Genomic DNA, 83,626 nt, shown 5'->3' on the forward strand with positions numbered 1-83,626 from the left:
GGTTCCCTTCCAGGAGGCAGAGGCCACGTCAGCCCCTGTCACCTCCTAGGTCGAACGGGTCAGCCACCAATCGACACCCCAACAACACCCGTCGAAAATCAGGGCCCGATGTGGCAGACAGCTGGTTCCCCGGTTCCGAATCCGGGTGGCGCGCTCGTCAAGGAGCTTGCGCTGGACGACGGAGCAGCATCCCTGAAGGCCGGCCGCTGAGTTGCGAGGGCGCTCCTGCCGCGGTCGAGAAACGTCAGCTCGGAGTAGCGTCCCTAGCTGGCCGCGGGCGAGTCCTGGTCGCGCCTGGACAGCGTCCTGGTGGAGGAGATCGACTAAGCGCTGACCTCCAACCAGTACGGCCAGATGGTCAAGACCACGCCGAGGGCCCGCCGGGTGCACCAGCGCTGTGGCCAGCGCTGTGGTCACCCCCGTGACTGCCCGAACCTCGCCTACCGACCATCGTGGGGTCTCGGGCAGGTGATTTGTATCGCGTCAATCCGCGGCTACCTCGCCAACGAGGGATCGCCCTTGGATGTCCACGAGGGTCCACCTCGCGTCGCCTGTCTGGAACCCGACCCCGGTGCAACGGCTCGTCCCTGCTACCCACCAACCACACGACTGACGTTCTGCCCGTAGCACCCGCGATGTTGGGGTGCCGTCGCGAACCATGGAGTGGCGCGGGCGGGAAGACCATTGCGGCAGCGAGATGGTCTTGCCGCGGCTGCCAGGCATCTCATGGCAGCACCTGTACGCCACGCTCGGGTGGAACTGCGTTCGATGAAGTTGAGCATGTTCGGACGCCGGCACCCTGAGCATCCGCACGCCCCGGGCTCCGGGGTGGATCAGATGCTGCCCTTGCGTTCTATGACCAGGATGCGTGCCTCCGGCGCGGGATGGGCGACATGTTCGTCACCGGTTTCGGCATAGCAGACACGCCCAGGGACGAGCCGTTCCACGTACTCGGCTCCGCCGCTGCGGTAGTGCATGTCGACGGCACCGTCGAGCACGACGAAGACTTCGGACCCGTCGTTGACGTGCCAGACGTACGGCTGGTCCGTCCAGTGCAGCCTTACGGTCGCACCGTCGATTTCGGTGATGTCGAGCGCTCCCCAAGGCCGCTCGGCCGTGTAGGAGCGGGCGTCGATGAAGCGCATGAGGATTTCCTTCCCGTGGTTCATGGACTGGGACCTCGTCGTCCGAGTCCCCCGCTGCCAGAACCCCAGTCTGCTCCCGATGTGGCACCGGAACGAGTAGCAGGAATGCCTCTATGCGTAAGAATACTGCCATGCATCGTGTCGTTGCCCTTGCGCTGCCTGGCGTGGTCGCGTTCGACCTGGCGATTCCGACAGAAGCCTTCAGTGATCGGGGCCACTACTCCTTTGCCGTCTGCGCCGAGTCTCCAGGATGGGTGCCCTCGGCCGCCGGGTGGGACATTCATGTCCCCCTGGGGCTGGCCGCCCTGGCCACCGCCGACACCGTCGTCGTACCTGGATACGTGCCGCTGGACGAACCCGCGGCGCCGGTGCTCGAGGCGCTGCGCGTCGTCGCCGCGCGAGGCGCACGGGTCGTCTCGGTGTGCACCGGCGCTTTCGCGCTGGCGGCCGCAGGCCTGCTAAACGGCCGCCGAGCGACCACCCACTGGATGGACGCGGCCGAACTGGCTGCCCGATATCCAGGCGTCGACGTCGATCCCGACCTGCTGTATATCGATGACGGGGACGTTCTGACCAGCGCAGGTTTCGCCGCAGGCATCGACCTGTGCCTGCACCTGATACGGACCGACTATGGCCCGCAGGCTGCGGTCAGGGTTGCGCGGCGCCTGGTCGTGGCTCCCCACCGCGACGGCGGTCAAGCACAGTTTTTGGAACGCCCGATGCCAGTCGCTGGCGCCGGGATGGCCGCGGTCTGCGCATGGGCGCTGGAGCGCCTGTCCGAACCGTTGACTGTCGCCAGCCTCGCCCGCCAGGCAGGGTTTGCGCCACGCACCTTCGCCCGGCGCTTCGTGGCCGAGACGGGCACCACCCCTCTGCGCTGGCTGGCCGCACAACGCCTTCTTGAGGCGCGGCGGCTCCTGGAGAACAGCGATCTTACGGTGGGGGAAGTAGCTCAGCGCTGCGGCCTCGGCACGGCCGCGAACCTGCGGCTGCACCTGTCCCGGGACATGGCCACCACGCCGACGGCCTATCGTCGCGCTTACCGCGGAAGACCGGAGACGCGATCGCATTTGAGCCGTCGGGCCTGATGCCGGAAGGAGTGTCAATAGTCCTGAATTCTGGCACTTCTGCATCGTGATCACCTGTGCAGACGGCGGTTGGGGAGGCGGCGACCCATTTCGTGATCACAATCGCGCTACGGCCGCGATGACCATCTGATCAGACAACGAAGCACCAGTAGGCGGGCCTCAGGATTTCTGCGGGGTGAAACGCCAGGCAGGTCAATCGTGATCATCAATTCTGCCGATCTATGAAGCGCACAGGTAGTGGTTGTGTGGCGCAGTCGCGGTCAGCCTCATCGGCGACTCCGTCTGCTTTCGCCTGCGCCCTTGTTGTCCCTAGCAGCACCGATGGGTTATGCTGACGGTTAAACGACCATTTTACCGTCAGCAGGGATGGTGCCGAGATGCGGGAGATGCATGGGGAAGCTACCCCGCCCCGGACCGTCGATGACCTGCCTGTGCTCGAAGACCTTCGCGGTCGAGTCGGCGATACGTGCCACCGAAGCCTCAATGATGATCAGAAATACCTCGCCGCCCCATCGGCTCTGACCGTGTGGTGCAGTCAGGCGTCTACTGCTCATGGCCTCACCGTGGCAGCACACAACGCGCACGATTTCCTGACGGCGACTCGCCGAGGACGGGCCACCCGGCTGATCCTGGCCGGATTGGCGACCCGTGCGGGCAGTGCCTGCTCTCGCCAGCATCCAGGCAACCACGGTCCTGCACCAAGTGAGTCGCCGAGATCTCTGAGTCGCACGTCGGCTGTCAGCAACGACGGACCGCCGACCTGCTCCCTTCGCCGTGAGGGTGGTGATGGGGGATGTGTTTGTCGTCGCACCAGCCAGCCGCTGCATACTGCTCCTCGACGGGGCGCACACCAGCCGGGCCCTTCGGTGTACGCGCCTGCCGTGCCCGACGCCCTTCCTTCAGCGAAACGCTCTCGCCGCTGCTGCCACGAATCATGTGCACCCAGCGTCCGCCAAGCGCAGTACTACCTATCCACCGTGCGTCAGCGCCGAGCCACGAAAGGTTCAGGGCTTCGACCTAACCACCCTCGGCGTGATGCACGAAACATCTAGTTATCTCTGGAGGAGCGCATGTCCGTCCAGGCTGCCCTCACCACTTTCGTCACCCGGTCCGATCTCGCCGCCGACATGCGTGAGCTGGGCCTGCGGCCGGGGGATGCCGTGCTCGCTCACGGCGCGCTCAGCCGGGTAGGCCGACTACTCAACGGTCCTGACGCCGTCGTCGGGGCTCTGCTCGACGCCGTGTCGCCGGGCGGTACCGTCCTTGCCTACACCGATTGGGACGCGCGCTACGACGTACTACTCGACGCCGATGGGCGCATCCCGCCGCCGTGGCGTCCGCACGTGCCTGCCTTCGATCCGGCCACCTCTCGAGCATCACGCGATAACGGCGCCTTGCCCGAATTCCTGCGCACCTGGCCCCAGGCCCGCCGTAGCGGCTCACCAGGTGCCTCGGTCGCGGCGCTAGGCGCGCAGGCCGCCTGGTTCACCAACAACCACCCGATCGACTACGGCTATGGCCCCGGCTCACCGCTGGCCAAGCTGGTGGAGGTGAAGGGCAAAGTCATCATGATCGGCGCTCCGTGGGACACGATGACCCTTCTGCACCATGCCGAGCACCTCGCCGATGTACCCGGAAAGAGGGTTATCCGCTACGAGGTGCCGTTCGCGACCCTCCACGGTACTCAGTGGCGCATGGTCGAGGAGTTCGACACCAGCATGCCTGTGCTCGACGGGCTGCCGGAGGACTACTTCGCTGAGATCGTCGCCTCCTTCCTCGAAGCTCACGACGGTAGCAGGGGCACGGTCGGAGCCGCGAGTAGCCTTTTGGTAGATGCCTCCGCCATGTGCGCCTTCGCAGTGCGCTGGCTGGAGCGTCGCTTCAGCCAGAGTCCCACCCATCACCCTCACTAGTCCGCTTGGCCGTCGGCGCAACTGCGTCCACGGTTCTAGGCGCGCATCTCGCTGCCCGCAGCCGAAGCTGCGCTGGAGCGCCGTCTCCCAGACAGACTCAGATCTCGTTGACTCAGCCGGGTTCCCCCGGTGAGGGAGGGTCCCATGACCTTGTCCGGCCGCCTGCCGCCCGATCCGCACACGAACCGGCCGGGACGTGCCAGCAGCCATTGGCTCGTATTAGCTGTTCTTGCGCTGGCTCAAGTCATGGTGGTGCTCGACGCCACTGTAGTGAACATCGCGCTCCCGTCAGCGCAAGCTGACCTTGACTTCGACGACTCACAGCGGCAGTGGCTGATCACCGGTTACGCGCTCAGCTTCGGCAGTCTGCTATTGATCGGTGGCCGGCTGGCCGACTTGTTCGGCCGGAAGCAGGCGTTCGTGGCCGGCGTCATCGGCTTCGCCATCGCCAGCGTGGCCGGAGGAGCGGCGGGCAGCTTCGAGGTGTTGGTCGCTGCACGAGTAGGGCAGGGAGTGTTCGCTGCACTCCTGGCTCCGGCCTCGCTGGCGCTTTTGACAACAACGTTCACCGAAGCCGACGAGCGAGCCAGGGCATTCGGCGTCTTCGGCGCCATTTCCGGAGCCGGCGGCGCGATCGGGCTGCTCCTCGGTGGTGCGCTGACCCAGTACCTGGACTGGCGCTGGTGCATGTACATCAACGTCGTCATTGCGGCCTTCGCCCTGATCGGCGGACTCGCTCTGCTGAAGTCAAGCACGCCGACAGAGCGACCCAGGCTCGACCTGGTGGGTGTCTCCACGGCCACCGCCGGAATGTTCGCGCTGGTCTTCGGCTTGGCCAACGCGCATACGGACGCATGGAGCGCACCCAGCACCTGGGGGCCGGTCGCAGGGGGTGCTGCGCTGCTGACCAGCTTCGTCGTCTGGCAGTCCAAGGTCGCCCGCCCGCTCCTGCCGCTGCGTATCCTTCTCCATCGCAACCGTGGCGGCTCGTTCCTAGCGGTCTTCGTGCTGTGCGCGGGGATGTTCGCCATCTTCTTGTTCATGACGTTCTACCTGCAGCAGAACCTCGGCTTCGGCCCCGTGCGGACCGGCCTGGCGTTCTTGCCCATGATCCTCGCACTAATGATCTCTGCCACGTTGGGAACAACGCTCCTGCTGCCGAAGGTCGGTCCACGACTCCTGGTGATGGCGGGCATGCTCGTCGCTGCAGCAGGGACCGCCTTCATGTCCTTGGTGAACGAGACCAGCAGCTACGCTGCGGACGTGTTGCCTGGCCTGATCGTCGCGGGTCTAGGTCTGGGCCTGGCGCTGTCCGCTGGCATGAACGTCGGTACCGCGGGCGTCGAGGAGGAGGACTCTGGCGCGGCGTCGGCGGCCATCCAAGCCGTCCAGCAACTTGGCGGCTCCATCGGCACTGCCTTGTTCAGCACGATCGCGGCCAGCGCCTTCTCCGACGCGCTGGGCCAAGGCGCCATTCCCAGCACGGCTGCAATATCCGGATATGCGATCGCGTTCGCGTGGGCAGCCGGTCTGTTCGCGATCGGTGGCACGATCGCGGGCTTAGTCCTGCGCTCTGGGATACCCGATGAGCTCACGTCCGCACATCCTTCTGTGCCTGCGTAGCCATCAGCACGCCCCACTCCCGAAATGCGCGGCTCTGGCCCCTTCCAACCGTCAACGACGGTTGTCCTGCGTCGCGCATGGGAGGTTGGCGGCAACGACACACCAGCCTGGCGTTTGCTGAGATGGCAGTGGAATCGCACGGACGTCTCGGCTGCGCCGCAGGCGCGCCGACGACGCTCCTCGTGGTGCCCTCGCTCGAGCACGAGGTTGCAGCCCTAATCGGTGATGAGCGAGCGCCAGCCATGCTGACGCTTAAATCGTATGATACCGTCAGGACATGGCTGACGATATTGACCTTCCGATCCTGGGCACGGAGCCTGTCTCGGTGGAGTTCGCCAACACCCTTTACGGCACCGGCGAGGATCGGGTCGACTTCCTTGACACTCCCCATGGGATAGAGCAGTGGCTCGCCCAGGTTTCCGTGCAGCACGGGGTCCCCGCCGAGGCGAAATCGTGTGACACTCTGCGAATCCGTGAGCTGCGTGACGCTGTCCGCGCCGTGCTGCTCGCTACCATCGACGGGCAGGCGCCTGGCCAGGCGGCTCTCGACACGGTCAACGACGCCGCCGCGGCGGCGCCCACCCACCTGCGGCTGAGCTGGGCCTCCAAAGCTGCGGTCGCCACTCGGCTGGACACCTCCGCAGGTCAGGCCGCACTCCTTGGCCGCCTGGCCACGAGTTGCATCGAGCTGGCATCCGGCCCCGACGCCGCGGGGCTGCGCCGCTGTGACACTCCCGATTGCTCACTGCTATTCGTCCGCACCCATCAGCGCCGCCGCTACTGCCACCCCTCGTGCTCGCACCGGGACCGCCAAGCCCGCTACTACCACCGCCGTACGGCAGGAGCCAGCGCATGACGATCGCCTTTCGCTGCCTCACCGAGTCGGGCTCCCTCTCGTGCGCCTGCAGCAACACAACCCCACCCGGGTGAGGGGAAATCGCGAGACCCTCTGCCGAGGCCAAGAGCGCGATTTCGACCCTCCGCTCGAGGGGGCCATCTCGTCACGCTCGACGACTGGCCAGTTGGACTCATGCAGCGCTGTCGGCGGCTGACTACGTCGATGATTTCGCCCCTTAAGCACCCTGACCGAGGTTCTCGCCCGCACGTGACGGTCGACTAAACCTCGTCGATCCGAAGCGACCCGGCAGGGCCTCAGTTCCCCGCATGACTGCTTCGTGATCACGCAAAATCTGGCCCGAGTTCGCCGAGGCCCCCTGCGTGCTCGTACCGGTGGTAGCAACGAACATGAAGTCGTGGCGAGCGCGGGAGTAACGGTCCACGGGTCGGCGAAGGTCCGCCCACCGACTCGATGCCTGCGCCCTTGGCGGACTGGCGTGAAACTGCTGGACGAACTCGGCGCGCGCAGAGCTGGACTGGTCACGATGCACGATCGACTCGCTCAGCGTGCGGGCGGTCAAAGAGGAACTGACAGGCCCGAACCCTGTCGACCGCCGCAAAGACGTTCAATGATTCACCTGATCACCGATCGGGCCGGGCTGCCGATCTCTGTCGCGCTCAGCGCCGCTAACACCCACGACACCCGGGCGCTGGAGCCGCTGGTGCGCATCATCCCACCCACCCGGCCCCCGTCGAGGCCCACACCCGCCGCAGACCCGCCAACTGCGCGACGACAAGGGCTACGACTACGATCTACAGCTGCGTGCTTTCCTGCGCGGGCGCGGCATCACCCGCGCTTCGCCCGCCGCGGGATCGAGTCCAGCCAACGCCCGGGCAGCCGTCGATGGTTCGTCGAGCGCACGGTCTCCTGGCTGGCCGGCTGCCGCCGCCTGCACCGCCGCCACGAACGCCGGGCCGACCAACTTCGCCTCCTTCGTCGCCATCGCCGCAGCCCTCATCTGCCACCGCCGAATAGCCATGAGACGTCGTCTTAGATCTCCGCACCACACCCCGGCTACCGCTTTGGGATGCCAACCCACCCCTCCCCCTCTTTGGGACATCGACTCGTCGCACCCGCGGAGCCAACGAGTCAACTGCCACATCCACCAGGACCGCGAGGGCCAGGATCTCCACAGCAGCTCCACCCTGCGCTAGGCCCCTGACTCCCCGCTTAACTACCCATCGTCAGTCAGCATCGCAGCCACCTCCGCCATCAAGGCATCCTGCCTCAGCCTGGCGGGCAAGGGCGATCCCGCAACGGCGCGGTTCCCGGTCGGTCTGATCTCCGGGTCGAGGCGCTGGGCTGGTCAGTTGGCGCCGCTTCGGATGGAGTGGGCCTGTGGCTGAGGATGGGGTGCGGGATCGGGGCGTGAGCCGTAACTCAAGTGATCAACCACAGTGGCTATCTCGTGAAAGGACTGGACGAAGACATCCACTGGGTAAGCGGAGAAGTCGTCCCGATGGCGGACCCCGCTCTCGAGGCAGGCGATGAAGCGTAGGCCCGCGCCGGTTGCTGCTGCGGCATCCGCTGGGGAGTCGCCGATGTAAACGCATTCGTCTGGTCTGTAGCCCGAGGCTGCCAGAAACTCATCGAAGGCTCGGGGGTCGGGCTTTTGGAAGCGGGTGTTGTCCGCGTGGTAGGTAGCAGTCAGGCGGGTGGTTAGAGGGTGGTCTGGGGCGAGTAAGTGGCGGACCTCGGGTTCGGTACGGGAGGTCAGGAGCATCAGCTGGCGACCAGAGAGGATGAGGTCGTCGAGGGTGCGGAGGGTTTCCGGGGAGATGATGTCGAGCTGACCAGAAGTGACGTAGGTGTTGAGCACTTCGGGATAGACGGCGGAGAAGTGATCCAAGTCTATGCCGGGTGAACGTAGGGGCATGGCTTCCAGGAGCGTCATGCCCCAGGTCGATAGATGGATGGCTCGGGGCATGGGGGCGCGACCGATGCGGGTGAGGACCTCGTTTTCGAGGGCATAGCAGGCCGCTTCGGTTTGACAGAGGGTGTCGTCGACGTCGACGACCGCTGCCCGAATCACAGGGGGACGATAGCGCGGGATGGGCGGGGTGTGCATACCGTGGCGGTTGGTGTCATCGGACTGGGATGTAGGCGGGCAGGTTCGGGCGAGCACGCACCCTTCTGATGAAGCGGGCGTCATTAACAACAAGGTTCGCGGTCGGGGTGAGTCGGTCTACGACGAAGGCTCGAACGTCATAGTGGACCGTATCGACGTCTCAATGGGCGGGTGCGAAATGCCATGCGAACGAGGGCCGGGTACCGTGCTCGCATATCCCCGAAGTTCGTGTCCTACAAGGAGCGCCAGCGGCCGGTCCCCTCGTTCGATCCCTGCAGCTCATGTGGAGGCACCCTGATCCTGATCCAGCCGTGCCCGCGCGGATGCCGCCGCGACGACCTCTTCGACGTCCGCACCGTCGGCCATTGCTCGGCGTGTATCCCGCGTCAAGACGCCGAGGACCGCTTTCCCGCGGCAAGCGTCATGCCGATCGACGCAACCAGCCCACACCCGCCGAGGTCGAACAACACCTGGGCGGGTTCGTGTGTCATCTGCAAGCGAGAAGGAATGCCCTCGCCGATGGCGCCTACCGCATCATCTCCCCATACGACCACGCCCATCAGCGTGCAACCTGGGTCGGGATGGTCTGCACCGTCCTGCAGGCCAACGACAGGGCCATCGGAGGCTGCTCAGGCGTACTCGGCCGGGTCGCTCGCGGAACCACCTACGGATCCGCGAGCAACCTGCGCACACTCGTCGAATACCGTGATAGTCCGCTGGAACTGACGCCGTTCCTGAGCGGAAGGGTGAGTGACAGGGACCTGAGCTTGTCGTTTAACCGCGGATCTTCGCATCAGGGACACCCGTGACGAAGCCGAGTTGGCACCCCTCGAATGTCCGCGATGCGCTGCGACCGTCCAAGATGGGATCATGAAAGCCCTGTCTGTGGTCACTGTAAGTGCGGTAGCTCGCAAAAATGGCAAGGTCCTCCTGGTTCAGCAGCGGAACATGAGGGATCCATACTCGGGGTGGTACTTGCCCGGCGGGATGGTGGAAGACGGGGAACTTGCGGATGAAGCGGTGTGCCGTGAGATCAGGGAAGAGACAGGACTTGAGGCGGACCCGCCTTCACGACTGCTGAGTGTCGTCCAGTTCCGCAACCCTGACGCGCCTCCTCCTGGCATGTTGACCGGGCTGTACTTCGAGGTCGAAGGTCTGCATGGAGAGATCCATTGCCAAGACCCCGATGGGGATGTGGTGCGGGCGGAGTGGGTTTCCATCGCTGAAGCGATCGCGAGGCTTTCCGCAGGCAAGGCGTCCCACATGAGGGATCCCGCCGTCGACTGTCTGGCCCGCGCGAACTCCGAGGTGACCTTCTGGACCTGGCCCGATGGTCTGGATGGACAGCCGCGCGTCTGCCCGCCTACGGACTGACGGTCGGTTCCCCGCGGCGATGCTCACGTTCCATCACATAGCGGACTGTGGCTGTCAGGGTACGGCGTGTCGCCGTGACCTGGGACGGTCACCGTCTCATCTTCGGGCTCGTGCAAAGCTCTCCGAGGCGAGGCGGTGACCGCGATGCCCACTCTGGCACGCGTGACGGCAAGACGAACGGATAACCCTGATACCGGCTCCGACCAGGGCGGCCTGGCCACGCTGTCGGACTTCCGCCAGGAGCTCTACCAGTGCCTGACCGCGCGCCCCGATGAGCTGTTCGAGCTGACCGAGGCGGTGCTGTGCACCGACGGGCCCGTCAAAACGCTGGTGGACCTGGCGTTGGCGCCCGAGCACCGGCGCGGTCACGGCGCCCTGTATGACGGGCTCAACCACGGCCGCATCGAGATCGGCCGCTTACGCCGATCACTGGCCGCGCTACCGTTGCCGCGCGCTGCCGGCGGGCGGATCGTGCTGGCCGCCGACGTCAGCCCCTGGCTGCGGCCGGACGCCGCGACCAGCCCAGATCGCTCCTTCTGCCACACCTACGGCCGCAGCGAGAAGGCCAAGCACCAGATGATCCCCGGCTGGCCGTATTCCATCGTCGCCGCCCTGGAGACCGGCCGCACCTCCTGGACCGCGCTGCTGGACGCCATCCGCCTGGAGCCGGGAGCCGACCTGGCACAAGTCAGCGCCACCCAACTGCGCCAGGTCGTCGAGCGCCTGATCGAAGCGGGCCAGTACACCGACGGCGACCCCGCCATCCTCATCGTGTTGGACGCCGGCTACGACGTGCCCCGCCTGGCGTTCCTGCTGGCCGACCTACCGGTGGAGGTCCTGGGCCGGATGCGCTCCGATCGGGTGATGCGCCGTCCCGCTCCCTCACGTGAAGAGTTCGACCGAGCCCACCCCCACGGGGGCCGCTACCCCAAGCACGGCGCCGAGTTCGTCTTCGGTGACCCAGCCACCTGGGGCGATCCTCACGCAGCAACGGTCACCGACACCACCCGCTACGGCAGCGCGAGCGCCAAGGCGTGGGATCGGCTGCACCCCATCCTGACCCACCGGGCCGCCTGGCAGGACTACCCCGGCGACCTGCCCCTCATCGAGGGCACGGTCATCCGCCTGCAGGTCGACCACCTGCCCTCCGGCGGCGACCCGAAGCCCCTATGGCTGTGGTGGTCAGGCACAGCCGCCACCGAAGCCGACGTCGACCGACTCTGGCAGGCGTTCCTGCGCCGCTTCGACCTGGAACACACCTTCCGGCTGCTCAAGCAGACCCTCGGCTGGACCACACCGAAGCTGCGTGACCCGCACGCCGCCGACACCTGGACCTGGCTCATCCTGGCCGCCCACACCCAGCTCCGCCTGGCCCGCAACCTGGTCCACGATCTACGCCGCCCTTGGGAGAAACCGCTGGAGGCGACCAAACTCACCCCAGCACGCGTTCGCCGGGGGTTCCGGAACCTGCGCACGAAGACCCCACCGATCGCCCGTGCGCCCAAACCCTCCAGACCCGGTCCCGGGCGACCACCCGGCTCCAAGAACCGGCCCACGCCCCGCCACGAGGTCGGACTGCTCCTGGTCACTGGGGCGCTCTACAAACGCCCAGCTCACCACCGCAAAGGCACCAAACCCCGCCGCACCACCTGACCGGCTACACCCAGCAACGGCCCGACATGTCCACGACGTCCCGAACACGAAGATCAGGGGTTAAACGACAAGCTGAGTGCCTGTTCCTAAGCCGTTGATCTTCGGTGGCCCGGCCGTCTGGCGATGTTGGCGCGGCGGCGGGATCCCTGCGAAGTGGCCAGAGGTTGCAGCGGGGATGCCTGAGTTGCGGCGCTCGGAATGACACGCCAGATAGATCCACCTTGCCGGGTGCCCGGACCTCCGCTCAGGAGATCCGGTAGAGGTCGTCGACCTGCCTGCGGATCTCGGCGCTGGGCTCGACGACGGTGCAGCGCCCGCCAAGCTCCACCTCGATGTCGTTGACGGGGTGGGTCAGGATGATCGAACCGTGCTGTCCGTGCACGACCTCCAACGGACGGCCGAGCCTTAGCGTCAGCAACATCGAGGCACTCCCGCACGCCTCGTCCTCACCCTTGCCAATACGCGGCGCCCACAACCGCGCTCGCACCAGCCCAGCCCGCTGGTCCATCCACGCCCAAACCTGGGTGAAGTCCTCCCCAGCAGGAAGCCCGGTCAGCGCGTCGATGGCGGCCGGGCTATCCATCTCGTAGAAGCGCCAGGGCTTCGACCAGGCCGCTGGAGCCTTGAGCCACACCGTGCCGTTCGCCTCGCGGCGGCAGGCGACTGGCCCTGCCGCAGGCGTGAGCTCCCGGACCTCGGCGCCTAGCTGATGCAGGACCTCCACCGTGGCCAGCAGCGGGTGCCCGCCGAACCGAATCTCCTGGTCGTAGGAGCCGTAGATGCCGACGATCCCGCGCTCGGCGTCACGTACGAAGACCGTTGCCGGAACGCCCAGGCGTACCGCGAGTTCGCGCCGCTGCTCCGCCGTCACCGATGTGCCCCGCGGTTCGACGATCACCAACGCCGGGTTCCCGAAGGCGCCGTCCCTGTTCACGAATGCATGAGCAAGCTGACATACAACCACAAGATCCCCCAAGGGCATCGCAGCGGCGCACATCGTAGCAGGGCGCACCTGAAGGCCAGAGAGCCGCCGCAGGTTGTCCACCTCGCGGATGAACCGGGCCGATCGCGTCGTCCACTTGGGGCAGTGTCGGTGGCCTGGTTCTGGCGGCCAAGAGTGCCACGGAGGCGTAGCCCAGGCAGGTGGGCCAGACGAATCTGCTTGATCAGGTCGATGAGCCGAAGTGCTTCGCAACGGGGGTCGGCCTCAAGATCGGCTACGCGTTCGTTGCCTTGGTAGCTTCAGGCATCGAGCCTGACGACGACCGGTTCGAGCCCGAGTTATCCCCTACGCCTACGACGATCAGGCGTTCTTCGCCTACCTTGACGATCTCGGTCCGGCTATGACCCGGACGAGGAGCGAGCTGAGTAACCCCTTCACGTGATCATCGCCGATGGGGAATTAACTAGTCCGGAGCGGTCGATGATGCGGGTCGGCTCGTCCCGGCAGCGTGCAGCTGAGCGATAGCTCGCTTGCTCGTTGATCAGCGTTTCAACTTGTTTGCGTGCCGCTGTGAGGTTGCGTACAGCGCTATCCACCTCGATCTATGCAGGCGAGCTGGACGGCAGCCGCGCGGTGCCATCCGCGGCGGCCTGCGGCTGTTGTTCCAGCTGTTCGCGCAGATGCTGGACGTCGCCCTCGTGGCGGAGTCGATCAGAGTGGTTCCGCTGGCGTGTGGCGCGAGCTTGGGTGAACGCGGTCTTGAGCTCGGCTATCTCGCTAAGAGCTGTGGGTGCGCTCACGGGCGCCGGCCACCCGTTCGGTCGGATGGCTTGGAACTGCTCGACATGCTCGCGCGCGCCGTGGCGCCCAGGTCCTCACCGGAGGCCATCGGAAGGCAGCAGACACGGGCCGCCGTACGTGCCGACTCAGCCGCGGCGGTGAGCGAATTTATCCACAGCAACGGCCCGCAGGTCCGCCCGTTCCCACGCGCGAGTAGCTTGACACCGCCGCTGCTGAATTGAAGGCGGCCGACGCAAGACGCTCGGCGGGGAATCCCCCATCCGAGCGTCAGGCTATGCTTCTCGCCGCCGGCCCCCCTGGAGTGCGCCGGGGGCCGGACGGGGATGGTGTGTCAGTTCGACCGCAGCTCAACTCGTCCGTGCTGGCGGTGTTGTGTCCCACGCGATCTGACGGTGGGACACAGCACTCCCATGGATTGCGGCTCTGAACGAAGGCTCTTCTGTGGCGGTTGAGTACGCACAGGTTACGCGCAGAACAGCGGCGGGATCTCCCGCGTTACCACCCTGCCGGCGGCGTCACAACCCCGCAGGCTGAGGCCGCTCCCGGCAAACCGGCAACAAGGGTGAACGCGCCCCAAGCGATCGCTGCACCGCCAGTGGTGAGTGTCACAGCGGCTGCGCCCCCAATGGTTGTGCCTACTGTGCTCAAGCAACCGAAGACCCTGGGCCAATGCACGATCGTCTTCACGCCGTCCCTTTGGTAGACCCTGTTACCTTCGTATTGGCGGTCGAGGCGCCAATGTCCCACGCCCATTGCTTTCTGCCTTGAGTACCAGCTTTCCCGGATTACCTTCCCATCCTCGATCACCAGTGTTCTTTTCACGTCCCCGTCATCGAAGTATTTGCTGTGCACGCAGTCCCAGCACGGCAACGGCGGCCGCGGTTTCACTACTCGCCGGACGGTGTACCCCGCTCGGTAGGCGACGCGCCGCGGAGCCCCCCACTTCCCCGCTTGGCCGGTGAACCTGGCGCGCGACACCATTCGCTTGATGAGTGCTGCGATGCTGTAGATCCAGCTAGCAAACTGGCCGTCCGGGTCGGACATGCTGACGGGGCTGTTGTTGGCATACGCATAGCCGTTGATCTGCTGCGGATCCATCGGGTCGATGATCGGATCGGCCGAGATGAACCTGCCTAGTTCCGGGTCGTACTCCCGGGCACCAAGTCGTGTCAGGCCCGTGGCGGCGTTGGCTGTGCCGCCGACGAAGGCCCGATCGCCGGCTGGCCATGCTGGAGATGTCCCGCGTGGATTGCCGAACAGGTCGAACCGGCGGGTTGTCACCGCCAGGGTGGTGGCGTCGATGGCGACCTCGGACGTGCCCACCTGGTCGCCGACGGTCCAGAAGAATCCGGCACTGGTCCGTGTGCCGATTCCGCTGTAGTACCTGGTTGCCGTCTTGGCCCCGGTGGCGGTGTCGAGGTGGATCTCGTCGTCGCCGATGAACAGCGTCACCGCGCCCGGATCGCGCCTGATGAGCTGCTTGCCCTCCGCGTCGTGCACGTAGGACGTCGACTGGTCCCCGGACGTGATCGACGCGAGCTGGCCCTCGTCGTCCCATGTCAGCGTCTGTGTGCCAGCCGGGCCGGGCTGGCTGGTCGTTTGGCCGGAGGCGCTGTATGCGTAGGTCGCGGTTGTCCCTCCAGTGGTCACTGACGTCACCGCGTGCGGCCGCGTGCTTTCGTAGGTGTAGGCGCTGGTGATGTCGGCGGCTCCGGCCAGCCCCTTCACGATCATGCTGCGCCGGTTGCCGATGACGTCGTAGGCGTACTGGTGCCAGTAGGGCGCCGATCCGCCGACGACCGACGCGGTCGGGGTCGCGGCACAGCTGTCTCCGTTCTGGGTCCACGCTGCGGTGACTCGGCGCAGGTAGTCATAGGTGAAGCATTGGCTGGCCAGCGCCGTTCCGTCGGTGCGGCCGGTCGTTTCGATGATGTTGCCGGCGGGATCGTAGGTGTAGATGACGTTGTGCGCCAGGGTGAGCGTTGCGTGGTCGCGCTCGGTGAGAACCTGGTTGATGCGGCGGGTTCCTTCATCGTAGTAAGGGGTTTGCGTCACCTGCTTGCCCGTCGGCCCGAACTCGCGCTGGCTGGTCTCGCCCAGGGCGTTGTATTCGGTGGCGGCGATGTACTTCATCGCGCCGCTCACGGTGGTGGGCAGTCCGAAATCGTTGTAGCCGTACGTCAAGGTCTCTCGGGCCACGCCGGGGGCCAGCTCGGGCAACGTCCTGGAGGCCAGGCTTCCGTCGTCTTTATAGGCCATGGTGGTGGTGTAGGTCGTGGCGAGCGGATTTTCGGGCGCGCCGTCGACCGTGGGGATGGTCACTGACTCGCCGGTCGGCCGACCGGCCTCGTCATATCCGACGATGGCCTTGGTGTAGTCGCGTCCGGCGATGCGCCGAGTCCACGAGGTCGGCGAGCCGATGGCCAGAGTGTCGTAGAGAGTCTTGCTCAGCAGCTCGCCCGTCTCCGAGCCGAGCCGGGTCTCCGTCTTCCTACCGATCACGTCGTACACCGACGTGACGGTCTTGCCTCGGGCATCCGTCGTGGTGAGGAGCCGACCGCCGGCGTCGTAGGTCATCGTGGTCATGCCGACGTCCGGGTCTTCGGACTTCACCTTGTGGCCGAGAACATTGTAGGTGTGGCGCCAGATGTTACCCACTGCGTCGGTGATGGTTGCGAGGTCGCCGCGCGGAGTATGGGTGTACTTCGTCTTGTCATGGGTGGCGGGGTCGTCGGAGCCGCCTGCTGCGCGTGTGCGATATTGCCGCAGCTCGATCTTGCGGTCTCGGGCGTCGGTGATGGTGGTGGTGGAGGTGCCGCCCAGGGGCGGGTACACGGTGACCCGGTCTCCGCCGTACTTGGTCGAGGTGCGCCACTGTTCCTTGTTCTTGAACAGGTAGATCGCCTCGGTCTGCCGCTCGGCGCCGTCGTAGACGTTGATGGTCGCGTTGCGGATGGTGTTGGCGTCTGTGATCTGGAACAGGCTGGTACCGGGGCTCGCGGTGTCGTTGTATTGCGGCTCCATCGCCACGCTGTTCAGCCCGCGAGAGTCGTATTTCTTGTCCGTCAGGATCCGTCCGCCGGCTGTGAAGGGGGAGGGCGCCTGGGTCTGCCGCGATCGTAGGAAGCCGTCGTACAGCTCGTAGGTGGCGACGTGGTTGCCGTTGGCTTTGAGGGTCTCGGTCCGCACCCAGTTGGGGCCGCCCGAGCGTCGCAAGCCGTAGACGAATCGCAGGTGGGGGGAGTCGCCGCTGGCTGCGCTGCGGCCTGGCTTGTATACCCTCACGACGCGGCCGAGAGCGTCGTAGACCTGTGCCGTCTCTCGCCCGTTGGCGTCTGTCTCGGTCAGCGGGTGGCCCCATGCTGGATCGAAGGTGGTGGTCTTGACGTGGCCGAGCGGATTGGTCTCTTTGACGGCGGTCGTTAGGCCGTTGGTGTCGGTGAAGGCCTTGGTGGTCTTCTTGTCCAGATGCGGGGCCTCGCTCGTGTCCAGGACTCGCCCGAAGTCGTCGTAGGACGATGACTTCGTTGTGATGTAGTGCGGTGTGCCGCCGTTGTAGGCGTCGGCGACTTCGGTCTGCGTCACGTCGCCGTGGTCCGGCGGCTCGCCAAAGGCGCGCCCGTCGTAGGAATAGCGAGTGTCGGTGATCGCGTCGTTCGGGTAGGTGGGCGTCGTCCCGCACGCCACACCCGTCGTTTGGGTGCGGCTGGGCAGCGTCAGCAGCATCGCGGTGGTGTTGGGCACGTACGTCGAGGTTGTGCACCGCTCGTCACCGGTTGTGCCTGTGTCGCCGTGGTCGTTGATCTTGGTGGCGTTGCCGTAGTGGTCGTATTCGGTGTCGACGCGGGTGGTGCGATGGCCTCCCGCGGCCAGCTTGGTGCGGGTCACTGTCCGCACGGTCTCCACCTGGTTCGCGGTGCGGCTTCCTTGGGTGGCAGTGACCCTCACCCATGGGTCGTTGATCTTGCCGGTGACCTCCTCGGCAGTGTCGCCGTTGTAGGTGATCTCCTCCCGGAGGAAGCCGGATAGCGCATGCCAGTCGGTGATCGCGACATTGTCCGAGCTGGTCACGTTTACCGTCTTGGTGCCCCCCGAGGCGTTACGGTCGCCGTGCATGCCGCGGAAGAATAGGTAGTCGGTCCTGGACAGAGGCTTGCCGGGATCGTTGACCGTATCGCCCTTGAGGACGGCAACCTTTTCGTAGCCGCGCCACTCCGACCAAGAGCGCTTGTCAACGGGCACCATGGGGTGGTCGTCGAAGGCCCAGGCCGCGCCGCCGGTGTACCGGTAGGTGGTGACCATGTCCTTGGCGTCGGTGACCAGGTCGTCCTCGATCACGGTTGCCACCACGTATTTGTGGAACCAGTCATTGCGCAGTGTGGTCGCTGGCGGCATCAGCCAGCGGACCGGGAAGCATCGTTTGGTGTTGGTGGCCGGGGTCGGCGCAGCGGCGCCGTCCGCGCAGTCCGGAGCCAGATAGTTGACGTTGATCGCCCCGCCGGTCTCCGTGGTGATCGTCTTGATCCGCGGCTTCCACAGCTTAGGCAGACCGTCGGTGAGGGAATTGACCCGGTTGGGCAGCATTTCTGCGTCGAAGGTCACCTGTGGCTTCGGGATCGCGGTGCCGAGGGCCTGGCCGGTGTGCGTGATCGCGTTCAGCCACAGTCCTGGGTCGGTGCCGTCGCCGGGGTTGGGATATGTGTGGGCGAAGTCCCACACGTCGACGTTGCGATAGGCGCCGTTGCCGTTCGAGACCTGGGTGGTCACCCGGCTCAGCCGCTTGGTGGTCCAGAATGTGGGCGAGATCTTGTTGGGACAGGTGGCCGTGGTGCAGTCCAGGCTCCAGGGGACGTCTGGCCAGGCTGTCTTAGTGTGCTGGGTACAGTCCTGCCCGGCGACGCATCGGTGGGCCTCCTGGAAGACGACCCGCGCGGGCGCCCACCCGTTGTATTCGTGGCCAGTGCGGGTGCCGTACTCGATCCGAGCCAGTGTGCCGCCCCGGATGTACGATGCGGTAGCTGTCGCCATGTTTCGGCCGTACTTGCCGACCTCCGGGTTGTAGAAGTAGCTCATCGAGTTGCCGTGCGCGTCCACGACGTAGTCCAGGTTCCACCGGTAGGCCTGGGCGCACACCGAAGCGGCGAAGGTGGGCTTATAGCAGGGCTCATCGGGCGCAGTGCCGTTGTCGTCGTTGCCGAACACCGGCACGGTCCAGGCCGACTGCGTGACTGGCTTGTTCGTGGTCCAGTTCGGCAGCCGGTTGAGGCCGAAGTGATACTTCGTGCCGTCCGTTGTGGTGATCCGCCAGTGCTCCCCGACGCCGTCCACTGCGTCGCCCTCGTCGCCGTTGACGGCGCCGGTCAGTCGTTCCACCGTGGTGCCGTCGTCTCTTTCCGGCCGCCAGACGCCGTCCTTGAAGAGCAGCCTCCCCGAGTAGGCACCGAAGGCCACGGTGACGATGTTGTCTTCCCAGCACAGGTCGCCGGTCTTGGTCTGGCCGTTGTTGCCGCCGAGGTCGTCCAGGCACGCCTTGTAGGAGCGCTCGATGAATCCGGGCCACAGGTTCCACCCCTCCCCCACCCAGGACGGCTGGCTGTTGGCCGCCACCACCCGGCCGTCGACCGAGCCCGAGGAGTACGCCACCGACAGCTCCGGCTGGAGTTCCCCGGGCACGGGCGGAGTGCGCATGGGGTAAGTCCACGCGAACTCGCCGCCTTGGGCGGATACTTGCCAGGTTCCGGACGGCGACAGCGAGGTGGCCTTGTAGTCGCCGGTTGAGCCTGCCGGCGGCGCGGCCAAGGCGATCATGCCACCCTTGTCGTCCACCGACACCTCGGCCGTGATCGTGGCCGCCTTAAGGTCGTTGCGTACGGCGGTGACCGGCGTCTGGCCGGGGAGCACTGGGGTGAGCTGCAGGCGAGCCGCCCAGTCACCGCCGTACGCGTCTTTGAAGGCCGAGTAGTCGACCGTGATCGTCACGGGACCGCTTTCGGCCTTGCTGTCGGCCCGCCGTACCGACAGCAGCAGGCCGTCGACGCCGGCGCTCTGTGCTGCGGCGCGGTCGTGAACCTCGATGGCGACCCGGCCAGGCGCTGCGGCTCGGTCCTTGCCTGCCGCCACGCGAATCGGCAGTTGCCCTGCGCTGGCTGTGGCCGCGTCAGCGAGCGCGACCTCGGCTGCGCCGGCCTCCGGCCAGGTCACCTTCGGCTCTCCGGGATCTTTCGCAGCCTCCGGGTCGGGCTTTGCTGGGGGTGCTACGAAGGCCTTACCCTTGACCGGCTCAACCTTTTGTGGCTCGGCGGGGCCCTTGGGCTCGGGCGTGGATCTGGTCGCTTGGACCGGTTCCACGAGCGTGATCACGAGCACTGTGCTGAGCAACGCGACCACCAGTTGGCGCCACGCGGGCATTGTGGTGGTGCTCATGAGGCACCCCTTCCGGACTCGGGCGCGGTGAGGTCTGGGTCTAGAGCGGCAGCCAGGAAGCCGAGTGACCGGTCGACCGCTTGCCCCTCGCAGCCCGGATCGAGGGAGTCGAACCGCTCGCCGGAGGCCGTCCGGCAGCGGAACAGCTCGACGCCGCGCGGCCCGTCCTGTGGCGCCGCAGACCAGATGTAGCCGAGCCGCCGCACCATGGTCTTGCCCTCACAGGCCGCATCGACCGAGGTGAACATGTCATTGCCGTCTTGGCAGTTCATCAACGCTGTGGTGCCGGCGATCGGGCGCATCGACAGCAGCCCGAGATTGCCCTCGGCCCGGTAGTGCCCCGGCATCCGGTAACTGCTGCTGCTGTGGTCGGAGGCGTAGGTGCTCACGTACCGGATGAGACTCTGGTAGGCGCGGGTATAGCCGAGCCGGCCCTCGGCGGTCTGGTTCTCGCAGAGGGGGTCGGTTGAGGCGAAGTGGGACTTGTTCCCGATCTTGCATCGGTAGACCGCGAGAGACTCGATGCCTTCGGGCGGGCTTGTGTAGTACGAGCCGATGCTGCCGAGGTTGACATAGGTCCCACAGCTGTGGGCGAGGAAGTAGTCGTTGCTGTTGCCGATGCGGCACGAGTACCAAGTCGCGGTATTCTCGGCGCCTGCAGGCGCGGGCACCCCTAGCGAGCCTTCGAAGTGTGAGCCCGCCGGCACCGGTCCCGTGGTCACGATGTGATAGTCGCCGACGTTGACGAACCTGCCGAGCTGGTCAGCGTGGACGGTGGTACGTGCGGTGAGTTCGTTGGGGTAGTCCACGTCCCGGATCTGCTCCCGTGTGCGGATGCCCGACCACACGTGCACGTCGTCGATTGCGCCCGCGAACGGGTGGTTGTGCGTGCCGCGTTGCTTGCCTCGCCCGATCTGGAGCGCGCCGGGGGCGTTCCAGGTTGCCTGGACGTTCGCCTTCTCGGCCACCCTTGCGCCATTGATGTAGAGGCTGATTGTTTTCGCCGCCTGGTCGTACACGCCTGCCAGGTGGGTCCACTCGCCTTCGTTCGCGAGGGTGTTCTCATCCGGTTCGACGCTGATCGTGTCGTAGTCCGGCGTGTCGGACTGCGGCAGGGCGAACGACCATTGCTTCCTGTCGCCCCGGTAGCGGAGCTGGAAGCCGCTCGCTTGAGTGCCGTCTTGGCTGAGGACCGTCTGCCAGGCCGTGCTGGCGGCATCCAGCTTCGCCCAGGCCGACACGGTGAAGCTGGCATCGGTGCGCGTCGCGGGCCCGGTCGTGCTGAGCGTCGCGGTGGTGCCGCTCAGCCGCACTGCCCCGGTGCCGACTCTGCCCTCCGTCCACGAGGCACCGCTTTGCAGGGTGCCGATTCGGTAGTTGCCGGAGACCTCTGACGCGGTCGAGCCGCTTCCCTCATCCAGCGGCAGGAACAGTTCCTCTGTGGCGGGCAGGCTGGCCAGGTCGTGGATTTCCTCAACGGACAGGGTGCGGTCGTAGAGGCGTATTTCGTCCAGGGCGCCCGGCCAGTATTCCTTTGGCGTCCCGATAAGGGCGCGGCCGAGCTGCACCGAACCGGTCGCGTCCCAGGGCGTCGTGTGGCTCGCGACAGTGCCCGGGATGCCATCGACGTAGATCTTGACCTGCTTGGTGGCGGCATCGTGCATGCCCACCACGTGCGTCCACCGCCCGGCCACGGCCAACTGAGCCGACTCGGCCACCCGTCCGGTGCCGTTGACCGAATCGGTCGCGGTCGTGAGGAAGTTCCACTTCTTGGTGTTCGGGTTGTACCGCAGGAAGAACGCGGAGATTTGTCTGCCATCCTGGCTCACCGCGGTGCGATATTGGCTGTCGAGCCGATCGATATTCACCCAGGCGGACACCGCGAACGACCGGCTCGTCTGCACGGTGGGCCCGCCCTCGGTGTGGACATGTCCGGAGGTACCGTTGAACCACAGCGCATCACCATGGCGGCCTTGTCTCCAATCCGTCGCGGCCGCTGGGATGGATCCGTTGTGGTTGTTGCGCGAGTCGTCGACGGCCTGAACCTCGGAGATCCCGTTCAGCCGCCACTGGCCCTTCGGCGGGCTCCCGGGACCGACTCGGAAGTGATACGTGTACAGCGGACCTTCGTTGCCCGCCTTGTCGACACTGCGAACGTAGAGGTCCATGAATCCGTCATCAGGGAGCGTGACCAGCCCGGTGGCTGTGCCCCCGCTGGCGGTGACGTACCGTTGCGGCTGGTTGTTCATCAGGTCGAAGCGGAATCCCGCCACGTCGCTCACGCCGTTGGCGTCAAACGTGAAGGAGGCGGTACGGCCAACCCCGCCACTGACCGGGCAGCTGTCGTAGTCGTCCACCGGGCACTCAGGGTGGGCGGTCGAGGTGACGGTCGGCTTCTTATCGGGCCCCTCCCGGTCGATGACGACGTCACACATCGCCCCCCAGTCCCCCCACGTCCTGTCGAAGCCCGGATTGTTGTTGAATCCGCGACCCCTGAAACTGATCTTGGCGCCGTGGGGTGCCTGTGCGGCCGGCGTCTCCATGGAGAATCGTGCGCCGGATCCCTTCGTCCCGACCTCCGCCCGCCCAAGCAGCGTCGTAGTCCCGGTGCGATACCACTCAAATTGGGCGGCCGTTGAACCCTCCGCGTCTGTGATCACAGTCGAGAAGCCGGGACCGCGTGGACCCTTGTTGGGGTCGTTGTCGATGAAGGGGTTGAGGTGGACGGCGTTAGCGCCCACCCCGCAGGCCTTGAAATCCACTTGCTGGGCCGTGGGGGTGCCCGGCCGGGTGTTGTAAGTGACCGACAGAGTCGGGCTTGTCCCGAACTTCTTCCACCCCCACGGGTCCGCCTCGCTCGGTGGGCTGTTGCCGGACCTCAGCATGATCGTGGCCCGGCCGCCGTTGGACCGCGCGTCCGTCACGGCACGCATGGCGTTGAACCCCAACCAGGCGCCGGGACAGTTGCTGTCGTAGCCGCGTGCGACGTTATGCTCGCCAATCAGCCCATGGACTTCGGGCATGTTGTTCCATGTGGTGCCCGTACCAGCTGGTCTTGTGCTGTACGCCTGCACCAATCTCGCGTGCTGACATGAGGGGGCGTAGTTCTCGAAGGCGTTGAACTCGGCCTCCAGGATGTGCCGGTCGTTCAAGAACTCCGTGTTGAAGACGAAGTAGGAGCGGGCCGTCCCGATCCCGTTGCAGCCGGGCCAGTCGCAGTGGCCGACCTTCCCGACTCGATCGCCGTCTCCGCCCCAGTAGGCCTGGTTGGGATGTCCGGAGAGCACGATGGCCCAGCCGATTCGGCCTGCGGCGAAGCCTGGATCGATGTGCAACGGGTAGATCGCCTGCGGATCTCTCAGTAGCTCGGGGTCTGGGCGTAGGAGCAACCGATCCCCGTCCAGGCGCAGCGAGCCGACGGCTTGGCGGGGAGTCTCCGGAGTGGAGTCCCACATCATCGGAGCGCCAGCTCTGAACACCGATTTACCTGCGGCGTCGACGGCGTCCACGTTGCCGTGCTTGTCGGCGCTCAGGGAGATTCCCGCAGTCGACACGGGGAACGACAGCTCCTGCAGTGCCGGGTGGGCTGCGGCGGCTCGGTCCTTCACCACAAAGACCTTGGAGAATCCCTGCGCTTCGGCGCTCAGTCGGAGATCGACGCCGGGAAAGACGTTTGGGTAAGTGGCGGTGTTCTTGTCGAGCCGCGGTGCGGGCAAAGGTGCCGGCCAGCCAAGGGTCAGTCGATTCTTGCCGTCGCTGAGCCGGACGAGCGGCTCCTTCCCGCCACCCGAGAACGCGATCGATACCGTCGTGGCGACCGGTCCCACCGTGCCGTCCGCCTGCTGTCGCAGCGTGGTATCGACAGGTATCCAAGCCGCGCCGCTGCGCACGCGAACCGGTGTGGTGTGCAGCTCCGCCTTGAACGTCCCGTCCGGATGCGCGAACACGTCACGACTCTCGGTCTGCTCAGCCTTCACTGCTACCCGCTGTCCGGTTGCCCGCGCCTCTGCAAGCGCTCGGGAAGCGGGATCGCGCGGATCTAGGACAACAGTGTTGGCGGTACTCGCCATGCCCGTCTCCGTGTTAGCCAGGGAGCGTTCGGCCGGCGTCGAGATCCCGACAGAGAAGATGACCAACCCTGTGCTCAAGGCAGCGTAAGATTGCCAGCGCACGTTGCTACCTCCGAAGAATCCACATCCGCGACGGCCATGGCCGTCAGCCGATCCCACGGAGGTTCGGCTCGATTTGCTTTAGCAAATGTGAGGCAGGAGCGGCGGTATCACCAGGTAATTGGCTGGACATTCATTAGACATCCGTCGGGCATAGCGGCCGACCAGACGAAGAGCCCGCGACAGAAACCGGTGCTCGAGTCCCCAGACCTCTTCACACAGGCGAAGCCATGATGGCTCGAATGACCGCCCCGTGCAGGCAGCCCCGCCGAGAAGCGACGTCGAGGTGGAAGCCGCGGTCGAGGAACCAGCGCACGACTTCAATCCGTCCCCGCTGGCCGACGTGGGGACGAATGCCTATCCCCCGATCTCTTCCGGATCATCGGTTGCAGCGGGCGGGCGGAAGCTACCGCCGCGTCCGCGAGGTTGGGGGCGCGCCAAACCGGCGTACCCGGGAAGCAGTGCCATGCGGAGAACCACCGGCGTCGTTGCCTCTCAATGCCGATCGGACCGATGCATCGTGACTGTAAGCGCCATATCAGCTGCGAGAGGCGATGGCGGTGCCGGGCGAACATCCACCTGGCCAAGGCACAATCGAGGTCTCAACGTCTCTGGTCGCGTCCCAGCGTGAGTCAATTCGTCCGTCCTCGGCCACTCGTCTGCATGCTTGCTGATGTCCTCAGGGAAACGCGGCACTCATTCCGTATCGATCGATCGATCGAACGCCCCCTCTGCCTCTGCAGAACCCTAGGTCCTCGCGTGGCCCCACAGAAGTTTTAGAAGGTCGGACAGCTTCCTGACGCCATCCGCGTCGCCGTGAGCAGGCTCAATTCGTGGTCATTCCAGGTGTCATGCGCTCGCGTATTGGCCGCCGATAAGATCAGGTGCAGGTGAAGTGGGCCGAGCCCGTACGTCGCTCACTGCCCGTAGCGCCGGTACCGATGTTCCGCCACGAGAATTCGGCCGAGAACCTGACGGTAATGATGTCGCCCTGCCTGCAACTCTCGAAAGGAGATTCCAACGTGTCCTTCACCGGCTCGCCAGGTGGGTCACCTACGTTACAATCGCCAGTCCCGCCGACCGGCCCTGCGCAAGCGAGGTCAACTTCGACTGCCGCATCGGACCCGCCGGCCACGTCCGTTATCTCTGCCCGTGCTCGATAGCGCTCGTTGGCATCGTCATAGCGCAATTCCAAGCAACGCAGGACTTCGGTGCCGACACAGGTACCTCCGGTGGCGGGGAAGATGCGAATCGCAGCGTGGGCATTCTGGATACCGACTGCGATGAATGATGCCGCCAGTGCGCTCACAGCGAATAGCCGGACCATTCTGCTTCGGATGATCTTCATCTGCCCTCCCGGCTCTGGCCCAACACCCGACTGTCCGCTCAAAGACTTTTCGCTTGCGCGGCGCCATTCGCGGTGCAGACCATCGGCGCGTTCGTACATCTTCGATCAAGCAAAGAGAGCGGACCAGGACAGCGACACGACATCAACTGGACATTGGCCCGATCTTCTCGATCGTGAGCTGATCGGCGAAGGGGTTCTACTGCAGGCCAGATCTCGTGATGACCGAGTCCGGATTCATGATCTGCACATCTGGAGTGGATCCCGAGCGCAGCAGCCGTTGGCCGATGGCCGAACCCAGACGCCGCCACCGATCACGACCAATCCGCCATCGGCCGGCCATCTCCATCTTGGGTAGCGCGTGCGGCAAAGACGCCGGCGGCGCCCTGAACTGCGATTGGACCGCTGGCGGCTATGGCCTGATGCTCGGCCGGCAGCTCAGCGGCCAGCAAAGACGTCCGCCGGTGCTCGCATTGCGGGACGTCGCGCAGCGCCTCCATCTGCAGGCGGACAAGACGCTCGAATACGGAGCTCGAATATGAAGCACCCGGTCTCCGATTTCATGCGCCAGGCACTTGCGGCCGAGGGCACGTCGAAAGAGATCTCAAGCAAGCAGTGACCACGGTTGGAGACACGCGAACTTCTTAGGCCTCTAGGATGTTCTCGCAATCTGATTCAGATTCCGCTACCTTCCTGACCACTAGCGGCAGGAGGGGTACGGGATGCCACAGACTCACGAAGGCGAGCGGTCGATTTCGACGTTCTGCCCGGACCCGGAACTGCAGCAGCTTCTGAGCACCGCCGCCGGCGCGCACAATCTGGTAACGCCACTGGTCGAGCTTCTCCCAGCCCGCAGGTAGGGGCCGAGAGAGGTCGAGCCCGCAGCGCACCTGTTGGCTGCCCATCTGGGTGAGAAGCCAGCAGCCAAACGGCTTGAAAGTTCGAAGAGCGCCTAGCGACGTAGACCTGGGCACACCGGGAGGAGACGCACGACCGTCGAGGACGTCGGATAACTCCATAGACCACGAAGGCCCCCGCGCCATCCACCGCCAAGCAGGTGCGCAAGGACCTTCGAAACAACCACCACCGCCTCCTGGCGGGCTTTCGCATGCCTGGAGCCGGTTCACCAGAAGCTGAGGCCTACGATAGACGATGTCGCCCCGGCTCTGCCAGTCATGCCCGTTTCCGGCGAGGCCCGTACGGGCTATTCCGGCATCGCCGCACCTTTGCACAACCTCATAGCCGCCCAGCGAGACAAACACGCCGGCCCCGGGCACAGCCCTTTGGATGCCGCCCGCACGTGGAAGCTGTGCGCGCCCCGGCTTGGCGCCCGCCGCACCGTCAAGGTCGCCCAAGGCGGCAAGTCGAAGGGGTTTGGCGGCTGGCTGGAACTGCCGCTGACCGAGCACCTGCCGCCCTACACCGCGGCGCTGTACATCTACGAACACGACATGACCCGACTGCTCGCGCTCGACTTCGATCCCCATTGCGCCGAGGCTCGGGGCGCGGCTGACGGCGTCGCGGCAGCTCGGGCCGAAACAGCGGACGCGGCTGCGCTCATCGCGGCCTGTGGCGGCCAATGCTTCACCGATGTGAATCCGGTCACCGGCGGTCGCCACCTCTACCTTCTATGGACAAGGGCGTTCTATTTCCCTGAGATCAGGCCCATCGTGGAGGCGCTCAAACTGCGCTATCTGTCCTTCGACCCGAACCCGATGTTGTCGCGCAGGGGCGGCATGATCGTGCCACCCGGGGCCTGGGTGGCCACGAACACATTCCGTCGGCTGACCGACGACCCGATGCATGTGGACTGGGTACTCGATCACCCGAACGGGCCGGAGGTCTGGGACGCGCTAATGGACGCGCTCACACCGGAACTTGAAGAACTGGAAGCAAACACCCCGCCCTCGACGAGACCGCCCGAGGTTGAAGCCCGGCCTGCCACCTGGGCTGCGTCCCACGGCACGGACGGCACTCACTGGATTGCTCGCCCCGGCGGCCGATTGCCTGCTCTGTCCCCGGCGATGGAGCGCATCGCCCGTACCGGCCAGTACCCGCGCGGTATCGGGCCTGGCCGGTACGTGTCCGACAGCGACGCCCGCCAGGCCGTCCTGGCCGGCGCGGTCTCCTGCGGTTGGCAACTCGCCGACGTTAGCCGTCATCTGGCTGCTGGCCAATGGCCAGGGCTCCTGAGCTTCTACGCCCGATATAGGGGCGACAAGACCCGCAACGAACGGCTACTTGCCGATTGGCGCAAAGCCGTGCACTACCTCGCCGAGCGCGAGTCTAGGCGTGACATCCACACAAGGGGGAGAACACACACGGGGGGCGCGACCCTGGTTGAGGGTCTACAGCTGACGATCAACAACTTGGGCTCCTCTTCAGATCCTCACACTGCCCTACGGGAAACCAGGCGTTGGAACTCTGCCTTTCAGGTCGGGTGCCGTATCCGATGGGCTGGGCCGCGAGCACAAACATTCCGCAGAGTTCTGGCCGGGATGCTGAAGGCTGCCCAGCTCGCTCAATCGATGGTGATCGGGTTCGGGGTACGAGAGCTGGCGCTGTTGTGCGGGCTGGACTACTCAACCGTTGCTAAGGCACTGAAAGACCTGCGCAACGAGCGGGACCCGTTCATCGTCCTGGTCCGAGAGCATCGCCACGAGCACGCTGACGTCTACCAATTAGTCGTTCCTGCCGCCTACGCCGAGGCGGCAGCCTGGCGACGCTGGGTACCCGGTCGCCTCGGCGGCATCCATCCCGTGTTTCGTGAGCTCGGTGGCCCGGCCGCATTCGTGTACGAGGTACTCACCGCTGCAGCTGTCCGATCGACGGACGTACACCTGCTCGCCAGGATCAGCGAGACAGCCGCCAAGAATGCTCTGCGCAGACTGGCAGAGGAAGGCCTCGCGGAACGGACCCCGGACGGATGGGTCCGGGGCCCCGCCGACGCAGTGCAGGTCGCCGAGAGGCTCGGCGTCTACGAACAGATCGACCGGATCAGGAAGCGGTACAAGCAGGACCGTGAAGCGTGGCGACGCTGGCTCGACATCGTCGAAGCGCTCCGGCCCGAACGGCACGACGCCGACGACCGCTCTTTTCCGGAGGAGGTGATCGCGACGTTGGGCCCGCCGGCGTGGCTGGAGGAGCAGCCGAATGGCCCGCCCCGATCCGCAGGAAGCCGTGCGGCGCACGCGATGAGACACGGATGAGATCGGATGGGTGTTTCGATTGCACCCTGTCGGAGCCCTCCAGCTCGCCCATTCTTGCGACCCTCTCAACGAGCTGACCATGGGCTTGAACGTCGGCAGGATACGGCGCTCCAAGTTCCGGAGCTTGGAGCGGCGGGCCCGAGGGGTTGGCGCGATGTGGCGTTCGTCGTCGAGGCGCGCTCGCTTGGCGTGAGTCATTGGTCTGGCGCCCTGACGTAAGCGTGGGTGGCGGGCTCGAGCGGCGAACGCCAGCTCGGAATGCGGCCAGCTGGTGGTCGACGCGCTCACGGATTGGCCGTCGAGCACGTTGATCGTGTATCGGGCTAACGGCCCGGAACAAAACCAGGCTGGCCGCGGGATGGAGTATGCAGAGGGTTGCCATCCTCTGCATACTCTTCGGGCAAAACCTCAGGACAGCGTGTTGACAATCGATTGCCATCTTGCATAGCGTCAGCTTCTGAGCACAAGTCTGAGGAGAGAAGCCATGAGCGACATTCCTGAGATCGCCACCGTTGGGCAGTCGGACATCATTCATCACGAGGGATACGACCCCAACATCGTGAGCCCGTACGTCCCGGCCATTCGCGTCGCCTCTGCGGCCCGTCTCGTCTTCATCTCGGGAGTAACGGGAGCTCCGGTCTATCACGATCACCCGCACGTTGCTGAGGTGTTCGACGCCATTCCTGCGGACGTGGCATCACAGACCCGCATCGCCTTTGAGCATCTGGACCGGGCACTGCGCGCCGCCGGCGCCGAACGCCACGATGTGGTGAACCTGATCAGGTTCTTCACCAACGTGGCCGAGGACCAGGACACCGTGAACCGGATACAGGCGGAGTGGTTCGGCGGGCACATCCCCACGAGCACCTCCGTGGAGGTCACCCGGTTGGCGACGGACTCCCGGCTGCGCCTGGAGATCCACGTTGTCGCCGCGGCACCGCCTGTCTGACTGGCAGCCCACCTGCCAAGACCCATTCCGCAATGACGACCACAACACGCGGAACGCGCACTGAGAGGTCGACATGAACGCATCCCGGATCTTCCTGGCTATGGCCGCGCCGCCCGCTGGCGGAATGGCCGCCGGGGCTCGCACGCCCGCCAGGTGGGGATGGCCAGGGATTCCGCCGGCCGTGGTGATGACGGCGTTGCTCTTCGCTGGCAGCGCGGTGTTTGTGCCAGGCGTGCTAGCGACCGACTCCCTCCTGTCGATGGCACCCTTCGCCGCGCTGCTGGCCATCACAGCCATCGGGCAGATGCTGGTGGTCCAGCAGGGCGGGCTCGATCTGTCAGTGCCGGGTGTCATCTCGATGTCGGCGGTGATCGTTACCAAGTTCCCGGCTGGCGATAACTCGCGTCTGACCGCCGCGATAGCGCTCGTCGCGCTACTCGCGGTAGCGGTTGGGGTCGCACACGGTCTGCTGATCACTGCAGTCGGGGTGACGCCCTTGGTGGCAACGCTGGGCGTCAACGCGCTGCTGCTGGGCGGCGTCCAGTACGTCACGAACGGCTCGCCTGGCGCTGTGACCGTTGGCCTGCAGCAATTCGCTCTGGCCAAGACCCTAGGAGTGCCCAACATCGTGCTCATCGCCGTGGCAGTGGCGGTGGTCGTGGCGCTCCTCGCCCATCGCACGGTGCTGGGCAGGCGGTTTCAGGCGGTTGGCTCCAACCCGGTCGCTGCGCACGCGGCGGCCATCCCCCTGCTGCGTTTCGGCATCGGCACATACGTTTGCGCCGCCGCGTGCCACGCAACGGCCGGGGTCCTGCTGTCCGGCTTCATTCGGACACCCCCTCTGAACATTGGTGACAGCTACCTGCTAGCCGGCATTGCTGCCGTGGTGGTAGGCGGAACCGCGCTGGCGGGGGGCCGCGGCACGGTCCTCGGCACCCTGCTCGGCGCCCTCTTCCTCACCCAGCTCAACCAGATCGTTCTGTCCCTGGGAGCCGGGACGGCGGTGCAGTACCTGATCCAGGGTCTGATCATCGCACTCGGCGTGATCGTCTACCAGCTCCGTCTACACCTAGGCCGACTCAGGACAGCCGGACCAGGCAAGACGGACGGGCCGTCCGGGGATGCCAAGAATCACAGGAGGGCAGTCAAATGAACCGATCACCTGCGCAACGCTCGCGGGGATCCGCGATGATCGCGGCGGCGCTTGCGCTGAGCGCCTGTAGTAACAGCGCAGGCGAGGCCCCGGTCGGCGTCGGCAAGGTCCGGGCAGGCGAACGCGGCACCATAGCTGAGCTGAAGACCATGGGAGAAGTCTGCGGCGACAAGCCCATCACCGTGGCACACATCGATGGAGCGCAGAACTCTTGGCGCCGCGTCGCCCACGCCGAGCTGCTGCATGAGGCCGCCATGTGTCCCGCCATCACCAAGGTGACCTACCACAACGCCCAGGGCGACCCCGCCAAGATGATCTCCGAGATCAACGCGGCTGTGGCCAAGGGTGTCGATGTGATCGTCACCCTGCCGGACGCGGGTGACGCGCTGCTGCCCACCTTGCGACGGGCCATGCAGCGCGGCGTCGCCGTCGTGCCATGGGCTGCCGGCCAGTTGGGCGGCACGCCCGGCGTGGACTACGTGGATGCGCCCACCTTCGATGGGATCGCGATGGGCCGGGCCTGGGCCGAGTGGATGGTTAAGCGGCTCGACGGCAAGGGCAACATCGTCTTCCTTGGCGGTACGCCCGGCAACCCGGCCAGCCTCACCGAAGCCGAGGGCATCAAGCAGGTGCTGGCCGACCACCCAGGAATGACCCTGCTCGGCGGAGGCCCCATCGACACCAACTGGGACCAGGCCCAGGCGCAGAGAGTGATGTCGGGCCTGCTGACCAAGCACCCGAAGATCGACGGGGTCATCGCTGACTCCGGCCTCGTGTCCGCTGGTGCCATCCGCGCGTTCGTGAACGCTGGTCGTCCGCTCGTACCCTGGGCCGCTGGTGACATCAACGAGCTCGCCTGCCTGTACAAGGAGCACAAGCCGAAGAACCAGAACTTCGAGCTCGGCACGATCTCGTCGTATACGTGGATCATCCGGCTGGCGCTGCGCAAGGGCGTAGCCGCGGCCCACAGCAAGCCCAACAACGAGCCTTCGGTCATCGAGGTTCCCTTCACCGAAGACTCCACAGCTGGCGACGACATGATGCCCAAGTGCGACCCGGGCCTGCCGCCGGACGCCACGCTGTCTGCGCAGCTCCCCTCGGACAAGCTAGCCCAGCTGTTCACTGGAGGAGGATGACATGGCACGCGGAAGCCCTGTCCTGCGCCTGGCCGGAGTAACCAAGCAGTATTCCGGTGTGGTGGCGCTTCGCTCCGCCGACCTAGACGTACTCCGCGGCGAAGTGCACGCGATCGTCGGTGAAAACGGCGCGGGCAAGTCGACTCTGATGGCCATCGCCGCTGGATCACTGTTGGCCGACGCTGGCACCGTGGAGATCTGCAATGAGGTCATGCGGCACCCGTCCCCGGCGGCCGCCCAAGCGCTCGGCCTAGCCGTCGTCTATCAGCAGCCTGCGCTGCTGCCAGACCTGACAGTCACGGAGAACCTGGTTTTCGCGATGCCGCCCGCCTGGCGGCCGCCGATGAGCAGAGCCACCACCTGGGCACGAGAACGACTGGACCTGGTCGGCGCTGACCTGGACCCGCACCAGCGCATCGGTGAATTGCCGGTGGCCGATCGCCAACTCGTGGAGATTGCCAAGGCGCTGGCCATGGAGCCGCGCGTGCTCATCCTCGATGAGCCGACCGAAGCGCTGGTGGCTGAGGACGTCGATCAGCTTTTCACACAGGTGCGCCGATTCGCCGAGGCAGGCACGGCCATCGTCTACATCTCCCACCGTCTTCCCGAGGTACGCCGTATTGCCGATCGGATCACCGTGCTGCGCGATGGGGAGACCCGAGGCACCCTGAACGCGGCGGACGTGACCGAGGGGGACATCCTGCGGCTCATCGTGGGCCGTCCGGTCGATTCAACCTTTCCCAATAAGGCGACAGCCGAACGCGGCGCGGACCCCAAGGAACCGCCCGTACTGGACCTGCACGCCGCGTCGGGCGCCGGATTCGCCGATGTTGACCTACGCATCCGGCCGGGTGAGATCGTGGGCCTGACCGGCATGCCGGGCAACGGGCACCACGATCTTGCCCGCGCGCTCGCCGGGCTGCAGCAGCTCGACGGGGAGGTCAGGATCGATGGGACATCCGTCCGGCTCTCGACGCCGCAGCGTGCCATGGACGCCGGAATCGTCCACATCCCGGGGGACCGGCGGCGTGAAGGGCTGTTCGAGTCCCTGTCCGTACGCGAGAACGCGGCGGTGCTGACACTCCGCGACCGGGCCAAGGCAGGCTTCGTGCGGCGGAACCGGGAGCGGGCCATTGTGGGAGCTGAGGTCGGCGCGCTGGCAGTGAAAACGCCGTCACTCGAAACGCCCGCAGGCACGCTTTCAGGCGGCAACCAGCAGAAGGTGGTACTGGCCCGCGCGCTGCTCGCCCGGCCGCGCCTCCTCATCGCCGAAGAGCCCACTCAGGGCGTCGACGTCGGCACGCGCCTGGAGATCTACCGCATCCTGCGCAGGCTGGCGGAGGATGGCAACGCCGTTCTCGTCGTCTCCTCGGACACCCACGAGCTGCAGGGCCTCTGCGACCGGGTGATGATCTTCTCACGAGGCCGAGTCTGCGCTGACCTGGAAGGGCCTGAGGTATCGGAGAAGGCCATCACCGGGGCCATCCTCACTGGTTCGCCCTCCCAGTCCGGGACGGTGTCCGGCGCGGCGCCGCTTGGCCCGCCGCGGCGGGAACCACCGAAACTCCGAGCGTGGGGGCTGCTGCGCGGCGACCACGCCCCGGGCATGGTGCTCGCGCTCGCGGCGCTGCTCCTCATGATGTACGCCGCCACGCAATCCGGCCAGCTCCTGACCTCGCAGAACTTGGAGGGCCTGCTGTACACGATGAGCGCGCTCATCTTCGTCTCGCTGGGACAGATGATCGTGGTCGTCCTCGGCGGCATCGACCTCTCCGTCGGGCCGTTGACCGGCTTCCTCGTCGTCGTCGCGTCCTTCCTCGCCACCTCCGGCGGGCTGGGCGGAACCATGACCGCGATCGCCGCCATGCTCGCTCTCGCCGCCGCAATCGGGTTGCTCAACGGATCAATGGTCCGGCTGGCGCGAATGTCCCCGGTCGTCGCCACGCTGGTCACCTTCATCGTCCTGCAGGGCGGGTCGCTGCTTCTGCGTCCCCTGCCGGGCGGGTTTATCCACGAGGATGTCATCGCCGGGCTGCACGCCACGGTGGGTTTCGTGCCGTGGGTCTTCATCGGCGCGGTCGCCGTGGCGGTGGCTGCCGAATGGGCCCTGCGACGTACCCGCTGGGGCTTGCAACTGCGGGCGGTCGGCTCCGACTCGTCGGCGGCCCACCGGCTGGCCGCGAAGGTCACGCTGACACACATCTTGGGCTACGGCACTTGCTCGATACTTGCGGCCTTGGGCGCGATCGTGCTCATGGGCCAGAACGGGATCGGCGACGCGACCGCCGGGCTGACGTACACCTTCAGCAGCATCACCGCAGTCATCCTGGCCGGAGCCACCATTTACGGCGGTCGGGGCTCCTTTCTCAGCGCAGCCGTGGCGGCGATGCTGGTCGAGGTGACCATCAACGTCAGCGCGTTCCTCGAGCTGAACGAGGCCTGGCGGCACTGGCTTCTCGGCATTCTGACGCTGGCCGCCGCCGCACTGTTCTGCGGCATCCGCCGAGGTCAGGTGCCAGGGATGGCCGCACGCGCCTGAAAACGACAAGCCGGCAGCACGACGACCGAACACAACGGGGAGCGTGAACGCAATGGACCTCACTTCAATGGAGACCTCGCCCGCGGGGCGGCGGCATGCGGCCGACGTGGCGGCGGGTCGCTCCCCCGCAGAGGTCGTCATCACTGGCGGTCGTATCGTTGACGTGCTGACGGGGCGCATCTTTCGAGGTGACGTGGCGATCGCGGGTGCCCGGATCGCGGCGGTCGGCGAGGTGGCGCACTGTGTCGGCGAGAATACAGCGCACATTGACGCCTCCGGCCTCTTCGTCCTGCCAGGGTTCATCGATCCACACTTCCACGTGGGCTACTCGCAGGTGACCATCGAGCGGTTGGCCGAGCTGCTGGTACCTATGGGAACCGTCGCGCTCAGCAGTTGCTTCTCCGAAGCCGCCTACATCGCGGGGCGCCGCGCCGTCGAGACGCAACTCGACCGGGCGGCGGGCACGGGACTGGACACCCTACTGTCCCCCTTCCACGCCGCCGTTCTGGGACTCGGCGAGTTCGGCTGCCTAGGCCAGTTCTCCATGGAGGACCTGCGCGCTCTAGTCGAGCACGAGCAGTGCATCGAACTGCGAGAGTGGAACGACGATGTGAGCCGACTACCCATCCCCGGTCTCACTGAGGTTTGGACCGAGGCGGTCATGCGCGGCCGGGTCATCGGCGGACACCTGGAGGGCCTGTCCGGCCCAGCGCTACAGGCCGCAGCGGCGCAAGGCGTGGCCTCCGATCACGAGGTCACCACGGTGGAGGAAGCGCTGGAGCGCGTCCGTCTCGGCGTCACGGTGCAGTTGCGTGAGGGTTCCTCCACCCAGGACCTGCTGAACGTATTGCCCGCCATCACTGAGTTCGGTGCCGACGCGTCGATGTTCAGCGCGTGCAGCGACGAGCAGGAACTGCACAGCCTCGCCGAGCTCGGGCACCAGGATCACAAGCTGCGCCTGCTCGTCCGCAACGGCGTCGCCCCAGTGGATGCCGTCCGCATGGTCACGCTCAACGCAGCCCGTTCGCTTGGCGTGGAACGGGACTACGGAGCGGTGTTGCCCGGACGGCTGGCCTCGCTCGCGCTAGTCGAGGACCTGGCAGGGTTTCGGGTGGTACGCACTCTCAGCCGTGGCCGCCTGTGTGCTGAAAACGGCGCGTACCTGCTGCCCGACAGCTCGCAGGAGTATCCGGAGGAGTGGAACCACATGGTGCGCGTCGGCCGCACCTTCACCGGAGCCGACTTCCGGCTCCCCGTGGCCGACGGGAAGCGCACCCTCAGATCGATCGGTGTCACCCCTGGCTACCTGCGTACCGAGGAAATCCTGCTCGAGCTGTCGGTTCGCGACGGCGGCCCGATGGATGACGGCGAGACGGATCTCGCAAAGATCGCCGTCGCGGACCGGCACCAGGCGACCGGCCGGCTCGCGACGGCACTGATCAGCGGTCTGAGCGTGCGACGTGGTGCGATCGCGGCGACCGTCAACCCCGGGGCCATGAACCTCATGGTCGTGGGAGTGGACGACACCGACATGGCACTGGCCGCCAACCGTTGTGCCGAACTGGAGGGCGGCATCGTAGTGGTGCGCGACGGCGTGATCCGCGCCGAGCTGGCCCTGCCGACGTTCGGCATCGCCTCGCACGCGCCACTCGCTGAGACCGTCGCCGAGTCGCAGCGTGTCGCCCAGGCAATCCGAGACGAACTTGGCTCCCCGCTGCGCGGCCTGGTGCCCAGCGCCGGGTTCGCCTGCCTAGCCGTGAGCATCCCCGGCCTCAAGATGACCGAATTCGGACTGGTGCGTGTAGTGCGCGGCGGCCCCCGCGAGGCTGTCTCGCTCACCCTAGACGAGCCTCCCACGACCTGACCCTAGGCATGCGCTGGCATGCCTACGCACACAACAGAAGGCAAACGATTGCAATGGGAGAAGCGATGAAAAAGAACGACTCCGCGCCACTCAAGGTCGGCTGGATCGGCACCGGACGCATGGGCGCTGCTATGGCCGAGCGCCTAGCAAAGGCTGGGGTGGACCTGGCCGTATGGAACCGGACCATCGCCAAGGCCGCTCCGCTCAAGGAGTACGGCGCCCAGGTGAGCGAATCCATCGTCGGCCTCCGCGATCGCGACGTGGTGTTCACCATGGTCGCCACGTCCGACGACCTGGAGCGGGTGCTCCTGGGTGAAGGCGGCCTGATCGCCGCCGACGAACCCCGGCCCGCCATCGTCGTCGACTGCTCGACGATCTCGACCGACGCCTCCGAGACTTTGCGGCGTGAGTGCGCTGGCTACGGCGTCGCCTTCCTGGCCGCGCCCGTCAGCGGCAACGGCAAGGTGGTGCGGGCCGGTGCGCTCAGCATCGTGGCGTCCGGACCAGCGGAGACCTACGCCACGGTAGCCCCCCTCCTCGGCCACATCAGCCCCTCCGTCACCTATGTCGGAGAGGGCGACACGGCACGGCTGGTAAAGATCGCGCACAACCTCCTGCTAGGAATAGTGACCCAGTCGCTGGCCGAGATCACTGTGTTGGCCGAGAAAGGTGGCGTCTCCCGCAGCGCCTTCCTGACTTTCCTGAACAACAGTGTGATGGGCTCGGTCTTCACGCGTTATAAGGCCCCCTCGTTCATCAACCTCGACTACACGCCCACCTTCACCCCGATTCTGCTCCGCAAGGATTTCGACCTCGGACTCGCCGCTGCCCGACGCCTGGGCGTGCCCATGCCGGTCACCGCCATCACCGCGCAGCTCGTCCAGGCCAGCGTTGGCAGCGGCCGGGTGGACGAGGACTTCGCGATTCTGCTCGACCTTCAGGCAGCCGCCTCCGGCGTCACCCTGAAGCCGGAGAACGTCTTCGTGGACGACGGACTGGGAGCCGCCGACGAAGGATCCCGGCCGTGAGTACGGCACCGCTGCCCGCACCGGGCCACATGGGAGTCGATTTCGAGCAACGCGTTGACTTCGACCGACTGCGTCAATACCGGTTGGAGCGCGCGCTCGCCTCCCTGGAGGCGAGCGAGTGCGGGGCCTTCCTGCTCTTTGACTTCTACAACATCCGCTACACCACCCAGACGTGGATCGGCGGGGCGCTCGGCGACAAGATGACCAGGTACGCCCTGCTCACCCGGGACGGCAGCCCGATGCTGTGGGACTTTGGGTCTGCTGCTCGCCATCATCGGCTGTTCAGCCCGTGGCTCGATCCCGCCAACTGCCACGCCGGAATGCTCGGCCTGCGAGGCGCCATCGCTCCAACGGCCGGTCTCATGCGGGACGCGGTGCTTCAGATCAAGGGCCTGCTGGAGGATGCGGGAGTGGCAGACGCCCCAGTGGGCGTGGACATCGTCGAGCCGCCGTTCCTGTTCGAGATGCAACGACAAGGCCTCACCGTGGTGGACGCGCAACAGGCCATGCTCGACGCCCGGCAGATCAAGTCGGCCGACGAGATAGTACTGCTCACACAGGCCGCGGCCATGGTCGACGGCGTTTACCAGGGCATCGTCGAGGCGCTCAAGCCAGGCATCAAAGAGAACGAGATCGTCGCGCTCGCCGCCAAGCGCCTGTACGAGATGGGCTCCGACCAAGTCGAGGCGATCAACGCGGTCAGCGGTGAGCGGTGCAATCCGCACCCGCACAACTTCACCGACCGGTTGATTCGGCCTGGCGACCAAGCATTCTTCGACATCATCCACTCCTACAACGGCTACCGGACCTGCTACTACCGCACGTTCGGCGTGGGCAGCGCGACGCAGGCCCAGCACCAGGCTTACGTCCGTGCGCGGGAATGGATGGACGCGGCGATCGACGCCGTGAAGCCGGGGGCGAGCACCGCCGACGTCGCGGCCGTATGGCCGACGGCTACCGAGTTCGGATTCGAGAACGAGATGGCCGCGTTCGGCCTCCAGTTCGGCCACGGCTTGGGCCTGGGACTACACGAACGACCGATCATCTCCCGGCTCAGCAGCATGCGTGAGCCGGTCGAGCTGCAGGTCGGGATGGTGTTCGCTCTAGAGACCTACTGCCCCGCAGCCGACGGTTTCTCTGCCGCCCGGATCGAGGAGGAGATCGTCGTCACCAAGGACGGGCCTCGCCTGCTCACCCTCTTTCCCGCCCAAGAACTTTTCATCGCCAATCCCTACTAGGGAGCCAGGCCAATAACCGAAAGGTGGACACCATGACAGCCAACGAACGGACAACCGGACACCTGCTCACCGAACTCTACGTCGGTGGCCAGGCGGTAGCGGCCGGCGACGGGGAGCGCTTTCCCGTGCTGAACCCCGCCACTGGCGACATGATCGCCACTGTGGCGGACGGGACGGTCGGCGACGCCATCGCAGCCGTCGATGCGGCGGAACGCGCGGCGGAGTCCTGGGCGTGCACGTCACCACGGCGGAGGGCCGAGATCCTCCAAGCGGCGTTCGGGCTCATGACGGACCGCGCCGCCGACCTGGCCTGGCTGATCTCGCTAGAGAACGGCAAGGCCCCGCGCGACGCGCTGGCCGAGGTCGCCTACGCTGCGGAGTTCTTCCGCTGGTATTCCGAAGAGGCCGTTCGAGGCGCCGGCACGGTGACTATCGCTCCCGGAGGAACGAACCGCATCCTGGTTCAGCGCAGGCCTGTCGGCATCTGCGTGCTGGTCACACCGTGGAATTTCCCTGCCGCAATGGCCACCCGCAAGATCGCCCCAGCGCTGGCGGCAGGCTGCACCATGATCCTCAAGCCTGCCAGCGACACGCCGCTCACCGCACTGGCGATGGCACAGATCCTGGAGGCCGCAGGCGTGCCGGATGGAGTGGTCAACGTTCTCCCCAGCCGCCGTTCCGGCGAGGTGGTGTCGGCAATGCTGCACGACCCGCGGGTCCGTAAGCTGTCGTTTACCGGCTCCACGGAGGTCGGTCGCGTGCTCCTGCGCGAGGCAGCCGACCAGGTGATCAACACGTCCATGGAACTCGGCGGCAACGCGCCATTCATCGTGTTCGCTGATGCCGACCTGGACGCGGCCGTGGACGGTGCCATGGTCGCGAAAATGCGCAACGCGGGTGAGGCATGCACCGCTGCCAACCGGTTCTACGTCGAGTCGCCGGTTGCCGAAGAGTTCAGCCGATTGCTGGCCAAGCGAATGGCGGCGCTAGTGGTCGGCCCACCCTCAGACGCGGGCACCGAGGTCGGCCCCCTGGTCAATCAGGACACAGTGGACAAGGTGGACAACCTGGTGAACGGTGCCGTGGCCGAAGGAGCCACGGTCCTGACTGGGGGCAGCCGGCCAGAGGGGCCGGGCTTCTTCTACGATCCGACCGTACTGGTGGATGTCCATCCGCAGGCGGCCATCCTCGCAGAGGAAATCTTCGGCCCGGTGGCCCCCATCGTCGCCTTCAACAGCGAAAAGGAGGCCATCCGGCTGGCCAACGCCACCGAATACGGGCTGGTCGCCTATGTCTACACAGGTGACCTGGCCAGGGGGTTGCGTGTGAGCGAACGGATCGAGTCGGGGATGGTGGGACTCAACCGCGGAGTGGTCAGCGATCCTGCGGCGCCGTTCGGAGGCGTAAAGCAGAGCGGCCTGGGCCGCGAGGGCGGACATGCGGGCATGCTGGACTACATGGAAGAGCAGTACGTCGCCGTCACATGGTGAGCCTAGCCGCCGCTCAGGCTGAGTGCCGTCACTGTCGCGAGCGATGCGGTGCCCCGCTGGGCGAACGCGAATGAAGATGAACTGCAAGCTCATAGCCCTCTTGAAGCTTTCGCGCCAGGTGAGCGTGACCGCGGCGTCCCGGCCGGCGGCTCGGACATGTCCAGCCAAGCTGACAGGGTGTCCGGATAGCGCAGGCTGGTCCGGTTGGAGAGCGGCCTCGGCCGGACCAGACCCGCGGCACGTCCTGGGCAATGTGCGAGAGCGTCGCCCTTGACCTGCACGATGGAGCCGATCCCTCGTTCGCCTAGGGCGCCGCGGAGTTCAGTCCCCAGTAGAAGCGGGAGTGGGAGCGGCAGTAGCCGTAGCCGGCCCATCCTGCCAGCTGAGAGCGCAGGACGGTGGAACGGGATCGGGCGCACTCGACAGGTGTGGAGTCGATGATCCAGACCGGGTCGAGCCACAGGTCGGTGTCGGCGGCCAGGGAGCGGGTGATCTGTTTGACCAGGGGGAGGCAGGCGCGTAGGCGCTTGTTGTAGGCCGGGCGTTGGGGCAGGTAGGGGAACAGGCTGAGGAGATGGGCGTGGGCGAAGCGGAGCCAGCGGGCCTCGCCGTGGAAGCCCAGGAGGGCTTGGGCCACGGCGAGGGTGAGAAGTTCGGCATCGCTCATGCCTGCGCTGGGTCTTCAGCCGATCATCGATGTGGACGTACGGTGCGGTTAAGAGGGTGTCTAGTTCGGTCGTCACAACCCGATGCTGGACACCCTCCTGGCGTCTGCAACCCCTGACTTGGAACTACTCGTTAGCCGTCCACTGGGGGCCAGGCGGCCTCGTGGCACCCGATCACCGCCGGCTCGGCCGGAGGACAGCGCCGTTGCGTGCATGATCGAAGACCTCAGGGTGGCGTGCTAGCTCCACGCGAGTGCGCCGGATATGCCCGCCAAGGCACCTCTCGGCATCGACGGTGTCGCCTCTTTCGATCGCGTCCAGGAGCAGACGGTGCTCGGCGTTGACCACCCACCGCCGCCGGGACCCGCTCAGCCGCATGAACTCCCTGCGGTAGTACTGGGTGGTGTTCCACAACCGCACCACCATGCTGGAAAGCTGCTCGATGCGGCACCCGGTGTAGGTCAGCAGATGAAACTCGCGGTCGAGGACCAGGAACTCGTTGATGTCGGTGATTGCCTCGATGTGTGTCTGGATCAGGTTGAGCCGGCGCAGGTTGTCGCCGGTGAGCCGTGGGATGCTCTGAGCCAATGCGAGCGGCTCCAGGCGTTCGCGCATCTCGTAGATCACCTGCACCTCGTGCGCATCAAGCAGGGGCACCCGGGCGCCTCTGTGTGCCTGATGCTCGATGAGGCCTTCTGCTTCCAGGACGCGCAAAGCCTCTCGTACGGGCAGTCTGCTGGCGCCCAGTCGTTTGGCGACGGACTCCTGTCGGATGCGTTCACCTGGAGCAATCTCGCCGGCGAGGATCGCCGCGCGAAGATGGCTGGCGACGCGCTGGCTCACCGCGTCGCCAGGCCCGCCTTCAGGCATGGTCGTCATCCGGCCTCCAACCGCGGTCGAATGCCTTGCCTCGTGGATAGGACACCAATTCGAACTGCATGCCCCATGGAGCAAGGAAGTAGACCCACCGCTGACCCTCACTCGGCCCCTTACTGGTTGTCGGGGCGCCCAGGACCGTGACGCCCCGGTGCCGGAGATAGGTGATCGCGGTGTCCAGATCATCCACGTAGAGAGCGATGTGGTGACCGCCGATGTCGCTATTCCTCGGCACGGAGTCGGCTTGGTCGGGGGCGGTGTACCGGAAGACCTCGAAGATCGCTTGATCGCCGCAGCGGAAGAAGTGCAGCCGCTCCATGACCGCGCGAGGGTGGACGTTCAGATGCTCGGACATCCAGTCACCCTCATCGTGGCCGAACGGGCCCAAGCTGTACATGTATTCGCAGCCGAGCACGTCGACGAGGAAGTGTCGGGCTTGTTCGAGGTCGGGAACTGTGAACCCGATGTGGTCAACGCGTGTGAGCCCGGGTAGCCCTGCGCTCATGCGCCCTCCTCTCATCTGGATCCAAAAATAGCAGCTAACGTGCTCATTCGGATGAAATGTTCCATTTCAACTTCAGATTGGATCCATCCTATGCGAGACTAGGGTTCCGACAAACGATTGCACGGAGAAGGACATGACCCAGGAAAACCGGCTTACGCCTGCGGCTCCGTGGATAGAGACCGTCGCCACCGACATCGACTGGGACGCGGCCGACCGAGCACTGCTCACGAACATGCTGAGCCACCTCGTCATCATCCGGTCCTTCGAGGAGTACCTCCTCGAACTCGCGCGCAGTGGACTGATCCACGGCCCGGCACATTCCAGCATCGGGCAGGAGGGCGGCGCAGTCGGCTCAGTGCTCGCCCTGACCGCGGCAGACACAGTCAACGGGTCCCACCGGGGACATCACCAGTTCCTCTCGAAGGTGCTCGCCTATGTCGCACCTGACGGCATCGACCCCACACGCGACTTCTCCAGCGACGTCCAGGCCGTCCTACGGCGTGCTCTCGCTGAGATTTGCGGACTGGACCGCGGATTCAGCCACGGCCGCGGCGGCTCCATGCACCTGCAGTGGAATGATGCTGGAGCCATCGGTACGAACGCCATCGTCGGCGGTGGCGTCCCACTCGCCGCCGGATCTGCGTGGGCGCACCGACAGGCAGGCACGGACGCGGTCGCAGTGACCTACTTCGGCGACGGCGCCATCAACATCGGTTCCACGCTCGAAACCTTCAACCTAGCGGCCGCGTGGCGCTTGCCCCTGTGCTTCTTCGTGGAGAACAACCTGTATGCGGTCTCGACGCATGTCGCCGAGGCGACAGGCGAGCCGCGGCTGTCCGCGCGAGGGCCGGGTTTTGGCATCTCCAGCTGGAAGGTCGACGGCATGGACCCACTCGCCGTGCACCTGACCATGCAGCAGGCTCTCGCCCACATGCGAGCAGGCCGTGGGCCAGCCCTGATCGAGGCTGACGTCTATCGCTACTACCACCAGAACGGCCCGTTTCCCGGCAGTTCCTTTGGCTACCGCACCAAGGAGGAGGAGAAGGCCTGGCGCGACCGAGATCCGATTGCGCGACTGTGTGGCCACCTCGTGCGGCGTGCCATCCTCAGCGAAGACCAGGTCGAGTCCGTGTTCGCCCGGGCCGCCGCATTGATGGCCAGCCTAGGCGACGAACTGCTCGAACCCCTTCCCGGCGGCAGGCCAGGGCAGCGCAGGATCAAGCCGGAGGAGTGGCCTGACACATCCTTCGTGGACGTCGGTGTACGCGGCGACCTCAGCGAGTTCGCCGACGCTCGGATGGCCGACCGCGACAGCTTCTCGGGCGAGCTGGCCGAGCAGAAGTTCATCGATGTGGTGGCCGGCGTGATGGCCAGGCGGATGGAGACCGACGACACCATCATCGTGATGGGCGAGGACGTGCACCACCTCAACGGCGGCACCAACGGCGCCACCAGGGGACTCAAGGAGCGCTATCCCGACCGCGTCCTGGGCACGCCGATCAGCGAGAACGCCTTTACCGGGCTAGGCGGCGGCATCGCGTTGGACGGGCGATACCGGCCTGTTGTCGAGTTCATGTACGCCGACTTCATGTGGGTCGCCGCAGATCAGCTCTTCAACCAAATCGGTAAGGCCCGTCACATGTTCGGCGGCAGCGGCGACGTGCCGTTCGTGCTGCGCAGCAAGGTCGCGATGGGTACGGGCTATGGCTCGCAGCACTCCATGGATCCTGCGGGCATCTTCGCGACTGCCCCAGGCTGGCGGATCGTCGCACCCTCGACCCCGTTTGACTACGTAGGTCTGATGAACAGCGCGCTGCGCTGTAAGGACCCCGTGTTGGTGCTCGAACACGTCGACCTCTACACCTCGGTCGGAGAGGGGCCGGTCAACGATTTCGACTACTGTATCCCGGTCGGCAAAGCCGCCATCCGGCGCAGCGGGTCGCGTGTCACCGTGATCTCCTACCTGGCGATGACCCACTATGTGCTGCAGGCGCTCGACTCCCTGGACAACGTCGACGCCGAGGTCATCGATCTGCGCTGGCTGGACCGGGCGAGCATCGACTGGGGCACCATCGGCGACAGCGTCAAGAAGACCAACATGGTGCTCATCGCCGAACAGGGCCCCTTGGGTACCTCATACGGCGGCTGGCTCGCCGACGAAATCAACCGCCGCTTCTTCGACTGGCTCGACCATCCGGTAGAGCGGGTCACCGGCGGTGAGGCCTCACCGAGCATCTCCAAGGTGCTGGAGCGTGCAGCCATCGCGAGGAGCGAGGAAGTGGCCAGCAAACTCACCGAGATCGCGGGGAAATGACATGGCCAGGCTGCTGCATATGCCGGAAGTGGCCGCCAGTGCGGCCGAGGCAATCCTGCAAAGTTGGGGCGTCGCGGAAAACACCGCGTACGCCGCCCACGACGTGATTGCCACCATCGAGACCGAGAAAGCCGTGGTGGAGGTAGAGGCCGACAGCGACGGCGTCATCCTCAAGACACTGGTGCTCGAAGGTGCCCACGTCGAGGTGGGCGCACCGATAGCGCTCATCGGCGAGCGCGGGGAGCACGTAGCAGATCTCGACGCCACGCTGGCTCAGCTCGGCGTAGTCTCTCCAGTCAACCAGGCAGCCTCAGCGCCTCCGATCAGCGCCGTCGCACAAGAACCGCCGGGTGAGCGGATCTTTACCAGCCCGCTCGCACGCAGGCTGGCGGCAGAGGCCGGCATCCCCATCGAGGAGATCACCGGTACGGGCCCGCACGGGCGGATCCTCCGCAAGGATGTGGAGGCGGCCGTCGCCGCCCGCGCGCCCGATTCCCGCCCACCCGCGGCGCCTCGTCACCGCAAGGCCGCTCAAGAGCCGGGGGCCTTCGTCGAGATCCCGCACACGCGCACGCGCCGCGCCATCGCGGCACTCACGACGGAGAGCAAACAATCCATACCGCACTTCTACCTGCGAGGCACTGCCAGGGTCGACGATCTGTTCGAACTCCGCCGTCGGCTCAATGACGACGGTTCAGTGCGCATTTCGGTCAACGACTTGGTGATCAAGGCCGTGGCCTGCGCACACGCTCTGGTCCCCACCATGAACGTGATCTGGACAGACGATGCGGTTCGTTCCTACTCCTCGGTAGACGTCGCGGTCGCAGTCTCCACTGAGCGAGGACTAGCGATGCCCGTGCTCAGGTCTGTCGAACGGATGAGCGTGTCGTCAGTTGCCACGACGGTCCAAGATTTCGTCGCTCGGGCTAGGAGCGGCAAGCTCCGGCCGACCGAGCTGGAGGGAGGCACCATAGGGGTGTCCAACCTCGGCATGTACGGAACCGAGGAGTTTGCGGCGATCATCAGCCCGCCACAGGTGGCCATCTTGGCGGTCGGCGCCGCCCGTCAAGAACCGGTGGTGAAGAAGGACTCGCTAGAGGTAGGAAGGGTGATGCGGGTGACCTTGTCGGTCGACCACCGAGGCGTCGACGGGGCGCTGGCGGCGGAATGGATGAAGACGTTCCTCGCCCTAATAGAGAACCCACTACGGATCCTCACCTGACCTGCCGCCGGCCACGTCAGAGCCCGAACAGGCCAGCGCCCGGTGCTGGAGGTGGACCCGTGGATCCGCGGATCATCAGGGTGACGGGCAGCGTCACCGTTTCCACATCGCGGCCTCGATAGATCATGTCGAGGAGTAGCTGAGCCCCTCGGGCCCCCAGCTCGTATTTCGGTACGCGGACGGTGGTAAGCGACGGCGACATCCGTGCGGCAAAGTCGATGTCGTTGAATCCGACCACGGAGACCCGCTCCGGACAGGGAACGTAGTTCTCTTTGAGAACATCGAGCACACCTAGCGCCAGCAAGTCGTTACCCGCAACCAGGGCCGTGAACGGCCTACCTCGCTTGAACAACTCCCGCGCACACCAGGTACCAGCCTCGATGCTGTAGCTGGGGGCCTGCACGATCAGTTCCGGGCGGCGCTGGAGACCATAGCGGTCCAGCGCCGCCTCGAACGCCTCCAGGCGCGCCTGGCCGGTGCTAGTGTCGGCGGGGCCAGCCACGTGCGCAATGTGCTGATGCCCCAAGGTCACCAGATGCGCCATCACATCGGCGATCCCCTGCTGATCGTCCACGACCACCGATGACGTCTGGGCGTTAAGACTCGTCCGGTTGAGTGCCACCAACGGAACGCTCGCCTCTATGATCTCCCGCAGCGCCGGGTCATCCAACCTGGCGCTGGCAATGAGAAACCCATCGACCTGCCGGTTGCGCAACACTGCGATTGCCTTGCGCTCGCGGAGGGCGTCGTTGTCCGTGCTCGTGATGAGCGCGGTGTATTCGGCCTTCGCCAGACTGTCCTCGATGCCCCGGACAATGCGCGGAAACAGCGGGTTGGTGAGATCGGGAATGAGCGCTCCCACGGTATGGGAGCGGTGGGTGCGGAGCGCGCGGCCCACCACGTTCGTCTCGTAGCCGAGACGCTGTGCGACTTCGATGATGCGGGCAGCCGTCACGGTGTTAACGCGGGACCGAGTTGCAGGGTTGAGTGCCCGAGATACCGTCCCCACATGGACGCCAGCCTCTCGCGCGACGTCCACAAGCCGAGCCCCACCCATATGCAAACGATAGCATCTCGCGGCTGATCTTCCCCATCCCGATGCAAAGCAGTCGCCCGAAGGGTGCCGGGCAACTGCGGCGGATCGAGGGCTGTCCTGGCGTGCAGGACGTTGTAACGATTGTCGTGCCTCTTGGAGCTCCATCGGTGATCGCGGTACTGGAGAGCCCAAGCCAGACTGGAGCCCTTTCGGTCTATTTGACCGCCGAAATTGCCGCCAGGACGGGGACCGCACAGCGCGTTGGTCAAACGCGTCTACGACGGCTTCCTTAACGCCAGAAGTCTGCGCGCCAGCCTGAAGGACGACCGTTTCGACCGGCCCTACCAGCTCATCATCGTGGACAACGACATCCACGAGGATGTGGCAAAGCGCGTCTTGGTGCACCGTTTCTCGCGGGGTGAGGGGTTCATCCGGGGCTTGCGGGAACCGCACGGCCCTCACGAGCAGGGCGAGATGGACCTCGGCAGCTAAGACACCACACCCGCACGACCCGAGACGGTCGCCGCGGCGACGCGGATACTAATTCTTTCTTGGGCGTTGGTTCGCAACAAGAGTTAGCAGGGCGGCGTGCGTTTGCTCGTCGGCTGCCACGACGAGACCGCTAGCACCGGTGTGAAGCGACTGGCCGTCGATCCCGGTCACCACACAGCCAGCCGCCTGACAGAGGGCGATGCCCGCCGCGAAGTGGACACTGTCATACAGGTGTCCATCGGTTACGTAGGCGGCGCGCCGACCGGCAGCGACCCAGGCCACCGCCAACGTGGTGGAAACGACCCGTGGGCGGAACTGCTCGACGAACCCTTTGTCGGCAAGTAACCGAGCGGCCCGGAACACCCGCTCGTTGGGGAACGGTGGATCGAGATTGACGTCTACCAACCTCGAATCGGCAGACGGGACGAGTGGCACGTCCACGCCGCCGCGGCGCACGTTCGAGCCGGCGCCGTCGGTCCAGAACACCTCGTTGGTGAACGGGTCCGCCGCGGCCGCCACGACGACCTGCGTTCCGGTTCGCAAGGCTACGTTGACTGAGACCAGCATGTTGCGTACGGCATAGTTCAGCGTCCCGCATAACGGGTCGACCAGCCACATGCGTCCGTTCCCGCCGGTTCCCGTGCGCCCGGTTTCCTCTCCCATCACGACGTCGTCCGGCCGGGCAGCGTACAAGACGGCGAGGATGGCTTGCTCCGCTTCGACGTCGGCCGTCGTGGCGAAGTCCCCTCCCACCTTTTCGAAGCGGGTCAGCGATGCTCCGTAGTGGGAGCGCACGACCGTAGCCCCGGCTTCCGCCGCTGCGATGACCAGATCCCGGTCGTTGATCGACATGGAACACACAATAATGCCGGGCGAGTTCCGAGCTTGCAGCTGCCGTCCGGTCCACACCGCGCGAGTTTGGAAATGCCCCCGAGTCTGTTCCGAGCGGCGCCTGGCCAACGCAATGAACCCTGCAGAGTTCGTTGCCTTCGTCCGGCCCCTGGGCGGGGTCTCTGTCGTACTAGTCTGCGGATCATGGCCTTGCGACCGGATGAGTTTTATGACCATGCAGTCGCCGCTGCGGATAGCGCGCGGCGGCTCCCGCTGGCACGTATGACGGGGTGGGAGGTCGCTCCGTTCGAGCCGGACGAACTGCGCGTCTCGCCGCTGCGTCCGCCGGTTCTGTCCGAGCCGGCGCGGCACGGCGAAGACCCATCGGACTGCGACGACTGTCGCAACCGAGATGAAGGAATCTGGTTCGACGACCACTGGCGGCTAACTCAGATCACGGGAGTTGGCGTGCCGCTGGTGCTCATGCTGTTTCCGCGCGATCACTATGACATGGCGGATCTGCCCGACGAACTGGCCGCCGAACTGGGCCTGCTGAACACACGCATCGTCCGCCACATACAGGCGCTGCCGCATGTCTGGCGAGCCCACGTCTACCGGTTTGGAGACCATGCAGCACACCTGCACATTTGGTTCTTCGCCCGGCCCGAAGGGCAGGCCCAGCTGATCGGGTCGTGGCTGACCGTCTGGGACGACCTCTTGCCGCAGTACCCCGCGGACGTGGCGCAGCAAGACGCTGCGATCGTGGCGGACGCGTTGGTCGCTTCCTACGGAGGCCGCCGGTCGGCCACCACCGAACCACCAGCCGGTCACGGGTGACCGGATCGAACGGCGATGACCCACGATCCGAAGTGACTGATACCCGACAACGTTGGGGGAGCGTCAACTAACGGCCGATCTTGGTTGTTGAAGTATTCAGAGGTTGGCCGGGGTGAGCGGCCTAGATGACGCCCACCTGGGCGGAAGCGCAGGAGGGCATCCATTCGTCGGGGTCCGAGCCGTACCGCCTCCGCGACGCCCCGTGCAGGTCACCTGGCGAGAGCGCACCGCGGTGGTGGCCGACGTGCTCGAGTACTGGGTGCAGGCCCGGGTCTGGTGGCTGGACCCAGAGCCGGAGGTCAAGCGCGACTACTGGTGGTGGCGCGTGCGCCTGGTGGCCGAGTCCGGATCTCTGATCGTCGATCTCCGCGAGGACGAGGGCACCTGGACCGTGGAACACCTGCTGGACTGACCCAGCCCTGGACGGCGTGATCGTCCAGGCCTCACATCCATCGAGCACGAGGGCCCGCATTACACAGCCCGGTCTGATAATCACCGGCGGCGCTTGCCGCCGCGGTTGCGCCGCTTCGGCGAGGCCGGTCGGCGGTTGATCAGGGCTGTAGCCAGGTTGAGCCCAGCCGCCAGCAGGGGGACGAGATCGAGGAGCAGGTCCATGACGGGCCCTTCGGGTAGATCAGCCATTCACAGGCTGGTGGACCTTCAGGGCATCGCGGGCGGTGGGGGTTCGGCATCAGATGCGTACCAACCCGAACACTCGCCGTGCTGGGTCGGGCCGCTGGAGTCAGGCTGGAAGTGCGATGCGGCGCTCCAGCCACGGCACTGAATTGATACCGGGGTTCGGCTGGTTCGCCGACGCCGTCGAACGGCCTCAGCGGAGGCGAGTTGGAGGTGCGAGCGGGTGGACAGCTCCCGGCCTGACCCGGACCAGGTGCACACCTTGGCCGAGTGGTTGACGGCGCTGGCCGCCCTACGCGGCAAGCGCTCCTATCCTGGCCTCGACAAGGCCGTGAATCCCGCGCACCCAGGACAGCCTGTGCTGTCGAAGTCGACCCTGTCGAATCTGCTCAACAAGGGTCGCCCCAGCATCGAGACGCTGGAGCTGTTCCTGCGCGCTTGTGGCGTGCCCCGCGAGGAATGGAACCGGTGGCAGGACGCCCGTGAGCGAGTACTGAGCGCTGACCTACCGGTTCCGCCAGGCCTGGTCCGGGTGTACCAGGCCAAGCCGCACCGTCTGGGCGTGCACGACGCGATCGACGTACCCGGCGCCACAGGCGAACAGCCCGCCTACGTCCAGCGCGACACCGACACCGACCCGCGCGGCGTCCGCGGACTGATCCAGCGAGCCTCCAAAGGAGGCGGTCTAGTGCTGCTGGTCGGCCGCTCATCAGTGGGCAAGACCCGATGCGCCTTCGAAGCGATCAGAGACCTGCTGCCCAACTGGTGGCTGCTTCACCCCGACGATGCCGACCACGTGCGGACCATCGCAGCCGACCCGCCCGACCACGTGGTGGTGTGGCTCGATGAACTGCAGCACTACCTTGACGGCGCCGACGGGCTGCGCGCGGGCACGGTGCGGGCTCTACTGGAGCGTGGCGCGGTCCTGGTGGGCACGATGTGGTCCGATCGCCGCGCCGCCTACAGTGCCGTGCCATCGGCGGGCTCCCCTGACCCGCACGCTCATGCCCGCCAGCTTCTTGGTCTGGCGGATGTCGTTCACATCGCCGAGCACTTCAGCCAGCCCGAGCGCCATCGAGCCGAGCAACTGGCCACCGGCGGGGACGCCCGGCTCGCCGTCGCCATACGCTCCGAGGACTACGGGCTGACGCAGACCATCGCCGCCGCACCCGAACTGGTACGCCGCTGCCGTGACGCCGGCGTCTACGCTGGGGCGGTGCTGAAGGCCGCGGTCGACGTCACTCGCCTGGGCGTGGCCTCCCCGCTGACGGCCGCCATGCTGCGTCAGGCTGCGCCCGGCTACTGCGAGGACCGCGAGCGGGCCAAGGCACCCCCCAACTGGTTCGAGACCGCGATGGCCTACCTGACCGAAGAACTGCATGGCGCGGCCAGCGTGCTGGAACTGATCGCGGCCCCAGGCGTAGCCATGGGCGAGGTGGCCGGCTACCTGGTGGCCGACTACGTGCAACAGCAGGTCCAGGCCGAGCGCCGCCGCGAAAAGATCCCGGCCAGCTGCTGGCAAGCCCTGGTCGACCACCTCGTCGACCCCGTCGAGCAGACCCGAGTGGGTGTAGAGGCTGATAAGCGGCTGCTGTATCGCTACGCCAGCCTCCTCTACAGACACGCAGTCGGAGCCGGAGACGGGTCCGCCAGCAGGCGGTTGGCCGAGCTGTTGGTCGAGCAGGGGCAGGTGGACGAGGCCATCGAGGTCTTGCGGGTGCGCGCCGATACCGGAGACGTGTTCGCCGCCGGGCGGTTGGTCGAGCTGTTGGTCGAGCAGGGGCAGGTGGAGGAGTTGCGGGTGCGGGCCGAGGCCGGACACAAGTACGCCGCCCTCCGGTTGGTCGAGCTGTTGGTCGAGCAGGGGCAGGTGGAGGAGTTGCGGGTGCGGGCCGAGGCCGGACACGTGTACGCCGCCGAGCGGTTGGCCGACCTGTTGGTCGAGCGGGGTCAGGTGGAGGAGTTGCGGGTGCGGGCCGAGGCCGGAGACGGGCCCGCCGCCGAGCGGTTGGCCGACCTGCTGGTCGAGCAGGGGCAGGTGGACGAGGCCATCGAGGTCTTGCAGGCGCCTGTTGAGGCCGGAGACGCGCTCGCCGCCCTCCGGTTGGTCGAGCTGTTGGTCGAGCGGGGTCAGGTGGAGGAGTTGCGGGTGCGGGCCGAGGCCGGACACGTGTTCGCCGCCAGGCGGTTTGCCGACCTGCTGATCGAGCGGAAGCAGGTCGAGGAGTTGCGGGTGCGGGCCGAGGCCGGAGACGGGCCCGCCGCCGAGCGGTTGGCCGACCTGCTGGTCGAGCAGGGGCAGGTGGACGAGGCGGAGCGGATTCGGCGGGATGGGCTTGAGGCGGACTGAGATCATCCCGAGCGTGTTCATTTAACGACCGTTTTATGAACGTGCCTGGCTCGGGCCGCTGAACTTCGCCCCGAATGTGCGGTGTCCGATTCGATCGTTCGTTTTCCCGTTCATCAAGGGGTCGAGCCTGCTACCGTTCAGATAACTCCCGCGAGGGGGATTTATGAACGGGGAGGCGTTTCGCAGTGGCGCTCATTGGCCTAGTCCGGGTCAGCACCGACAAGCAGAAGACTCAAAGACAGCATGACGTCCTCGATCCGATCTGTCTCAGGGTCATCGAGGAGAAGGCCAGCGGCAAGCTCCGCACCGCCGACCGGCCTGACCTCCTCACCGCCCTGTCCTATATCCGCGAGGGCGACCTGCTGACCGTCCAGGAAGTCGACCGGCTCGGCCGCAACCTCCTGGAAGGACTCATCGTCCTCAACGACCTGTTCCAGCAAGGCGTCGGCGTCAAGGTCATGGAAGGCATCGCTGCCGGGGAACACACCGAGCGCTCCTTCATCCTCGACCTGGCCCTCGCCCTGGCCGAAGACCGCCGCCGCGACATCATCCGCAAGACCAAGAACGGCCTGGAGGCCGCCCGCAAGCAGGGCAGGATCGGGGGCCGCCCCCCAGTCGTCGACGACGACAAGCGCGCCGCGATCCTCGACCGCCGCCGGCGCGGGGAGTCCATCCGCACCATCGCCACCGGCGTGAAGGTCTCCGTCGGTGTCGTGCACAAGACCCTCCAGTCAGCCGAGGGCACCGCCACCCGCCAGCCCACCCAAGAAGCTCAGGAGCCAACATGAGCCGAGAGCACGACCTCACCCAGCACGCCGCTGAGGAGAGCGGCAAGCGCGTGCACGGCATCTGGGGCGATCACATTGTGGGGACGATCGTGGCCGGGGACATCGGCACCGGCCGATGGATCGTCAGGAGCGACGACGGCACCGAACGAGAGATCGCCGGCTGCCACCTCCAGGAGATCCCCCCGGAGAGTCCTGCTGCCCGGACAACGCCTTCACCCGCAACGGCATCAGCGCCGGTGAGTTCGCCGAGGCGCTCGTGGACGCGATGACCGCGGGAGGCGCCAGCGAGGGGGAGATCAGGGAGGCCGTGGTGGGCGTCCATGTTGACGCCGCCATGCCAGACGATGGCCCCGCGCAGCTCTACCGCCTGCAGGGACCGAACGCTGGCTGACCCGTACGGCTCTCCGCCCAGCTGGGCGGGGAGCCGCGAACCAGGGCGCTTGCGCCGCGCCGCTCAGGCGGCGAGCTGCTGAACCCGACTTGGTCGAGCGTGTGGAGAAGGCGGCTGAGGCCGCCGTGACAACCTGTGATGAGCCCCGATATGGGCCTTCGAGTTCGCTGATGACGTCGAGCGCGAGCACGCGAAGAGTTTGGCCGTCGCACGCCAGGCCATCGCCGCCCGTAGTGGAGCTGTGCCGACCTTCGCCAAGTTGACGGATGAGGAGCAGCAGCACGAGATCGTGGGGGCCGCCTGGTGGCTGCGAGCAGGTCGCCGAGCCGGCGTCTACGCGTTCGAGTCCGGATGCGGCCCGGTGGTCGCCTCAACCCGGAGTGTAAGTTCCGGCGGTTAATGGCGGGAATCTCCAGAGCTATTCGGCCAGCTATGAGATCTGGCGTGGAAGTTCGCTTACCTCTCGAAATCCGGGCCGTCGAAACCAGGCGCCGCGTTGACCTTCCACCTTTGGGGCTGGGGCCACGATCGAGAGGAGAACCCGAACAGGCTCAGTCGGGCATCTGCGACGCGTGGGTGTCGATGAACTGTTGGACGGGCTCGGAGTAGCCTTGCCAGCCGTCGAATCTCCAGCCTATCTCTTTGGCCCAGGAGCTGATGTTGTGGAGAGCGATGGCGAGGTCGTTGTCGCTTCCGGTGAAGAATGCCGCCCGGACGGCTGGTTCTTTCACGAGTCGCTCGGCGATGGGCCTGGTGCGGTGCTGCTCAAACGGCGCGAAGTTCGGGAAGTAGTCGATCTCGTCGCCATATCCCACCAGGCAGGCGAGGAAGTCGAACCGGGTCAGACTCGTCGTGATCTCCTCATCGTCTGGACTCATGCCTGGGCGCAGACAGTCGAGCTGGCGCACCACCTGGCGCGCCCGGCTGAGCAGGAACACTTCGCGTGCGTCCAAGACGCTGGCGCGGCTGGCCATCACCAGGCCGTGCATAATCCAGCTTCGGCGACTACCACCCCCAACAGGGACGCTGCGCTCCGCCAGGGTGCGTACAGCAGGCCAGTCTTCGCCGCGAACAGCAAGCGCGCCCAGCCCGGACACGCGTTCGGTGATGTGCAACCAGAAGGTCGCGATGCGCTGGCTCACGTGGCTGGTGCCGGCGGGGATGTGCTCGAAGGGCAGGTCGTAGATCTGCCCGAGTGTGGCAACCGACCGTTGGAACCACTCGTACCGTTCGACCCGCAGAAACAACGCGGTCAGGCACGTCAGCCGGTCGAGCAGAGCGCTGCCGTCAGTGGTGCTGGCGTCCGCGAGCGCATGTCGCATCTGAGCAGGAGCACCTTCGAGCAGCAGCCGCAAGGGGAGGTCGTCGTCGGCGCGCAGCAGTTCGATGGCGCCGTTAAGCAGGTCGCCGGTCTCCAGCGAGAGGTTGAAGGCGGCGGCCGGACCGCGAGCGATCTGCTGGCCTGCGCCGGCCTGGGTGAGTTCAGTGGCCAGGCGGCTGTACTCCTTGTCGCGCTCGGCCTCCCAGTTCTGCTGTTCACGCCGGATGCGGCGCGCGATCACCTGCTCCAGCCCTTGCTGAGTCAGGCGGGTGCTCTGGGTGCCGTTGCGGAAGAACACCTCGCCCGCTCGAAACACCGTCTTGCTCTGGCCGTCGCCGTCGGTGTACTGGCCGTCGGAGCGGAAGAACGCGCATCCGGCAGGATTGGGCGCAACGTAGATGAGCACGATGTGATGCTCGTCGTCTATCACATGGCTCTGCGTGTGGATCTCCAGCGTGTCCGGCAGCCATTTCAGAAGCTTGCTGCGAAGCGATGCCTCGTCGAACACCTTGGTGTGCGCCTCGGTCATCGTGCGTGATGGTGCGCCGCGCCCGTCGACGCCGATCACGATGTAGCCACCCTTCACCGACATCGCACCGACGTCCTTGGCCAGCTCCACCTGATCCCGTTTATTTGCAGTCTTGCGCAGGTCCAACTCCTCCTTGAAGTCGAGTGTGTCGTACTCGGCCTCCAAAGCGATCAGCTGCCGCAACTTCTCGATGTTGACCACCGGCTCGATGACGACCGGCTGCTGCTGCTGAGCAGTCTCGTCGATGTCGGACTCGGTTGTGTCTGGCTCGGTCATCAACTCAACGTAGCGAAACGACCCCTGCCGGGGCGCAGTTCCCGTCCTACTCGACTCCTACGCCGGACTTCACCTTGCACCAGCTGCGCTACAGCGCTGCCACCACTTCGGTGAGGCCGAAGTTTGCAGCGCTCATCTTGGGCAAGACTCGGCACGAGAACTCGCGCGCCACTCCTGCGCGCAAACGCTAGGGCGACGGTACGGCGCTGAGGCCAGCGCCGTCCGCGACCAGGCCACTGCCTAGGTCCGGGCCGAGGCCGCCGAGGGATCGGCGAAAGCCTCCATCGAGATCTCCAGGATCACCGCGAAGCACCGGAGAGCGTCTCAGATCATAGTGCAGAGGACCTTGGGAATCAGCGCAGAGGACTGCGGACATTGACAGGCAAGCACGGCCAGATGCTGATGACAGCACGGCGTAGATCCTTGGCCGGATCTCAGGTGTCATCGGTTTCCAGCGGAAGGCCGTACCGACGCAGCCGATCCGCCTCCTCCACTGTGCCCTGTTCGCCCAGCAGCCAGATCAGCCACTCGGCGGCGTAGGGGGTACCGACAAGAACCAGGGCGCGCAGGTCCTCGACGCGCCCCTGCGTGGCCAACAGCTCTGCAAGTCGCGCAGCGGCGTGGATATTGCCGGTGTGAGCCAGGGCGCGTAGGTCCTCGATGCGGCGTCGTTGGGACAGCAGATCAGCCAACCGCAGGGCCGCAAAGCTGTCGGTGGTTTCGGCAGGGACGCGCATGACGGCGATGGCTTCCTCGTGGTAGCCCTGATCGGCCAGCAGCTCAGCCAACTCCCCTGCTGCGGAGAAGCTGCCATTGTAGGTCAGGACCGCGATGGCTTCCTCGACGCGCCCCTGCTTAGCCAACAGCTCAGCCAGTCGCCGAGCGCAGGAGGTATTGCTGGTGCCAGCTGCCTGTAGGACGGCGATGGCTTCTTCGGCGCGGCCCCGCTCGGCCAAATGGCCAGCTAGCAGGTGGGCGGCGTAGTCGTTGCCGGTGTCGGCCAGGGCGCGCAGGCTCTCAATACCCTGCCCGCGCGCCAGGAGGGCCAAGTAAAAGGCGGCGTGGTCGCTGCCGGCGTCAGCCATATCGTGCAAGTCTTCAATGCGGCCCTGCTTGGCCAGCAGACTTGCCATCTTCTGGGCGGCGTGGTCGCTGCCGGCCTCAGCCATATCGTGCAGGTCTTCAATGCGGCCCTGCTTGGCCAGCAGACTTGCCATCTTCTGGGCGGCGTGGTCGCTGCCGGCCTCAGCCATATCGTGCAGGTCTTCAATGCGGCCCTGAGCGGCCAGCAGCTGGGACAGCTTCCGGTCGGCGTGGTCGTAGCCAGTGTTGGCCAGGGCGCGTAAGTCCTCAATACGGCCCTGCTCGACCAGCAGACCAGTCAACTTCAGGGCGACGCGGTCGTCGCCGTAGGAATCGGGGTCGGGCGGGGCGGGCAGGGCGGTGATGGCTTCCGCGATGCGGTCTTGATCGATCAGCAGGTCAGCCAGCAGGTGGGCCAGCTGCTTGGAAAGATGTGCGTCGCCGGTGTCGGTTGAGGCCTGTAGGACGGTGATGGCTTCTTCGATGCTGCCCCTGTCGGCCAGCAACTTGGCCAGTTGCAAGGCAGCGGCGCTGTCGCCTGCATCGGTTGGGGCGCGCAGGACGGTGATGGCTTCCTCAAGACTGCCTCGTTTAGCCAACTGGCCCGCCAGCTCCCGGGCGGCGGGGCTGTTGCCGGTGTCAACCAGGGCGCGCAGGTCCTCAATGCGGCCCTGCCTGACCAGCAGCTTGGACAGCTCCTGGCCGGCGTGGTCATTGCCCGTGTCGGCCAGGGTACGTAGGACGTCGACGGCTTCCTCGATGCGCCCCTGGTTGGCCAGCTCCAAGCCGGCGTAGACATTGCCGGTGTCGGCCAGGACACGCAGGTCCTCGACGCGGCCCTGCTCAGCTAGCAGATGGGCCAGCCATTGTGCGGCCTCACCTTGAGTGATGGGGGTCGGGGCCAGGAGAAGCTCCTCGGCACAGCTGTACAACAACCGATCTGTGGCTGCCGCAGCGACGCGGACACGATCCTCGGCGTTGGTCAGGTGCTCGATCAAAGCATGCCAAGTGGAGGTCGGCACCCTTCTCGATCGGCGCTGTTGCCCGATCGTCTGCTGAGGGAAGTCGGCGACCATGTAGCCGTGCGGGCCGCCCATGGTGCCGGGCGGGGCGATCGGGTCAAGCACCGCGGCAGCGCCTTGGAGCTGCAGGGTGAGGTACGCCATGGCGGACTCGAACCAGTTGCTGGCGGCCACCGCGCGTTGTCGCTCATCGCAGTAGCCAGGTGCCGCTCGGCGCAGCAGGTCGCTGGTCAACGCAGATCGCGCCCCGAGCCTGCCGGCATCCACAGCGGCCTCCAACACCGCGCGAGCATAGGGGTCGGCGGTCTTGGCGTGGGTGGTCAGCGCCGGAGCCGCGGCGATCGCCGGGAACAGCTCATAGCCGGTGATCTGCAGACCAGCCTTGAGGCGTTTGTCGCCCGATGCTGCCGCCCGAGTCCGCTCATCGGGACTCAATGCGGCTGGGATCGTGATCGTTGCCGCCTGCTTCTTGACCACCTCCCACTCAGCGGCGTAGGAACGAGAATCCCCAGGCCCAGGCTGGCGGGAGTAGGGGCGATAGAAGTCATCGCGCATGGTGGCAATTAGCAACACCCCGCGGCCGGTCAGTGACCGGACCAGATCGGCGGTGAGCCCGGCCGTGCCCATCAGATAGTTCTGTAGCTCATCCAGCCACACCACCAGCTCAGACGGGGGGGCGGTCGCGGCTTGCCGGATCTGCTCGACGTCGGTCGGCACCAGCAACCACCAGTGCGAGAGCAGGTCCTGGACGGCCGCACAGGCGCACCGGCTCTTGCCCACTGAGGACTTTCCGACCAGCAGCAGCAATCGTCCCTGCCCGCTCTCGACGGCGTCGCGGATGAGCCCGCGCAGGCCAGCTGGGTCGGTGTCGATGTCCCGCTCCACATAGACCGGTTGATCACCGGCCGCGCCGGGCACGTCGATGGCGGGGTGCACCCCCAGATCTCGAGTCTTCGCATCCGCAGCCCGCATCAGGTTGACCAGACGCGCAAGGTCCGGCTCGCGCCCCTCTGCTCTGGCGCGTCTGAGGGCTGTCTGCCATGCCTCGTGCCGGTCCCTGGGCACTCCGCAGACGCGCAGGAACGCTGCGAGCGTCCGCTCGCTGGTCCGCCCCGTGCGGAGCATGTCGCTGACGGTCTGCTTGGTCAGCGATTCCGGCGGCCTTAGGTTACCTGCGGCGGTTTCGATCGCCGTCGGGCCGCGCGACCCGGCCAGAGCCTTCAAGGCCTGCGCCAACTGGTCGGGGGTGCGCACCCTGGCCGGGTCGGGCGGTTCGGCTGGCCCGGCGGGCGCTGTCGTCGCACCGTTCGGATCCATCAGGGCTCCTGTACCTGTCGACTTACCAGTGAACGTCGGGGCAGCTCATGCGGATTTGCCGGTAGCCCCAGTCTTTCTGCACGAACCAGGCCAGTCCACCTGCCTTGATCCGAAACGTCCGGCCGGTCCGAGAGAACTGCCGGACGACACGCTCACGCCGCCAATGGGAGGTACCGGGCCGGAACCGCTCCAGCCCCCTCCGAGCGACGGAGACACGACCATGCAGCAACTGTCCGACTTCATCCCGCTGGCAGTGGCAACGATCAACCTCATCACCGCCATCCTCGCCCGGCGAGCCGCCCGCCGCCACCGGGAGCGGCAGGAAGGTAACGAATCCAGCGCTCGCGCATCCTCCGCCGAGGATTGACAGCCGTGAGCGGTAGAGGCGTGGTTATCCGGGTTCGCCTACTCGTCAAACGGACAAGCGCCCACCAGCCCCGAGCGAGCGGCAGACGGTCCTTCCGGCCGCGGATCAAAGGCGAGTGCGGCTCGTGCTCGGCAGGTCAGGTCCTGACCTGCCGATCGCGGTTCGGTTCAGCCTTCGGTGCCGGTGGGGTCACAGGGAGGGCTGGGCGGCTCGGGCGGTGGTGGCGGGGTGGGGCGGGAGTTTCGCATCCGCATGAAGCCGTACCTCTCCAGGAGCTTGACCAAGCGCAGCCCGTCCTCGGTCAGATGCGTGCCACCGCCTCCGCAGGTGGAGCAGCGGTTGCTGTCGTAGGTGCGCTCCGGCTGGTGGGCGTCGTGCTCGGCCAGCGCCTGTTCGGCTGCGGCGACCTCGTCGGGCACAAGCTCGGGAGGCTCGGCGACCTCGGCGCCGTGGATGCCGACGACGTTATCGAGCCCGGTCACCCACTGGCGGGGCGGCAGGCCAGCCCGTTCGCGCGCTTCCCGGGCGCGGGCGACCAGGATGGCGAAGGTCTGATTCCAGCTGATCCACTGTGGCGGCTCGCGTCGTCCGGACCCGGCGCAGTCGGCGCACGAGGTCTCGATCTCCGCCATGAGCTCAGACAGCTTCGACTCTGAGTGGCCGTCTGGATGCTTTGAGTGGTTCATGGTGGGGACCGTACGCCGCGAATCCCGTCAACGTCCACATCGGAGGCGCATCGCCCGTGCGGCAGAACGGGGCGGAGAGGGTTGAGGTTGGGCCTGCAGGCGCAGCCGTACCTCATCACGGGGGTAAGGTCGTTCAGGTCGCGGGCCGAAGGCGCGTGCGGCGTGTGGACGGCATACCGTCCTACTGCACGTACGGCGGGAAGGCGCGCTCGGCCGCGAGGGCCAGGTGCTCGACCGCGGTCTTGTCGTAGACCTTCGGCCGGTCGAGGATCCAGCTCGTCAGCAGCGACGGGCGGAGCACCTGGGCGCCGTGGACGACCTGGCCGCGCCAGGGAACGTGCGGGCCATGGACGGCCAGAACCGCCACGACCTGCACCGGCCGGCCCGCCGTACCGAGGACGCCGGCGACGCTGCGGGTCTCATACAGCAGGCTCCGCACGTCTGACGGCGTGATCACCCGGCCCTTGCGAGCCCACCGGCCGCCGCCCCGGATCTTCTGATCGCGCCGCCACATCTTGGAGTCGATGACGAACACGCCGGTGGGGCCGACCACGAGGTGGTCGACGTTGGCGCGGCCCCGGGGCAGCGCTCGATCGTGCAGCACCGTGTAGCCGAGCCTTGTGAGGATGCGCAGGTGCCGAGCCGTACGGCGTTCGCCGATGGCGCCGCGCCGCCAGCTGCTCGCCGCGCCGCCTGCTCGCCAGCGCACGACGATGTCGGCCACGACCACCACGGCGGCGGCCAGCAGGCCCAGCTTCCAGCCGAAGGGCACGAGGGCGGCCAGGCCGACGAGCGCCGCCAGGAGCGTGCGCAGGATCAGCCGGGGTAGCCGGTCGGCCGTTTGCTCTGCCCGGTACCGGGCGTGAGCTGAGGCGCCGGCTCCACGGGGAGTGAAGTTGACCACCGCGGACCTCCAACGAAGGGGGAGCCTGGGAGGCCTTCACCGTACGACGCGCCACCGACAACAATCCGAGGATCGATGTGTCCAGCTTCTGCACGGGGCCGATGACCACTCGCGGCTGAAGGGCTTACGGCAGGCGGCCGGGCGGTTCGGTCGATTGGGCCGATGCCCTACTGGTGCTTCTCTTGATCGAGGCGATCGGAACTCTTGCCAAGTCGATTGCACAAGGTTACCAATCGACTACTAGTAGCTGCGGAGTCGCGGTGGGAGATTGTGATCTTCCAGATCACACCCTCCTCTTGAGGTGACATGCGCACCACCACCTCCATCCGATCCAAGATCGCCCGCCTCCTGATCCTGCCCGCACTCCTCGCACCCATCCTGGCCGCCCCGCCAGCCTCGGCAGCAGCCCGGCCGGCCGCCAGCACAGCGAAAGCCTCGTGGGACTCGATCCCGCAAGCCGCTGTCGTCCGCCAAGCCGCCGCCGCATGCCCGGCCCGCACCCGCACCCTGGACTGCGATCGCCGCACCGGCCGCGTCCGCTACTTCGTCGACGGCGTCCAGGTCGGTGTGGCCACCTACGTGGCCACCACCGTCATCAACACCAAGGTCAACTCCTCGACGTTCACGGCCCGCATGACGGTCGAGGTGGTCGGGACGCCCGGCATTCCACCCGGGTCTGCGGCGATCTTCACCGCCGACTGCGACAGCCCGTGCGCCTCCGGCGGCGAGGTCACCGGCCCCCTCATCACAGGCGCCCAGTTCAGTGGCGACTTCACCTTCCGCGACGGCACCGCCACCCGGCACACCTCCGAGATCGAAGTCACCGTCATCCCCGTCGTCCCCGAAGCAGACGGGCAGACCCCCGGCCGAGGCATCCTCAACGTCACCGTCCGCTGCGACGACGAGTTCGCCTCCAGCATGTTCCCCGGCTGCGTGATCACCACGTTCTTGCCGACGATGACGAGCATGACGCAGCTGGAGCAGATCGCCATCAACATCCGCAAGATCCAGGCCCGCGGCGGCTACGGCGTACCCGGGGTTCATCCCTTGCACCGCGAAGCCGACGAAGCCACTCAGAAACGCAACCGCGAACAGGCGTGTAACCGGCGGGTGACCGGCGACCGCCCGCCTGGGATGAGCTGCGACGAATACCCGTTCGCGACAACCCAGGAAGGCGGCCACAACCTCCCGAAGGAAGCGCGCGGCTGGTCCTGGGTGCCCGAACACGAGCAGAACAGCCAAGGCGGGCTGGTCACCGGGTTCTACAAGCAGAACCGGGTACTCGACGGCGACCCGTTCTACGTCAAGGTCTGACGCGACGACGAGCATGATCACAGCCATGCCATACGCCCACGATTCCACCCGCTACGTCTTCTAGACCTGCTTAGACGCGAAGGGAGCCCCGCCCGATTCCGAAAGGACGAGCGGGGCTTCTCGGGCCATCTACACCTACAACGGTGACCTGCCATCGTCTCGGTGCGGGACTTTGCGCTTCGGCAGGCCAGGCGAGCCAGCTCTTCACCAGCCGCTCGGGCCATGGTGCTCCGACCGTGACAGCGCCCAGTTCCGCAGCGATTCCAGCCCTTCGTGCCGCACCACCCACTGGTCAGCGATGATCGCCATGCCGCGCAGGCTGCCCGCGTAGCTGTCGGCCACCCGCGCGAATAGCGCCGCGAGCCCCTCGGCCAGCTCCACGTACCCGTCGGGGTCGTACAGCCAGCGGCCCACCACCTCGAGCACAGCGGCGAACAGGTCCTCATCCACGCGCCGCTCGGCGGCGCCCTCCCCCAGGGTGTAGACCGCCCGCTTCAGCGTGTCGGCCTCCCACGATCCGCCCCGCCCCGCGGTCAGGATGTGCCCGCGCTCCTCCCCCTGGTGCGCGGCCAGGTCAGCCACCCACAGGAAGTGAAGCGCCGCCAGGACGCTGATCAGGCTCTTGCGGCCGGCGCGCGTCATCTCGGCCACCAGCCGGGCGGCATCGTCCCTCGGCATGGCCACGACTGGACGCACCGGGCCACGGGCTTGCAGCAGTTGCGTGTACGGCAGGGGCCCGCTGCTGTCGCGGTCGCGGGCTGACCAGCCGCCGCTGTAGTCCTGGCGGAACAGCACGTCGTCGTGCTCGGCGCTCCACCCTTGGGTGATCCATCCGAAGGCGTGGTCGTCGACGAGCCGGTACGGCGGAGCGGTGTCGGGGTGGCGCACGGCGATCTGCAAGTCCCGGGCGGCCCGCCACACCTTCCAGTCCTCGCCGGTGAACTGCTCGCCGACGGAGACGGCGAGCACGGCCTCGACGAGTGTCGTCAAGGCCTGGCTCTCGTGCTGGCCGTCGGCCTCGAACGCGGCCAGCGCCCCGGCGACGTCGGCGTCCTGCCGCAGTCGCGCCTGGCTCGGCAGCTCTTGTACGGCGGTGCGCATCTCGGTGAGGGCTGAGGCGAGCGTGGCCCCGGCCGCCGGTGCGGGGCGCTGGCCGAGCTCGGCGCGCAGCGCGGCGGTGTACTTGCCGCCGTCGCGGGCTGCCTGGCGGGCGCGCTGAGCGGCGCGGGGCTGGTGCTTGGGCATGATCGTCTCCTCCAAGCCGAATCCCACGCCCCGGCCGGACGATATGCCGTCACCGTGCTTGTGCGCGGGCCGAGAGGGCGACCTTGGCCGAAGTGCCCTGGGCGGCGTGGGCGCCGGGCGCAGCGGACGGCGTACGCGTCTTGCCGTTCCCGGCAGCGTAGCCCCCGGCCACCTTCTCGGGCCACCGGCTTGATGAGATTCTCCCCGAATGGGGAACATCCCTATTCAGGGAAGTTCCCGTAGTGTGGGAGGCATGACGATGGACCAGGCGCACCTGGAGACGCTCGGGATCGCCGCGGCCGGCGACAAGCTCGGCTCGCTCGTCTCCCGCGCCGTGCACGCCCACCGGCCGACCCGCATCCGCAGGTCCGCCGACGAGCACGCCGTGCTCATCTCCGACGACGACTACGCCGAATACCTGGCGCTCAAGCGGGAGCGCGAGGCCGACCAGGTCGCCGCCCTGATCGCCGCCACCAGCTCGGAGCGGATCGAGGAGCAGGCCTACGCCAGCCGCGAGCAGGCCTACGCCGACCTCGACCTGGACGCCGCTCGGTGAAGCTGCGCGTCTACTTCGACCCCCGCGTGCGTGAGGTGCTGCGCGCGGCCGCGCCCGCGCTGCGCCTGACCATCGCCGACGCGCTGCTCGACCTCGGTGACGACCCGATCCCCGTCGGCGCTCAGCCGTACGCCGAGGTCGAAGGCGCCTACGAGCTGGCCACGCCGGTGTTTCGGGCCATCTACACCTACGACGGCGACCTGCCGTACGTCTCGGTGTGGGTGCTACACATCAACACCTAGCCCGGCCCATACGAGCGGCCTGCTGAACTCTCGGCTGTCGTGCGCGTGCCCGGTCACGGCTTCGTGACGGACCGTGCCGGGTGGCCTCGCGTCGTCGGCGGCAGCGGGCATTCTGGGGGGTATGCCGCTCTCCTCGACTCCGGAGCCGCCCGGTTGACCGGCTTCCTCGCCACGCTGTCCAACCACATCTCTGCCTCCATGACGTCGCCCAGGGCCCCTGGAGATGGCGCGTCCGGCTGGACCAGCAGGTGACCACCCATCCTCATCGCGACGACAACGCGAAGGCCTCGCCAGGGTGCCCATCCCTGGCGAGGCCTTCGACGCGCTGTCGTGGGGATCAGTCGAGGTCGTAGACGAGGCTGTGACTCCAGCCGCCGTAGCCGCCGCAGCAGGCCGATGCCGAGCTCGGCGCGATAACGCCGATTGTGAGCAGGGTAGTGGCGGTGGCGACGGCCAGCGCGAATGCCTTCTTCATGGCAGCTCTCCTTGAGGCCATACCGGACAGGATGATGAAGCGCCGATCATGATCGGCGTCCCATGTCGTCGGCAGCCCCAACTGCAGCCTCGACCTCCTTGCCCATCGTGGGCGGAAGGTCGTTCTGTCACTGTAGAAGGAGGGCGGGGGCTTTGAGGCGGAAATGGTCAATTGTGTCTCGCCCACAATGCGCTGGCCGGTTCCAGTGTGCGCACCCCGCGCCTATTGCAGCTCTGGAGGACGAGAGGGGTCAGGAGCTTTCCCTGTCTTCCAGGCCGACCGCGGCGCGCAGTTCCCGGATCTCGTTCTCTTCCAAAGGGCGCTGTTCCCGCGCCTCAGCCTGGTCGATCATGATGCGCGTGACCCCTTCGGAGCCGCACACCGCGAGCGCGAGGGGTCAGTTCAACCGCGAGGGTGGCACCACCAGCCGCGGCAGGACGTCGGTCAAGCACGCCGCCCACAGCGTTCTGACCTCTTCCAGGTGCTCGGGCGAGGTGATCTGGCGGGCCTTGCCTGGCGGCCAGGTAGTTCAGCCATGTCGCCACCGGCGGTCGGTCCTGATCGCAGGCCACGCACAGTTCGATCACGGCGTGACCGGCCGCTCGCAGATCCAGGCACATCAGGACCCGGCCGCCGCAGCGCGAGCACCACGGCAAGTCCTCGCTGTTCACGCGGTCGAAGTTCACGGTGGGGCCGTCATACATCGGCGGCCGCAGATGTCATCTTGATCAGCCCGGCGTCGAAGCCGAGCTGGAACAGCACGCCGAGGTCGAGGGCGATCTCGACCGGGGCGTCGGCTTCTTGGCCCTGGCCAAGTTCGGCCTGGAGCGTGCGGTGCAGCAGGCGGTGCAGCACGCCATGGGCGAAGCCCAGCAGATAGGCGTGCATGGCAGCGGGGTCGTGCACTGAGGAGTCGGGGAAGTCAGGGCAATCCCGCAGTTCCTCGTGCGTGGAGCGGGTGAGGGTGGCGACCGCCGCGGCGAACGCCGGGTCGGCGGCGATCTTTTAGACCTGCGTACCGTAGTCGTCGTAGAGCCGCCGTACAGCGAACGACTCCACCGCCGAGCGCCACGGGACCGCTCTTGAGGAAGCCAAAGGGGTCAACGAGGTCAACGAGGTCAGGGGCGGCCGCGTCAAGGACTCCAGCCGGTCACCCAGCCAGGAACGACGCCAGCGTCGCAACCAGTTCCGCATGTCCATACAGGGATGATGAGCACCCCGGGCCGCACCCGTCCCACCGCACGCCTCCACCCGCACTCGAATCGTTACATTCCGCGTCGGGACCGTCACTTCTACGCTGGGAGGCTCTGGCCGCGGATCCCAGCATCGCTATTCAGCCCCGAAAGTTCTGCGTCCAAAGCCTTAGGGACGTGACATCGCAGCCGATCGCCTGTTCATGCCTTCAGCTCCCCAGTGGGGGCTGTCATGTTGATGTGCCGTCGTCTTCCGGCGACGGCACATCAACCTCACGGGGTTTCCTTGGCGCATGCGTTCACCGCGGCCTTGGCCTCCTTCTCGCACTTCAGCGCGTCAGTGGCCTCCCCACAGATCGCTTTGGTGAGAGCGGCCGCCGCGTCGGCCCAGTGCGAGGAGTCGGTTTTCTCCTTGACCCCGGCGCCGGCCAACGCTCCAGCGGCATCACACCACCGGCCGGTCGAACGGGTGCACTTCTGGAACGCCTGCTCTCCTGCCTGAAGGCAGTGCTGGGCCACAGGGACCTTGCTGGGAGTGATCAACGGCGAAGCGGTGGAAGGCTGAGGGGAGGGGCGGTCGGCTCCCCCATTGCCTCCTGAGATTTTCGCGTCCGCGTAGTCCCCCTTGCTGGGCTCGCGTTCTTCCGGCTCGGACTTCGGCGAGTCGACCTCGATGACGTCGTCCTCAAACATGATCACCACGGTAGGCTCGCAACCTTTGCAATCGTCCTTCGACCCGGACCCTTCCGACATGTTGAGGATGCCGATGGGCTCAGAGACCTGAGTCTTGAGCACGCCTGCGAACGCCACGCCAGCGGCGATGATCGCGATGAGGCTGAGTAGGGTTGGGATGAGGCTTCTCGCGTGCATGATGTTCCCTCCTCGGAGTGATCGGATCGCTGAGATGCACGCATGTAGGACTCCCTTCTCGGCCCCGGAAGCTACCGAATCGCTCACGCTCCTGCAGCACTGCATGGATGCGGCAGCGAGGTAAACCGGATGGGTGACTGGCCCGTCACCAACTGCTGGCGGACACTCCCGTCATGAGCTCGACCGATGCCATGGCGGCCGTGACGCACCTTCGTCGTCCTGGAACACAGCAAGGACAACACGACACTCTGCTCCTGCTCGGCGTCGGGCTTGACCTCATCGGACAGGCCCTGGCTCAGGACAGCTACGGGTTGACGTTCACCTGGCCGAGCCGCGCCCAGCTGATCAAGAAGTACAACATGGTCACAGGCTTACGAGCATCGAAGGGCTTGTTTGAAGATCGGTGGGCGACGATGGGCGACTACTACGCCGACCTGTTCGCCTGGGCGCTCCATCCGGCCCAATGGGTGCGCCACCAGCAGGTCGCGGAAAAGGCCACGGCGAACCTGCGAACGGCTCCCTCGTTCTCGGCCACCGCACGACATGCCGCCCTGCTCGACATCCAGGCACTGACACAAGCGACGTCGTTCCGGATCAAGCTAGTGCTGTGCGCCACGCACCCGATCGCCCCGGCGCATCGAGCCGCCCTGAGGCCCTTCTATCAGGCGGCTCGAGACTGGTGGAGCGTGGTCTACGAGGCCGTCCTCAACGGCAGCCGACGAGCGCTGCGTCCCGATGTCCCCATGGCGGAGTTCGTGGCGATGATGACCGCCATCGAGGAAGGGCTCGTCCTTCACTACCTTTCCTCACCCCAATCCTTCGACCGGAGCATGGAGCGCCTGGCCGAGATATTGGCCACGGGGGCAATGGCGCTGATTCTGGGAGCATCAGCGCCAGAAGGCGACGCCGAGCCGCTCAGCACGTTGTGTGATCGCCTCCTGTCCTACCCGTCTCAGCCTTGAACGCGAAGACGCACTCATCGTTTCCGGGATGTCGGCCCAACTCTGAAGACCTGCCGCCCTACCTTGGCCGCTGGACGGAGGTGGCTACCCGCGCGTGCCCGGGAGCATTCGGGATGCGGTCGCCGCGGCGTTCTAGTCGAAGTCGTCGTGGCCGACGTCGTCGACGTCCGCGAAGAGCTCTGGCGGCGGCTTGGCCTGGATCGACCACATCCAATGGGATGGGCGCTGCGGGATCGGACAGGGGCATGCCCATTCAGGCTCATACGGGGAAAACGCCACCAGCAAGGCTTGATCGAAGAGCAAGGGATCCCACTCCAGGAGCTCGACGTCCGGGGAGCCTGGCCCGATCCACCCTTCGGCTAGGACCTCCGCGTCGTGGGGGTAGTCGAATGCGCCGCCGTCGGGATCGGTGCTGTTCGCCATGTGGATCTCCACCCTGTACGGGCGCGCGACCGTGATGCGGGCAAAAAGCCGGGAGTCGTTGTCGAAGTGCGTCACCAGCATCTCGGGGCGCTGGGGCGTGAGCTCTTCATGGCGCTTTTGCGCCTCGGCCATGAACCGTCGGTGCTCGATCTCTGCCACCTCATCAGCCCGGTTGGCGGAGCGTTTCGCCGACCGCGCGGCGACGGCGGAGAAGTAGAGGGCGAGTAACGCGATCGCTGCGGCGGCCCAGGCAGCCCATGCTTCGGGTTCCACAGCGATCACGTTAACCGCTGGAAAGACGCGGCACTCTTCGACGGCGCCCTGCGGCATGACAAGCTCCCTGTGCGGTGGAGCGCATGCGTTGTGAGGCCGACGAACTCCGGGCCGGTGCCCGAGCCCTGCTGATCACGCACATCGATGCGCTCTTGGCCCGCTATCAGCCCGGCGACGCTCTGCTGATCGACTGGACCAACGTCCTCGCCTCGGCTCTGCTGCCCGCGCTCGATGATCGAGAGGTCCATGTCGTCGGCACCTTGACTATCCGGATCGGCGTGCCCCCGCGCCCGCCAGGCATGCCAGACCTGTAGTACTGCAAGTGCGAGTAGAGGATGGCAGCTGTCCGATGCGGCGGGGCGGGTCGATCAAGCAGCGCACGGCAGGCGCGCCCCTCTGCGGCATCCCACGAGTGGACTCGTCGCACGAGCTCGCTGCTGCCGGCGGGCGACGAAACGCCGCACCACCGCAGCCCGTTCTGCGGCAGACGCAGGGCCTCGCCCGGTACGGCGGGATGCGCAGCATCGGCAGCTACAAACCGCATCCCAAAGATCACATTTCGTCCTACAGTGAGAGGAGTGCAACAGACAGCGTCGTGTGACGGGATGTGCCGATGCCTGATCATGAGCCCGATCGAGGTCCCGATCGTGAATCGTCGCCGCTGACCGGGTCGCCGTACAGCGGCTACGCCGGCCCGAGCGGCTTCCGCCAGCTCGACGGCGGCTATCCCATGGAGCCCGATCATCGAGCCTGGCCGTCGCTCCCACACCTCGACGATGACGACCAGAACGACCAGGACCGTCAGGGTGATCAGGATGTCCAGGACATTCAGGGCGGTGTCCCTGGCCCGGCCTTACCTACTGCGGGGCGCCTGTGGCACGACCCGGCAGCCCCGCTGCGTGCCGACGACGACTTCTGGGACGGCGATGACGTCGAGGGGTCCGAGGGGCCCGAACGCGCCCAGCTGCCTTGGAGACTGATCGCTGGAGCTGCAGCGGTCGTCACCGTGGCCGCTGGGGCGATCCTGTGGGGCGTCAGTCGGCCCGACAGCCCGGCTGTCCCCACTGCCGCCGCTACCACCGCGACCTCACCCACGTCGACCGCCCGGGGCAGCGTGAACTTCTCTGTCACCACGCGCCCGCGCCCGACCGCCACACCCGCTGCAACGCCTTCTTCCACGGCCTCCCCGTCGTCGTCGACATCCACTCCGACCGGGTCGTCGGCCCCGGATTCGTCCGGCGATTCGGAGCGCTCGCCGCAGGAGCCACCGGTCTCGCTCCCCGACAAGCCAAATCGCGGGGCCGAGGATCCTGAGGTGACGATGCCGACGACCGGTCCGGAACTGCCGCCCGTCGACCCGTGTGGGCCGGGTTCAGGCATCGAGCCGCTCACTGGGCAGTGCGCTCCGCAGGAGCCCCCCATCAGCTGAGCTCGTGACGGTCGGAACGAAGGCCCCGGCCAGGCACACCAAAGGGTCTCGAAACCGGCCATCCAGGCAGGGCGTCCTGGAGTTGGGGGTGGCCGGCTTCGAGACCCTCGTCTTGGGTCGTGCCTGATCAGGCCGCTGGTCAGGTCGCTGGTTAGGTCACGATGAAGATCTCCCCGAAGCCGGTGGACAGCGCGTCGATGTCACCGGCGATGCTGTGCTCGGTGGCGGTCGGGACGAACAGCACCGACAGGGTCGCGCGGTGGCTCGCCTTGAGCAGCGCCTGCCAGAGCGCGTTGGCGGCCAGGCCCTCGTTCAGCACCCGGTAGAGCGCGCCGGAGCCGTCGGCGGCCTTGTGGCCCCAGATTGTCACCGACTGCAGGCCGCGCTGGCGGATCGGATGGGTGACGCGGTCGCGGATCAGCGCCTTGATCGTGGCGTTGCTCCAGTTCGAGGTGCTTCCGGCGTGGGCTAGGCCGTACTCGCGTGAGCCGATGGAGGCCAGGTTGCCCCATCCGCGGGCGTGGATGGCCAGCCATTGCGCCTGGCTGGGAGTGACCGGCTTACCACCGAAGCTGATCTTGTATTTGGCGTAGGTGGAGGCGAACAGGCCGGAGGCGACGTAGATGCGGTCCAGCCGTACGGCGGCCAGGTAGCCGCCCACGATCTGCCCGTTCTTGCGCTGGAGGAGCTTCGTGGCGGTGATCAGCGGATACGTGGCCCGCATGGTGGTGATGCAGGAGGCGTTGTGGCCGCAGCCGAGCTCGGGCACGACCACCTCGACGGCCAGCCGGTGCTGGGGAAGGGCGGCGGTCAGCGCGGCGTGCGCCTTCTGGAGGAAGTCGGTCACCTGGCCGCTGCTGCGAAAGCCGGTGAAGCCGAGCGAGGCGGCGAACTTCACCCCGCTCACGCCGGGCTGCTTGGCTGCCGCGGCCAGCCGGGCGACGGCGGTCTTGAAGGTGGCTGGGCCGCGCAGGTAGGCGGGGGCGAGGTCGGATTCCACCCAGATGCCCATCTGCTTGGCGCGGGCGGCGCCGATCGCCTCGACGACCGCGGGCAGCGCCGCAGGTTCGGCCAACGCCGCGGCGCTGGGCGAGGTCGAGGGTGTGGGGCTGGGTGACGGGAGCGGGGTGGCCGGCGTGGAGGCGGTGGGCGGTACGGCGGTGGGCAGCGGCTGCCCGGTGGCCGAGGGCGCCACGCTCGGCACCGGTACGGCCGTCGGCGCGGGCCCGGCGGACGCCGGTGGTGTGCTGGCCTGCCCCGCGCACGGCCACCGGCCCGGCTCCGCCGTACAGAACGCCGCCGGCGCCAACACCGGCTGTCCGCCCACCGTGCACGCCCACTGGGACGTGGTCGTCTGCCACTGGCAGACGACCAGCCTGTCCTTGCCGCAGTCGACGACGTCGTCGGGCTCCTCGCTCCAGCCGCCGGTCGAGGTCAGGCAGAAATGCCGCTTGGATTTGTCGGTGAGGGCGGGCGTGTGCGGAACATTGGGAAGGGCGCCGGGGCCGTCGGACGCTTCACCGTCGACCTGGCCCGGCGCGCCCGGCTCCGCGCCCTGGGGAGGGTCGGGCGGGGTGCCCTCCGGCGGCTTCTTGCCGCCCGAGCTGCCCGAGCTGCCCGAGGTGCCGGAGCTGCCGGAGGTGTCGCTGGATTCGGCGCCGGTCAGCGTGCCGGAGATCGTGCCGTTCTCGGCCAGAGCGTAGAGCGGGCCGCCGATCAGGCACAACGCCGCGATGCCGGACACCGCACCGATCCGGGCGCGGCGGGACAGACGTGTGAACACGCTCATGGTCAGCCTTCCTGCGAGGTGGGGTTGCCGTACTGGCTGCAGTTGGCGTAGACGATCTGGCCGTTGAGGTTGTAGGCCTTGCCCTTGTCGGCCTGGACAGTCCAGGACACGGTCGCCGTCAGGGTGCCTCCCCCGGTGGTGGTCCCTTCGGTGGTGACGCCGTCGCCGGTGGCGGTGCCGCTCCACTGCACAGTGACCGTGGTGCTGTCGCGTTCGTCGGTGCACATCGGCTTGATCGAAGGCGCGGAGACGGAGACGGAGGCGCCGGACACGCTGACCTGGCTGTGGCTGGCTGAGGCCGCGGTGATGTGGCAGGTGGCGCCGGGGCACTGCAGCGACAGCGACCCGGATCGGCTGGTGCCCAGGACCAGGCCGCTGATGGTCGCGGTCGGCGCCGCCGGGGGCGGGAGCTGCTTCTGGGCCGCTGCCGGCGGGTTGGACTCCTGGCCGGGCTGGCTGGGCGGCTTGTCCGGGCTTTTCGGCTTGTCCTGCTGGTCGGGCTTGGTGTCGGCCAGCGGTGGTTGGTCGGGTCCGCGCGGTACCGGTGCGGAGGTCTTGGTCTTGGGCCTCTTCGGGGTCGCCTGCGTGGGCTGGCTGGTCGGGACGACGGGCTGGCCGGTGGGCGGGGCGGTGACCAGCAGCGGAGGCGTGGCCGACGGGCTGGCCATCGTCTCGGGCACCAGCATGATGGTGGGCGGCTCCTGCGGCCCTTCCTGCCCTCCGTCCTCGGGGAAGGGCGTGTTGACCAGGGCGGTTCCGGAATCGACGGCGGCGCCGGGCGCGGCGGCCTGCCGTACGACGGTGGGGGTCTGCATGCCGCGGAAGGCCAGCAGCGCCACGGCGGCGACGGCGACGAGGCCCAGCAGCGCCTTGCCCCGCTGAGCCAGTGCGCCCCGGCCGGCGGCGCGGTCCCGGGCGGCTTCCCCGGCCTCGTGGGCGCTGTGCGCGAGGGCCTCGTCATCGGCGGTGGGCGCGGGATAGTCCGCGGGCGAGGTCCGGAAGTTGCGGAGGAAGGCCCGTCCGCCCTTCGGCAGGTCATCAGCGTCCTTCCAGAACTCCGCGTCCGCATCCGGGTCCCCGGCGCGGGCGGCCGCTCCCCCGCCCTGCCCGACGCTCTCCCCGGCGGCGTGGTCGACGGCCCGGTCGACGGGGTCGGTCAGCTGGTCGACCGGGATTCCCGTCTCGGTGGCGGCGTTGATCGGTGCATGCCGGACGGTGGGGAACCCGTCGGCGCGCCACAGCTCGTCATTATCGGCGAGCGGCTCGGCCTCGGACATGGCGTGATCGAGCGGTGGGGCGTCCTCGCGGAGGGGCAGGCTGGCCAGGAGCACGGTCGCCGACCGGGTGACGGGTACGGCCGCGCAGGTGTTGCATGCGTTGACGTGGTGCCGGATGTTGCCGCGGGTGCGCCGCATCGGGGCGGCTCGCCAGTCGGCCACGAGCACGGCCAGTTCCCTGCAGGCGCCCGGCGGGAGCTGCCCGCCGGTGCTGGTGTCGGTGGTGTCGGCTGCAGCGACCGCGGCGTACCAGCGCTCGAACTGCTCGGTGGCCTGGCTGATCATGTCGTCGACGGCGAACGGTTCGATCTCGAAGATGACGCCGATCTGGGCCGGAGTCAGGCCGTGCCGGACGGCCAGGTCCAGCAGTTCGCGGTGGTCGGCCTCCAGCGAAGCTAGCGCGCCGGCGACCAGGTTCGGGGTGGCAGCCAACGGCCACGAGCTGGTGGTGAGCGGCTTGGCGGCCCGGCGCAGCCCGCGGTGCGCGCGGGCCAGCGCATACAGCCACGCCTGCAGCAGCCTTGGTTCGGCCAGGCGATCGGCGTGCGCGTAGGCCGACAGCAGGGTGGAGGCCAGCGCCAGGTCGGCGTCGTCGGCGTTCAGCTCGCTGGACAGGTAGTCGTGTAATCGTGCGCCGAGTTCGGCGTGCAGGTCGCCGATGTCGGCTCGGGCCTCATCGTTCAGCGATGCCCACATGCAGGGTCCTCTCTGGGCTCGATGCGGAAGGGCAGGTGCCTGGGCGTCCGCGCGCGGCCGGCCAGGCACGGCGGACGCCCAGGCGGAGGGTTTGGGGCCGCGGCCGCTCCCTCCTTCGGGAAGGCCTCGCCCAGGGGGCGGGCGAAGCCGAGTCATCAGGGTCTGGTCACGCGGGTGGCGACCATCAGCTGGACCGCTCGCCGGAGGCCTCCGTCTCGACCGGGACCTCGGCCGGGGCGTCGGCGGGGCAGCGGTTGACGACGACGGCGGCGACCAGCCGTTCCATGCCGCTGCGCACGGGGTTGGCCTCCGGGGGTGGGGAGCCGGTGTCGTCGGGAAGGGGTTGGGCGAGCACGGCGGCGATGGCCGCGCCCAGGTCCCGCCCGGTATCGCCGTGGCGGTCAGCGATCAGCAGCTCACACAGGTCCGTGGCGGCTGCGGCGGCAACCTCCTCGTGGCGGCGGCATCGAGCCGCGACGGTCTGCTCCAGACCGGTGACCTGGGCCAGGAGCCGCTGCAGGGCCGGGACGGTGCTGCAGCGGTCCAGATCGGCCACTTCCGACAGCCGGATCGGCCAGCGCAGCCGGGCCTCCCGGATCTCGGCCACGGTGAGCTGAGTGATCGCCTCGACGTCGGCGGCACTCACCGGGCGCTGCAGCTGCCTGAGGTGGGTGGCGGCGCTGTAGGCGGCCAGGCGCCGCGTGAAGGACACGGAGGCGAGCCGGCCGGTGAGGGCCTGGCGCAGCAGCTCGGCTCGCCGGGTGACCTGCTCCTCGCTCCATCCGAGCACGTCCACGGCGCAGGCCCATCCGGGATCGCCACCGCCAACGGGGCGTGGGGATGCGGCGGAGACGTGCCAGCCGATCAGCTGCAGCTCGCGCATCAGCTTGTTGGCGTTGGTGGTGACCAGTTCGCGGCCAGCTGCGGTCAGGGCGATGCGCTGCCCTTCCCACAGCGGGCGCGGGGTGATCTCCACGGTGACGCCGGGGTCGAGCACGCGGGTGGCGATGCGGCCGATGGCCAGCGTGGCCAGGTCGCGGTAGGGGGCGGCGGCTGGCTCCTGCACCGTGCCAGCCGTCGCCCCGGCCCCTGCCGCGGCCCTTGGCCCGGCTGCTGCTTCGGCGGGTGGGATGGGTCCAGGCCCGGTGTTCATTCGGCGCCCTGGGCGTCGCTGACGCGCGGGGTGATCCCCCGCGTGTGGCAGGCCTGCTCGTACAGGGCGATGCAGCTGGTGCGGAGCTGCGAGCGCTCACTGATCGGGTGCGGCCACGGGATACGGACCCGGTCACCGTCGCTGCCGCCGTCGTCGCTGCCGCCGTTGCGGTTGCCGTTCACGAGGAACTCGATGCCGGCGCCGTCGAGGTCGACTGGTAGGGCGCTGTGCGCGTCAGGCCGGGAGCCGAGCGCCTGGACGATGAGCAGGCTGTCGTCGGCGTGGTCGAGCACCAGGTGCCTGAGCACCTCGAAGACCACGGGCTGGGGGAATGTCGTGCTCATGATGTCTCCAGGTGGGCGGGTCGGGTCGATGCGGTGCGGGCGGGGGCGGGACAGCAGGTGCGGGCGCAGGCCTCGGGCTGGAGCTCGGCCATCAACTCGCGCACCATGGCCACGAACTTCGGGTGGGTGCCGACCGTCGCGGCCCGCTCCATGGGCAGGCCGAGGTCGTCGGCGAGCTGGCGGGCCTCGGTGTTGAGGTCGTAGACGACCTCCATGTGGTCGGAGACGAACCCGATCGGGACGAGCACCACGGGCTCGTCGAGGGTGCGCAGGTGGTCGAGCACGTCGGGCTCCAGCCACGGCACGTACGGCGGGCCGCTGCGTGACTGCCAGACCAGGTCCCACGGCTCGGCGCGGCCGAGAGCGTCGCTGACCAGGGCTGCGGAGCGGCGGATCTGCTGTTCGTAAGGGCTGGTGGCGGCCATCGCGCTCGGGATGCTGTGCGCGGTGAACACCAACCGGGCCGAGATGCCGTCGGGCAGGTCGAGCTTGTCGAGCGCGTCGCGCACCCGGTCGGCCATCGCCTCCACGAACCCGGGGTGATCGCCGAAGTGACGCAGCTTGACCAGCTCGGGGCCGCCGGGGATGGCGATGCGGGCGATGTCTTCCAGGTACTGGCGGCAGGAGGAGTAGCCGGCGAACGCCGAGGTGGTGAAGACCGCCGCTCGGGCGATCCCGTCGGCCTTCATCTGCGCGACGGTGTCCTCGCCGAGGGGGTGCCAGTTGCGGTTTCCCCAGTAGACCGGCACGTCGAGCTTGTCACGCAGCGCGGCGACAAGGGCCCGGTTCTGGTCGTTGATCGGGCTGCGCCCGCCGAACGACTGGTAGTGCTCGGCCACCTCAGCCAAGCGCTCGTCCGGCACGCCGCGGCCGCGCACGACGTTCTGCAGGAACGGCATGACATCCTCGGGGCCCTCGGGTCCGCCGAAGGACAGCACCAGCAGCGCGTCATACGCCCCGGGCAGTCCGGCGCCGGCGGGGTCAGATGGCATGGAGACCTCCGGAGACCTGGCCGCGCGCCCGCGCGGCTGTGGGAGCGGTGCGGGTCGCGGGCGGGATGCCGGGCAGGTGGCGTTGCCGGGTGACAGCGGCGGCGGCTGTGGCGGCGGCGGGGATGGCGTACAGCACGCGTGACAGGGCGGTGGAGTCGAGCGCGGCCGACACCATCCACGCCTCCCGCGGCGAGGGCGGCAGGTAGACGCCGCGATCGAGCATGGCGTGGAAGAAGGCCCGGTAGGTGGCGCCGTCGTGCTGCCGTGCTTCGGTGTAGGTGGTGATGGGCCGGTCTGGCTGGTCGGTGAAGAAGAGCGAGAACAGGCTGCCCGCGGCCTGGATGCGGTGGGGAACGCCGGCGGCGGCCAGGTGGGAGGTGAGCGCCTGGCGCAGCAGGGTCGAGGCGGCATCCATGGCGGCGTAGGCGGCGGCGTCGAGGTGGCGCAGGGTGGCCAGCCCGGCCGCGCACGCCAGCGGGTTCCCGGACAGGGTGCCTGCCTGGTAGACGGGGCCGAGCGGGGCGAGCCGCCCCATGAGGTCGGCGCGGCCGCCGATCGCCGCGGCGGGCAGCCCGCCGCCGATGACCTTGCCGAAGGTCATCAGGTCGGCGTCGACCGCCTCCAGGCCGTACCAGCCCGAGCTCGACACGCGAAAGCCCGTCAGGACCTCGTCGACGATGAGCAGGGCGCCGTGCGCGGTGCAGATCTCGCGCAGGAAGGCGTTGAACCCGGGCTCGGGTGGGACGACGCCCATGTTCGCCGGGCACGCCTCGGTGATCACGCAGGCGATCTGCTCGCCGTGCTGGGCGAAGGCCTCGCGCACCGCGTCGGGCGTGTTGTACGGCACGACGATGGTGTCGGCGCTGACCCCGGTGGGCACGCCGGGGCTGTCGGGCAGGCCGAGGGTGGCCACCCCGGATCCGGCCGCGACGAGGAAGGCGTCGGCGTGCCCGTGGTAGCAGCCGGCGAACTTGACGATCTTGTCGCGGCCGGTGGCGGCGCGGGCCAGCCGTACGGCGGTCATGGTCGCCTCGGTGCCCGAGCTGACCAGACGGACCTGTTCGACCGGCCCCACGCGGGCCGCGATCTCGGTAGCGAGCTCGACCTCCACGCCGGTGGGGGCACCGTAGGACCAGCCGCGCGAGGCGGTGTCGGCGATAGCGGCCGCCACGGCGGGATGGCGGTGTCCCAGGATCATCGGTCCCCACGCACAGACCAGGTCCACGTAGGAGGTGCCGTCGACGTCGGTGATGTACGGGCCCTGGCCGGAGGCCATGAAGGGCGGGGTGCCGCCGACCGCGCCGAAAGCGCGCACCGGAGAGTTGACCCCGCCCGGGATGACGGCGTGGGCGCGGGCGAACAGGACCTCGGATTGGGAGGTGCGAATGGGGGCGGTCATGACCGGCTCACCAGCGCAGCCGCGTCCATCGCCCAGTAGGTCAGGATCAGATCGGCCCCCGCGCGCCTGATCGAGGTGAGGGACTCCAGGACGGCCCGGTCGCGGTCGATCCAGCCGCGTGCGGCGGCGGCCTCGATCATGGCGTACTCGCCGCTGACCTGGTAGGCGGCCACCGGCACGTCGACCTCGGCGCGCACCTGACCGATGACGTCGAGATAGGGCAGGGCGGGTTTGACCATGACGATGTCGGCGCCCTCGGCCACGTCGAGGGCGGCCTCACGCAGCGACTCGCCCGCGTAGCCCGCGGGATCCTGCTGATAGGTCTTGCGGTCGCCGAAGTTGCTGGGTGTTTCGACGGCGTCGCGGAAGGGCCCGTAGAAGCCGGAAGCGAACTTCGCCGAGTAGGCCAGGATGGCCACGTTGGTGTGCCCGGCTGCGTCGAGCGCCTGCCGGATGTGGCCGACCTGGCCGTCCATCATGCCGCTGGGCGCGATCAGCTGGGAGCCGGCGGCGGCCTGGGCGACGGCCATGGCGGCATACCGCTCCAACGTGCGGTCGTTGTCGACGTCGCCGGCGGGGGTGAGCAGGCCGCAGTGGCCGTGGTCGGTCGCCTCGTCCAGGCACGTGTCGGCTCCGACCACGAGAGCATCACCGACTTCGGCGACAGCGGCGCGTAGCGCCTGCTGGGTGATGCCGTCGGGGTCTAGGGCCGCCGACCCTTCGGCGTCCTTGCGCTCGGGGATGCCGAACAGCATCACACCGCCGACCTCCGCCTGGGCGGCCTCGTGGACCGCCTTGCGCAGCGAGTCGAGGGTGTGCTGCAGCACACCCGGCATGGAGCCGACCGGACGCGGCTCGGACAGGCCTTCCCGGACGAACAGGGGCAGGATCAGGGTGGCGGGGTGCAGTCGCACGTCGGTGACCAGGCGGCGCATCGCCGGGGTACGCCGCAGCCGGCGCGGCCGTACGGCAGGGAACCCGGGCGAGCCGATGCCGGTCATGCGTGCGCTCCGGTCAGACGACTGGCCAGGGACGCGCCCAGGGAGGCGGCCATGTCGGCCGGACCGCGGGTGGACATCCGGCTGATGCGGGGCTCGGCGGAAAAGCCGGTGGTGGCATCGGCGTCCTCGGCGAGGGCTGCGGTGAGATGCACCTGCCCGCTCTGGCAGGTGGCGTAGGCGCCGACCGGAGAGCTGCAGCCGAGCTGCAGGGTGGCCAGCACGGCCCGCTCGGCGCTCACCGCGGCGTGGGTGGCGGGATCGTCCAGCAGCTGCAGCATGGGGATGAGGCCCATCCGGGAGGTCAGGCACTCCACGGCCAGGGCGCCCTGGCCGGGGGCGGGCAGCAGCTGCTCGACCTCGAAGATCTCGGCGATGTCGTCGGTGCGGCCGATGCGGGCAAGCCCGGCGGCGGCCAGCACCACGGCGTCGAGCTCGCCGGAGCGCACCTTGCCGATGCGGGTGTCGGCGTTGCCGCGAATCGGGACGTAGTCCAGGTCCGGGCGCAGAGCGCGCAGCATGGCGATCCGGCGCGGCGAGCCGGTGCCGACCTTGGCCCCGGCCGGGAGATCGGCGAACCGGGTCGGGCCGACCAGGGCGTCGCGGTGGTCATCGCGCGCCGGGACGGCGGCGATGGTGAAGCGCGGGTCGGGCACGGTGGGCAGGTCTTTGAGGGAGTGGACGGCGATGTCCACCTCCCCGGCGATCAGCTTGTCGCGCAAGGCGCTGACGAACACGCCGGTGCCGCCGATCTGGCTGAGCGCCTGGGTGGAGGTGTCGCCCTCGGTGACGATGCCGACCAGGGTGATCGGTCGCTGGGTCAGCGCGGTGTAGTGGTCGGCCACCATCTGGGACTGGGTGGTGGCCATGAGGCTGCGGCGGGTGCCCAAGCGCAGTGGGCTGCGCTGGTGAGGCGTGATGGCCTGGTGGGCGACGAAGGTGGGTGAGGTATCCAGCATGATCATCCTTGGCGGCGGGTTGGAGGGATGGGGGATCCGGCCTGCAGGTCCGGCCAGGCAGGGGCCGGGATGCGCGCGAGCGGTTCGGTGACGGGCTCGATCCCCCGAAGCGGGCGATGGGGCGCTGGGTCACCTGTGGCGGGCCAGGGCCAGTTGTCGGCGGCCTCGACCGAGATCAGCGGGTCAGCGGCGGCGGGCGCGGGAGCGACCGGGTGCGTCGGGGTGCCCTCGTGGCGTCGCGGCCTAGGCGCATCGCCCGCTGCGCCGTACGGCGCGCCGTTCTGGCCGAGGTGCTGGCCGGTGGGCAGGCCGTACGGGGGCGGTCCGGCCGGGCGCAATGAAGAGCGCTCCGGTAGGACAGCCTCTTCCGGCGTGGGGGCCGGTAGCGCCAGAGCCGCTGGTGGTGGGGCAAGCCGTGGGCCTGCAGGCCGCAGCCGTTGAGCCTCCCGGGGGCCGGAAATCGGCCAGCGGGTACGGCGCGGCAGCGGCGGGAGCGGCTCGTCGAGGTTGTGGGCGTCCGGCCCGCCTCCCAGCCGCTGGTCGGCTCCGGCGCGCTGCGTGATCGCGGCGGGCGCGGGAGTTGACGCGCGGCCGTTGGACATCAGCCACATCAGGGTGCCGACCGCGGCCAGCGAGGCGATGCCGTACACGCCGGTCAGCAGGGTCAGGTAGCCGCCGTACTCGCCGCTCAGGATCGGGCGTTCCAGCACGATCGAGGCGGCCGCGACACCGACCGCTCCCCCGGCCATGCGGCCGGTCATGCCCGCGCCGGCGGCGCTGGCGTAGTGCTCGGGCGGCGCGCCCAGGGCGCCGAGCATCGACGAGCACGCGGCCATCAGGCCCAGCCCGGCACCGATGACGATCAGCCAGGCCAGGCTGACCGGGGTGGGGTGCGGGGTGAGGGCGACCAGCGCCAGGCAGCCGGTCGCGACCAGCAGCGCCCCGGCCAGCGCGCCGTAGCCGGGCCAGCGCCGGTTGAGTCGGCGGGTCAGGCGTCCGGCCAGCCAGGAGGCGATCGCCATCGCGGCCGACAGCGGCACCAGGTAGAGGCTGAGCCTGGCCAGGTCCAGCCCGGCGTCGCGCACGTACAGCGGAGCACAGAACAAGATCGGGACGCCGACCGCGCCGTACAACGTGCTGAGGGTCCAGCCCCAGCGCAGGCCCGGCACCCGCCACAGCGAGCGCTCCACGATCGGCACCGGATGATGCCGGGAGCGCACCGCGACCCAGGTGAGCAGCGTGGCGGCGAGCAGGACGCAGCCGCCGGTACGGCTGGAGGTCCAGCCCCACGCGGCGCCCTTGCTGATGGCCAGCACCAGCAGGCCGAGTCCGCTGCCCAGCAGGGCGGCGCCGAGCACGTCGGGCAGCCGCCGGGTAGTGGTGGTGCCGCGGTCGGGCAGCAGGCCGATGGCGGCGAGCAGGACCACCGCCAGCACCGCGCCAGGCACCGCGGTGGCGCGCCAGCCGTGGGCGTGGGCGAGCCAGCCGCCGCCCAGGTGGCCGATGATGGCGCCGACGCTGGAGGCGGTCGACCACAGCGCGATCGCCCGGCCGCGCCGCTCGGGGACGGCGTCGGCCAGCAGCAGCGCGAGCGAGGCGGGGATGACCGCGGCCAGGCCGATGCCCTGGCCGGCGCGGGCGGCCAGCAGCACCAGCCAGCTCGGCGCGAGCGCGAACACCATCGAGGCGGCGGCGAACAAGGTGAGGCCGCCTGCCAGCACCAGGCGGCGCCCGGCCAGGTCGGCCAGCCGGCCGGTGACGGTGAGCAGGGCGGCGACCGGGGCTGCGTAGACGGCGCTGAGCCACTGCAGGTCGGTCATCGCCCCGCTCATGCCGGGCAGCGGATCGGCCAGCAGCAGCGGGGTGATGACGGTGGCTGCGATGGTGTCGGCCATCACCAGCACCATGGCGGCCAGGGTGACCGTCAACAGCAGCCCGTCGATGCGGCGCGTGCCGTGCCGCCCGTGTACCCGGCCGAGGGCGGGCGGGACGGCCGGTTCGCCCGGGGTGCGCCGCTCGCCTCCCGGCAGGTGCGCGGGTGCGGCTGGTGTGGTGAAGGCCGTGCTCATGCCTGCGTGCCTGCCGTGACCAGCAGCTGGGAGGCCAGCAACTGGGCGCGTTCGCGGCATTCGGCGACGTCGGTGCCGGAGACGATGCCGTAGCCGTACGGCAGGCCGATCGGCCAGTCGTCGCCGGGCACGTGGTCGAGTCGGTGGTGCCAGATCAGCCGGTCGACGCCCGGCTGCAGGGCCAGCCGGGCGAAGGTCTCGGCGGTGGGCGGGGCCGCGCTGGAACACACTGCCGCCGCCACCCGGCCGGCATCACCGCATCGAGCCAGCCGGGTGGCGGTTGTGGCGTCCGCGCCGCTGGCCAGCTCCAGCGCCATGCGGGTGAGATCAATCCCGCAGGCTAGCTCCACGAGGCGGACGATCAGGGGGGATCCGACGCCGGGTTCGACGTCGGTGACGACCAGCTCGACCTGCGGTCTCGCCGCAGGCTCGGGGTGCAGTCCGGCGGGCGAACCAACGGGCGCACTGCTGGGAGCGTCGACGGGCAACCTGATCTGCAGGTGGTGCGGGCCGGTGTCGACCTCCAGCGCGGTCAGGGCCCGCTGGGCCAGCTCGGCGATGGCGGGCCGGTCGGCGAGCGGGTCGCCCGGGTCGACCACGAATACCTGTGCGCCGATCGTCGGGTCGGCCGACAGGCTGTGCCGTACCAGGGCGATCAGGTGGTGGGATCCAGCGCTGCTGGCGCAGATGGCGGTGATGATCGGCGGCTCGTGGGCCTCGACGAGGACCTGGGCGCTGGAGCTGGCTAGCCGCTGCAGGCCGACGGTGATATGGGCGCGCGAGGCCACCAGGACGCTGGAGTGTGGCGTGCGCTCGCGGCTGCGCAGCATGAGCGGGTAGCCGTAACTGGCGCCGATCTCGGTGGCGGCCAGGTCCACGGCGGTGGCGCCGGTCGCGGTGGTCAGGTGCGGCACGGGGACGCCAGCCAGCTGGAGCCGGTCGCGGGTGGCGGTCCGGTCGGCCAGCACCGCGGCGGCACCGGCGCCGGGACCGGGCAGCCCGAGCGCGGCGGCGAGCTCGCCGGCGAGCTCGTGGTAGGCGGCGTTCAGGGTGATCACGGCGGCCGGGTGCGCGATGGCCGGGTGCGCGACGAGGGCGGCGAGGATGTCGGCCGTGGTCATCGCGGGGACGTGGAGCGGGCGCAGCACTCCCCACGATCCCGAGGCGGTCGATGTCGTCTCAGGTTCTGCGGGCAGGACGGTGAGCATGGGCCGCGAGGTGAGCAGGGCGCCCTCCATAGCGTCCAGCCCGTAGCCGGAGCCGGTCACGTAGTGGGCCCACATGGGCCGCTCGGGCGGGGGGCCGATGAGCAGGATCGGAGCGGTGATCGGCGCTGCGGGCGGGACGGAGGTGGGCCCGGCTTGGGCGGGCACCAGCCCCGCGGCCGACGGCATCCCGGCCAGTGGTACGGCCTGCGCTCCAGCCTGCGGTACGGCTGGGCGCGAGGTCAGGGCCGTGGTCGGCATGGTCAGCGTGGTGGCGGGAGTGGCTGCCACGTCGCTGGACGGCGGTCGGGGAAACTGCTGGGACGGAGACATCGAGCACCTCACCTGAGTCGGACGCTGGGCGGCATCGGTGGTCTGGTGGCGGGACGGTTGGGTGGCGTTAGGGCAGGCCGGACAGCAGCTCGGGCAGGGGTTTGCGAGCGCCGGTGTAGAAGGGGATCTCGATGCGGGTGTGCTTGCGCGCCTCGGCTCCGCGCAGGTGGCGCATCAGGTCGACGATGCGGTGCAGCTCGTCGGCCTCGAAGGCGAGCATCCACTCGAAGTCGTTGAGCGCGAAGCAGGAGACGGTGTTGGCGCGCACGTCGGGATAGTCGCGGGCCATCTGGCCGTGCTCGGCGAGCATGCGCCGGCGGTCGGCGTCGTCGAGCAGATACCACTCCAGGGAGCGCACGAACGGGTAGACGCACACGTAGCCGCGCGGCTCCTCCTCGGCCAGGAAGGCCGGGATGTGCGACTTGTTGAACTCGGCCGGCCGGTGCAGCGCCATCGCCGACCAGACGGGCGCGCTGTGGCGGCCCAGGCCGGTACGGCGGAAGCGGGCATACAGGTCCTGCAGGTCCTCGGGGGCGGGCGCGTGCCACCAGAACATGAAGTCGGCGTCGGCGCGGAAACCCGCCACGTCATAGACGCCGCGGGTGATGACGTCCTTGCTCGCGGCCTGCTCCAGCAGGTGCTCGACCTCGTCGGCCATGCCCTCACGCTGGTCATCGGGGCAGGGCGTGGTGGCGCGGAAGACCGACCACATCGTGTAGCGAATGACCTGGTTCAGGTCGCGTGCTCGGGGCCGCGAGGGCGCGGGCGAGCTGCTCGGGGTGCTCATGCGGATGCTCCGTCGGAGGTGGGGGCGGTGTGGATCAGCTCGACCAGGCGTTTGAGCTGGTCGGGGTCGGTGCTGGGCAGCACGCCGTGGCCGAGGTTGAACACGTGGCCCTCGGCCTGGCTCCCGCGCCGCAGGATCTCGGTGGC

The 83,626-nt window shown here is 67.6% G+C and carries 62 protein-coding genes and 2 pseudogenes; 31 read left to right on the forward strand and 33 right to left on the reverse strand.

Annotated features, from left to right (window positions below; translation table 11 throughout):
• Positions 1-833 precede the first annotated feature (833 nt).
• Entirely contained in the window at positions 834-1,145 is a 312-nt protein-coding gene (locus ACIBH1_RS46715) for a hypothetical protein (protein WP_397320583.1), read from the reverse strand.
• Positions 1,146-1,276: 131 nt separating this feature from the next.
• Between ACIBH1_RS46715 and ACIBH1_RS46720 the strand changes: the two genes are divergently transcribed.
• The 5 genes and pseudogenes from ACIBH1_RS46720 to ACIBH1_RS46740 form a co-directional block, all read left to right on the forward strand.
• Positions 1,277-2,233 carry a helix-turn-helix domain-containing protein gene (locus ACIBH1_RS46720; protein ID WP_397320584.1) on the forward strand — a complete coding sequence of 319 codons (957 nt, stop codon included), beginning with the start codon at positions 1,277-1,279 and terminating at the stop codon, positions 2,231-2,233.
• Between the two features lie 1,070 nt (positions 2,234-3,303).
• Entirely contained in the window at positions 3,304-4,146 is an 843-nt protein-coding gene (gene aac(3), locus ACIBH1_RS46725; protein WP_397320585.1) for an aminoglycoside 3-N-acetyltransferase, read from the forward strand.
• A 144-nt stretch (positions 4,147-4,290) separates the two neighbouring features.
• Positions 4,291-5,769: an MFS transporter gene (locus ACIBH1_RS46730; RefSeq protein ID WP_397320586.1), complete on the forward strand. Its 1,479-nt coding sequence runs from the start codon at positions 4,291-4,293 to the stop codon at positions 5,767-5,769.
• A gap of 277 nt (positions 5,770-6,046) precedes the next feature.
• Positions 6,047-6,625, forward strand: coding sequence for a CGNR zinc finger domain-containing protein (locus tag ACIBH1_RS46735; protein ID WP_397320587.1), 579 nt, complete (start codon positions 6,047-6,049; stop codon positions 6,623-6,625).
• Positions 6,626-7,109: 484 nt separating this feature from the next.
• Positions 7,110-7,641: pseudogene (locus tag ACIBH1_RS46740) on the forward strand (IS5 family transposase); the annotation flags it as partial.
• A 332-nt stretch (positions 7,642-7,973) separates the two neighbouring features.
• Here ACIBH1_RS46740 and ACIBH1_RS46745 read toward each other — a convergent pair.
• On the reverse strand, positions 7,974-8,699 hold the full coding sequence (locus tag ACIBH1_RS46745; protein WP_397320588.1) for an HAD family hydrolase: 726 nt from the start codon (positions 8,697-8,699) through the stop codon (positions 7,974-7,976).
• Between the two features lie 906 nt (positions 8,700-9,605).
• Here ACIBH1_RS46745 and ACIBH1_RS46750 point away from each other — a divergent pair.
• Entirely contained in the window at positions 9,606-10,109 is a 504-nt protein-coding gene (locus ACIBH1_RS46750) for an NUDIX hydrolase (RefSeq protein ID WP_397320589.1), read from the forward strand.
• A 162-nt stretch (positions 10,110-10,271) separates the two neighbouring features.
• Positions 10,272-11,762: an NF041680 family putative transposase gene (locus ACIBH1_RS46755; RefSeq protein ID WP_397320590.1), complete on the forward strand. Its 1,491-nt coding sequence runs from the start codon at positions 10,272-10,274 to the stop codon at positions 11,760-11,762.
• A gap of 244 nt (positions 11,763-12,006) precedes the next feature.
• On the opposite strand, the gene ACIBH1_RS46760 is transcribed toward ACIBH1_RS46755, so the two are convergent.
• The 4 genes from ACIBH1_RS46760 to ACIBH1_RS46775 form a co-directional block, all read right to left on the reverse strand.
• Positions 12,007-12,696, reverse strand: a complete 690-nt coding sequence (locus ACIBH1_RS46760) for a PhzF family phenazine biosynthesis protein (RefSeq protein WP_397320591.1) — start codon at positions 12,694-12,696, stop codon at positions 12,007-12,009.
• A gap of 1,305 nt (positions 12,697-14,001) precedes the next feature.
• Entirely contained in the window at positions 14,002-19,929 is a 5,928-nt protein-coding gene (locus tag ACIBH1_RS46765; protein ID WP_397320592.1) for an RHS repeat-associated core domain-containing protein, read from the reverse strand.
• Positions 19,926-23,999 carry a LamG domain-containing protein gene (locus tag ACIBH1_RS46770; RefSeq protein WP_397320593.1) on the reverse strand — a complete coding sequence of 1,358 codons (4,074 nt, stop codon included), beginning with the start codon at positions 23,997-23,999 and terminating at the stop codon, positions 19,926-19,928. Before ACIBH1_RS46770 ends, ACIBH1_RS46765 begins: the two co-directional genes overlap by 4 nt.
• A 979-nt stretch (positions 24,000-24,978) precedes the next feature.
• Positions 24,979-25,446: a hypothetical protein gene (locus tag ACIBH1_RS46775; RefSeq protein ID WP_397320594.1), complete on the reverse strand. Its 468-nt coding sequence runs from the start codon at positions 25,444-25,446 to the stop codon at positions 24,979-24,981.
• 218 nt (positions 25,447-25,664) lie between these two features.
• On the opposite strand from ACIBH1_RS46775, the gene ACIBH1_RS46780 reads away from it, so the two are divergent.
• The 10 genes from ACIBH1_RS46780 (at position 25,665) to ACIBH1_RS46825 (ending at position 40,049) form a co-directional block, all read left to right on the forward strand.
• Positions 25,665-25,985, forward strand: a complete 321-nt coding sequence (locus tag ACIBH1_RS46780) for a hypothetical protein (protein ID WP_397320595.1) — start codon at positions 25,665-25,667, stop codon at positions 25,983-25,985.
• Positions 25,986-26,618: 633 nt separating this feature from the next.
• A complete protein-coding gene (locus ACIBH1_RS46785; protein WP_397320596.1) occupies positions 26,619-28,652 on the forward strand; it encodes a hypothetical protein in 2,034 nt (677 codons plus the stop codon).
• Positions 28,653-29,136: 484 nt separating this feature from the next.
• Entirely contained in the window at positions 29,137-29,601 is a 465-nt protein-coding gene (locus ACIBH1_RS46790; protein ID WP_397320597.1) for a RidA family protein, read from the forward strand.
• A gap of 187 nt (positions 29,602-29,788) precedes the next feature.
• Positions 29,789-30,754: an ABC transporter permease gene (locus ACIBH1_RS46795; RefSeq protein ID WP_397320643.1), complete on the forward strand. Its 966-nt coding sequence runs from the start codon at positions 29,789-29,791 to the stop codon at positions 30,752-30,754.
• 35 nt (positions 30,755-30,789) lie between these two features.
• Complete coding sequence (locus tag ACIBH1_RS46800) at positions 30,790-31,890, forward strand: substrate-binding domain-containing protein (protein WP_397320598.1); 1,101 nt, start codon at positions 30,790-30,792, stop codon at positions 31,888-31,890.
• A gap of 1 nt (position 31,891) precedes the next feature.
• A complete protein-coding gene (locus ACIBH1_RS46805) occupies positions 31,892-34,429 on the forward strand; it encodes an ATP-binding cassette domain-containing protein (protein WP_397320599.1) in 2,538 nt (845 codons plus the stop codon).
• 52 nt (positions 34,430-34,481) lie between these two features.
• Positions 34,482-36,293: an adenine deaminase C-terminal domain-containing protein gene (locus tag ACIBH1_RS46810; protein ID WP_397320644.1), complete on the forward strand. Its 1,812-nt coding sequence runs from the start codon at positions 34,482-34,484 to the stop codon at positions 36,291-36,293.
• Positions 36,294-36,301: 8 nt separating this feature from the next.
• Positions 36,302-37,321 (forward strand): NAD(P)-dependent oxidoreductase, encoded by a 1,020-nt coding sequence (locus ACIBH1_RS46815; protein ID WP_397320600.1) that lies wholly within the window; start codon positions 36,302-36,304, stop codon positions 37,319-37,321.
• The gene (locus tag ACIBH1_RS46820) at positions 37,318-38,559 is read left to right on the forward strand and encodes a M24 family metallopeptidase (protein WP_397320601.1); all 1,242 of its coding nucleotides are present in this window, start codon (positions 37,318-37,320) and stop codon (positions 38,557-38,559) included. Before ACIBH1_RS46815 ends, ACIBH1_RS46820 begins: the two co-directional genes overlap by 4 nt.
• Before the next feature lie 32 nt (positions 38,560-38,591).
• Positions 38,592-40,049, forward strand: a complete 1,458-nt coding sequence (locus ACIBH1_RS46825) for an NAD-dependent succinate-semialdehyde dehydrogenase (protein ID WP_397320602.1) — start codon at positions 38,592-38,594, stop codon at positions 40,047-40,049.
• 304 nt (positions 40,050-40,353) lie between these two features.
• On the opposite strand, the gene ACIBH1_RS46830 is transcribed toward ACIBH1_RS46825, so the two are convergent.
• The 3 genes from ACIBH1_RS46830 to ACIBH1_RS46840 all read right to left on the reverse strand — a co-directional run bounded on the left by ACIBH1_RS46830 (position 40,354) and on the right by ACIBH1_RS46840 (position 42,095).
• Complete coding sequence (locus ACIBH1_RS46830) at positions 40,354-40,716, reverse strand: hypothetical protein (RefSeq protein ID WP_397320603.1); 363 nt, start codon at positions 40,714-40,716, stop codon at positions 40,354-40,356.
• Positions 40,717-40,888: 172 nt separating this feature from the next.
• The gene (locus ACIBH1_RS46835; RefSeq protein WP_397320604.1) at positions 40,889-41,593 is read right to left on the reverse strand and encodes a GntR family transcriptional regulator; all 705 of its coding nucleotides are present in this window, start codon (positions 41,591-41,593) and stop codon (positions 40,889-40,891) included.
• Positions 41,577-42,095: a VOC family protein gene (locus ACIBH1_RS46840; RefSeq protein ID WP_397320605.1), complete on the reverse strand. Its 519-nt coding sequence runs from the start codon at positions 42,093-42,095 to the stop codon at positions 41,577-41,579. Before ACIBH1_RS46840 ends, ACIBH1_RS46835 begins: the two co-directional genes overlap by 17 nt.
• Before the next feature lie 133 nt (positions 42,096-42,228).
• On the opposite strand from ACIBH1_RS46840, the gene ACIBH1_RS46845 reads away from it, so the two are divergent.
• Positions 42,229-44,409: a thiamine pyrophosphate-dependent enzyme gene (locus ACIBH1_RS46845; RefSeq protein WP_397320606.1), complete on the forward strand. Its 2,181-nt coding sequence runs from the start codon at positions 42,229-42,231 to the stop codon at positions 44,407-44,409.
• A gap of 1 nt (position 44,410) precedes the next feature.
• Positions 44,411-45,631 carry a dihydrolipoamide acetyltransferase family protein gene (locus tag ACIBH1_RS46850; protein WP_397320607.1) on the forward strand — a complete coding sequence of 407 codons (1,221 nt, stop codon included), beginning with the start codon at positions 44,411-44,413 and terminating at the stop codon, positions 45,629-45,631.
• A gap of 16 nt (positions 45,632-45,647) precedes the next feature.
• Here ACIBH1_RS46850 and ACIBH1_RS46855 read toward each other — a convergent pair whose 3' ends face one another.
• Positions 45,648-46,832, reverse strand: a complete 1,185-nt coding sequence (locus ACIBH1_RS46855) for a LacI family DNA-binding transcriptional regulator (RefSeq protein WP_397320608.1) — start codon at positions 46,830-46,832, stop codon at positions 45,648-45,650.
• 96 nt (positions 46,833-46,928) lie between these two features.
• On the opposite strand from ACIBH1_RS46855, the gene ACIBH1_RS46860 reads away from it, so the two are divergent.
• On the forward strand, positions 46,929-47,159 hold the full coding sequence (locus tag ACIBH1_RS46860; RefSeq protein ID WP_397320609.1) for a hypothetical protein: 231 nt from the start codon (positions 46,929-46,931) through the stop codon (positions 47,157-47,159).
• Positions 47,160-47,207: 48 nt separating this feature from the next.
• Here ACIBH1_RS46860 and ACIBH1_RS46865 read toward each other — a convergent pair whose 3' ends face one another.
• A complete protein-coding gene (locus tag ACIBH1_RS46865) occupies positions 47,208-48,011 on the reverse strand; it encodes an inositol monophosphatase family protein (RefSeq protein WP_397320610.1) in 804 nt (267 codons plus the stop codon).
• 183 nt (positions 48,012-48,194) lie between these two features.
• Here ACIBH1_RS46865 and ACIBH1_RS46870 point away from each other — a divergent pair, with 183 nt between their 5' ends.
• Positions 48,195-48,827: a hypothetical protein gene (locus tag ACIBH1_RS46870; RefSeq protein ID WP_397320611.1), complete on the forward strand. Its 633-nt coding sequence runs from the start codon at positions 48,195-48,197 to the stop codon at positions 48,825-48,827.
• A 112-nt stretch (positions 48,828-48,939) separates the two neighbouring features.
• Entirely contained in the window at positions 48,940-49,239 is a 300-nt protein-coding gene (locus tag ACIBH1_RS46875) for a DUF6504 family protein (RefSeq protein WP_397320612.1), read from the forward strand.
• A gap of 80 nt (positions 49,240-49,319) precedes the next feature.
• On the opposite strand, the gene ACIBH1_RS46880 is transcribed toward ACIBH1_RS46875, so the two are convergent.
• The gene (locus tag ACIBH1_RS46880) at positions 49,320-49,469 is read right to left on the reverse strand and encodes a hypothetical protein (RefSeq protein ID WP_397320613.1); all 150 of its coding nucleotides are present in this window, start codon (positions 49,467-49,469) and stop codon (positions 49,320-49,322) included.
• Positions 49,470-49,725: 256 nt separating this feature from the next.
• Here ACIBH1_RS46880 and ACIBH1_RS46885 point away from each other — a divergent pair, with 256 nt between their 5' ends.
• The 3 genes from ACIBH1_RS46885 to ACIBH1_RS46895 all read left to right on the forward strand — a co-directional run bounded on the left by ACIBH1_RS46885 (position 49,726) and on the right by ACIBH1_RS46895 (position 52,870).
• On the forward strand, positions 49,726-51,813 hold the full coding sequence (locus tag ACIBH1_RS46885) for a tetratricopeptide repeat protein (protein WP_397320614.1): 2,088 nt from the start codon (positions 49,726-49,728) through the stop codon (positions 51,811-51,813).
• A 185-nt stretch (positions 51,814-51,998) separates the two neighbouring features.
• Positions 51,999-52,601 carry a recombinase family protein gene (locus ACIBH1_RS46890; RefSeq protein WP_397320616.1) on the forward strand — a complete coding sequence of 201 codons (603 nt, stop codon included), beginning with the start codon at positions 51,999-52,001 and terminating at the stop codon, positions 52,599-52,601.
• Positions 52,598-52,870 carry a hypothetical protein gene (locus ACIBH1_RS46895; RefSeq protein ID WP_397320617.1) on the forward strand — a complete coding sequence of 91 codons (273 nt, stop codon included), beginning with the start codon at positions 52,598-52,600 and terminating at the stop codon, positions 52,868-52,870. The genes ACIBH1_RS46890 and ACIBH1_RS46895 overlap by 4 nt, the downstream gene beginning before the upstream one ends.
• A gap of 673 nt (positions 52,871-53,543) precedes the next feature.
• Here ACIBH1_RS46895 and ACIBH1_RS46900 read toward each other — a convergent pair.
• Together ACIBH1_RS46900 and ACIBH1_RS46905 are read right to left on the reverse strand one after the other, a co-directional pair.
• Complete coding sequence (locus tag ACIBH1_RS46900; RefSeq protein ID WP_397320618.1) at positions 53,544-55,118, reverse strand: helix-turn-helix domain-containing protein; 1,575 nt, start codon at positions 55,116-55,118, stop codon at positions 53,544-53,546.
• A 434-nt stretch (positions 55,119-55,552) separates the two neighbouring features.
• Positions 55,553-58,540, reverse strand: a complete 2,988-nt coding sequence (locus ACIBH1_RS46905; RefSeq protein WP_397320619.1) for a CDC27 family protein — start codon at positions 58,538-58,540, stop codon at positions 55,553-55,555.
• 220 nt (positions 58,541-58,760) lie between these two features.
• Between ACIBH1_RS46905 and ACIBH1_RS46910 the strand changes: the two genes are divergently transcribed.
• The gene (locus tag ACIBH1_RS46910) at positions 58,761-58,907 is read left to right on the forward strand and encodes a hypothetical protein (protein WP_397320620.1); all 147 of its coding nucleotides are present in this window, start codon (positions 58,761-58,763) and stop codon (positions 58,905-58,907) included.
• A gap of 167 nt (positions 58,908-59,074) precedes the next feature.
• On the opposite strand, the gene ACIBH1_RS46915 is transcribed toward ACIBH1_RS46910, so the two are convergent.
• Entirely contained in the window at positions 59,075-59,539 is a 465-nt protein-coding gene (locus tag ACIBH1_RS46915) for a hypothetical protein (protein ID WP_397320621.1), read from the reverse strand.
• Between the two features lie 235 nt (positions 59,540-59,774).
• A complete protein-coding gene (locus ACIBH1_RS46920) occupies positions 59,775-60,497 on the reverse strand; it encodes a nuclease-related domain-containing protein (RefSeq protein ID WP_397320622.1) in 723 nt (240 codons plus the stop codon).
• 306 nt (positions 60,498-60,803) lie between these two features.
• On the opposite strand from ACIBH1_RS46920, the gene ACIBH1_RS46925 reads away from it, so the two are divergent.
• Complete coding sequence (locus ACIBH1_RS46925) at positions 60,804-61,811, forward strand: NucA/NucB deoxyribonuclease domain-containing protein (protein ID WP_397320623.1); 1,008 nt, start codon at positions 60,804-60,806, stop codon at positions 61,809-61,811.
• A gap of 204 nt (positions 61,812-62,015) precedes the next feature.
• On the opposite strand, the gene ACIBH1_RS46930 is transcribed toward ACIBH1_RS46925, so the two are convergent.
• On the reverse strand, positions 62,016-63,056 hold the full coding sequence (locus ACIBH1_RS46930) for a hypothetical protein (protein ID WP_397320624.1): 1,041 nt from the start codon (positions 63,054-63,056) through the stop codon (positions 62,016-62,018).
• Positions 63,057-63,309: 253 nt separating this feature from the next.
• Between ACIBH1_RS46930 and ACIBH1_RS46935 the strand changes: the two genes are divergently transcribed.
• On the forward strand, positions 63,310-63,612 hold the full coding sequence (locus tag ACIBH1_RS46935) for a prevent-host-death family protein (RefSeq protein ID WP_397320625.1): 303 nt from the start codon (positions 63,310-63,312) through the stop codon (positions 63,610-63,612).
• Positions 63,609-63,854 carry a hypothetical protein gene (locus ACIBH1_RS46940; RefSeq protein ID WP_397320626.1) on the forward strand — a complete coding sequence of 82 codons (246 nt, stop codon included), beginning with the start codon at positions 63,609-63,611 and terminating at the stop codon, positions 63,852-63,854. Before ACIBH1_RS46935 ends, ACIBH1_RS46940 begins: the two co-directional genes overlap by 4 nt.
• A 337-nt stretch (positions 63,855-64,191) precedes the next feature.
• Here ACIBH1_RS46940 and ACIBH1_RS46945 read toward each other — a convergent pair whose 3' ends face one another.
• The 3 genes from ACIBH1_RS46945 to ACIBH1_RS46955 all read right to left on the reverse strand — a co-directional run bounded on the left by ACIBH1_RS46945 (position 64,192) and on the right by ACIBH1_RS46955 (position 66,392).
• The gene (locus ACIBH1_RS46945) at positions 64,192-64,329 is read right to left on the reverse strand and encodes a hypothetical protein (protein WP_397320627.1); all 138 of its coding nucleotides are present in this window, start codon (positions 64,327-64,329) and stop codon (positions 64,192-64,194) included.
• A 696-nt stretch (positions 64,330-65,025) separates the two neighbouring features.
• The gene (locus ACIBH1_RS46950) at positions 65,026-65,217 is read right to left on the reverse strand and encodes a hypothetical protein (protein ID WP_397320628.1); all 192 of its coding nucleotides are present in this window, start codon (positions 65,215-65,217) and stop codon (positions 65,026-65,028) included.
• 578 nt (positions 65,218-65,795) lie between these two features.
• Positions 65,796-66,392: a hypothetical protein gene (locus tag ACIBH1_RS46955; protein WP_397320629.1), complete on the reverse strand. Its 597-nt coding sequence runs from the start codon at positions 66,390-66,392 to the stop codon at positions 65,796-65,798.
• Between the two features lie 173 nt (positions 66,393-66,565).
• Between ACIBH1_RS46955 and ACIBH1_RS46960 the strand changes: the two genes are divergently transcribed.
• Complete coding sequence (locus ACIBH1_RS46960; RefSeq protein WP_397320630.1) at positions 66,566-67,354, forward strand: hypothetical protein; 789 nt, start codon at positions 66,566-66,568, stop codon at positions 67,352-67,354.
• 132 nt (positions 67,355-67,486) lie between these two features.
• On the opposite strand, the gene ACIBH1_RS46965 is transcribed toward ACIBH1_RS46960, so the two are convergent.
• Positions 67,487-68,107 (reverse strand): hypothetical protein, encoded by a 621-nt coding sequence (locus ACIBH1_RS46965; RefSeq protein WP_397320631.1) that lies wholly within the window; start codon positions 68,105-68,107, stop codon positions 67,487-67,489.
• A 17-nt stretch (positions 68,108-68,124) separates the two neighbouring features.
• Here ACIBH1_RS46965 and ACIBH1_RS46970 point away from each other — a divergent pair, with 17 nt between their 5' ends.
• Positions 68,125-68,364: a hypothetical protein gene (locus ACIBH1_RS46970; RefSeq protein WP_397320632.1), complete on the forward strand. Its 240-nt coding sequence runs from the start codon at positions 68,125-68,127 to the stop codon at positions 68,362-68,364.
• Positions 68,365-69,630: 1,266 nt separating this feature from the next.
• Here ACIBH1_RS46970 and ACIBH1_RS46975 read toward each other — a convergent pair.
• The 12 genes and pseudogenes from ACIBH1_RS46975 to ACIBH1_RS47030 all read right to left on the reverse strand — a co-directional run.
• Positions 69,631-71,268 (reverse strand): hypothetical protein, encoded by a 1,638-nt coding sequence (locus tag ACIBH1_RS46975; RefSeq protein WP_397320633.1) that lies wholly within the window; start codon positions 71,266-71,268, stop codon positions 69,631-69,633.
• Positions 71,269-71,270: 2 nt separating this feature from the next.
• Positions 71,271-73,241 carry a hypothetical protein gene (locus ACIBH1_RS46980; protein WP_397320634.1) on the reverse strand — a complete coding sequence of 657 codons (1,971 nt, stop codon included), beginning with the start codon at positions 73,239-73,241 and terminating at the stop codon, positions 71,271-71,273.
• A gap of 184 nt (positions 73,242-73,425) precedes the next feature.
• Positions 73,426-74,307 carry a hypothetical protein gene (locus tag ACIBH1_RS46985; protein ID WP_397320635.1) on the reverse strand — a complete coding sequence of 294 codons (882 nt, stop codon included), beginning with the start codon at positions 74,305-74,307 and terminating at the stop codon, positions 73,426-73,428.
• An 83-nt stretch (positions 74,308-74,390) separates the two neighbouring features.
• Entirely contained in the window at positions 74,391-74,738 is a 348-nt protein-coding gene (locus tag ACIBH1_RS46990; protein WP_397320636.1) for a DUF2470 domain-containing protein, read from the reverse strand.
• A complete protein-coding gene (locus tag ACIBH1_RS46995) occupies positions 74,735-75,730 on the reverse strand; it encodes a ferrochelatase (protein WP_397320637.1) in 996 nt (331 codons plus the stop codon). Before ACIBH1_RS46995 ends, ACIBH1_RS46990 begins: the two co-directional genes overlap by 4 nt.
• A 91-nt stretch (positions 75,731-75,821) precedes the next feature.
• A pseudogene (gene hemL, locus ACIBH1_RS47000) lies at positions 75,822-77,129 on the reverse strand (glutamate-1-semialdehyde 2,1-aminomutase); the annotation flags it as partial.
• Positions 77,126-78,130 carry a porphobilinogen synthase gene (hemB, locus tag ACIBH1_RS47005; protein ID WP_397320638.1) on the reverse strand — a complete coding sequence of 335 codons (1,005 nt, stop codon included), beginning with the start codon at positions 78,128-78,130 and terminating at the stop codon, positions 77,126-77,128. The gene hemB and the pseudogene hemL, both read right to left, overlap by 4 nt.
• A complete protein-coding gene (hemC, locus tag ACIBH1_RS47010) occupies positions 78,127-79,086 on the reverse strand; it encodes a hydroxymethylbilane synthase (protein WP_397320639.1) in 960 nt (319 codons plus the stop codon). Before hemC ends, hemB begins: the two co-directional genes overlap by 4 nt.
• A gap of 2 nt (positions 79,087-79,088) precedes the next feature.
• The gene (locus tag ACIBH1_RS47015; RefSeq protein ID WP_397320640.1) at positions 79,089-81,155 is read right to left on the reverse strand and encodes an MFS transporter; all 2,067 of its coding nucleotides are present in this window, start codon (positions 81,153-81,155) and stop codon (positions 79,089-79,091) included.
• Positions 81,152-82,651 carry an acetyl-CoA carboxylase biotin carboxylase subunit family protein gene (locus tag ACIBH1_RS47020; RefSeq protein WP_397320641.1) on the reverse strand — a complete coding sequence of 500 codons (1,500 nt, stop codon included), beginning with the start codon at positions 82,649-82,651 and terminating at the stop codon, positions 81,152-81,154. The genes ACIBH1_RS47015 and ACIBH1_RS47020 overlap by 4 nt, the downstream gene beginning before the upstream one ends.
• A gap of 109 nt (positions 82,652-82,760) precedes the next feature.
• A complete protein-coding gene (gene hemQ, locus ACIBH1_RS47025) occupies positions 82,761-83,480 on the reverse strand; it encodes a hydrogen peroxide-dependent heme synthase (RefSeq protein ID WP_397320642.1) in 720 nt (239 codons plus the stop codon).
• On the reverse strand, positions 83,477-83,626 hold a 150-nt coding region (locus ACIBH1_RS47030; RefSeq protein ID WP_397320645.1), incomplete at its 5' end, for a uroporphyrinogen decarboxylase family protein. The genes ACIBH1_RS47030 and hemQ, both read right to left, overlap by 4 nt.

The organism is Nonomuraea sp. NPDC050663 (assembly GCF_044456985.1).
GTDB lineage: Bacteria > Actinomycetota > Actinomycetes > Streptosporangiales > Streptosporangiaceae > Nonomuraea.

Coding starts and splice junctions, on each gene's coding strand:
- ACIBH1_RS46715 (WP_397320583.1), bottom strand. CDS start 1,145: ATGCGCTTCATCGACGCCCGCTCCTACACGGCCGAGCGGCCTTGGGGA.
- ACIBH1_RS46720 (WP_397320584.1), top strand. CDS start 1,277: ATGCATCGTGTCGTTGCCCTTGCGCTGCCTGGCGTGGTCGCGTTCGAC.
- ACIBH1_RS46730 (WP_397320586.1), top strand. CDS start 4,291: ATGACCTTGTCCGGCCGCCTGCCGCCCGATCCGCACACGAACCGGCCG.
- ACIBH1_RS46735 (WP_397320587.1), top strand. CDS start 6,047: ATGGCTGACGATATTGACCTTCCGATCCTGGGCACGGAGCCTGTCTCG.
- ACIBH1_RS46750 (WP_397320589.1), top strand. CDS start 9,606: ATGAAAGCCCTGTCTGTGGTCACTGTAAGTGCGGTAGCTCGCAAAAAT.
- ACIBH1_RS46765 (WP_397320592.1), bottom strand. CDS start 19,929: ATGAGCACCACCACAATGCCCGCGTGGCGCCAACTGGTGGTCGCGTTG.
- ACIBH1_RS46770 (WP_397320593.1), bottom strand. CDS start 23,999: ATGGCGAGTACCGCCAACACTGTTGTCCTAGATCCGCGCGATCCCGCT.
- ACIBH1_RS46775 (WP_397320594.1), bottom strand. CDS start 25,446: ATGAAGATCATCCGAAGCAGAATGGTCCGGCTATTCGCTGTGAGCGCA.
- ACIBH1_RS46780 (WP_397320595.1), top strand. CDS start 25,665: ATGACCGAGTCCGGATTCATGATCTGCACATCTGGAGTGGATCCCGAG.
- ACIBH1_RS46785 (WP_397320596.1), top strand. CDS start 26,619: ATGCCCGTTTCCGGCGAGGCCCGTACGGGCTATTCCGGCATCGCCGCA.
- ACIBH1_RS46790 (WP_397320597.1), top strand. CDS start 29,137: ATGAGCGACATTCCTGAGATCGCCACCGTTGGGCAGTCGGACATCATT.
- ACIBH1_RS46795 (WP_397320643.1), top strand. CDS start 29,789: ATGACGGCGTTGCTCTTCGCTGGCAGCGCGGTGTTTGTGCCAGGCGTG.
- ACIBH1_RS46800 (WP_397320598.1), top strand. CDS start 30,790: ATGATCGCGGCGGCGCTTGCGCTGAGCGCCTGTAGTAACAGCGCAGGC.
- ACIBH1_RS46805 (WP_397320599.1), top strand. CDS start 31,892: ATGGCACGCGGAAGCCCTGTCCTGCGCCTGGCCGGAGTAACCAAGCAG.
- ACIBH1_RS46810 (WP_397320644.1), top strand. CDS start 34,482: ATGGACCTCACTTCAATGGAGACCTCGCCCGCGGGGCGGCGGCATGCG.
- ACIBH1_RS46815 (WP_397320600.1), top strand. CDS start 36,302: ATGCGCTGGCATGCCTACGCACACAACAGAAGGCAAACGATTGCAATG.
- ACIBH1_RS46825 (WP_397320602.1), top strand. CDS start 38,592: ATGACAGCCAACGAACGGACAACCGGACACCTGCTCACCGAACTCTAC.
- ACIBH1_RS46830 (WP_397320603.1), bottom strand. CDS start 40,716: ATGAGCGATGCCGAACTTCTCACCCTCGCCGTGGCCCAAGCCCTCCTG.
- ACIBH1_RS46835 (WP_397320604.1), bottom strand. CDS start 41,593: ATGACGACCATGCCTGAAGGCGGGCCTGGCGACGCGGTGAGCCAGCGC.
- ACIBH1_RS46840 (WP_397320605.1), bottom strand. CDS start 42,095: ATGAGCGCAGGGCTACCCGGGCTCACACGCGTTGACCACATCGGGTTC.
- ACIBH1_RS46845 (WP_397320606.1), top strand. CDS start 42,229: ATGACCCAGGAAAACCGGCTTACGCCTGCGGCTCCGTGGATAGAGACC.
- ACIBH1_RS46850 (WP_397320607.1), top strand. CDS start 44,411: ATGGCCAGGCTGCTGCATATGCCGGAAGTGGCCGCCAGTGCGGCCGAG.
- ACIBH1_RS46855 (WP_397320608.1), bottom strand. CDS start 46,832: ATGGAGCTCCAAGAGGCACGACAATCGTTACAACGTCCTGCACGCCAG.
- ACIBH1_RS46865 (WP_397320610.1), bottom strand. CDS start 48,011: ATGTCGATCAACGACCGGGATCTGGTCATCGCAGCGGCGGAAGCCGGG.
- ACIBH1_RS46870 (WP_397320611.1), top strand. CDS start 48,195: ATGGCCTTGCGACCGGATGAGTTTTATGACCATGCAGTCGCCGCTGCG.
- ACIBH1_RS46880 (WP_397320613.1), bottom strand. CDS start 49,469: ATGGCTGATCTACCCGAAGGGCCCGTCATGGACCTGCTCCTCGATCTC.
- ACIBH1_RS46895 (WP_397320617.1), top strand. CDS start 52,598: ATGAGCCGAGAGCACGACCTCACCCAGCACGCCGCTGAGGAGAGCGGC.
- ACIBH1_RS46900 (WP_397320618.1), bottom strand. CDS start 55,118: ATGACCGAGCCAGACACAACCGAGTCCGACATCGACGAGACTGCTCAG.
- ACIBH1_RS46905 (WP_397320619.1), bottom strand. CDS start 58,540: ATGGATCCGAACGGTGCGACGACAGCGCCCGCCGGGCCAGCCGAACCG.
- ACIBH1_RS46910 (WP_397320620.1), top strand. CDS start 58,761: ATGCAGCAACTGTCCGACTTCATCCCGCTGGCAGTGGCAACGATCAAC.
- ACIBH1_RS46915 (WP_397320621.1), bottom strand. CDS start 59,539: ATGGCGGAGATCGAGACCTCGTGCGCCGACTGCGCCGGGTCCGGACGA.
- ACIBH1_RS46925 (WP_397320623.1), top strand. CDS start 60,804: ATGCGCACCACCACCTCCATCCGATCCAAGATCGCCCGCCTCCTGATC.
- ACIBH1_RS46930 (WP_397320624.1), bottom strand. CDS start 63,056: ATGCCCAAGCACCAGCCCCGCGCCGCTCAGCGCGCCCGCCAGGCAGCC.
- ACIBH1_RS46935 (WP_397320625.1), top strand. CDS start 63,310: ATGACGATGGACCAGGCGCACCTGGAGACGCTCGGGATCGCCGCGGCC.
- ACIBH1_RS46945 (WP_397320627.1), bottom strand. CDS start 64,329: ATGAAGAAGGCATTCGCGCTGGCCGTCGCCACCGCCACTACCCTGCTC.
- ACIBH1_RS46950 (WP_397320628.1), bottom strand. CDS start 65,217: ATGCACGCCTATCTGCTGGGCTTCGCCCATGGCGTGCTGCACCGCCTG.
- ACIBH1_RS46955 (WP_397320629.1), bottom strand. CDS start 66,392: ATGCACGCGAGAAGCCTCATCCCAACCCTACTCAGCCTCATCGCGATC.
- ACIBH1_RS46960 (WP_397320630.1), top strand. CDS start 66,566: ATGAGCTCGACCGATGCCATGGCGGCCGTGACGCACCTTCGTCGTCCT.
- ACIBH1_RS46965 (WP_397320631.1), bottom strand. CDS start 68,107: ATGCCGCAGGGCGCCGTCGAAGAGTGCCGCGTCTTTCCAGCGGTTAAC.
- ACIBH1_RS46975 (WP_397320633.1), bottom strand. CDS start 71,268: ATGAGCGTGTTCACACGTCTGTCCCGCCGCGCCCGGATCGGTGCGGTG.
- ACIBH1_RS46980 (WP_397320634.1), bottom strand. CDS start 73,241: ATGTGGGCATCGCTGAACGATGAGGCCCGAGCCGACATCGGCGACCTG.
- ACIBH1_RS46990 (WP_397320636.1), bottom strand. CDS start 74,738: ATGAGCACGACATTCCCCCAGCCCGTGGTCTTCGAGGTGCTCAGGCAC.
- ACIBH1_RS46995 (WP_397320637.1), bottom strand. CDS start 75,730: ATGCCATCTGACCCCGCCGGCGCCGGACTGCCCGGGGCGTATGACGCG.
- hemB (WP_397320638.1), bottom strand. CDS start 78,130: ATGACCGGCATCGGCTCGCCCGGGTTCCCTGCCGTACGGCCGCGCCGG.
- hemC (WP_397320639.1), bottom strand. CDS start 79,086: ATGCTGGATACCTCACCCACCTTCGTCGCCCACCAGGCCATCACGCCT.
- ACIBH1_RS47015 (WP_397320640.1), bottom strand. CDS start 81,155: ATGAGCACGGCCTTCACCACACCAGCCGCACCCGCGCACCTGCCGGGA.
- hemQ (WP_397320642.1), bottom strand. CDS start 83,480: ATGAGCACCCCGAGCAGCTCGCCCGCGCCCTCGCGGCCCCGAGCACGC.